The sequence below is a fragment of the Streptosporangium sp. NPDC004379 genome, assembly GCF_042873875.1.
GTDB lineage: Bacteria > Actinomycetota > Actinomycetes > Streptosporangiales > Streptosporangiaceae > Streptosporangium.
The window spans coordinates 111,375-223,563 of the sequence record NZ_JBIAMC010000007.1; the positions used below are offsets into that span (position 1 = coordinate 111,375).

The following is a 112,189-nucleotide window of genomic DNA, read 5'->3' on the forward strand; positions in this document are numbered from 1 at the left end:
GCTGGTCCAGGGGGGACGTGTGCATGCTGATCGTCGCGATCCGGCTGACCCGCCGTCGCCTCACGGACACCACCTCCGAAAACGCTTTAACCACTCAATACTTCGCAACATTCCCAGCATCCGGACTCCCCGGGGGTACCGGTGAACCGCCCTGGCAGGATGGGACGCCATGAGGAAGACAGCGGTCGTCACGGGTGCAAGCAGCGGGATCGGCGCGGCCACGGCGCGCCGGCTGGCCGCGGAGGGATTCGACGTGGTGGCGGGCGCGCGCCGCCGCGACCGTCTCGACGAGCTGGCGGCCGAGGTGCCCGGGATCCGCCCGGTGACGCTGGACGTGACCTCCCAGGAGTCGGTGGACGGACTCGCCGCCTCGCTCGACCGCTGCGACGTCCTGGTGAACAACGCGGGCGGCGCGATCGGCCTCGAACCGGTGGCCGGCGCCGACCTGGCCGACTGGCAGCGGATGTACGACGTCAACGTGCTCGGCTCGCTCCGGATGACCCGGGCGCTGCTGCCCCGCCTGATCGCCTCGGGCGACGGCGTGCTGCTGATGCTCACCTCGGTGGCCGGGCTGGTCTCCTACGAGGGCGGCGGCGGTTACGTCGCGGCCAAGCACGCCCAGAGCTCGATGACCGAGGTGCTGCGGCTGGAGCTGTGCGGCGAGCCGGTCCGGGTCGTCGAGGTGGCCCCGGGGATGGTGCACACCGAGGAGTTCTCGCTGAACCGCTTCCGGGGCGACTCCTCCGCCGCCGACCGCGTCTACGAGGGCGTCCCCGGCCCCCTGTCGGCCGACGACGTCGCCGACGCCATCGCCTGGTGCGTCACCCGCCCCGCCCACGTGAACGTCGACCGGCTGGTCATCCGGCCCCGCGCCCAGGCCGCCCAGCACAAGGTCCACCGCGTCTGACGATGGCGAAACCGGTCGGGGAGATCACCAGGGGGACCACGGGCCACAACCGGCTGCGGCGGGTGGACCGGTGGATCACCGCCGCCTGCGGCCGGCTCCTGCGGTCGGCGGACCGCCCGCTGGTGGTCGACCTCGGCTACGGGGCCTCGCACGTCACGACCCTGGAGCTGTTCGGGCGGCTGCGCGCGGTCTGCCCGTCGGTCGAGGCCGTCGGGGTGGAGATCGACCCGGCCCGGGTGGCGGCGGCCAGGCCGTACGAGCGGCCGGGGCTGTCCTTCGCGCTCGGCGGCTTCGAGCTGCCGGTGGGCAGGCCGCCGCTGCTGGTGCGGGCCTTCAACGTGCTGCGGCAGTACGGCGAGGCCGAGGCGTGGGACCACTGGGCGCTGCTGCGGAGCCGGATCGCGCCGGGCGGGATGATCGTCGAGGGCACCTGCTCCGAGGTGGGGCACCGCGCGACCTGGGTGGGGCTCGACGGGAACGGGCCGCGGACGCTGACCTTCGCGGCCCGGTTCGACGCCTTCGACCGCCCCTCCGACCTCGCCGAGCGGCTGCCCAAGACGTTGATCCACCGCAACGTCCCCGGTGAGCCCGTCCACGCCTTCCTGCGCGACTTCGACCGGGCCTGGGCGGTCAACGCCGCGCTCGGCGCCCACGGCGCGCGCCAGCGCTGGATCGCCGCCGCCCGGACGCTCGCCGCGTCCTGGCCGGTGGCCGAGCGCCCGCCGCTCGGGGGCGAGGGCCGCTGGCGGCTCGGTGAGCTGACCCTCGACTGGGCGGCGGTCGCCCCCCGGAACCCGTGACCGGGGCAGTGACCGGGGCCGGGGCAGTGACCGGGACCGGGACCGGGAACCCTGACGGGAAGGCCATTTCCGCGTGACCCGAGGTGACTCGACAACCCGTAGTACTACCCCTCGTGGTGCGGGAGCTAGGCTTGTTCCCGTGAAGGGTCTGGGCGAGCTGGAACGCAGCATCATGGACATCATCTGGGCGCAGTCATCTCCGGTGACGGCGCGCGAGGTCGGGCGTCTCATCGCCGACCGCGACCTCGCGCCCACCACCGTGATGACCGTCCTCGACCGACTGACCCGCAAGGGCTTCCTCGTGCGCACCCGTTCCGGGCGCGCCTGGCGCTACGAACCGGCGGAGAGCCGCGACGCGTACGTCGCGGAGCTTATGCTTGAGGCGTTGGACATGACCGGAGACCGGTCCGCCGCGCTCACCAGGTTCGCCCAGGCCGTTTCCGGCAGCGAGGCGGAGATCCTGCTCAGAGCCCTTTCGGAGCTGGAGGACGAGTGATAACCGCTGCAGCCCTGGCGATACTCGCCGTGGTCTGCGCGGTCGGAGCCTGGCGGTTCACCCACGCGCGGTGGACCTACCGCGCCCCCCATGTGGCCATCGTCCTGTGGCAGGCGCTCGGAGTGACCTGGGGCCTGGCGGGGACGGGCGCCCTGCTGGCCTACGCCCTGGAGCCCTACCGGCAGGGAGTGCTGCACGGCCTCCTCTCCTTCGTCCGCTCGGCCTTCGACGGCGGCTACGACGCCCCCGGCCCCTACGACGTGCCGAGGATCCTCGCCCTCATCACGGGGCTGACCGCGCTGGCCGTGCTGGTCGTCGTGCTGCTCACCGCGGCCTCCCAGACGCTCCGCGCCCGGCGCCGCCACCGCGTCCTGCTGGCGCTCGTCTCCCATGACGATCCCGGCGTCCCGGGGGTGCGGGTCCTCGACCATCCCGGCGCCACCGCCTACTGCGTGCCCGGCCTGCGTTCCCAGGTCGTCGTCAGCGCCGGCACCCTGAAGCTGCTGTCCCCCGACGAGCTGACCGCGGTGCTCGCCCACGAGAGCGCGCACGTCCGTGAGCGCCACGACCTGGTGCTGCTGCCGTTCGCCGCCCTGCACCGGGCGCTGCCCTGGTCCCGGCTGGTCAGGCGGATACAGAGCGAGGTCGGGCTGCTGGTGGAGATGGCCGCCGACGACGCCGCCCGCCGCTACTGCTCTCCCCGCCGCCTGGCCACGGCCCTGCTGCGCTTCGGCACGGCCGGCAGCGTCCCGGCCCCGCAGGGCACGCTCGGCGCGGCGGGCACCTGCGACGCGGTGATGGCCCGGGTGCAGCGCCTGGTCACCCCGGCTCCGGACCTGCCCCGGCGGATCCGCTATGCCATCGTCGTCTTCTCGGTCACGCTGACCTCCTCGGCCCCGCTGCTCTGGCTGCTCCCGCACTAGACCGCACCGGCCCCGTTTGCTGGTGTTAGCCATCGTGTTTGCATTTGCAAGCAGTGTGATGCACACTGGAGGCATGGCATTACCGAAGGTCGGTTCGATCGGCGAGTACATCCGGGAGCAGCGCACGCAGGCGAAGATCTCTCTGCGCCAGCTGGCCGCCTCGGCCGGGGTCTCCAACCCCTACCTCAGCCAGATCGAGCGGGGCCTGCGCAAGCCCAGCGCGGAGATCCTCAACCAGATCGCCAAGGGCCTGCAGATCTCCTCCCAGGCACTTTACGTTCAGGCCGGCCTCATCGAGGACCGTGTGCCCGACAGTGACGTGCTGACCGCCATAAGAGCCGATCACAGCATCACCGAGCGGCAACGCCAGGTGCTGATCGACATCTACGAGTCGTTTCGCAAGGAGAACCGGGCGGAGGCGCCGGCCGAGGGAGCGCGTGCCGAGCGGGACGCGCACCCGGCGGCGGAGTCTCCGGGGGGCGCCGCGGACTCCTCGCCCGACGGCACGCCCTCGCCGGAGGACCGCGTGACCACTCCCTCTCCGGGAGGTCCCGCGACCGTCCCCTCACCGGGGGACCGCCCGGCCACGCCGGAGGACGGCGGGTCTCCGAAGGCGGCGGCGAAACCCAGGACATCGAACCGGAAAACCAGGAGGACCGATCAATGACGTTCACCACCGAGGTCAAGAAGCTGGCTGACTCCAAGCCGTTCTACGCCGTGGCGGGCGCGGGCGACTTCGCGGTCGAGAAGCTCCGCGAGCTCCCCGACCAGCTGCAGCGGCTCCAGGGTCGCCGCGAGGAGATCCGCGAGGCCGCCAAGGACCTGCCCGACCGGGCCAGGACGTTCGCCGGCAAGGCCGAGGTCTACGCCAAGGACTTCCCGGAGAAGGCCCGCGTCTACGCCGACCAGTTCACCAGCATGGCGACCGGCCTCTACGAGGAGTTCGCCACCCGGGGCCGCAAGGTCGTCTCCCGGACGACCGGCGAGGCCGCGCTGGAGCTGGAGGAGGTCTCCGAGGCCGCCGAGCCGGCGATCGCCGCGTCGGCCACCAACGCCTCGCCCAGGAAGACCACCCGCACCACCAAGCCGAACAACGCCGCGCGCTCCTGACGCCGGCACCGCGCCCGCCCCGCGTCCCCGCCCGCTCCTCGCGGCGGGGACGCGGGGCGGGCGCCTCTGTCCATGCGCCTCTGTCCATCTCTGTTCGCGTGCCGCACGCGCGTTCCGGCGGCACTAGTCTGAGATGCAGCGGCAAGGCGAGCGTTTAGGAGAGGCGATGTTTCAGATCCACGGCGTGCTGGACCTGATCTTCTGGGTGCTTTCCATCGCCGCGTTCGCCATGTCGGCCTGGGCCCTCTTCCACGCCGTACGGACGTCGGCGCGAGCGTTCGCGGTCGCCGGCAAGAAGAGCAAGAAGTTCTGGCTGATCGTGCTGGGCCTGGCCGCCCTCTTCTCGTTCGCCTCGGCGGTGGGCTACTTCGGGATCGGCCTCGGCCAGCTCAACATCTTCGCCATCGCCGCGGTGATCGCGGCCGGCATCTACCTCGCGGACGTGAAGCCCGCCGTCGGCGAGGTCGGCCGGGGCGGCAACTCGGGCCCCTACGGCCCCTGGTGACCCGGGCGCGCGCCGCCGGGCTCGCCGGCGACGCGGCCGGGGCCCCGCGACCCCCGGCCGTCCGGCCGTGCGCCCGCGTCGCCGGCCCCGCCGGCACGACCCGGACCCGCGGCCCCTGGTGATCCCTGTCCCCAACCCCTGACGGCTCTTGGCCGTAACCCCCTTGTCCGGCGGGTGACGTGCCCGGTAGACATTCCGGATGATGTTCGCCGACAAACCCACCCTGCCCGGGGACCGCGTGACGCTCCGCCCCGTCGGGCCCGAGCACGTCGAGGGGCTGTGGGAGCTGGTCAACGATCCGGAGACCCGCCGGCTGACCGGCTCGCACGCGACGCCCAACCACGAGGCGACGAAGCGCTGGTACGCCACCCGCGGTGAGCACGGCGACCGGCTGGACCTGGCGATCTGCGCCAACGACCAGGACGGCGCCTATGTCGGGGAGGTCGTCCTCAACGACCTCGACACCGACAACCTCTCCTGCAACCTGCGCATCGCCCTGATCGGGCCCAAGGTGTTCGGCAGGGGGTATGGCGGCGAGGCGATCCGGCTGGTGCTCGGCCACGCCTTCACCACCACGCCGCTTCACAGGATCCACCTGGAGGTCTTCGCCTTCAACGAGCGGGCCCTGCACGTGTACAAGAAAGCCGGGTTCGTCCAGGAGGGCGTGCACCGCGACGCCCTGCGCTGGGACGGGGGTTGGCATGACTCGATCGCCATGGCGGTACTCGCCCCTGACTGGCGAGTCAGGGAAGATTGACATACATGTAGTGATTTTTTGGAAACATCTTTTGACACTTCCGAAACAATGCTACGTTCACTGGGAGCGCTCCCACCTGTGCGGAACCTTGGTGTGGAGGAAGTTATGTCAGATCTACCCACACTTGCCCAGGTCGCGGCTGAAGCGGGGGTCTCCCCCGCCACGGCGTCCCGGGTACTCACCGGATCGGTGCGGGTCAGCACGTCGACCCGCAGGCAGGTGCACGACGCGATCTCACGTCTCGGTTACGTACGGCACCGCGCCCCCCGGGGCGGAGCCGGACGCCGGTGCGACCACATGGTGGCCGTGGTGCTCTGCGAACCGGTGCATCGTCTGTTCACCGAGCCGTTCTACGCCAGACTGATCACCGCGGCGGAGGAGGTGCTCACCCGCCACGGCGTCCCCCTCGCGATGATGACGGCCACCGCCGCCACCTCGACCATCGCCACCCCACCGCTGGTCTCGGGCGGCGTCGACGGCGTCCTCCTCATCGGCGCGAGGGAGCGGCACCCGCTCGCGGTCACCCTGGCGGCCTCCGGAGTACCGGTGCGGTGCCTGGGCAAGCCGCCGGAGGGCATCGAACTCCCGCACGTCGACATGGACAACCGCGATGGCGGACGGCAGGCCGCCGAGCACCTGCTGCTCGGCGGACGCAAGTCCATCGCCGTCATCGCGGGCCCGCCCGGCCTTCCGGCGGCGCGGGACCGGCTCGACGGCTTCCTGCAGACACTCGCCCTCGCCGGGATGACCGGGGTGCCGGTGGCCTACGGCGACTTCAGCCACAACTCGGGCGTGCACGGCACACAGTGGCTGCTGCGCCGGATGCCGAACGTGGACGCGGTGTTCGCGGCCTCCGACGTGATGGCCGCCGCGGCCGTCCAGACGCTCCGGCGGGCCGGACGAAGGGTGCCGGACGACGTGGCCGTGATCGGCTTCGACGACGCCCCCATCGCCCGGCGGACCTCTCCCCCGCTGACCACCGTGCGTCAACCCGTGGAGGAGTTCGCCGCCCTGGCCGCCCGCCTGCTGCTGCTGGCCATGTCGTCGCCGTCCACGGCCGGCGGCGCGGGCAACAACCCGGTCCTGCCCACCGAGCTGGTGGTCCGTGAGTCCGCCTGAGCCCGTCGGACTCCGGGCGGGAGACGTCCTCGCCCGCCGCTACGACCTGGTGGAGCCGATCGCGGCCGGTGGCATGAGCGTCATCTGGCGTGCCTTCGACCGGTCCCTGCAGCGGCAGGTGGCGGTCAAGGTGCTGGACGGCGAGATCGGCTCCGACCGGGGAGACCGGGAGCTGATCCGCCGGGAGGCCCGCGCCACCGCGCGTCTCATCCACCCGGACGCGATCGAGGTGTACGACTACGGCGAGACGGTCACCACCCGGGGCCGTCTCGCCGCCTACGTGGTCATGCGCCTGCTGGAGGGCCGGCCGCTGGCCGACCGGATCGCCGAGGGGCCGCTGCCGTGGCGGGAGGCGGCGGCCATCGCCGCCCGGCTGGCCGCCGTGCTGGCCACCGCCCATGCCCGCGGCATCGTCCACCGCGATGTGACCGCCGAGAACGTGCTGCTGACCGCGGACGGCGCCAAGCTGCTCGACTTCGGCATCGCCGCGTTCATCGGCGAGGACGACGACGACCACACCTCCGACTACGGCACCCCTCCCTACGTCGCGCCGGAGCGGCTGACCGGCACGACGGCCGACCCGGCCGGCGACGTGTACGCGCTCGGCGTGCTGCTGTTCGAGATGCTCACCGGCGGCCCGCCGTACCCGGAGCGGACCTGGGAGGAGATCGAGAACGCGAGACGGGAGGGACCCCCGCCGGAGGTCCAGGCGCCGGGCCTGCCGCCCGAGGTCGCCGCGCTCTGCCGGAGCTGCCTGTCGGCCGATCCGGCGAAGCGGCCGAAGGCGCGCGAGGTGGCCGACCGGCTCGCCCGGCTGCCGTCCACGATCCGTACGACGGCGCGGACCGTGATCGTGCGATGGACGCTGGTGGCGGCCGCGGTGCTGCTGGCGGCGGGCGCGCTGACGTGGCACCAGATGTTCGGCCCGGGAAGCCAGCGGCACGGACCGGGCACGGCGCTCGGCCCCGCCACCCGGCCCGCCCCGTCCGCGACCCCGCGTCTCGGCGCCTCTCCCACCCCGGGCCGGGCCCGTTCCCCCGACCCCTCCTCCCCTGTCTCTCCAGACCGGTCCGCGGGCTCCCCTGACCAGCTCGCGGACCTTTCCACGCCGTCCGCGGACCCCCCTGACCGGTCCGCGGACGGCGGGGACGGACCCGTCGGCTCCCCCGAGCGATCCTCGGGGGAGCCGCAGCATGCGGACCGGAAGACCCACGCGCGGCGGTCGCCGCCGGACCGCGGGTCGCTGGAGACCGCCCCCGTGGCGGAGGTGTCGCGACTGCCGGACCTGGAAGGGAGCGTGCGCGGCTTCAACGCGCTGCTCGCCGAGGGGGAGAGCAGGGGCGGCATACGTCCGGATGTGGCGCTGGACCTGCGCCAGGTGCTGGACAACGTCGTCTGCTGCTCCGGTGAGCTCACCGCGGTCCGGGAGAAGATCGACACCCGGTACCGGGAGGGCGCCCTGTCGGACGAGTTCCGTGACGCGCTGAAGGCCCAGCTCCGGTACGTGGCACTGGCGCTGGTCGGCTGACCGGCCGGCCGCGTCCCGCCGGTGACCGCCCGGGGCGCGGCTCCGGCCCGTGACGTCCGGCGCGGGCGCCACCACCGGCCGCGTCCCGCCGTACCGGGGGCGCGGACCGGTGCCGCGGGCATCGGGACCGGTCCGCACCGCGTCCCGCGGGGCGCGGCCGGTGAAACTTTCACGGAACCGGAGGGAAGGCGGGAGCCGTACGGGGCCGGGACGGCGCAGGTCACACGGTCCGCGGGGGAGACGGAGCCGGTGGCGGGCGGTTGACGCGCGTCCGCCGGGCGTCCAAGCATGACGACGCGACCGGCCGCACCCTCCACCCTCCCTCGCGGGGATCCCCCCGCGGGCAGATCCGTCCTCGACTCCTCGAAGGGCACCCGATGAGAGTCCTGCGTGTTCGCAGGTGGATGGCGGCGCTGGCGGCGCTCGTCGTCACCTCGGCGCTGGCGGTCGCGTTCGTCTCCTCCCCCGCAGGCGCGGCGGGCGGCACCGGCACCGGCTACCTGCACACCTCCGGCAACAAGATCGTCGACAGTACGGGGGCGACCGTCCGGCTGACCGGCATCAACTGGTTCGGCATGGAGACCGACAACAGGACCTTCCACGGCCTGTGGTCGAGCAACCCGTGGCGGAGCCAGATCGACAAGATGGCCTCGCTCGGCTACAACACCCTGCGCGTGCCGTTCTCCAACGACGCGCTCAAGGCCGGTGCGACGGCCACCGGCATCAACGACTTCGTCAACCCCGACCTGGTCGGGAACAGCCCGCTGCAGATCCTCGACAAGGTCATCGCCTACGCGGGCGGCAAGGGCATGCGGGTCATCCTCGACCGGCACCGCCCGACCTCCGCCGGACAGTCGGCCCTGTGGTACGTCTCCGCGACGCCGGAGAGCACGTGGATCGACGACTGGAAGACGCTCGCCCGGCGCTACGCGGGCAACACCACGGTGATCGGCGCCGACCTGCACAACGAGCCCCACGCCGAGGGCACCAACCCGGCGGCCACCGGGTCCTGCTGGGGCTGCGGCGACCCCGCGCGCGACTGGCGGCTGGCCGCCGAGCGGGCGGGCAACGCGGTCCTGTCGGTCAACCCCGACTGGCTGATCTTCGTCGAGGGCGTGAGCTGCCCGAGCGGCGGCATGTCCAACATCTGGGACAACGACCCGAGCAACGACGAGGACTGCGGCTGGTGGGGCGGCAACCTGTCCAAGGCAGGGCAGTTCCCGGTACGGCTCAGCGTGCCGAACCGGCTGGTCTACTCGCCGCACGAGTACGCCACGTCCGTCTACCACCAGGCGTGGTTCGACGACCCGTCCTACCCGGCGAACATGCCCGCGATCTGGGACAGGTACTGGGGCTACCTCTACAAGCAGAACATCGCGCCGATCATGATGGGCGAGTTCGGCACCACCCTGCAGTCCCCGATCGACAAGGTCTGGCTCCAGGAGCTGATGAAGTACACCGGGACCGGGGTGAACGGCATGTCGTTCACCTACTGGTCGTGGAACCCCAACTCCGGTGACACCGGGGGCATCCTCAAGGACGACTGGACCACGGTCGACCAGGCCAAGCAGTCCATCCTCCAGCCGTACCTGATCCCGCCGTCGGGCGGGAACGGCGGGACCCCGGGGCCCTCCCCGTCCGGCGACCCCACCGCCACCCCCACGGGGAACCCGTCCTCGTGCACCTCGTCGTACAAGCTCGTCAACTCCTGGCAGGGCGGCTTCCAGGGCGAGCTGACCATCAAGAACTCCGGCGGTTCGGCGCTGAACGGCTGGAAGGCCACCTGGACGATGCCCTCGGGCGTGACGCTCGCCAGCGCGTGGAACGCCGTCGTCACGGCCTCCGGCACGACCTGGACGGCGCAGGGCCCCGACTGGGCGCGGAACCTGGGCGCCGGGCAGTCGGTCACCGTCGGCTTCACCGCCAACGGCACGGCGGGCCAGCCGTCCGGCGTCACCTGCTCCGGTTCCTGATCCCTTCCCGGAGACGCCGGGCCCCGGGGCGGCTTCCCGGGGCCCGGCGTCCCGTCCTTCCCCGGCGACCGGGCCCCCGCGGGCCGGCTGTGTCCCGGGGAGCCGGACGCCCGACCCTCCGGCCTCCCCGGCTCCCCCGGCTCTCCGGCCTCCCTGGCTCCCCCGGCTCTCCGGCTCCCGGGCCCCGGTCCCTCGGCCTCGACTCTCCGTCCCCTGGTTTCCCCGGCCTCTCCGGCCTTCTCGGCCCTCGGCCCGCGCGCTCCTTCCGAGCCCGCGGGCCGGCTCCGTCCCGGAGGAACGGGCCCCCGTCGGCCGTCTCGGGCGCATGAAAGTTTCACCCGGCGGGAAATTCCCCGCAGGGATCTCAGCAGCCTGACGGCCCGCGGCGTGAAACACGGGTGTAACCCGGAATCCATCCCATTGACATCCGGACACCCAGCCTCAAAAAATCCCTTTTGGGAGCGCTCCCACCCCCCTTTCCCCCGGCTCCAACCGGTGCGTGACCGCAACCAGCGGTTTTGCGCCGACCCACCCCCTGGAGGACCTTCCCGATGCCTCAATCCCCGCGTAGAACGGGAGCGCTCCCACGCTTCCGGAGACGGATCGCCGGACTGGCGCTGCTCAGCGTGGCGGCCGGGATGACCACCGCGCTGGCCGCCGCGCCCGCGCAGGCGGCCGTCGCCTGTGAGGTCACCTACACCACCAACGACTGGCAGGGCGGCTTCACCGCCAGTATAACGATCAAGAACCTCGGTGACGCACTGAACGGCTGGACTCTCGGGTTCGCCTTCCCGAACGCCGCGCAGAAGATCCAGCAGGGCTGGAGCGCCACCTGGTCGCAGAGCGGCCAGAACGTCACCGCGAAGAACCTCGACTGGAACGGCGGCCTCGCCACCGGAGCCTCGACCAACATCGGCTTCAACGGCACCTGGTCCGGGTCCAACCCCAAGCCGACCAGCTTCTCGATCAACGGCGCCACCTGCGGCGGTTCCGGCCCCGTCAACCAGGCGCCCACCGCGAAGGTCACCAAGCCGGTCGCGGGCGCCAGCTTCACCGCGCCCGCCACGGTGGACATCACCGCCGACGCGGCCGACTCCGACGGCACGGTCTCCAAGGTCGAGTTCTACAACGGCAACACCCTGCTGGGCACCGACACGACCGCGCCGTACTCCTACAGCTGGACCGGCGTGGCGGCGGGCGACTACTCGATCACCGCGAAGGCGACCGACGACAAGGGCGCCTCCGGCACCTCCGATCCCGTGGGGATCAGCGTGCGGGCCGACAGCGCCCCCGCGGTCGTCCTGAGCCCGGCGACCCTCGCCGTCCCCGAGGGCGGCAGCGCGAACCTGTCGGTCAAGCTCTCCAAGGCCCCGGCCTCGAACGTCACCGTGACGACCACCAGGACCAGCGGCGACACCGACCTGACGGTCGCCTCCGGCGGGACGCTCACCTTCACCCCGGCCAACTGGAACACCGCCCAGACGGTGAAGATCGCCGCAGCCGAGGACGCCGACAAGACCTCCGGCACCGCCGAGTTCACCTCGACCGCCGCCGGCCACACCTCGGCCAAGGCGACCGTCACCGAGGTGGACAACGACACCGCCGGCGGCGACAACGAGTACATCCAGCGCTTCACCACGATGTACAACAAGCTCAAGGACCCGGCCAACGGCTACTTCTCGCCGGAGGGCGTGCCGTACCACTCGGTGGAGACCTTCATGGTCGAGGCGCCCGACCACGGGCACGAGACCACCTCCGAGGCCTACAGCTACTACCTGTGGCTGGAGGCCGCCTACGGCAGGGTGACCGGCGACTGGACCAAGTTCAACGCCGCCTGGGCCTCGATGGAGAAGTACATCATCCCCGCCACCGCGGACCAGCCGACCAACTCCTTCTACAACCCGTCCAAGCCCGCCACCTACGCCGGCGAGTGGGACGACATCAAGCAGTACCCGTCCAAGCTGGACGGCGGTGTGAGCGTCGGCGTCGACCCGCTCGCGAACGAGCTGAAGAGCGCCTACGGCACCAGCGACATCTACGGCATGCACTGGCTGCTGGACGTCGACAACACCTACGGCTTCGGCCGCTGCGGTGACGGCACCACCAAGCCCGCCTACATCAACACCTACCAGCGCGGCCCGGAGGAGTCGGTCTTCGAGACCATCCCGCAGCCGTCCTGCGACACCTTCAAGCACGGCGGCAAGAACGGCTTCCTCGACCTGTTCACCGGGGACAGCAGCTACGCCAAGCAGTGGAAGTACACCAACGCCCCCGACGCCGACGCCCGCGCCGTCCAGGTCGCCTACTGGGCGCACACCTGGGCCAAGGAGCAGGGCAAGGAGTCGCAGGTCGCCGGCTCGGTCACCAAGGCCGCGAAGATGGGTGACTACCTGCGCTACGCGATGTACGACAAGTACTTCAAGAAGCAGGGCTGCACCAGCACCTCCTGCGCGGCCGGCACCGGCAAGGACAGCTCCGCGTACCTGCTGAGCTGGTACTACGCCTGGGGCGGCGCGCTCGACACCTCCGCCGGCTGGGCCTGGCGGATCGGCTCCAGCCACAACCACTCCGGCTACCAGAACCCGATGGCCGCCTGGGCCCTGTCCAGCGTGGACGCCCTCAAGCCCAAGGGCGCGACCGCCGTACAGGACTGGACCACCAGCACCAAGCGGCAGATGGAGTTCTACCGCTGGCTGCAGTCGACCGAGGGCGCGATCGCCGGTGGCGCCACCAACAGCTGGCAGGGCCACTACGCCGCCCCGCCGTCGACCCTGCCGACCTTCTACGGCATGGCCTACGACTGGCAGCCGGTCTACCACGACCCGCCGTCCAACCAGTGGTTCGGCTTCCAGGCCTGGTCCATGGAGCGCGTCGCGGAGCTGTACTACGCGACCGGCAACGCCGACGCCAAGCTCGTCCTGGACAAGTGGGTCAAGTGGGCGACCGACAACACCACGATCAACGCCGACGGGACCTACCAGATCCCCTCGACCCTGGTGTGGACCGGCCAGCCGGAGACCTGGGACCCGAACAACCCGCGTGACAACACCAAGCTGCACGTCAGCATCCGCGACTACACCTCGGACGTCGGCGTGGCCGGCTCCTACGCCAAGGTGCTGATGTACTACGCGGCCAAGGCGGGCGACACCAAGGCCCAGGGCATCGCCAAGGCGCTGCTCGACGGCATGTGGAAGAACGACCAGGACGCCAAGGGCGTCTCCACCCCGGAGACCAAGGCCGACTACAGCCGCCTCAACGACCCGGTCTACGTCCCGGCCGGCTGGACCGGCAAGATGCCGAACGGCGACGTGATCGACTCCAACTCCACCTTCATGTCGATCCGGTCCTTCTACAAGAACGACCCGAGCTGGCCGAAGGTGGACGCCTTCCTGAAGGGCACCGGTCCCGCGCCGACCTTCAACTACCACCGGTTCTGGGCCCAGGTCGACGTGGCCGTCGCCCTGGCGGAGTACGGCCGGCTCTTCGGCTGACCTCCCTGAGGGAGCGGGCCGGCGCCCCGGCCGGCCCGCTCCCCGCCCCGACGGAGTACGGCCGGCTCCCGGCCGGCCGTACTCCCCATAGACCTCGGGGCGTGACGGCACCCCTGACCTGCTGTCACGCCCCGAGCACCATCCATCGGCGGACACGCCGCACCCTTCCCCCGCTCCCCCTCCGCTCCCCCGCCCGGCCGTGTCCCACCCGACACCGGCCCGCCGTACCCCCGGCGCCGGCCGGCCCGCGGCCCCGTCTCATCCGCAAGCACCGTCTCGTCTCCCGAGAGGCACCCCCCGATGAGGAAACACCTGGCGGCACTCGGCCTGGCGGCCGTGGTCGCCGCCCCGCTGCCCGCCGTGGTCCAGGCGGCGCCGGCGAGCGCCGCCCCGGCGTTCGCCTACGGCGACGCCCTGCAGAAGTCCATCTGGTTCTACGAGGCCCAGCAGTCCGGCAAGCTGCCGAGCTGGAACCGCGTCGGCTGGCGCGGCGACTCGGCCCTCAACGACGGCAAGGACGCCGGGCTCGACCTGACCGGCGGCTGGTACGACGCCGGCGACCACGTCAAGTTCGGCCTGCCCATGGCGGCCAGCACGACGATGCTGGCCTGGGGGGCGGTGGAGTACCGCGACGCCTACGACTCCTCCGGGCAGCTCACCCACCTGCTGAACAACCTGAAGTTCGTCAACGACTACTTCATCAAGGCCCACCCGTCGCCGAACGTGCTCTACGGGCAGGTCGGCAACGGCGGCAAGGACCACGCCTGGTGGGGTCCGGCCGAGGCGATGCAGATGGAGCGACCCGCCTACAAGATCGACGCCTCCTGCGGCGGATCCGACCTCGCCGGGGAGACCGCGGCCGCGATGGCCGCCTCCTCGATGGTCTTCCGCCCGACGAACCCGTCCTACGCCGACACGCTGCTGACGCACGCCAAGCAGCTGTACACCTTCGCCGACACCGTGCGGAAGAAGTACAGCGACTGCATCTCCGACGCCCAGGGCTACTACAACTCCTGGAGCGGCTACAACGACGAGCTGGTCTGGGGCGCCATCTGGCTGTACCGGGCCACCAAGGACGCCTCCTACCTCGCCAAGGCCGAGTCCTACTACGACAACCTCGGCACCGAGCCGCAGTCCACAACGAAGTCGTACAAGTGGACGATCGCCTGGGACGACAAGTCGTACGGCGCCTACGTGCTGCTGAACAAGCTGACCGGCAAGCAGCGCTACCTCGACGACGCCAACCGCTGGCTCGACTACTGGACGGTCGGCGTCAACGGCCAGCGGGTGAAGTACTCGCCGGGCGGCCAGGCCGTACTCGACCGGTGGGGGTCGCTGCGCTACGCCGCCAACACCTCGTTCGCGGCGCTGGTCCACGCCGACACGATCACCGACCCGACCCGCAAGGCGCGCTACCACGACTTCGCCAAGCGCCAGATCGACTACGCGCTCGGCGACAACCCGCGCAACTCCTCCTACGTGATCGGTTTCGGCAACAACCCGCCGAAGAACCCGCACCACCGCACCGCGCACGGCTCGTGGACCGACCAGATGACCAACCCGGTCGAGACCCGCCACACCCTGTACGGCGCGCTCGTCGGCGGCCCGCCCGACCCCGACGACGCCTACAGCGACAAGCGCGACGACTACGTGATGAACGAGGTCGCCACCGACTACAACGCCGGCTTCACCAGCGCGCTCGCCCGCCTGTACTCCGAGTACGGCGGAGCCCCGTCGGCCGGCTTCCCCAAGGCCGAGACGCCCGACGGCCCGGAGATGTTCGTGGAGGCCGGGGTGAACGCCTCCGGCACGACGTTCACCGAGATCAAGGCCATCGTCAGGAACCAGTCCGCCTGGCCGGCCCGCGTCCTGGACAACGGCTCGTTCCGCTACTACTTCACCCTCGACGGCGACACCACCGCGAGCCAGGTCACGGTCACCTCGGCCTACAACCAGTGCAAGGCGCCCACCGGGCCGACCCTGCTGTCGGGGAAGACCTACTACGTCACCGTGGACTGCTCGGGCACCTCGATCGCCCCGGCGGGCCAGTCGCAGCACCGGCGCGAGGTGCAGTTCCGCATCGCCAGCACCGGCACGTGGGACCCGTCCAACGACTGGTCGTACAAGAACATCCCGACCACCCCGGGCGCGACGCCGGTCCGCACGTCGAACATCACCCTGTACGCGGGGACGGCCAAGGTGTGGGGCGACCCGCCCGGTGACGAGCCGCCGCCGGTGCCGGACACGACCGCGCCGACCGCGCCCGGCAAGCCCGCCGTCTCCGCCGTCACCTCCTCCGGAGCGGCGCTGACCTGGACCGCCGCGACCGACAACGTCGGCGTCACCGGCTACGACGTCTACTCCGGCACCACCAAACTCGGCTCGGCCACGACCACCACCCTCACCCTCACCGGCCTGACCCCGAGCACCGCCTACACCGTCCACGTCATCGCCCGCGACGCCGCCGGGAACGCCTCCCCCGCGTCCGCCACCACGTCGTTCACCACGACGGCGCCCCCGGCCGGCGGCTGCACCGCCGCCTACAAGATCACCAGCTCCTGGGGCGGCGGCTTCCAGGCCGACGTGACGGTCAAGAACGAGGGCGCCTCGGCCATCAGCGGCTGGACCCTGAACTGGAAGTTCGCGAACGGCCAGACGATCACCCAGCTCTGGAACGGCTCCCACACCCAGAGCGGGGCGGACGTGACCGTCAGGAACATCTCCTGGAACGGCAACCTGGCGCCCGGCGCCACGGCCGCCTTCGGGTTCACCGGGACCCAGAACGGCACCAACGCGGTCCCCGCGGTCACCTGCACCGCGAACTGACCCCGTGAGCCCGCCGCGCGGTGAGTCCTTCCCGCACCGCGCGGCGGATCCACCCCTGACCGCCGTGCCCCGGTTCTCCCACTCTCGCCGCGGGCGCGGCCCCGGGCCCCCGGCCGGACGTGACGGACCCCTCCGTCCGGCCGGGCCCCTCTCCCCCGGCCCCTACGACACCCCCACCCTCGCACGACCTCCGGGTCATCCCGGAAGAGGCAGGTATGAGAATACGACTCGCATTCCTCGTCGCGCTCCTGGCATCGTTCTTCGTCTGGGCGCCCCCCGCCGCCCACGCCGCCACCGGGCTCCACGTGAGCGGCACCAAGATCCTTGAGGGGAACGGCACCCCGTTCGTCATGCGCGGCACCAGCCACGCGCACACCTGGTACCCGGCCCAGACCGGCTCCTTCGCCGGCATCAAGTCCCACGGCGCAAACACCGTCCGCGTGGTGCTGAGCGGCGGGCGCTGGACCCCCAACGCCGCCTCCGACGTGGCCAATGTCGTCTCGCTGTGCAAGCAGAACAAGCTGATCTGCGTGCTGGAGAACCACGACACCACCGGGTACGGCGAGCAGAGCGGCGCCTACACCCTCGACCAGGCCGTCGACTACTGGGTCAGTGTGAAGAGCGCGGTCACCGGCCAGGAGGACTACGTCGTCATCAACATCGGCAACGAGCCGTTCGGCAACACCGCCACCACCCCCGGCTGGACCCAGGCGACCTCCGCCGCGGTCAAGCGGATGCGGGATGCCGGGTTCCAGCACCTGCTCATGGTCGACGCCCCCAACTGGGGCCAGGACTGGAGCTTCACCATGCGCGACAACGCGGCGACCGTGTTCGCCGCCGACCCGCAGCGCAACACCGTCTTCTCCGTCCACATGTACGGCGTGTTCGACACCGCCTCCGAGGTCACCGACTACATGCAGCGCTTCCAGACGGCGAACCTGCCGTTGGTGATCAGTGAGTTCGGGTTCAACCACTCCGACGGCAACCCCGACGAGGACACGATCATGGCCCAGGCGCAGTCCCGGGGCCTCGGCTACCTCGGCTGGTCCTGGAGCGGCAACGGCGGCGGCGTCGAGTATCTCGACCAGGTCAACAACTTCAACTCCGCCAGCCTGACGAGCTGGGGCCAGCGCCTCTTCAACGGGGCCGACGGCATCGCGTCGACCTCCCGCGAGGCCACGATCTACGGCGGCCCGAACCCCGACCCCGACACCCAGAAGCCCGGCAAGCCCGGCAAGCCCGCGGTCTCCGGGATCACCTCCTCCGGCGCCACGCTGACCTGGACCGCCGCGACCGACAACGTCGGCGTCACCGGCTACGACGTCTACTCCGGCACCACGAAGCTCGGCTCGGCCACGACCACCACCCTCACCCTCACGGGTCTCTCCCCGAGCACCGCCTACACCGTCCACGTCGTCGCCCGCGACGCCGCCGGGAACGTCTCCGACGCCTCCGACAGCGCCTCGTTCACCACCCTGGCCGGGCAGGCGAGCGGCTGCACGCCCTCCTACAAGCTGGTCAACTCCTGGCAGGGCGGCTTCCAGGCCGAGATCACCCTCAAGTGCACGAGCGCCGTCACCTCCTGGAAGACCAGCCTGACCTACCCCTCCGGGGTCGGCGTCACCCAGGTCTGGAACGCCACGATGACCGCCGCCGGGTCCACCTACGCCTTCGCCAACGTCGGCTACAACGGCTCGGTCCCCACCGGCGGGTCGGTCACCTTCGGCTACATCGGCTCCTGGAACGGCACCGGCACCCCGCCCGCGCCCACCTTCCCCTGAAGGCTCTCAAACCCTTGAAGGTCCCTGACGGCCCCTCAAGGTCCCTGACGGCCCCCGGCGGTCCCTGACCACCGCCGACGGGCTCCCTCCGGAGAGGGGGTACGGCCCCGGCCGTACCCCCTCACCTCACGCCGATTCTGAAAGTTTCGGCGGCGTGCCACAAGTTTCCGATCCGCGGGTCCCGGACCCGTCTCCCCCCAGGAAGGAACACCCATGTCACGAACGCGCAGGGCGATCACAGCCGGAGCGATCGCCCTCCTGCCGATCGCCCCGGCCCTCGTCGCGGCCGTCGTCACGGCGTCCCCCGCCCACGCCTCACAGCCGCTGCGCGCGCACGCCGAGGCGCGCGGCAGGTTCATCGGCACGGCGGTGGCCACCGGCCAGCTGGCGAACGAGCCGTCCTACCGGACCATCGCGGCCACCGAGTTCAACCAGATCACGGCCGAGAACGCCATGAAGTGGGAGTCCACCGAGCCGAACCCGAACCAGTTCACCTTCTCCGGCGCGGACGCCGTCGTCGCCTTCGCCGAGCAGAACGGCCAGCAGGTGCACGGGCACACCCTGGTCTGGCACAGCCAGACACCGAGCTGGGTGGAGAACCTCGACGCCACCGGCATGCGCTCGGCGATGAACAACCACATCGCCAAGGTCGTCGGACGCTACGCCGACAACCCCGTCGTCAAGTCCTGGGACGTCGTGAACGAGGCGTTCAACGAGGACGGGACGATGCGCGACTCGTTCTGGTACCGGAAGCTCGGCAGCGGCTACATCGCCGACGCCTTCCGCGCCGCCCGCGCCGCCGACCCCGACGCCAAGCTGTGCATCAACGACTACAACGTCGAAGGCGTCAACTCCAAGAGCACCGGAATGTACAACCTGGTCAAGACACTGCGCGGGCAGGGCGTCCCGATCGACTGCGTCGGCTTCCAGGGCCACCTCTCCCTGCAGTACGGCTTCCCCGGCCAGGTCAAGGAGAACGTCCAGCGCTTCGCCGACCTCGGGGTCGACGTCCGGTTCACCGAGATCGACATCCGGATGAAGACCCCCCGCGACTCGTCCAAGGACGCCCAGCAGGCCACCTACTACCGCAACATCATGGACGCCTGCCTCGCGGTGAGCCGGTGCGTGGGGGTCACGATCTGGGGCTTCACCGACAAGTACTCCTGGGTGCCCGACACCTTCCCGGGGGAGGGCGCGGCCCTGCCGTACGACGAGAACTACGGCAGGAAGCCCGCCTACACCGCGATCCACGACGCGCTGGCCGCCGGCGGTCCCGACCCCTCCGACACCACGCCGCCGACCGCGCCGGGCACGCCGTCGGTGTCGTCCGTCACCTCCTCCGGAGCGGCGCTGACCTGGACCGCCGCGACCGACAACGTCGGCGTCACCGGCTACGACGTCTACTCCGGAACCACCAAACTCGGCTCGGCCACCGGAACCACCCTCACCCTCACGGGTCTCTCCCCGAGCACCGCCTACACCGTCCACGTCATCGCCCGCGACGCCGCGGGCAACACCTCCCCGGCGTCCGGAACGGTGGGCTTCACCACCCTGGCCGGCCAGGCGAGCGGCTGCACGCCCTCCTACAAGCTGGTCAACTCCTGGCAGGGCGGCTTCCAGGGCGAGATCACGATCAGGTGCACGAGCGCCGTCACCTCCTGGAAGACCACGCTGACCTACCCCTCCGGGGTCGGCGTCACCCAGGTCTGGAGCGCCAGGATGACCGCCGCCGGGTCCGCCTACACCTTCGCCAACGCCGACTGGAACGGCACGATCCCCGCCGGAGGCTCCACGACCTTCGGCTACATCGGCTCCTGGAACGGCACCGGCACCCCGCCCGTGCCCACCTTCTCCTGATGTCCCCCCGCTGAGCCCCGGCGCGGCCGCCACCGCCTCCCGCGGAGACGACCGCGCCGGGCGCGTTCTTCCGGCCTCAGCCCAGGACCGGGTGGTTGCTCCGGAACACCCCGCGCGGGTCGCGGGCCCGCTTGACGTCGCGGAGCCGGGCCAGGACGTCGTCCGGGAAGGCCGCCGCCGCCCGCTCCCCGCTCCCGAGATAGGTGAACGGCTTGCGCCCGCTGACGTACCGCCCGAGACGGGCCACGATGGCCTCCCGCCGGTCCGCCACCGCGGGCGCCAGCCCGGGATCCGGCACGACACCGATCAGGCCGAGGATGTACGGCTCGGCGAGGTGGCCGCAGGCGCCGCCGCCCTCGGCCGGGCGGGCCAGCGCCCCGCCCAGGTGGCGGAGCTGCACGACGGACAGCGGGGCGGTGGGCTCGGCCAGCAGCGCCCCGGCCACCGTGTCGTCCAGGGCGGTCAGCAGTTCCCCCCGGGAGAGGGTGGGCGACGGGGCGGTGGGCTCGGCGCAGACGCCGCCCAGCTCGGCCACCGGGAGCGTCCCCCGGCCGTCCATGATCGAACCGTCGATCTTGTCGAGGCGGCGCAGCAGCGCCTGGGCCTCACCCGCCTCACCTAGGAACGTGGTGTCCACGGTCACCACCGACCGGCCCCGCAGGAACTCCGGGAGCTCCGGGAGCGGCGGGAGGTTCAGCAGCTGGAACCACACGGTCAGTTCCTCGGGAGCGTCCCCGGTGATCTCCCGGAAGGCGGCCAGCACCTCGGGCGCCCGCTCGGCCGGCCACATGACGCGCCCGCCGTACAGGGCGGGCGCCGGGTGCAGGTCGAACTCGATGGCGGTGACCAGCGCGAAGTCCCCGCCGCCGCCGCGCAGCGCCCAGAACAGCTCGGCGTCGGAGTCGGCGGTCACGGTGCCCCGGCGGCCCTCGGCGTCGACGACCTCGAAGGCGCGGACGCCGTCGGCGGCGAAGCCGTACCTGCGGCTGAACCAGCTCAGGCCGCCGCCGAGGGTGTAGGCCACCACGTTGGGCGCGGGTGAGCTGCCCGCCAGACCGGTCAGGCCGTACGGGCTCGTCGCCGCCAGCACCTCGCCCCACGCCACGCCCGCCCCGACCCGGGCGGTGCGCCGCTCCGGCCGCACCTCCACGCCGCCGAGCCGCCGGGTACGCAGCAGGATCACCCCGTCCGTGTCACCGGACGCGCCGTGACCGCTCGGCTGGGCGGCCACCGACAGTCCCGCCCGGTGGGCGTGGGCGGCCAGCGCGGCCACATCGTCGGCGTCCTCCGCCTCCACCACGGCCCTGACCCGCTGGTCCACCGAGAGGTTCCACGCCTTCCCGGCCTGTTCGAACCCCTCGTCCCCGGCGACCAGCACCCGTCCTCTGATCGTGCGTCGCAGGTCGTCCCCGAATGTCATGATCTCTCCTCTTCTTTCGCGCCGCCCATCCTCACGGCGGCGACTTGCGGAGGAGCTGGGATCGGTTTGCACGCGGCTTGCGTCCTGGCCCGGCGGACCGGCCGCCCCCGCCCTCCGGACCCGCGGGTCCGGAGGGGCCAGGAGCCCAAGGGTCCGGGGTCCGGGGTCCGGGGTCCGGGGCCGGAGGATGGGGAGCGCGGCGGTCCGGCGTGTGCGGGGACGTCAGTAGACGTCCCGGCCGATCCCGTGCTCGCGAAGCGCGGCGACGAGCCAGTGGGCGAGGCGGACGTGGCCCTCGCGGGTGGGGTGGACCCCGTCGGGCAGCAGCGCGTCATCGCCCCAGCGCCGGTCGATCGGGTCCAGGAAGGGCGCCCGCTCCCCCGCGGCGACGGCCGCGACGGCGTCGCGCACCCCGTAGGCCCACGGGGGCGCCGGGGTCATCCAGATGGGGCCGACCACGGCGATCCTGGTGCCCGGCCAGCGGGCCCGGACCGTCTCCAGCAGGGCCCTGGCCGCCTGACCGGCCTGGTCACGGAAGGCCCCTCGATCGTTGTGCCCGCCGGAGACGATCAGCAGGTCGGGGGCCGGCCGCCAGGAGAGCTCCAGGACGAAGGAGTCGAAGAACGTGCGCCCCACCCTGCCGGGGTTGACGTAGCCCGTCCCGGGCGCCCCGGCGGTGACGAGCTGCCAGCCCAGCTCGCGGGCCGTCTCGGCGGCGTAGGTCTGCCACGGCTTCACCGGTCCGGAGCCGGCGGTGAAGCTGTCGCCGAGGATCATGACCAGCGGGGCCGCCGCCCGGCCGGGCCCGGGGCCGTCCCCCGGCCCCCTCTGTGTCCTCAGCGTTCCCGGTGTCCCCGGCGGTCCGACGGCCCGGTTTTCCCCGAGCGCACATCCCGAAATAAGACAGTAAATCCCGACAAGTAGGGCGAGTATCCATGCTCGGGGTCGTCCAGGCACGGGCCCGCGCATGCCACCTCGGGGGTCTCAGGGCTGCCGACAGGGGTGCCGGCGCGGACGCCGGCGGGAGTGCCGGTCCTGCGGGCGCGGCGGCTCGCGCTGCCCGGCGGGACCGTCATGAGCAGACCGGAATCCTAACCGGGGCCGGGAGCGCCGGTCCGCTGATCGGGGAATTCCCCGGCGCGGGCCCGGCCGCCGGGGCACCGGGCCGCCGGGCTCCGAGCCGCGGATGCCCGGGGGGACGATCTCCGGAGGGAGACCGCCTCCCGAGTCCCTTCCGTTCACCCACGCCTCACCTGATCTGCCGCTAGGGGTAGATTTTTGAAATATTGCAGGTTGGGCCTTGCCCAAGGGATCCTAAATAGGCAATATCTGGCATTACGGGCCCCCTACCCCAGCCTCGTGTCGTGGTCACCGCCACCCCGTAGTACCGGTAGGGCGGCCCGTCCAACTCCGCCCCGCCGGCGACGCGCCCGTCCGGTCCGCCCGCGCCGCTCCCCGGCCCGGCCCGCCGTACGCCCCGCGTTCCGGAGGCCGGTTCAGCCGCGGCGGCCTCCCCCGAAGGGGCTCTCGACCCTTCCCTCGGTCACCAGGCGTTCCATCATCCGCCGCATGGTGTCGGAGTCGTTCAGGTGCGGGAACGGCTCCCCCTCGGGGACGTCGACCTCCAGGAACCGGCACAGCGGCTCCCAGCCCTCGCGGACGTCGAAGACCAGCAGCCGGTCGGCGGGCAGGCTCTCCCGCACCGCGTTCACGTGGCGGTGGAACGCCGCCACGGCGATCTCCTCGCTCGGCAGTCCCTCCCCGAAACCCCAGCGCTCGCCGAAGACGGATCCCCCGATCATGTCCAGGACCGGGCGGAGCCTGGCCATCCCCTCGAACACGGCGACGGCCCTCTCCGGCATGCCCGGCGGCAGTTCCCTGCCGGGTCCGTTGGCGAGCAGGTTGCCCATGCTGTCGTACCAGCGGTGGGGGTCGCGCACGGTCAGGACGACCTTGGCGTCCGGATACGCCTCCGCCTGCTCGCGCCAGAAGAAGCTGGCCGGCCAGTCCTGGGTCGACCGATAGCCCTCGAACACCCGCTCCCAGTCCATCGGCTCGCCGGAGGCGGCGGGCAGCCACCGGTCGACGTGGTCCGGGTTCGAGAGGATCTCGAACATGTGGTAGCAGGGGCCGAACCCCAGCCGTTCCAGAGCGGCCTTCGTGGAACTGGTCCCGGTGCGCGGGAACCCCGCGCCGATCACCTTCAGCATGCCGTCCCTCGCATTCGACGATCTCCGTACTCGTCCCCCGGCGGCATGCCCGCCGCGTCGTCCGCCCACACCCGCCGGGTCCGCTCTGTCCCGGAACGGCCACCGCGCCGTACGGGGCCGCCGTCGAGCATCCGGTACGGCCGTCGCGCCGTACGAAGCCGTACAAAACGGTCGCCGCCTCAGGGAGGCACCGTACGGCATGGCCGCCCCACCGGCCGAGTACGGCGAAGCCCCGCCCGGCCGGGTGGAAACGCAGTAATGTCCCGCCATGCGCTCCTCATACGGATTCATCGGCGCCGTTTCCCTGACGTCGTCCGCCGCCCTCCTCACCGCGGGGATGACCGGCGCTCCCGCGACGGCGGCCGTGGATCGCGTCGCCTCCGGCGGAGCGCCCGCCGCCGCGGCACGCCTCGCCCCGGGCGACCCCGCAGGCCGGGTCCCCGTCCCCGCCGAGGCGCGCGCCGTGAACACCTCCCGCCCGACCCGGGTCGTGGGCAGGGGGACCCCGGCGAGCTGCACCTCCGAGGCCGTGGTCCGGGCGGTCGCCGCGGGCGGGATCATCACGTTCTCCTGCGGCCCGAAACCGGTGACGATCAGGATGAAGGCGACCTCGAAGGTGGTCAACACCAGCGCCCAGGTCGTCCTCGACGGCGGCGGAAAGGTCACCCTCAGCGGCGAGGGAAGACGGCGGATCCTCTACATGAACACCTGCGACAGGGCCCAGAAGTGGACCACGTCGCACTGCCAGGACCAGGAGACGCCCCGGCTGACCGTCCAGAACCTGACGTTCGCCGACGGCGACGCCACCGGGCAGCGGACCGACGGCGGAGGCGGCGGCGCGGTGTTCGTGCGCGGCGGCCGGTTCAAGGTCGTCGGCTCCTCCTTCGTCCGCAACCGCTGCGACACCACGGGACCCGACCTCGGCGGCGCGGCCATCAGGGTGCTCGACCAGTCGCGCGACCTGCCGGTCTACGTCGTCGGCAGCACCTTCACCGGCGGCGTGTGCTCCAACGGCGGCGCGCTGAGCAGCATCGGCGTCTCCTGGGTCGTCCTCAACAGCGTCATGAGCGGCAACCGGGCGGTCGGGAGAGGCGCCAACCCCGCGCGCGGCGGCACGCCCGGCGGCGGCAGCGGCGGAGCGATCTACAACGACGGCGACCGGTTCACCACCCGGATCGCGGGCTCGGTCATCCGGGACAACGCCGCCAACGAGGGCGGCGGGGCCGTGTTCTTCGTCAGCAACGACCGCACCGGCACCCTGACCGTCGAGCGGTCCACCCTGCGGGGCAACCGCAGCGCCCGGTTCGAGACCGAGGGCTACCCGGGTGTCTTCTTCCTCGGGTCGGGAAAGCCCCGGGTGGTCTCCTCCACGCTCGCCCGGTGAGGAACGATGAGGAACGGGGACGGTCCCGGAGGGGGCCGGCGACCGGTCAGCTGACCTGGGAGGCGGGGACGACCCAGGTGTTGCAGTAGCCGATCTTGGCGTACCGCCAGCCCTGGTGGATCCAGGCGGCGAAATGCTCGCCGCTGCCGTGGTCGCGCAGGCCCGCGCCGTTCTGGTCGTCGCCGCGGCCGTACTCCGACTCCAGCACCTCCTGCCAGCGTGAGCCGGTGATGGCGAGCGGGGTGCGGACGCTGCGGGCGAATACCCCGGCCAGGCACTGCGCCTGGAGCTCCGACCGGCGGCTGTAGGCGTTCTGGGCGGCCTTGGACCGGTTGGAGACCTCCCACCACCAGGCGCCGCCGATGCCCGCCATGGACTGCACGTGATGGCCGTACTCGTGGGCGAGGACCGTCAGGTAGGGCACGTGGTTCCCGGCCGGGTTCTGCCGGCCTGTCTGCTCGATCACGTGGCTCAGGCCGATGTACATGCCCCGGTTGGAGGGGCAGTAGTAGGCGGCGGCGTTCGGGGCGGGGTAGGTGCCGCAGGGGCCGCGGCCCGGACGGGACCAGTAGACCCGGCGGGGAGCCTGGAACACCGCCCCGGCCTGCGAGAACTTCCCCTCCCACGCCCGGTCCAGGCACGCGGTGACGGCGTTGAGGTAGGCGAGCATGTCCTGCGACCGGACCGAGGGGCGCGGGGCGCGGCAGGACGTGGGGAGCATCACGCCGGTGCCGTACAGGGGGTTGCGCTTGAGGCGGGCGGCGGTGTCGGCCCGCCGCATGGTGCGCAGGTCCACGACCGGGCGGCGGGCCGCGACCGGCGCGACGCGGGAGCCGGAGGCGGAGCCGAGGTTCAGCCGCTGCGGGGGCCGGAAGCTGGGCGGGGCGACCTCGGCGCCCTCGACCCGCTCGGGGACGGGGCTCTCGGTCGCCACGGGGCCCGACCCGGGGGCGGCCGGGGCCTCGGCGTCGTCCCCGCCCGCCAGACCGGCGACGACCACGACCGCGGTGAAGGCCGTGGCGAGGAGCCCGAGAACGCCGAAGGCCAGGGGGCTCGACCCGCGCGACCGCATGTGACCGCCTTCCCGACGAATGATCTCCGTCCGGCAATCTAGCGGATATCCCTATATAGACGTTTAAGGACTGAAAAATTGGTTATGGCCTGGCCGCCACGGATGGGCGGTTCTCGATAGGCTCCCGAGCCATGGCGGGATCTCTGATGCACCGAGCGGCGAGGGGCCTGGCCGTTGCCGCCACCCTCGCACTCACCCTGGGCGCCTCTCCGGCCCTCGCGACGGACACGGCGGGCGCGGCGGACCCGGCCCTCGCGACGGACGTGGCAGGCGCGGCGGCCGTACCGGCCGGACGGACCGCGGAGGCCGGGCGGGCAGCCCGGGCCGGACAGACCGGGCGGGCCGCGGTGACCGCGCCGCTCGCCGCACCCGGACGCGCCGCGCGGGGGACACTGAACGAGCGGAGCGCGCGCGACGGGAAGGTGACGAAGGACGCCGTCGAGCTCCAACTGCGGCCGGACGGCGTCCTGCACGTCAAGGAGACCCTGGAGTTCCAGGGGACCGGACCGACCCGCAAGCTGGTCACCCGGACCCGCTACGACGACGGCCACGACCGGATCTACCAGATCACCGGCCTGCGGGGCGGCACCCTGCAGGGCGACTCCCTCACCGTCACCGGCCGGAGCCCCGCCACGCTGGAGTACGACGTCAAGGGCGCGGTGACCCCGCTGGGCGACGCCCAGGAGCTGCGCTGGTACGCCGTGGGCGGCTGGCCGGTCCCGGTGGACCTGGCCACGGTGAAGGTGACCGGGCCCGCCCAGTTGCAGAGCCTGTCCTGCTTCGCGGGCGTGCTGACCTCCGCGATCGGCTGCACCGCCGCCTCCCCCGACCACACCGGGACCACCGCGGACTTCGAGCAGCAGGAGCTCGGGGCGAACGAGGTGCTGACCGTCGTCGTCGGCTACCCGGCGGGCGCCACCAAGGGCGCGCCGATCCTGGAGCGCCGCTTCGAGCTGTCCAACGCCTTCACGCTGGACGCCGTCACCGGCGGCGCGCTGGCGGGCCTGCTGGTCCTGCTGCTCGGCGGCATCGGCCTGCTCTACTGGACGCGGGGCCGCGACGCCCGCGTGGTCGGCCACGAGGCCGGCGCGCTCGACGCGGTGCAGAACGGCCACTTCGCCCCGCCGGACGGCGTGCGCCCCGGCCAGATCGGCACGCTCGTGGACGAGCAGGCCGACGTGGTCGACGTGACCGCCACCATCGTGGACCTGGCCGTCCGCGGCTACCTCCGCATCGACGAGCAGCCGCGCCAGACCTACGACGCCCCCGACTGGACGCTCGTGCGGCTGCCGGGCGCCCAGGTCGGCTCTCTCATGCCGTACGAGCGGGCGCTCTACGACGCGATCTTCGACGGCCGCGACGCGGTGCCGCTCTCCCAGCTCAAGGGAACGTTCGCGGCGAACCTCGGCAAGGTCCGCGACGCGCTCTACCGGGACGTGGTCACCCAGGGCTGGTTCGCGCGCCGCCCCGACACCGTCCGCACCCGCTGGACGACCGTCGGCGTGGTGCTCACCTTCGCCGGTGTGCTCGCCACCGTCGCGCTCGCCTGGTTCACCACGTACGGCGTGCTCGGCCTGGCCCTGATCATCGCGGGCGCGGCGCTGGCCGTGGGCGGGCAGTACATGCCGGCCAAGACCGCCAGGGGGTCCGCGGCCCTGGCCCACACCCTCGGCTTCCGGGAGTACCTCGCCCGGGGCGAGCTCGGCTCCGAGGTGCCCCCGGCGCAGCGGGTGGAGCTGTTCTCCCGCTACCTGCCGTACGCGGTGATCTTCGACAGCGTGGACCGCTGGGCCCGCGTGGTCTCCTCGGTCACCGGCAACGGGCAGCAGGCCGACAACCTGTACTGGTATCACGGCCCCGCCGAGTGGGACCTGTCGAAGTTCGCCGACTCGATGCGGACGTTCACCACGACGACGTCGGGTGCGATCTCCGCGACCCGGCAGCTCCGCTCCCTGTAGGCCGTTCCCGGGCGGCACCTCTCCCGGGCCATGCCTCTCCCGGAGCGTGCCGGGCGGACCGTGGACGGCCTCCCGTCAGGAGGACCGTGGGCGGCTCCTCGCCAAGAAAGGACAAATCGGGCGTGCGCCTCGCGGGCGGGGGAAGGACCACGGTCCCCCGCCCGTCTCACCGGCGATGGGAGGAGCCGCCATGAGGATCACCGCCCGACCGCACCAGCTTCCGGCCCGCGTCGCCGCCGGGCTCGTCATCCTGGAGTCCGGGCTGTCCATGGCCGCCGCGAACGACGAGCGCGCCCGGCAGACCCACGGCATGGCCGCCGGAACCTACCCGTTCCTCAAGGACCTGGACCCGCAGGAGTTCACCCGCTGGCTCGCCAGGTCGGAGATCGCCCTCGGCGCGGCGCTCCTGCTCCCCGTGGTGCCGTCGGTGTTGGCCGGCGCCGCCCTCGCGGCCTTCGCCGGCGGACTGATGGGCCTGTACCTGCGGACCCCGGGCCTGCGGCGGCAGGGCAGCCTGCGCCCCACCCCCGAGGGGCTCGGCATCGTCAAGGATGTCTGGCTGCTGGGCATCGGGACCAGCCTGGTGGCCGAGGAACTCCGCGAGAGCTGACCGCCCCGGCGGCGCGTGACCACCGGGGCGGCCTGATCGCGAGCGGTCAGGGACGGCGCAGGCGGATCTCCTGATCGCGAGCGGTCAGGGGCGGCGCACCCGGACCTCGCCGACCGGACGGCCGCCGCCGTACAGCACCCCGGCCGCCAGCTCGTCGAGGTCGTCACCGGAGAAGCCCAGCGCGCGCAGCGCCTCGACCGTTACGGGCGTCCGCGCCCGCTGGCCGCCGTCCTCGATCTTGACGGTTCCGGCGCGCCCGTCGCCGAAGGCGAACGCGTCGAACGCCTCGGCGCCCGCCTTGAGCATCAGGCCGGGCACCGCGCGCATCAGCCGGGCCTCGGGCCGCCGGGTGCCGGACGTCCACTCGGGGTGGGCGCGGAAGGCGTCGGCGACACGGCGCTCGGGGGTTCCGGGCTCGGCCAGCACGAACGCGCGGAACGCCCGGGTCACGCCCACCATCGAGACGAAGAACAGCGGGGCGCCGCAGCCGTCCACGCCGGTGGCGGCGACGCGCTCGCCGGTCAGCTCCTCGACCACCTCGCGGATGGCCCGCTGCAGCGGGTGCGCCGGGTCGAGGTAGGTCTCCACGGGCCAGCCGTTGGCGACGCAGGTGGCGAGCATCGCCGAGTGCTTGCCGGAGCAGTTCATGTGAACGCGGGACGGCCCGCCGCCCGACCGCAGCAGCTCGTCGCGGGCGGCGTCGTCCGCGGGCAGGTCCTCCGGGCAGCGCAGCGCGCTCTCGTCCAGGCCGGCCCCGGAGAGGATCTTCCTGGCCCCCTCCACGTGGAACGGCTCCCCGGAGTGGCTGGCGCAGGCCAGCGCGAGCAGCTCGCCCTCCAGGGCGAGGCCGTGGCGCACCATGGCCAGCGCCTGGAGCGGCTTCATCGACGAGCGCGGCGACACCAGGGCGTCGACCGCGCCGTGCACCCTCACCGGGGACCCGCCGGCCTCGACGGCCAGCATCCGCGCCCGGTGGGTGGACTCCACGAACCCCGAACGGACGACTTCGACAACCAACGACTCAGCAGACACCTTTGTCTCCTTTCGCGTGGATTCTAGGGTCACCGGATGCGCGAGATGATGGGGGGATGCGTGCGGTGGTGCAGCGGGTGAGTTCCGCTTCTGTGACGGTGGACGGCGTGACGGCCGGGGCGATCGACGAGCCCGGCCTCCTGGTGCTGGTGGGGGTGACGCACACCGACACCCCGGCCGAGGCCGCGAGGCTCGCCGCCAAGCTGTGGGGCCTGCGGATCCTGTCCGGCGAGAAGTCCTGCTCCGACGTGGGCGCGCCGCTGCTCGTGGTCAGCCAGTTCACCCTGTACGGCGACGCCCGCAAGGGCCGCCGCCCCACGTGGCAGGCCGCCGCGCCCGGCCCGGTGGCCGAGCCGCTGGTGGAGGCGGTGTGCGCCGAGCTGCGCGCGCTGGGCGCCCGGGTGGAGACCGGGGTGTTCGGCGCCGACATGAAGGTCACCCTGGTCAACGACGGGCCCATCACCCTGGTGCTAGACATCTGACCGGCGGCCCCGGGCGGTCGCACCCCCTGTCCGCCATGCCTTATCCATCAGATTTTACCCATGAATCGTGGATAGCGTCAGTTTAGGGTTGCTTTTGGGGGATTCCGTCAGCAATCCTGGGTCGCATGCAACCCGGCGTCCCCGTCGACGAACTCGACCGCGCGATCGTCGCGGCCCTCCAGCTGAACGGGCGGGCCCCCTGGAGCCTCGTCGCCCGCCTCGTCGGCGCGAGCGAGTCCACCGTGGTCCGCCGCGCCGCCGTCCTCGGCGAGAGCGGCATGCTCCGCGTCATCGGCGTGGTGGACGTGCTGCGCTGCGGTCTCGGCGTGCCGGTCCTCACCCGGTTCCGCTGCCGGCCCGGCGCCACCTACGACGTCGCCGGCGCGATCGCGGCCCGCCCCGAGGCGAGGTTCGTGGCGGTGGTGTCCGGCGCCGCCGACTGCGTCGCCGAGTTCGTCGTGCCCGACCACGCCGCGCTCGGCCGCGTGCTGGTCGCCGACGTGCCCGGCGGCGACCGGGTCATCGAGAGCGAGACGCACGCGGTCATCCGGACCTTCGTCTCCAACCACGACTGGAACCCCGGCGTCCTCACCCCGGAGGCCGCCGCCGAGCTGCGGGACGCGGCCGAGCTCCCCTTCGAGGACCGGTTCCGGGACGGCCCCCCGGAACGGCTCGACGAGCTGGAGCAGGCGATCGTCCAGGCCCTCGGCCGGGACGGGCGGATGCCGTACAAGGCCCTCGCCGCGGCCGTCGGCAGCAGCGAGTCGACGGCGAAGCGGCGGGTCGAGTCGCTCGTCCGGCGGGGCTGCCTGCGGTTCCGCACGCTCGCCGAGCCCGAGGTGCTCGGTTACGCCGTGGAGTTCATGCTCTGGCTGGAGGTCGAGCCCGGCCGGCTGGAGACCGCGGGCCAGCAGCTCGCCGCGCACCCCCTGACCCGCTACCTGTCGGCGACCACGGGGCGCTTCAACCTCGCCGCCCAGGTGGCGCTGCGCCACTACGGCGACCTGTTCCGCTACATGACCGACGACGTCGGCTCGCTGCCCGGCCTGCGGGCCGCCGACGTCACCCTCCAGCTCACCACCTTCAAGCGGGCCTGGGTCCCCACCCCCGCCGCCCGACCGGACCGGAAGGAACCGTGACCGCCATGACCGCCCGTGTCCCCGACCCCACCGAAGCCCCCGGGCAGCAGCCCTGGCAGTGGTCCGAGCAGACCTGGCGCGGCCACGTCGACCGGGTGCGCGCCGGGCGTGGTCTCACCCCCGGCTCCTGGCCCGGCGGCGCCCGGGTCGCCGTCGCGCTCTCCTTCGACTCCGACCACGAGACGATCCCGCTGCGCGAGGGCGAGACCCGGCCCGGCAAGCTCTCCCAGGGGGAGTACGGCGCCCGCGCGGGCACGCCCCGCGTCCTGCGCCTGCTGGACCGTCACGGCATCCCGGCGTCGTTCTTCATGCCGGCGGTGTCCGCGCTGCTGCACCCCGGCGAGGTGCGCGACTACGTCGCCGCCGGCCACGAGGTCGCCATGCACGGCTGGATCCACGAGCGCAACATGCTGCTCGACCCGGCCGACGAGCGGGAGCTCGCCTTCCGTGCCGCCGACACGCTGGAGCGGCTCAGCGGCACCCGTCCGGTCGGCATCCGCACCCCCTCCTGGGACTTCTCCGACCACACCCTCGCCATCACCCGGGAGCTCGGCCTGGTCTACGACTCCTCGCTGATGGCCGACGACGAGCCGTACGAGCTGCTGGCCGACGGCGAGCCGACCGGCGTCGTGGAGATCCCGGTCGAGTGGATCAGGGACGACGCGCCGTACCTGATGATGGAGCGCTACGGCGGACTCCGGCCGTACACTCCGCCGCGGGACGTCGCCGGCATCTGGCGCGACGAGTTCGACGCCGCCTACGCCGAGGGCGGGCTGTTCCAGCTCACCATGCACCCGCACATCATCGGGCACCGCTCCCGGATGGCGGCGCTCTCCGAGCTGCTCGACCACATCGCCGGGCACGACGGCGTCTGGTACGCCACGCACGCCGACGTCGCCCGGTACGTCTTGCGGGAGTCCCCCGTGGACCCCGCCCCCGCCCGCCGGCCGGAGCCCACGTGACGAGCCCCGCCCCCGCCCGCCGTACGGCCGGCCCGAACGGCCCGGACGACCCGAACGGCCCGGACGGCCGAGAGCGCACCGAAGGAACCACCATGAGCGTCGAGACACCCACCGGAGCGCCCGCCACGCGCCTCACCCCGGCACAGCGCAGGGCGATCGTCGCGGGCGCGATCGGCAACACCGTCGAGTGGGTCGACTGGGCCATCTACACCACCTTCGCGTCGGTGTTCTCCCGCCAGTTCTTCCCCTCCGGCGACCCCACCGTGAGCCTGCTGTCCACCCTGGCGGTCTTCGCCGTGGGCTTCCTCATGCGCCCCATCGGCGGCGCGATCCTCGGCGTGTACGGTGACCGGCACGGCCGCAAGAAGGGCATGACGCTGACCATCACGCTGATGGCGGCGGCGTCCTTCGTGATCGCGATCTGCCCCGGCTACGAGGTCATCGGCATCGCCGCGCCGATCGTCCTGGTGCTCGCCCGCCTGGTCCAGGGCTTCTCCGCCGGCGGCGAGTTCGGCACCTCGTCGGCCTTCCTCATCGAGTCGGCCGCGAGCGGGCGGCGCGCGTTCGCCGGGTCCTGGCAGCAGGTCTCGGTCGGCGGCGGCGTGCTGATCGCCTCGGCGCTCGGCACCGTCCTCACCTCCTTCCTCGACGAGGCCGCGCTGGGGAGCTGGGGCTGGCGCATCGCCTTCGCCATCGGCGGCCTGCTCGGCCTGATCGGCCTGTGGCTGCGCGTCTCGGTCCCCGAGACCGAGGCGTTCTCCAAGGCCGAGGCGTCCGGCCGGACCCGCGCCAACCCGCTCACCGCGATGTTCCGGGAGCACCCGCGGGCCGCGCTCCGCGTCATCGGCGTGACCATCGCCGGAACCCTGCTCTACTACATCTGGGTCAGCTACATGCCGACCTACGCCCACGTCGACACCGGCATCCCGCTGAACCAGGCCCTGCTCGCCAACACCATCGCGGTGGTCGTCTTCCTGGTCCTGCTGCCGTTCGGCGGCCTGCTCTCCGACCGGATCGGCCGCAAGCCCACGATGACCGCCTTCGCGCTGGGCTTCCTCGTCATCGCCTGGCCCGCCTTCCACTTCCTCGACGGCGGCTTCGGGGCCCTGCTCGTCATCGAGATCGTCGGCATGGTCTTCCTGGTCGGCTACTCCGCCAACTGCGCCGTCGTCATGGCCGAGCAGTTCCCCGCCGAGGTCCGCACCACCGGCATCGGCCTGCCGTACGCCCTGTCCGTCGCGGTCTTCGGGGGCACCGCCCCGTACGTCACCACCTGGCTCAGCTCGAACGGCTACCGCGAGCAGGTGTGGCTCTACGTGGTCGCCGCGGCCCTCATCGGCGTGATCGTCTACACCACCATGCCCGAGACCAGGGGAAAGGAGCTGACCTGATGACCGGGCCACGTCACGCGCCCGCCACCGCGGCGACCACCGGGACCGCCGAGGCCACCGGGACCGCCGAGGCCGCCGAGGCCGGAGCGACCACCGGGGCCGCGGGAGTCTCCCCGGGCGCGCCGTACACGATCGTCGGCGGCGGGGCCATCGGCGGGAGCGTCGCCTTCCACCTCGCCCGGGGAGGGCACGACGTGCTGCTCGTCGACGCCGACCCCGCGCACGTCGCCGCGGTCCGCCGCGACGGGCTGGTGCTCCGGGGGGCGGCGGGCGACGAGACCACGCGGGTCCGCGCCGCGACCCCCGAGGAGGTGGACGGCCCGCTGCGGCACGTCCTGCTGTGCGTCAAGGCCCAGGCCACCGGAGGCGCGGCCGGCTGGATCGCGCCCCGGCTCGCCCCCGGCGGCTTCGTCGTCTCGGTGCAGAACGGGCTCAACGAGCGGCTCATCGCCGAGCACGTCGGAGCGGACCGCGTCGTGGGCGCGTTCGTCAACCTCTTCGCCGACGTGGTGGAGCCGGGCGTCATCCGTGACGGCGGACCCGGCGCCTTCGTGGTCGGCGAACTGTCGGGCGAGTCGAGCCCCCGGGTCGACCGGGTCGTCTCCGACCTCGCCGGGCTGGGCGCCAAGGCCACCGGGAACATCAACGGCTACCTGTGGTCCAAGCTGGGCTTCGGGATCATGCTGACCGCGACCGCGCTGGCCGACGCGCCGATGGCCGGCCTGATCGACCAGCACCGCCCGTTGATGTACGCCCTGGTGGCCGAGGTGTTCGCGGTCGCCGCGCGGCTGGGCCACCGGCTGGAGCCGTTCGACGCGTTCGATCCCGGGACGTACCTGCCCGGTGCACCGGAGGACGCCCGCGAGGCGGCGACCGACCGGCTCACCGCCTGGCTGCGCACCCAGCCCAAGGACCGCAGCGGAATCTGGCGCGACATCGCCGTACGGCACCGCCCCGTCGAGGTGCACGACCACTACGGGGCCGTCTTCGCCGAGGCGGACGCGGCCGGGGTCGCCACCCCGCTGACCCGCGGCGTGCTCGCCCGCCTCGCCGACGTCGAGGCCGGGCGCGTCCCGATGAGCGAGGACCACCTGCGCGACCTGGAGGCCACCCGATGAATGCGGGAGGCTTCACGGACATGAGCGGAGCGGGAGACGCGGACGCGGAGGGCGTGAGCGACGTGCGGGACACGAAGGACACGGGGAGCACGGGGAGCGCGGGGAACACGGGAAGCGCGGGAGGCGCGGGGAGCGCGGGAGGCGCGGGGAGCGCGGGAGGCGCGGGGAGCGCGGGAGGCGCGGGGAGCACGACGGACGCGCGGGCGCTGCACGCCTGGATCTCCCGGCACCGCGCCGACCTGCTCGCCGACCTGTCGGAGTACGTCTCGCTGGAGACCCCCAGCAATGACAGGGCGCTGCTCGACATCGGCCTCGCGTGGCTCGACGGTTACCTGGCCGAACGGCTGGGCGCCCCCGTGGCCACCCGGCGCGCCGACGGCGGCCCGTACGGCGACATCCGGGTGAACGACTACCCGGGCCGGGGGACCGCGCCGATCCTGCTGCTCGCCCACTACGACACGGTGTGGCCGGCCGGCACCCTCGCCGCCTGGCCGTTCACCGTCGAGGGGGACCGGGCGAGCGGCCCCGGCGTCTTCGACATGAAGGCGGGGCTGGTCCAGCTCGTCTGGGCGCTGCGCGCGCTGGACGCCGCCGGGCTTCCCCGGCCGCCGCTGCGGCTGCTGCTCAACGGCGACGAGGAGATCGGCAGCCCCGCCTCCCGGCCGCTGATCGAGGAGGCGGCCGGCGACGCCGCCGCGGCGCTGGTGTTCGAGGCGAGCGTGGACGGGGCGCTGAAGACCGAACGCAAGGGCGTCGGCATCTTCCGCCTGGAGTTCACCGGGGTCGAGGCGCACGCCGGCCTCGAACCGGCCAAGGGCGCCAGTGCGATCGACGAGCTGGCGCGGGCCGTACGGCTGCTGCACGACCTCACCGATCTCGACGCCGGGACGACCGTCAACGTCGGCGTCGTCTCGGGCGGAACGGGCTCCAACGTCGTCGCCGGGGCGGCCCGCGCCGAGGTGGACGTCCGCGTCGCCAGCCAGGGTGAGGCGGCCCGGGTGGACGCCGCCCTCGCCGCCCTGCGCCCGCACGACCCCCGCGCCTCGATCGAGATCACCGGCGGGTGGAACCGCCCTGTCATGGAGCGGAGCGAGGGCACCGCCCGGCTGTTCGGGCAGGCCCGGGATGTGGCCGCCCGGCTCGGCCTCGACCTGGGCGAGCGGTCGGTCGGCGGGGCCAGCGACGGAAACTTCGCCGCCGCGCTCGGCCTGCCGGTCCTCGACGGGCTCGGCGCGGTCGGCGCCGGCGCGCACGCCCGGCACGAGCACATCAGCGTGGACGGCATGGTGGAGCGCGCCGCCCTGACCGCCGCGCTTCTGCACACCCTGGCCTTCTGACCTGCGGCGGCCGTCTTCCGGCGGCCGGAACCTTTCCGGTGACCTGGGCCTTTCCGGTGACCTGGGCCTTTCCGGTGACCTGGGCCTTTCCGGTGACCTGGGCCTTTCCGGTGACCTGGGCCGGCGAGCGGTCCGGCCCCTTCGCCGAGGGCCGGGCCGCTCGCCTCTCAGGGCCCGCCGCCGGAGGGCGGGGTCGTGTCAGCGGATGCGGCGGCGCAGGGAGGGGTCGATGGTGACGTTGCGGCCGGCGTCCGGCGGCACGACGACCTCCTGAGCCGCGGCCACCCCCCCGGCCTGGAGCGTGGCGTCCACCGGCACGGTCCGCTTGACCACGGCCAGCGCGACCGGACCGAGCTCGTGGTGCCGGGCGGCGCTGCCGACGAAGCCGACCTCCGCGCCGTCGCAGGTCACCGGGTCACCGTGCCGGGGCAGGGTGTCCACGCTGCCGTCCAGGTGCAGGAAGACCAGGCGGCGCGGCGGGTGGCCGAGGTTGTGCACCCGGGCCACGGTCTCCTGGCCCCGGTAGCAGCCCTTGCTCAGGTGCAGCGCCGGGCCGATCCATCCCACCTCGTGCGGGATCGTCTTGTGGTCGGTCTCGAAGCCCAGGCGGGGGCGGTGCCCCTCGATCCGCAGCGCCTCGTAGGCCCACAACCCGGCCAGGGCCATGCCGCCCAGCCGGTCGGCCAGCAGCGCCCGCGGCAGCAGCACGTCGCCCCCGATGACGACGGACCCCTCGGGCGGGGCGACCGGCGTCCCCTCGGCGACGGAGACGACCGCGTGGTCACCGGTCACGTCGGCGATCTCGACCCGGAGCATGAACCGCATCTTCTCCAGGAACGCGACCAGCCCGGCCGACGTGCCCGGCTCGACGTGCGCCCACACGGCCTCGCCGTCGTCGACGAGCGTCAGGTGGTGCTCCACGCGGCCCTGGGCGTCCAGGAACAGCGTCTGGGTCGGCACGCCGGGCGCCAGGCCGTCGAGCTTCTGCGACGTCAGGTCGTTGAGCCAGCTCAGCCGGTCGGGCCCGGAGATCCGTACGACCTCCCGGTTGCTCCGGTCGACCATCGCCTCGCCCGCGAGGAACGCGCGCTGCTCGGCGAACGGGTCGCCGTAGTGTCCGGCGACGTCGGCGTCGGGGGCCTCGGCCGCGACCGCGCCGGGAGTGTCCAGCAGAGGGCTTCGCATGGTCCCAAGCCTACGAGCCCTCAGCGGCACTTACGGCAACGCCCGAACACCGTCAGGTGGTGGACGTTGACCGCGAACCCCAGCTCCTCGTCGAACCTGGTCACGAGGTCGCGCACCAGCTCGGGCTCGACCTCGTCGATCTCACCGCACTCGTGGCAGACCAGGTGCACGTGGTCGGCGTCGGCGGCCAGGTGGTAGGTCGGGGCGCCGTGCCCGAGGTGGGTGTGGGTGACCAGGCCGAGCTGTTCGAGCAGTTCGAGGGTGCGGTAGACGGTCGAGATGTTCACCCCGCGCGCGGTCTCCCGCACCTTGGCGCAGATCTCCTCGGGGGTGGCGTGCCCGGCGGCCTTGACGGCCTCCAGCACCAGCTGGCGCTGGGGGGTGACCCGGTAACCGTGCGCCCGTAGTTGCTCGTGCCACGACGTCTCGGACATGCCCAGAGTCTAGGAGCAACCCCGGCGGACCGGGGCCGCACACTCCCGGAGAGGAGACGGCGACCCAGGTCGGGATGGGCGGCGGCCGGAACGGTCGCCGGAGCGGGGAAGCGGCCCGGGATCCGCCGGAACCGCTCCGGCGTGCCGGCCTTCTCGCGCGACCGGGGGGCCGCCTGGTTAGTTAGGTGAGGCTATGTTAACTTTTACGGCAAGTAGCGGAGCCGTGGCCGGGCTCTCCTCCGACGACTCTGAGGAGCATGCTGTGCTCGCCGTCATGAACATCGCCGCGCGCGATCCGGGCCCCGCAGGCGGATCGCCTGCCACGCCGTAACGCCATTTCGCGCTCATCACCCTCGGAGTTGGAGCAACAGTGTTCGCCAGCTATCTCATCGGCCTGCGTGAAGGGCTCGAGGCGACGCTCGTCGTCTCGGTCCTGGTCGCCTTCCTGGTCAAGAGCGACCGCAGGGACAAGCTTCCGCACGTCTGGGTCGGTGTGCTCACCGCCGTGGCTCTTTCGGTCGGCTTCGGAGCGGTCCTGACCTTCACCGCCGCGCAGCTCGGTTTCCAGCAGCGGGAGCTGTTCGAGGCGATCACCTCGCTGCTCGCCGTCGTGTTCGTCACCTGGATGATCTTCTGGATGAGACGGGCCGCCCGCGCCCTGTCCGGCGAACTACGCGGCAAGCTCTCCGAAGCGCTGGCGCTGGGCTCCCTGGCCGTCGTCATCATGGCGTTCCTGGCCGTGGCGCGTGAAGGGCTGGAGACGGCGCTGCTGTTCTTCGCCTCCGTGCAGGGCGCCACCGCCTCCTCCCAGCCGCTGATCGGCATCGCCCTCGGCCTGCTCACCGCGGTCGCGCTCGGCTACGGCCTGTACAAATCCGCGGTGCGCGTCAACCTCACCCGCTTCTTCACCTGGACGGGCCTCCTGCTCATCCTGGTGGCGGGCGGAATCTTCAAGTACGGCGTGCACGATCTGCAGGAGGCCGGCGTCCTGCCCGGCCTGAACACCTACGCCTTCGACATCAGCGCCGTCCTGCCCGCCGACTCGTGGTACGGCGCGCTGCTGTCGGGAATGCTCAACATCACCCCGCAGCCCAGCGTCCTGGAGACCATCGCCTGGGCCGCCTACGTGATCCCCTCCCTCTATTTCTTCCTGCGTCCTTCACGCACGCAGCTCGCTCCCGCGCACGCGGCCTGAACAGGAGCATCATGTCCGCCATCATCCGTCTCGCCGTCGGCGCCCTGGCCCTGGCCTCGCTGACCGCCTGTGCGGCCGAGACCCCTGCCACCGGCGGCCCCGGCGCGGCGGCCAAGCCCGCGAAGGTCACGGTCGCCGCCAGCGACACCGAGTGCAAGGTCGCCGTCTCCGAGGTCGCCGCCGGCGCCAGCACGTTCTCCATCACCAACGGCGGCAGCAAGGTCACCGAGTTCTACGTCTACGCACCGGGCGACCGGGTGATGGCCGAGGTGGAGAACATCGTGCCGGGCCTGACCCGTGAGTTGATCGCCGAGTTGCCGGCGGGCAGCTACGAGACGGTGTGCAAGCCCGGCATGACCGGCAAGGGCATCCGCAACCCGCTGAAGGTCACCGGCGAGCACAAGCCGCTGAACGCGGACGCCAAGCTCGCCGAGGCGACCGCCGGCTACAAGCGGTACGTCAAGAGCCAGAGCGACACGCTGCTGGTCAAGACGCAGGAGTTCGTGGACGCGGTGAAGGCCGGCCGGATCGACGAGGCCAAGGAGCTGTTCCCGGTGGCGCGCACCTACTGGGAGCGCATCGAGCCGGTCGCGGAGATCTTCGGCGACCTCGACCCGGCCATCGACGCCCGCGAGGCGGACCTGGCCGAGGGTGAGGAGTGGACCGGCTTCCACAAGATCGAGAAGGATCTGTGGGTCACCAAGGACATCAGCAAGGACGGCCCGGTCGCCGACAAGCTGATCGCCGACGTCAAGACCATCGTGGAGAAGGCCAACGCCGCGGAGCTGACCCCGCTCAACCTGGCCAACGGCGCCAAGGAACTGCTCGACGAGGTCGCCACAGGCAAGATCACCGGTGAGGAGGACATCTGGTCGCACACCGACCTGTGGGACTTCGCCGCCAACCTGGCCGGTTCCGAGGCGGCGGTGCAGTCGCTGCGTCCCGTTCTGGAGGAGCGCTCCCCCGACCTGGTCAAGATCCTGGACGAGAAGTTCGCCGCCGCCGAGGCCGAACTGGGCAAGCACCAGAAGGGCAACGGCTGGAGGCTGCACAACGAGCTGTCCAAGGAGGAGCTGAAGAGCCTGTCGGATGTGATCAACGCGCTGGCCGAGCCGATCAGCAAGATCGCGCCTGTCGTGGCCGGGTAGGGGCTCTGCCATGAACCAGCGCATGAGCCGGAGAGCGGTGCTGGGCCTGGGCGCGGCCGGCGTGGCGGCGGCGGGGACCACCGCCGTCGCCACCCGCTCGCTCAGGACCGACCCACCGGTCGCACATGTCTCATCCGCCTCCGACCCGTTCCCCTTCTACGGCGAGCACCAGGCGGGCATCGTCACTCCGGCCCAGGACCGGCTGCACTTCGTGGCCTTCGACGTCACCACCGACAAGAAGTCCGAACTCGTCGACCTGCTGCAGGAGTGGACGGCCGCCGCCGCCCGCCTCACCCAGGGCAAGGAGGCCGGGGCGTTCGGCGCCGTCGGGGGACCGGCCGAGGGCGCGCCCGACGACACCGGCGAGGCGCTCGGCCTGCCCGCCTCCGGACTCACGCTGACGGTCGGCTTCGGCTCCACGCTGTTCGACGACCGCTTCGGGCTGGCCGACCGCCGGCCCGCCGCCCTGGCCGACCTGCCGAGGTTCCCCGGTGAGCATCTGATCCCCGAGATCTCCGGCGGCGACATCTGCGTGCAGGCCTGCGCGCACGATCCCCAGGTCGCGGTGCACGCCATCCGGAACCTGGCGCGCATCGGGTTCGGGCGGGTGTCGGTGCGCTGGTCCCAGCTCGGCTTCGGCCGTACCTCCTCCACCTCGCGCGCCCAGGCCACCCCGCGCAACCTGATGGGGTTCAAGGACGGCACCAACAACATGAAGCTGGAGGACACCGCGCTGGTGCGCGACCAGCTCTGGGCCACCGCGACGGACGGGCCCGGCTGGATGGCGGGCGGCAGCTATCTGGTCACCCGCAAGATCCGCATGATGATCGAGACCTGGGACCGCGCCCCCCTGCGGGAGCAGGAGGACATCTTCGGCCGCGACAAGGGCGAGGGCGCGCCGGTCGGCAGGAAGCAGGAGTTCGACCCGGTGGACCTCACCGCGATGAAACCCGACGCGCACGTACGGCTCGCCCACCCCTCGGCGCACGGCAACGCGCATCTGCTGAGACGCGGTTACAACTACGTCGACGGCTCCGACGGGCTGGGGCGGCTGGACGCCGGGCTGTTCTTCATCGCCTACCAGCGCGACCCGCGCAAGCAGTTCGTGCCGATCCAGACGAGTCTCGCCAAGGCCGACTCGCTCAACGAGTACATCAAGCACGTCTCCAGCGGCCTGTTCGCCTGCCCGCCCGGAGTCCGGGACGCCGGCGACTACTGGGGCCGGGAGCTGTTCGGGTAGCCGGGCGGGACGGGTGGAAAAACGTTTGCCTTGAGCTGACCCGGCCGCATAGCTTTGGGGCACGCAGAAAGGAGGTGGTCCAGACAATGGTTGACAGTTCTAGGGCTAGCGAGGTGGCTGTCCGCTAGGACGCCGCGACTCCGGACTCTGTCCGGACGTCTCGCGACGTTCGGCGAATCCATGGCAATCACCGGAACCCCGGGCCGCCGGAGGGCGGGACACGAAGATCCCGTCTTTGGTCCATCCGGCCCCGCCGCGAGCGGCGGGAGCAGGCCCGGGGTTCTTTTCTTTTCCTGCCCTCCGGCGCGAAGCCGGTCCTATCCTGCCTCCGGCACGAAGTCGGCCACCTTCTTGAGCTCGGCGGAGATGTGCGACTGGAGCGGCTGCCCCTCGGCCGCCATGTCGTAGGCCCACATCAGGTTGCCGTTGACCAGGCCGTACAGGCGGTGGCCCGCGGTGTACTCCTTGGCGGTGGCGGTACGGGCGACCACGTCGGTCCGCAGCTCGATCTTGTGGAAGACGACCTCGCCGACGTAGATCTCCACGATCCCGGTGGGGTGCGTCAGGCACACCTCCAGCTGGCGGTCGGGAAGCTGCCGCCAGTAGCCGGTCTCGGTGGCCAGCTCGCGGACCCGCTCGCCCGCGTCGTTCAGGAGCCAGGTGCGGCTGGTGTAGGTCAGGAACGGCTTGCCGTTGTGACCGAAGACGATCTCCTGCCCGAAGTTGAAGCTCTCGATCGTCGGATATCCGCCCACTCCGGCGCCCTCCCACCGGCCCAGGAGGAAGGCGATCGGCTCAAGGCCGGGATGCAGCTCGGGAACGTCCATGCACACGAGCCTAAGGCCGCCCCCACACGGCTCGCGCCCCCGGTTCCCCCCGCGCCGGGCCGCGCGTCGAGACCGCCCCGGTACGGCCCGTGCCCGCGGTTCCCGCCCGCATTAGGCTGCCTACCATGGCACGTTCACTGGTGATAAAGGTGACCGCCGGCGCGGACGCCCCCGAGCGCTGCAACCAGGCGTTCACGGTGGCCGCGGCGGCGCTGGCGAGCGGGGTCCCCGTCTCGCTGTGGCTGACCGGCGAGGCGTCGTGGTTCGCCCTGCCCGGCCGGGCCAAGGAGTTCGCGCTGCCGCACGCGGCGCAGCTCGGCGACCTGCTCGACGCCGTTCTCGCCGGGGGCCGGGTGACGCTGTGCACCCAGTGCGCGGCCCGGCGGGACATGACGGCGGACGACCTGATCGACGGCGTGCGCATCGCGGGCGCCCCCACCTTCGTCGAGGAGGTCCTCGCCGAGGGTGTCCAGGCGCTGGTCTACTAGCGGGCCGCCCAGGAGGACGGGCACCGGAGGCGGCCGATGCCCGTCCCGAGGGAGGACCGTCAGGCCTGCTGGGGCAGGACCGCGGTCAGCCGCTCCTGGCGGAGCCGGTCGTACCACGAGTCGTCGATCGGCGGGAGCTGCGCGCCGACCGCCCAGGTGAGCAGGAGGTCGGCCAGGCCCGGGTTGCGGGCGAGCGCCGGGCCGTGGAGGTAGGTGCCGACGGCCTTCCCGGCGTAGCAGCCCTCGGTGCCGTCGCCGTTGCCGACGCCGACCGCCGTGCGCGCCAGCGGGCGGACGCCCGGTCCCAGCCGGGTGACGCCCATGTGGTTCTCGAAGCCGGTGAGCATCGGGATGCCGAGCGCGGGGTCGGCCTCCCCGGCCAGCTCGCCGACCGCCCGGCCGGTGCCCCGGCCGCTGGCGATGTCGAGCAGGCCGATGCCCTGGACCGGCTGCCCCTCCTCGCCGCCGAACGTGCTGCCCATGATCTGGTAGCCCGCGCAGACCGCCAGCAGGGCCGCGCCGCGCGCCATGGCCCGGTGCAGGCCGCCGTCGCGGCGCAGCCGTTCGGCCGCCAGGATCTGCGGCCGGTCCTCGCCGCCGCCGATGAGGTAGATGTCGCCGCTGTCCGGCACCGGGTCCGCCGAGCGGACGTGGATGGTCTGGACCGGGATGCCGCGGCGCTGGGCACGCTGCTCCAGGACCAGGACGTTGCCCTGGTCGCCGTAGGTGCTCAGCAGGTCTGGGTAGATCCAGACGAGCCGCAGGACGCTGTCAGACTGCACGGTCGAACTCCGCTCGGATCTGCTGGAAGGCGGTGTAGTTGGCGATCACGTCGACCTTGCCCGGCGGCTGCGCGGCGAGCGCCTGCTCGAAGGACGCCACGAGCTGGAACGGCACGTTCGCCACGTCCAGCCGGAGCGCGAGGTCGAGCATCCGCTCCCCGGTCACGAAGACCGGCCTGCCGCGCAGGACGCGGTAGTCGACGTCCCACAGCCAGGAGGTGTCGCGGCCGTCGGGCCCCTGGGCGTTCACCGAGAGGATGACCGGCAGCGAGCGGTCGAGCACGTCGAACGCCTCCAGCCACCCGGCGGGGTTCTTGGCCAGCAGCAGCCGGGCGCGGCGGCCGTCGCGCTCCACCGTGGTGTAGCGGCCGGCGACGGACCTGACCTCGCGCAGCCGGGGCAGCGCCGCCTGGACCGGCAGGCCGAACGCCTCGGCGACGGCCAGGGCGATCGCGGCGTTCGCCCGGTTGGCACGGCCGGGAAGCTGGAGGTCCAGGACCCAGCGCTGCCCGCGCGGGTCGATCACCGCGTCGTCGTCGAGGAACCAGGAGGGCTGGGGCCGCCGGAAGGAGCACTCACGACAGGCCCAGTCGTCCTCGGCCGGGCGCGGGACCATCGCCAGGGGGGCCGCGCCGGCGACGTGGCCGCCCGGCGGGGTGTAGTCGACGCCCTTGCGGTCGAGCGGGCCGCCGCACTCGGGGCAGCACCAGGAGTCCTCCTTCCAGGGCTGTCCCGCCGCCACCCAGGTCACCCGGGCGGCGGTGGATGCTCCCCAGGCGACCAGCGGGTCGTCGGCGTTGGCGATCACGTGGGTGTTCTTGCCGGCCAGGGCCCGCCGCCACTTCTGGGCGAGCAGCCAGATCTCGCCCGCCCGGTCCATCTGGTCGCGGCTGAGGTTCATCAGGGCGATCACACCCGCGCCGGTGGCGTCGATCACCGCGGGAAGGTACTTCTCGTCGACCTCCAGCACGCCGTACGGAGCGTCCTTGGCCGACGCCAGCGCCGACACGTGCCCGGCGGGCATGTTGGCGCCGAAGGCGTTGGTGGCGACGTCGCCGAGCTCCTGGAGGGCGGAGGTGATCAGGCGGGTCGTGGTGGTCTTGCCGTTGGTCGCACTCACCAGGGCGAGCCTGCGGTCCCGGGCGAGCTGGCTCAGCAGGCCGGGCTCCAGCGCCAGGCCGATCCGGCCACCGATCACCGAGCCGTCGCCGCGGCCGGTGGCCCTGGACAGGGTCGCGGCCGTCCGTCCGAGAGCGCTCGCGAGCTGAGCCCGCAGCGGAAGCTGTGTCATCGCCTCTCCTCGCCAAGCGGCCCCGTCGCGGGAGGACTCGGCATCCGGGGCTGGTCCGCCGAATCGTTCATGCCGCGATCCTAGCCGGGGTTCGGCATGGTCACGGTCCGGCAACGCCCGCGAAAGGGCCGATCACGAAGGTCGCACCGTCCGTCCCGTTCGTACGGCACGTCCGGTTCGCCTCCTCCCGGCCGGGACTCGATCCGGACCGCCCGAACCACCTGAGCCACCCGGACCGCCCGGACGCCCGGGCCGCCGGACCCTTCGGGCCCCCGGACGCGCCTCGTCCGCAGGCCCCGTACGGCGCGCGGCGGTCAGTCGGTGAAGGCGAGCTCGACGTCCTCCGGCGCGGCGGCGTCGAACGGCAGCACGAACCGGCGCGGCCACGACAGCACGGTCTCCAGCCACCCCGCGCCCATCGTCTGGGCGACGTGCCGGAGCCGGTCGGCGGGATCGACGCCGATCGTCACCGTCTGCATGTCCCGCTCCACGCTCTCGCGCTCGTCGTCGCCGAGGATGACCCGCCAGGCCAGCGCCCGGTTGCGGTCGGCCTCCATGGACAGCGGGTGGTGGCGCAGCGCCCTGGCCCGGTGCCCGAGCAGCTCGGCGCCGCCCGGCGGAGGCGTGACCAGTGGGTAGTCCAGGGCCGGGGCGGGCGAGCGCGGGTCGGGCGCGGGCCGGTCGTGCGGGAACAGCCGGTCCACCTCGTGCAGCCAGCGGACCTGCGGGATGACCCACTCGGGGCCGGGCCGCTCCGTGCCCTCCCGTTCCGGGCCGAGCAGCCGGGTCGCGGTGGCGGCCACCCGCTCGGTCAGCCTCGCCGGGTCGGCGACGGTCCGCAGCGACCACGCCCTGGGGGCCACGGCGCGCTCCACCGCCGTGGCCAGCAGGCACTCGCGGCGCCGCAGCGGCAGCTCCGCCCACAGGTCCGCGAGGGCCCGCGGCACCCCCGGCAGCGGCCGGTCGGCGCAGAAGGCCAGCACCAGCGTGTCGGCCCAGATGCGCAACCATGCCCACTCGGGGGCGTCGGCAAGCAGGTCGGCCTCGCGCAGCTCCACGAGCGTGCAGGCCCGGCCGGTCCGGCACTCCTGGCCGCAGGCCGCCGAGCGGCGGCCGTTGATCGGCGGCGTGTGACCCAGGACTCCGGGGACGGCCCGCTCGCGCTCCTCCCCCAGCGGAACCCTGATCCGCAGCGGCCGGTCCATCCCGTCGGCGAAGACCGCCGCGACCCCCGGCTGGAGGGAGACGACCTGCCGCGACTGCTCCTCGCTGAGGTTCATCGCGGCCCCGACGAGCTGCCGGTCGTCCTCGGCCGGCAGGCGGTGCACCACCTTCAGCGCGGTGTTCTTCACCACGTCGGAGACCAGCTTGGTGGGGATCTGCTCGGCCACCACGATGCCCTCGCCGTACGCGCGGATCTCGGCGAGCATGCCGGCCAGCAGCTCGACGGCGTGGGTGCTGGCCCGCCCGGCGCCGCGGTCGCGCAGCAGCCGGTGCGCCTCCTCGATCACGATGACGTGCCGCAGGCCGCTGCTCCGCTCGGTCCTGGCCCGCATCCGCAGGTGCTCCACGATCCGGATGATCAGCGTGCCCATCAGGAACGCCTTGTCCTCGTCGTTGGCGACGTCCTCGATGGCCAGCACCACGTTGCGCCGGAGCAGGTCGCCGATGTCGGCGGGATGGCCGCCCTCGAAGAACCGGCCCGCCGAGCCGACCCGCAGCGACCGCAGCCGCAGCGAGATGAAACCCTCGACGTCGGCCTGCACCTCCCGGCCGTAGCCGATCTCCTGGATGACGTCCATGGCGTGCTGCTGGAGCTGCGCGAGGGTCGGCACGGCCGGCCGTACGGCGGCGCCGGGCGCGGCCCAGCCGGTCACCACGTCCCAGCCGTTGGCCTCGTAGACGCGCTGCAGGGCCAGCGACATGATCTGCGGGAACGGCTCCTCGGCGTCGAAGGCCGCCATGAACAGCGCCCGCACCATGTCGATGTGCGCCTGGACCGGATAACCCGGCTCGGGCGCGAGCGGGTTGACGCTGAACGGCACCGCCTCGGGGGCCGACGGGTTGATCACCGTCACCGGGGCGAGGTGCTCGACCCGGCCGCCCATCGCGGCGTACTCCGACTTCGCGGGCTCGATCGCCAGCCACGGGATGCCCGCGCCGGTGAGCTGCTCCAGCAGGTGCCGTACGGTCTGCGACTTGCCGGAACCGGTGGCTCCGGTGACGAAGGCGTGCCGGTTGAGGGTGGCGAGCGGCACCCGGAACGAGCCGACCGCGCGGTTCTGGCCGTCCAGGATCGCCCCCAGCTCGACGGTCCCGGCCCCGGGGGCGACCTCCGCCTCGCTGGTGACGTCGAAGAAGCCCGCGTCGAGCACCCGGACCCCCGGCACCTCCCGGCGCGGCAGCCCGGCGAGCGCGGCCAGCGCCCCCGCGGTCGCGGCGAACGGCGCGGCGCTGCCGTCGGCCGGGTCCTGGAGGGTCACCGACAAAGCCTCGGCGAAGCCGTACACCGGGCCGGAAAGGGCGCTGCGCAGCCGGTAGGGGTGGTGGCTCATCTCGGCCGAGCCGACCAGGACCGGCGCGATCTGCCGCAGCTCCTCGGGCCCCGCGGCCCCGGCCAGCACCCGCACGCTCCACAGCCCGGCCTCGCGGAAGGCGTCCAGCTCCTGCATGCGCCGCTCGGCGCGCTCGGCGTCGTAGCGGGAGCGCTCGGAGGCGTCGCCGTACTGGCGCAGCACGTTGAGCTGGGTGCGCAGGTGCGCCACCTCGGCGTCCAGCAGGTCGGTCCGCTCGGCCACCACCAGCCAGGCGAACGGCCGCGACATGAGCGTGACCAGCGTGGACTCGAACAGGGTGGGCCGCCTGACCTCGTCGGCGTCCGGCTCGCGGCGCCCGCCGAGCGGCGGGGCCTGCCGGCCGGGGCAGGCGGTCCAGGCGAGGTCGGCCAGGTCGCGCAGCCACTCGTCGCCGATCCGCACGCCCCTGGCCCCGGCGGGGAACAGCAGCGGCTCCGAGCCGGCCGGGACCGGGTCGGCCTCGGCCGTCCTGTCGGCCGACCGGCGCGGCGGACGCGGCGGGGTCAGCGGCCCGGCGTTGGTGACGAGCTCCAGCGGGGCGCCGGAGCCGCGCGACAGCCAGCCGACCACGAACGGCCGGTCGCGCTGGGCGGCCGACAGCACGGCCGGCAGGACCGTGACGAAGTCCCACTCCGCCGACGAGCTGCGGGAGGGCGCGGTGATCGCCTGGATCCGGTACCAGGGGCCGGTCAGGCCGCCGGCGGGAAGGGACACGCTTGGCTGCATCTGTTGGTCTCCACCCGGGGGACCCGGCTCTACGCCGGGGTGTTGACGCGTCACGGGCGGTCCCGCCGTACCGGCCGGTGCGGGCCGGGAGTCGGACCACCCCGGCCACCAGCGTCGAACCTCCACGGGGGAGGACACCCGCTCACTGACCATCCCCTTACCCGAAAAGAACGCTTCGTTGACGCGCACGCGGGCCGGGCCGGGCCGGTCACCGGCGGACGCTCCGGACGGGCAGGGCCGGCCACCGGCGCGTACGCGGGCGCCGGACCGTTCGTCAGCGCGTACGCAGGCCGCGCCGGACCGGTCATCAGCGCGTACGCCAGTCGAGGCGGGCCGGCGGGGGGCCCAGGTTGGGCGGCGCGTCCACGAACGGCCCCGGCTCGGGAGGCTCCGGCTCCTCCTCCTTGCGGCCCCGCTCCAGCACGGCCTCCTTGATCTCCTCGAACTCCCCCAGCGTCGTCTTGGGGAAGGTGAGGATCGCGGGGTTGGCGTCGGCGAGACGGACCCGGCGGCCGTGGGCGGTGGCGTCGGTCACTATCACCGAGGTGGTGGGGAGCTGCTGCAGCTCGTGCGGCTCGACGAGGAACTCCCTGGAGCGGTGCAGCACCCGTTCGGTCTCGCCCATCGCCTCGGTCGCGCGGCGGCCCCACTCGGTGGAGGAGGTGATGTCCTCCTTCAGGTCGGGACGGCCGGCGTCGCGGTCGTCGCCGTCGTCGGTGTGACCGATGGTGGAGACGTATCCGCCGTCCATCCCGGCCCCGGCGGCGCTGATCGTCTCGGTGAGCTGGGCCAGCTCCAGGCGGTGCTCGGTGCCGACGTGCTCGCTGGCGACCCGGGCGTCCTCCGCGTTGCCCAGCCGCATGAACGTCACCGCCGCGTGCCCCCGGCCGAGCCGCTCCCGCACGGTCGGGGTGAGCGACCGGTAGGTGAGCACCAGCCCGGTCCTGGACGTCTCGCAGGCGTCCATCAGCCGGTCCAGGACGTCGCCGCGGAGCTTGTCCGCGCCCGCGACGACGATCGTGTGGTACCAGGGCCGCTCGGAGGCGGGCGACTGGCGCAGGATGTGGGTGAGGGCCGTCGCCACGTACGTCCCGAGAACCCGGTTTCCGAACACGCCAGCCTGCCGGTCCATCGACACCACCCGCAGCCGCGCGGGCGGCAGCCGTACGGCCTCGGAGCCGAGCGTCTCCAGCTTGCGCAGCTGCGACTCCAGCGCCCAGGCCCGCTCGATGACCACCCGGTCGCTGACGCCCCGGCCGAACAGCGTGCCGATGCGCTCCAGCTGGGTGGCGGTGATCAGGCCGAGCCTGAGGTCCTCGCGGGGGTCGCCGACCTGGGCCAGCGCCCGCAGCGCGGCGGTGACCTGGTTGATCGTGGCGTTCTCGCCGAGGACCTCCAGGACCCGCTCCAGGATCGCGTTGTCGAACGACAGGTCGCGGGTGGTGCGGTGCTCCTCGCTGACGCTCACCACGTGCGCCAGCACGTCGGCGAACGCCTCGGGCGCGAGCGTCGCGCCGAGGTCGAGCCGGGGCAGGTCCACCGGCAGCACCCACACCAACGGGTCGTCGCCGCCGCGGCGGGCCAGCTCGATCAGGTCCTTGGCGATCGCGCCCTCCGACAGGTCGAGGACCGTCAGGTGGCCTCCGCTGTAGAGACGGGTCGCGCCGAGCAGGGTGATCAGCGCCGACCAGCCGGTCAGCGTGCCCCCGGCGACGTCGATCCGGTCGAGCTCGTCCGGCACGGTCACGGCGTACCAGGTGAGCTGGCGGTCGTGGCGCTCCTTCTTCTCGGCCCACTCGCGGTATCGGGCGGCGTGCTCCTCCTGGGCGCGGTACAGGCTCCTGTCGCGTTCCCGGCGCAGCCGGTCGCCGGCCTCCTCGTGCTCGCGGATGCGGTGGCGGACCGCCCTGCCGCCCTGGTGGATGGAGTAGCTGCAGAACACCGCCACCCCGCAGGTCGCGACCAGCCCGGCGACCGCGAACGACCAGCTCAGCAGGTGGCTGACGCCGAGGACGAGGATGAGCGCGGCGAGCACGCCCATGAACGCGCGGAAGGTCCGCATCGGCCGGTTCAGCAGGTCCTCGTTGAGCCGCTCCCGGCGCGCCCACTCGGGGTCGATCTTCGGCGCCTCGGCCGCGACGGTCTCGTCGGCGGGAGAGGGACGTCTGGGCGCGGGCCCCGGGTCGGGGTGGAGCAGGGCATACTGCCAGCCCAGGTAGATCCGGTCCGCCTGGAGCTGCGCGTGCTCGGGATGCACGTCCGCCACGGAACCTCCGCCATAGGGCCCTCGCCGCCTCGGTGACAGCGTAGGAGCTGGATCTCCGTTCCGAGCGGCGTTCTCACCAATCTGCTGTATTTTCCGTTGGTTATCCAGTGCTCGTGGGACTTGCGAGGCGAATGACATGAAGATCAGCGGTTACGATCCTGTGCCATGACGTCTCCCCCCGGCGCGGCGGCCCGAAGGCGCCGCCCGGTCGCGGTGCCGATCGCCGTGCTCGTCGCGGCCGCCGGCCTGGGGATCACCGCGGCCCTCGGCGGGCTCGGCGAGGCCCCCGACGACCCGCCCAGACGTCTGGGCCCCGGCGCCGTCCTCGACCAGGGGGAGTTCACCACGAGGTTCGTGGAGTCCCGCACCACCGTCCGGCCCGGCCGGTACGGCGGGCCGGACAAGCGCTACCTGGAGGTCGTGTTCCGGGTGACCAACAAGGGGGACGAGACCACCGGCGTGGGAGCGCCGGGGCAGGGCGGGAAACCCGGCTACCTCTTCGCCGGGTCCCTGCTGAGGATGACCCCGGAGCTCGGAGGCGACTTCGGCCCCGACGTGTTCGTCGAGGGTGACGGCGTGCCCGGCAGGCAGCTGCACCCGGGGATGGAGTCCACCGTCGTGGTCCGGTACGAGCTGCCGGAAGGACGGCGCGCGCCCGAGCGGGTGCTGCTCGACGTCGGCGCCTTCGAGCACCCCGAGGGGTTCACCCAGGACATCGGCTGGCTTCTGGTGAAGAAGGACGACGACGGGCCCCCGGCCGTCGCCGCACAGGTCACCCTGCCGGTCCGGAAGGCGGCCGGGTGATGACCGCACCGGCGCCCGGACACGGCGGAGCGGACTGGTTCGGCGGCCCCGGACCCGGCGATCCCCACGGCCCCGGACCCGCCGTCCCCGGGCCCGCCGTCCCCGGAGGGCCTGGCGGAGCGGACGGGTTCGGCGGGGCGTCGACGTCTCAGGGGCCCTCCGGGCGCTCCGGCGCGCGGGCCCGGCGCAGCGGCTCCGCGACCCCGGGCCGGTGGCGCAGGCTGGGCGGTCTGCTCGCCGGGGCGGTCCTCGCCGTGGCGGCGGTCGCCGCCCAGTCGTTCGCCTTCTCCCGCGACGACTACAGCGGCCCCCTCACCTGGACCGGCGGTCCCGGGGAGACGGTCACCGCCTCCCGGATCTCGGTGCGGGTGGAGGGGGTCCACGCCGCCAGGGCGATCGAGACCGGCGCCTCCCCCGGCACGTCGTCCAGCACGTCGTCCGGCTCCTCGTCGTCCGGCTCCTCGTCCGGCGCGAAGCAGCGGGCGACCACCAAGGGGATCTTCCTCGTCGTCGACCTGGCCGCGACGTCCGTCCGCGTCCCGCAGCGGATCGCCCCGCCGGCCCTCCTGACGGAGAGCGGGCGCCGGTACTCCGCCACCGACAAGGTGAACGGCGACCTGACCATCACGAGCCCCTTCATCCAGTGGGGCTGGTGGACCAGGAGGGCCGCGGTCTTCGAGGTCCCGCCCGCCGAACTGGCCGGGGCCAGGATCGTGGTGCACCCGCAGGAGGGGAACGGGGCGCTGGTCGAGCCCTCCGCCCCCGAGGTGGAGATCGACCTCGGGCTGGACGAGGCCGCCGCGGCGCGTCTGGTCTCCACGGCGAAGGACGTCCACACGCCGGCGGGCAAGCCGTGACGGCGCCTCCCGGCGGCCGGAGCCCCGGCGACTGGTTCACCCCGCGCCCCCAGGACGCCCCTCCCTCCGGCCCCGGGCCCGTGAAGCCCATGGCTCCTCCTCACGGTCCCCGGCCCGCGGCGGCTCCCCACCCGGGAGCGACCCCCGGGCCCGGCGCCGGCGGGGCGCCCTGGCTGTCCGGTGGGCGCCGGGCCTTCCCCGACCGCCAGGTCTGGCCCCCCGTCGTCCCGGACGAGCCTCAGGGCGCCTCCACGCAGCCGTTCCCCGCGGTCAGGTCGGCCCCGTTGCCCCGGTCCGTGCCGCCCCCCGGCCCGCTGGAGGTCCCCGGAACCGCGGCTGAGGCCCCCGCGGACCTCCCCGGGTCCCCGGCGCCCGCCCGGCGTCCGGCCCGCACCGCGCTCCGGGTCACCGCGGCGGTCCTGGCACTGGCCGTGGCCGTGGCCGTCCCGACGTGGAACGGGTACCTGACCTACAAGGACGCACGTCCGGACGACCAGGTCCACACGTTCGCGGCCGGCCGGACCGCCACGTTCCGGCACGTCTCCTGGCAGGTGGCCGTGACGGAGTCGGACGGCCTGCCCGGCGACCGCCCGCTGGAGCCGGACCGGCGGTGGCTGAGGATCAGAGTCACCCGGACCGCCCTGGACCCCGAGGGCGTGATCCGGCGCGGCACCCCCGACATCGAGGTGCGCCACCCCGACGGCCGGTCGTGGGCGGCGCAGATCGCCAAGGACGACGTGCCCCTTGAGGCCGCCGAGCACCGGATCGGCACGCCGTACCACTACGACGTGCTCAGCCTGGTGCCCAGGGCGCTCGCCCGCGAGGTGTCGGTGTGCGTGCGCCCGAGCGCCGTCCGGACGATCGAGAACGAGTCCTTCGAGGACTCGATGAAGCGCGCCGCGCGGGAGAACGAGCTGAACGACAACGTCCTCTGTTTCAGGCGCTGACGTCCTCGCCCGTCCCCCGTCGGCGACCGGCGTGGACCGGCCGGCGGCCGGCGGTCTCCCGGCCGCCGGAGGACCTCAGTCGCCGACGGTCCGGCCGCTCTCCCTGGCGCGGGTGGCGGCGATGTCGAACGTCGCCGCCAGCAGGCAGACCGTCAGCGTGTCGACGACGAGGTCGCGCAGGACCGACGCGGCGGACCCCCACGCCACCCAGCTGAAGGGCTCCGGATTGCCGATCAGCATCTTGACGCCCTGGGTCGTGTAGTCGGCTCCCACCCGGACGAGCACGTAGCACAGGCAGAACATGCCGAACAGAGCGGCGCCCCCTCGGGCGGCGAGCCGGAAGGCGTTCACCGGCGGCACCCAGCGCTCCTGGAACCCGGTCGTCATCCGCGTCGCGACGGACCGGGTGAGAGAGTGGGTCCGCTCCATCCGGTCGGCCACGGCGTCCAGCCGGGTCCCCCGCACGACCGACCTCGTGTCCTCGGCGAACGCGCCGTAGACGAGCGCCGCGACCGTCAGCCAGGTCAGCGGCTCGATCAGCGCGTCCACGACGTACGGCCAGACCTCCCCGATCCACGCCGCGGCCTCCTTCCAGCCCGGGACGCTCTCCTCCAGCCGCTTGACCTGGTCGCCGAGCGCGTCGACGACCACCCGGTGGGACACCCAGTCGGACCGGGCCTCGACGAAGGCGAGCACCGCGTTGATGCCGTAGAAGGCGAACGCCAGCTCGAAGAAGGTGGTCAGCACGCCGCTGCCCTTCACCCTGCCCTGCGCGTGCCACCAGCCGAAGAGTCCCCTGAGCAGGTAGGCGACCACGGCGATGACGATGGAGAGCCGGACGTCGAGGCCGATGAGGCCGGTCCCGGTGGTGGACTCCTCACCGATGAGCGGCCGGAGCAGCAGGTCCTCACCCGCGTTGCGGGTGCGGTCGAGGGCGACGAACTCCCTGGCGTCCTCGGCGTGGAAACTCCAGGCCAGGTAGATGGTGGCGAAGACCAGCGTGGCCCGGTTGAGCGCGCCGAACAGGCTCTCGTCCGCCTCGTCGCCGGTCCGCCGTACCCGGATCTCCCGGAGCGCGCCGCGCACCGAGTGCAGCATGCCCACCATGACCACGAGCTCGTTCAGCACGATCAACGTGAAGATCAGCATCGTGACGACGAGGCGCACCTGCCGGTGGTCGCCGTGGGAGACCTCGGTGCCCGCCCACATCAGGCCGGCGCGGATCGCCCTCCCCGCCGAGAACCACAGCACCAGCGACACTGCGCGGGACCCGAAGATCCGCAACATGTGGAGGGGGAGCGAGTACGCCGTGGGCGCGGCCGGGGCCCGGACGGCGGCCCGCGACGGCGGCGGAGCTGACGTCTGGGACATGACAGGCGTTCCGGGCACCTGACGAATCGTAGCGATCGGCGGCGGCCGGCGCGCCGGCCGTACCGGATCCGTGGGCCCGCCGGAGCCCGGATCCGGCCGCGCGCCGGAGCCGGAGTCCGCCGGGCGTTCGTTCCCGCCGGGAGACGCGGAAGGGCCGGCGCCCCCTGTGGGGACGCCGGCCCTCAGAGCCGTGAGGCGGACCGGACGGGCCGGCCGCCGGGACGGGCCCGGGTCCGAGCGGTCAGACCGCCACGCTGAGCTGGGTCACCTCGCCCAGGCGGGCCTGGGCGGGGACGTCCTTGGTGACGCCGCCGCCCGCGATGATGCGGACGGTCCAGTCACCGGGAGCGGCGAAGAAGCGGAAGACGCCCTCCTCGGACACCACGACCTCGCCGGTGAACTCGCCGGAGTGGTCCAGCAGGCGCGCGTAAGCGGTGCCGGCGCCGGAGACCACCCCCTGGATGACGGCCTGGGTCGAGAGGTCGATCCCGGCCGGAAGAGCAACAGTCTGCTCCGGAGCAGCGCATCCGTCAGTCATTATCGGGCCTCTCCCAGTTCGATCGGCACGCCCACGAGCGAGCCGTACTCGGTCCACGAACCGTCGTAGTTCTTGACGTCGGCCTGGTCGAGCAGCTCGTGCAGCACGAACCACGTGTGGGCCGAACGCTCTCCGATGCGGCAGTACGCGATGGTGTTCTTGCCGAAGTCGACGCCGGCGGCCTCGTAGAGGGCCTTCAGCTCCTCGTCGGACTTGAAGGTGCCGTCGTCGTTTGCCGCCTTCGACCACGGGATGTTGCGCGCGGTCGGCACGTGGCCGGCGCGCTGCGCCTGCTCCTGCGGAAGGTGGGCGGGGGCGAGCAGCTTGCCGGTGAACTCGTCGGGCGAGCGCACGTCGACCAGGTTGAGCTTGCCGATCGCGGCGACGACGTCGTCACGGAAGGCGCGGATCGAGCTGTCCTGCTCCTGGGCGCGGTACTGGGTCGCCGGACGCTCCCGGACGTCCCTGACCAGCTCGCGCGACTCCAGCTCCCACTTCTTGCGGCCGCCGTCGAGGAGCTTGACGTCCCCGTGGCCGTAGAGCTTGAAGTACCAGTAGGCGTAGGACGCGAACCAGTTGTTGTTGCCGCCGTAGAGGACGACGGTGTCGTCGTTGGAGATCCCCCGGGCGGACAGCAGGGCCTCGAAGCCCTCGCGGTCGACGAAGTCGCGGCGGACCGGGTCCTGGAGGTCGGTCCTCCAGTCGATCCGCACGGCGCCCCGGATGTGGCCCTTCTCGTAAGCGCTGGTGTCCTCGTCGACCTCGACGAGGACGACACCGGGCGTGTCGAGGTTGGCCTCGACCCAGTCTGCGTCCACCAGTGCGGCGGAACGGCTCATGGCAATCCTCCGGAATTATCTTGCGGGCAGTGATCGGCGGATGATCAAAAACATCTCGCAGCCGAGGCAGAAGCCGAAGACGGCGTTGAGAAAGGCGGCGAAGAGGGCCGCGGCGGTGGCGCCGAGGGCCAGCGGCGTGATTCCTGTGATGTATCCGACCAGGGCCGCCAGGGCGAAGACGAGGCCGACCCCCTGCGCGAAGCGCGGCGGGGCGGCGTCCTCCAGCTCACTGGGCGGGCTCTTCACTATCCCTTTGAAGACCATCCCGTACGGCGACGCTCCGAACAGGCCCAGCCCGAAGAACACGGTCTGGACGGCGAGCAACCACGTGCTCCCCGTGGCCAGGACGATCGCGAGAACGACGGTCGTCACGGACGCGGAGAAACGGAGTGCTCTGGGATCGGCGTGCATCGCTCGATGCTCCCCAAGGGTGTGCGGATCGGCGCGGCGCGAAGCCGCTTGAGATCGCCCTCAGGAAACGCGACAGAGCGCGGTGGTCACGCGGCAGAAGTCGACCGCGCGCCGCTTCGTCAGCAGCTCTGTCGTCAGGATCATACGAACGACATTACCCCGACGTCCCGCCCTCTGTCACATCCCCGTCCAATTCGTGAGACATCCTTGTTCGGCACACGGGCGGCCCGTGGCTCGGGGGCCCGCGGCCGGGAGGGCGCCGAACCGCAGGTCAGCGGCCCGGGGCCCGCGGTCCGGAGAGCCCGGAACCGCAGGTCCGCGGCTCGGGGACCCGCGGTCCGGAGGGCCCCGAGCCCCGGATACAGGCTCGGGAGACCCTCGGTTCAGTCGCCGACGGCGAGTCCCAGCGCCCCGATGACGTCGGCCTTCCTGGGCTGGCCGGAGGCGCGTCTCACCACGCGGCCCGACCCGTCGAGGACCAGCACGGTGGGCGTGCGCAGGATGTTCAGCGCGCGGACGAGGTCGAGCCGCGCCTCGGCGTCGATCTCCACGTGCGCCACGCCGGGCACCATCGCGGCGACCTCGGCGAGGATCCGGCGGGTCGCCCGGCAGGGCTGGCAGAAGGCGCTGGAGAACTGCACGAGCGTGGCCCGCTCCCCCAGCTCCGCCGCGAGCTGCCCGGACGTCAGGCGTTCCATCCCGCCTCTCCCCCTGCCTCCCACGTCGCGCGGCGCGGCGCGCCGCCGCAGCGCCACCCCGGTCAGTGTCGCCAGGGCGAGCGTGACGAGCAGCACCGCCAGTCCGGTCACGGAGCCGACAACGCGCCGCCGCCGACGGTCATTCCCGCCCTGCCGGACGGCGTCCCGGGCGGCGTCCCGGCGGAGGACGACCGGGCACGGAGGGACGCGCGCGGACGGCGCCCCGGCAGGACGACGTCCCGGACGGGCGCCGCCGGCAAGCGGATGCGGCGGCCGTCAGCGGGGGGTGAGGCGGATCAGCACCCTGCCGCCGGCGACGATCTCGAACCTCTCGACGTCCTCGGGCCGGAGCGTCGTGGTCCCGGTGACCTCGCTCCCGGCGGAGACGCCGGGGTCGGCGTGGACGGCCCGGCTGACGGTCCACTCGGCGGCCGTCCGGCGGACGCCGTCCGTGCCGACCGTCACCAGGCGGCAGCGGGTACCGCCGGGCACCCCGGTCAGCGTGACCGTGACCGTGCTCGGCGCTCCGCCCCGCTCCGCGCCGGCCGACGCGCCCGATCCCGCGCTCGGCCCGGCGCTCGGCTCCGCGCCCGCCGTCACCGTGACCGTGGCGCGGGCGGCACCGCCGCGACCTGCGAACTCGCGGCCCTGAGGGGCCTCCAGCAGGATCCTGACCTCGTCATCGGGGCTCCCGGACGGCGCGGAGCTCCGGGAGGCCGCGGAGCGGTCCGGGGCGGCCTTCCTGTCCCGGAAGAAACCGTTGGTCTCCGAGGTCTCCGGCCGGGACCGCGAGACCGCCGGAGCCGCGGCCGGATGATCCGCGGCGGGCTGCCCGGCGGCCGTCCACACCGCCCCGCCGATCCCGGCGACCACGATCGAGGCCGCCACGGCCAGCAGCGCCCGGGACGTCCTGCGCTTCCTGGCCCGCTCGTCGTGCAGCCGCTCGCTGAGCAGCCGGTCGAGCACCGCCCGGGGCGGGCTGACCGCCTGCGCCACGTCCTCCTCGGCGACCCTGCCGAGCAGGGTCGCCACCCCGCCCAGCTCCTCGGCCTCCGTACGGCAGGCGGCACACTCGGCGAGGTGCGCCTCCACGAGCACTCGTTCCTCGGGCTCCAGCACGCCCAGCGCGTAGACGCCGAGCGACATCCGGACCTCGTCACACGTCATCATCATGGCGCGAGCCCCCGCTCCTCCAGCGCCAGCTTCAGCGCCCGAAGCGCGTAGTACGTGCGCGACTTCACCGTTCCGGCCGGCACGCCCAGCGTCTCGGCCGCCTCCTTGACCGACTTCCCCCGGTAGTAGACCTCGGCCAGCACCTCGCGGTGCTCGGGCCGCAGAGTGGCCACCGCCTCGGCGACGGCCCATGACTCGACGGCCCGCTCCAGCTCGTCGTCGGCGGGCAGTACGGCGAGCGCCTCGTCCCCCGTCTCCGGGGGACGCGCCTTGCGCGCCCGATGCTGGTCGACGACGAGGTTGCGGGCCACCGTGAACAGCCACGCCCGGATGGGACGGTCGCTGAGCGCGTCGGGGTGCCGCCAGGCCCGCAGAAGCGTTTCCTGCACGACATCCTCCGCTCTCCCCGGATCACCCGTCAGCCGCAGGACGTAGCCGTAGAGTGGCCCGCCGTGTTCGTCGAAGAGCGCCCTGACGAGCTGCTCGTCGGCGGTTCCGGCTCGGCTCACACCACCATGACGTACGGCGGGGCGGATCGGTTCGGACACCTCTCCAGTCGACCACGGAGAACGGCCGGCTCCGGACACGCCGGCCCGTCCCGCACGACGGTCCCCCCACGGCGACCCCGGGCGGCGGACTCATGGAGAGGGCGGCGGCCTCTCGGAAAGGGACCGGGCACGCCGGCCGAGGCGGACCGGGCAGGGGCGGAGCGTGGCGGGGCCGGGCGGGTCAGCCCTGCAGGGGGACGCCCGTCGCCTCGCCGGAGATCCGCAGTCCCTCCGGGACGACGTTCACGCCGGTCACCTTGAGGTTGAACGGCAGGTTCCTGAGCGGGATCCGGTAGGAGATCGCCTTCTCGGCGTTCGGCACCGGGATGCCGCCGGCCAGGGTGACCTTCTCCGGGACGATCCGCAGCCCGTCCCCCTCGACCGCGATCTTCATCCGGGCCTCCGCGGCCACCTTCCGGCCCAGGACGGTCAGCTCGCCGTCCACCTTGAGGGCGTCGCCGTCCACCGCGACCTTGAACCCCTGCGGGGCCCTGCGGTTCAGCGTGTCCAGCGAGACGACCGCGGTACCGGCGACCCGGTCGGCGCGGACCTTCGCCTTGCCGCCCTCGGTCACCAGGTCCCGGAGCGGGGCGGTGACCCCGTAGAGGGTGAAGTCGACGCCCGCCAGCCGGATGCCGGAGACCTCCAGGGCACCGGTGGCGACCCGGACCTCGTCGTACCGCCCGGAGATCGCCTGGGTCAGGAAGGGGATGCCTCTGATGTCCACCTCGGGCGGGGAGGAGAGGTCGTACTGGGCGGTCGCCCGGGTGGCGATCTCCCGTTCCACCCCGGCGGCCGCGACCCGGTCGAGGATGCCCGCGAGGACGAGCAGCACAATCAGAAAAGCGATCAGCTTACGCATCCGACTCCCTGTCCGTACCGGGTCAGGCCCGAACGCCACGGCGGCGCTCCCGGGTAATTTCCCGGGAAACGCCCCATCATTACCAGGTGTATGGCGTTTTTGGCCTCTTGTCCCCAGAGCGGAGTCCCTCGTCCCCGAAGTGGAGCCCGTCGCCCACGGGGCGGAGCCCGCCGTCCCCAGGGCGAAGCCCGCCGCCCCTGGGGCGAAGCTCCCTGTCCCCGGGGCGGAGTTCCTCGCCCCCGGGAGGGAGCACGGTCGTCACCCCCCGGCGAAGGGCGGGAGCACCTCCACCGTCGCCCCCTCGGGAAGCACGACGGCGTCGTGCGCCCGCAACCCCACCGGGGCCCCGTCCACCAGGAACGACGACCTCCCGACGACCCGGGCCAGCGGCTCGCGGCCCGCTGTGACGTCCGCCACGAGGCCGGCCAGGGTCTCCGCCTCGAAGGGCTCCTCGGCGACGCCCGCCGCGTCCTTCGCGGCGGCCCAGTAGCGGATCACACCTTTCGCCATCTTCTGACCAACTCCTTCGGAAAACGCGTGGTGACGGCGTCGTCACGGGTAACCCACCGGTGTAACCGGTGTTCATCAGGTGGACGCTCGCTGGATCCTTCGACCCCGTGGGCTATCCTCACCTACTACGGGACCTGGGCGACGTAGCCCCCGGGTCCTTTACGTGTTTGTACGGCTTTTCGCCGCACGACGCGGAAGGAGGCACTGTGAGCAATCTGCTGCTGCTCACCAACGCCCTCGAGCCCTCTGCGGAGGTGCTCCCGGCGTTGGGGCTGCTGCTGCATCCGGTCCGGGTCGCCCCAGCGGAGGCGTCCGCCCTGATCGACGCGCCACCCGCGGACGCCGTGCTGCTCGACGCGCGCCGCGACCTCGTCCATGCCAAGAGCCTGAGCCGGCTGCTGCGGACCACCGGCATCACCTGCCCGCTCCTCGTGATCGTCACCGAGGGCGGGCTCGCGGCGATGACCGCCGAGTGGGGCGCCGACGACGTCGTCCTCAACACCGCCGGCCCCGCCGAGGTCGAGGCCCGGCTCCGGCTGGCCGTCGGCCGGCTGAACCAGGCGGCCGCCGAGGAGGTCCCCGACGAGATCCGCAACGGCGACCTGACGATCGACGAGGCCACCTACACCGCCCGGCTCCGCGGCCGCGCGCTCGACCTGACCTTCAAGGAGTTCGAGCTCCTGAAGTACCTCGCCCAGCACCCCGGGCGGGTCTTCACCCGCGCCCAGCTCTTGCAGGAGGTCTGGGGTTACGACTACTTCGGCGGCACCCGGACCGTCGACGTCCACGTCCGGCGGCTGCGCGCCAAGCTCGGCGCCGAGTACGAGGCGCTGATCGGCACCGTGCGCAACGTCGGGTACCGCTTCGTCCCCGAGCGGGGCGAGGAGACCGGCGACAGGCGCGAGCCCGCCCGCAAGTGAACGGCCGCCCCCCGCGCGTGGCGGGAGGCGGCCGATCGGGCTCGGCGCCGGGTCAGGGCGCGACGGTGATGTGGTCCGGGACCGGCGGCGCGATCGTCCCCGCCGCGGTCAGATAGTCGGTGAAGGCGTCGATGTCGAGCGGGCCGCTCCACAGGTCGGTGCCCGCCGTGAAGCCCTGGAACGTGTCGCCGCCGCCGACGAGGAAGTTGTTGGCGGCGACCCGGATCGTCTGGGCGTCGGTCACGGCGACGCCGTCGATCTTCATGTCGGAGACCTTCGAACCCCACGGCGCGCTCGCGCTGTAGGTGTAGGTGAAGTTCGACGACGGCTGCAGGATCTTGGTGAACGGCTGGGCGTTGGGCCCGCCGGTGAACTGCTGCTCCAGGACGGTCTTGAGCTGGGCGCCGGTGAGCGTGACGACCTGCATGAGGTTGTTGAACGGCTGCACCGTGAAGGCCTCGCCGTACGTCACGACCCCGTCGCCCTCGCCGGCGGGAGAGCCCGCGTAGGTGAGCGGGGCGCGCACGCCGCCCGGGTTCATCAGCGCGATCTGCGCGTTGCCGCCGGTCTTCGTCGCGGCGAGCTGGCCGTCGGCGATGAGGTTGCCCAGGGGCGACTCCCCGGACGGGGCGGCGGTGTTGGTGATGTCCGCGGTGATCTTACCGATCGGCCTGTCGGCGATCTGCTTGACGCGGTCCTTCCACGTCCGGACGAACGTGGCGGTGTCCTCGTCCGGATCCACGGTCCGGGTGACGACCTGGTTGTCGGCCGCGACCGTGGAGCGCACGACGTCACGGGTGCGGACGTCCACCTGGAAGTCCACCTTGGTGATCACCCGGCCGAACGAGCCGCCCTGGCTGAACAGCCGCTTGCCGCCCGCCGGGTCGGTCACCTGGCACAGGTACGCCTGGTGCGAGTGGCCGGTGAGGACCATGTCGATCTGGGGGTCCACCTGGGTGGCGATGCGGGTGCCCGCGCCCGGCTCGGCGCTGCACGAGTCGGGCGACTTGCCCGCGGCGACCTGGTCGCCCTCGTGCACCAGCACGACCTGCGCCTTGACGCCGACCAGCGAGAGGAGCCTGGAGGCGACGTTGGCGGCCTTGACCTCGTCGATGAACCGCAGGTCCTTGATGCCCTCGGAGGTGACGATGCCGGGGGTGCTCTAGGTGACCAGGCCGATGAAGCCGATCGGCACGCCGTTCATCCAGCGGACGGCGACCGGGGGCAGGGCCGGGATGCCGTAGTCCTTCAGCAGCGAGCGCAGCGAGGCCGGGTTCCCGGCGCCGAAGGCGGCGAGCGCCTGCTTCTCGGCGGTCCCGGTGGGCTGCTTGAACAGGACGTTGGCGCCGAGGTAGTCGTAGCGCGCGCCCTTCCACTGCCCGGCGGGCGAGCAGCCGTCCACCGGGTGGCAGCCGCCGTACATGATGCGCCGCAGCTCGCCGTACCCCTCGTCGAACTCGTGGTTGCCGACGGCGGAGGCGGTGACGCCGAGCCTGCCGAGGAACTCCACCGAGGGCTCGTCGTGGTAGGCGGCGGAGATCAGGGGGCTGGCGCCGATCAGGTCGCCCTGGGCGACCTTCAGCGTGTTCTTGTCGGTCAGCTGCGCCATGTGGGTGGCGATGTAGGCGGCGCCGCCGGCCTCGACGGTGGCGCCCGTCTCGTCGACCATGCGGCCGGACGACCCGGTCGGGGGCTCCAGGTTGCCGTGGAAGTCGTTGAGCGCGAGCAGGCGGACCGGCACCGTCCTGGCGGACCGGTCGACCGCCTGGACCGGCCCCGCCGCGAGGGCGAGACCGCTGCCGGCGAGGGCACCGGCGAGGGCCAGCCGCTTGAGGGAGCGAGACATCATGACCCCAGACCCTAAAGCGGCAATCTATGTAAACAATGTCCAGGAGGTAACGATTCACCCTGCCCGGAAGGGGTGATTCCGCCGATCCGGCCGCCCCCCGCGTTCCGGGCTCCGCCTAGAGTCCAGAGCATGAACGTGCGTGTGGAACAGCGAGGAAGGCTCGGCGAGGCGGAGGTGGCCGCCGTCCTGGAGATGGTCGCGGCCGCCACGGAGGCCGACGGGGTCGGGCCGCTCAACGAACACGTGATGCTCCACCTCCGCTACGGCGGAGACGAGCGGGCGGGAGCCGTGCTCCTCTACGACGGGGACGTCCTCGCGGGCTACGCCCACGTCGACCCGACCGACCCGGTCGAGGGGCCGAGCGGGGAGCTGGTGGTCCATCCGGCGTTCCGGCGGCGCGGCCACGGACGGCGCCTGCTCGCGGCCGTGCTGGAGCTGACCGGGGGACGACTTCGCCTGTGGGCGCACGGCGGGCACCCGGGGGCCGAGGCGCTGGCCACGTCGGCGGGGTTCGGCAGGGTCAGGTCGCTGTGGCAGATGCGCCGCCCGCTGGCCGAGCCCCTGCCCCCCTTCCGGCTGCCCGAGGGCGTACGGCTGCGCACGTTCGAGCCCGGCTCCCCGGACGAGGAGGCGTGGGTCGCTCTCAACGCCAAGGCGTTCGCCCACCACCCCGAGCAGGGGTCGTGGACGCTCGACGACCTGCGGCGGCGCGAGCGGGAGCCGTGGTTCGACCCTGCGGGCTTCTTCCTCGCAGAACGGGCGACCGAGGAGCCGCCGGGCCGGGAGCCCGGCGCGCCGTACGACGGGCCGGGTGGCGGGCCTTACGGCGGGCCGGGTGGCGGGCCTTACGGCGGGCCGGGTGGCGGGCCTTACGGCGGGCCGGGCAGTGGACCGGGCGGTGAGCCGTACGGCGGGACGGCCGAGGGGCCGGGCGGCGGACGTGCCGGGGGCGGGCGGCTGGTCGGCTTCCACTGGACCAAGGTGCACGGCGACGGCGACCACGCGCACGACCCGATCGGGGAGGTGTACGTGGTCGGTGTGGATCCGGACGAGCAGGGCGGCGGGCTGGGCAGGGCGCTCACCCTGGCGGGCCTCGCCCACCTGCGTTCCCGGGGCCTTTCCCAGGTCATGCTGTACGCCGACGAGAGCAACGTCGCCGCGGTCCGCCTCTACGAGAAGCTGGGCTTCTCCCGGTGGGACGTCGACGTCATGTACCGCAGGTAGGGCGCCGCTCACCGCTGGAGACGGCGGAGACTGCGGAGACGGCGAAGCGCCGGCCGAGAGGTCCCCGACCGGCGCTCCGCTGACCGCCCGGTTCGCTACTCGACCATCCAGTGGACCGCGAAGTAGCACACCGCGGCGACGGCCGCGGCGGCGGGGATCGTGAGGATCCAGCCCATCACGATGTTGCCCGCGACGCCCCACCGCACCGCGGACAGGCGCTTGGTGGCGCCCACGCCCATGATCGCGCTGGTGATCGTGTGCGTGGTGGAGATGGGCGCCCCGAAGCCGATGGCCGCGGTGTAGAGGACGGAGGCCGCGGCGGCCTCGGCGGCGAAGCCCTGCGGGGGCGTGAGCGCGATGATCCGGCGGCCGAGCGTCCGCATGATCCGCCAGCCGCCGGCGTAGGTGCCCAGCGAGATGGCGGTCGCCGCGGAGAGGATCACCCACTGGGGGATCGCGTCACCCTCGTGCTGGAACCCGCCGACGACGAGCGCCAGGAAGATCACTCCCATGGTCTTCTGCGCGTCCTGGAGGCCGTGGCCCAGGGCCATGGCCGCGGCCGAGACCGTCTGGGCGTGCCGGAAGCCCCGGTTCGTCTTCGCCGGCTGGGAGCGGCGGAAGCCCCAGAGGATGGCGATCATGACGATCGCCGCCAGGGTGAAGCCGACCAGCGGGGACAGGATCATCGGGATGACGACCTTCTCGACCACGCCGTTCCAGTGGACGACGCTCGACGAGGCCAGAGCCGAGCCGACGAGTCCGCCGATCAGTGCGTGGCTGCTCGACGAGGGCAGGCCGAAGTACCAGGTGATGAGGTTCCAGGTGATCGCCCCGACCAGCGCGGACACCACGATCACCAGGCCGTGGACCCCCTTGGGGGCCTCGATGATGCCCTTGCCGACCGTCGCCGCCACCTGTGTGCCCAGGTGGGCGCCCAGGAAGTTCATGGCGGCGGCCATGAACAGGGCGGCCCGGGGCGTCAGCGCGCGGGTCGAAACCGAGGTCGCGATCGCGTTCGCGGCGTCATGGAAGCCGTTGGTGTAGTCGAACGCCAGCGCCACGGCGACCACGCCGATGACGAGTACGAGCGTGAGGTCCACTTAACTTTCCTTGACCGCGATCGACTCGATCGTGTTCGCCACGTGCTCGAAGGCGTCGGCGGCCATCTCCAGCTGGTCGATGACCTCCTTCATCTTGAGGACGGTCAGCGCGTCGTACTCCCCGCCGAACAGCTTGGCGAGCAGGCGCCGGTAGACCTGGTCGGCCTGGTTCTCCAGACGGTTGATCTCGATCCAGTACTCGTTGAGGTTCCGCATCGAGCGCAGCCGCGGCATGGCCTCCGCGGTCAGCTCGGCGGCGCGCTCCAGGACCTCCACCTGACGGACGACCTCCTTGGGGAGGTGGTCGATCTGGTACAGGCCGATGAGGTCGGCGGCGGCCTCCATGTAGTCCATCACGTCGTCGAGGTTCGACGCGAGACGGTAGATGTCCTCGCGGTCGAAGGGCGTGATGAAGCTCTCGTTGAGCCGGTTCATGATCGCGTGAGTACGCTCGTCACCGGCGTGCTCACAGGCACGCATCTTCTCGGCCAGGGCGTCCCTGTCCGATCCGTCGCTGATGATCTCGACCAGTAGCCGGGACGCTGTGACGAGGTTGTTCGCCGAGTCGGCGAACAAGTCGTAGTAGCTGTCCTCACTAGGCGTGAGACGCAGGCGCACGTCGTTCTCCAGATGTGCGGGGATGGTCCGCAGAGAAGGGTACGGGTTACCAGCGGAAATCCGAACTTCACCCAGTAGACGCCTACTCTTCCAACTGCCGCTGCCCGGTGTATACCTGGCGGCACCCTTCGGGAGGAAGCCTTGGGCTCATCTTTCCGATGACCGTTTTGCTGGTTTTGGGCCATATTACGCTGAGCTGGGGCCGACAAGAAGGGTCGCCAGCTGCCGCTTGATCCACATGCCGCGCTTTCTTCTCCCCGCACGCACCCATCGCCGCACCTCAGGCCCGCATGGGCCTTCCCACCTGCGAGGACGCGACCCCGGCCACTCGGGGGTTTCGGACGGGGGCCGTGATTTCGGTCACGCCACCCCCCGAATACCCCGTTCCCCATCAGCCCGAGCAGATCTCATTGGTCCCGTGTTCATCTGATATTCACTTTGCGTTCACTTTCCAGAGGCTTCGCCGTACCGCTGCCGTACGCGGACCGTCCGGCCCGACCGGCGGCTCGGGCCCGGCCGGCGGATCGGGGGCTCTGCGCGGGACGGCGGGCGGTCCGCGGTCCGGGCCGGCGGCCGGTCCGGTTCGAGGGTGGACGGGCAGGCTCGGGCCCAGTCCGGTCCGGGGCGGCGGACGACCCCGGTCCGGGTCGCTCAGATCACGGTCCGGTGGAAGTTCAGGTAGGAACGGCTCGGCGTCGGCCCCCGCTGGCCCTGGTAACGCGAGCCGTACCGCTCCGAGCCGTACGGATGCGCGGCGGGCGAGCTGAGCCGGAACATGCACAGCTGACCGATCTTCATCCCCGGCCAGAGCTTGATCGGAAGCGTCGCGACGTTGGAGAGCTCCAGGGTCACGTGGCCGCTGAAGCCGGGGTCGATGAAGCCCGCCGTGGAATGGGTGAGCAGGCCGAGCCTGCCCAGCGAGCTCTTGCCCTCCAGCCGCGAGGCGATGTCATCCGGGAGGCTGACGACCTCGTAGGTGCTGGCGAGGACGAACTCCCCCGGATGCAGGACGAACGGCTCGTCACCGTCCGGCTCGATCAGCCGGGTGAGACCGGGCTGCTCGACCGCGGGGTCGATGTGCGGGTACCGGTGGTTCTCGAAGACCCTGAAGTAACGGTCCAGGCGCACGTCGACGCTGGACGGCTGGATCATCTCGGTGTCGAAAGGATCGAGCTTGACCCTGCCGGCCTCGATCTCCGCGGCGATGTCACGATCGGAAAGCAGCACGTGGGCAACCTACCAACGCCGCACCCCGGGCACGCCCGGTAACCTCCGACCGGCTCCCCCGGCCGCCACCCCCGTGATCCTCGTGATCCTCGTGATCCTCGGGCGAGGGTCCGCGGGAGGGCTGAGGCGACGGCTCATGTGACGGCCGGAAAACTCCCCCGGGCACGGATGAGAGCGCTCCGAGTTTCCGCTACAGTGGTGGACGCGGCACACCGCTGCGGGTGTAGTTCAATGGCAGAACATCAGCTTCCCAAGCTGACAGCGCGGGTTCGATTCCCGTCACCCGCTCCAAGCTCGAAGGCCCAGGTCAAGGACAGATTTCCCTACCCTAGCTTTGATCGTTTCTACGGGCTTCCTTCACTCCGGGCCACCCACCGCGCAAGACAATCCGGACTCATCCTGGAGAGGGGGACCACGGTGGCAGCGAGGCGTGACTTGGCAGGGAGACATCCGGGGTCGGCGATTCCGGGGTCGGCGAGGGCAGTGAAATATCCGGCGGTGGCATAGCCGGGGACTGGTTTACCCCGTACGGCACCGGCAGCCCACTCGGCGCGTCCAGCACGATCCGGTCGCCGAGTGGCTTGGCCAGTGTGACCTCGGTGGCCCCGACCAATCCCACAGCAGTGCAGACACCGTCGGACGTCTCAATATCGAGATCGACCATCACCAGGTCGTCCGCCTCGAAGCTTCGCACGCCGTGCAGCTCGTCACAGCTGCCAGACATGTATTCGAGCCGGACGGCCGTCCCTTCCCCCGGCTGGTAGCCGTTGACCTCGGCCGCTCCGAGAGCGGGGGAGGGCTGGAGCGTGCCGTCGGAGCAATCGCAACCCGGCTGAACGTGCCTGGTACGTCCCGCACGCTGAACTGCCACGCCGGGACGATGGCCGGACCCCGGCTGGTCTGGATCTGGACCTCGCCCAGGCGCGTCCCAATGACCGTGAGCAGCCCGCACTCGCCTGGAGCGCACTTCTGGTGCAGGTTAGGCACACTCATCTGCTCGTACGCCGCCGAAGCCCGCAGCAGCGGCAATGTCATTGCCGTCCCGTCAAGCCACCGGATCTCACCGTGGGAGGGAGCGCTGCCTGGCAGATCCGCGTGAAGTTCCCATTTCCCGGCGTCGAAGGCCAACTTGCTGCGATCGGTGAACCGGACATCCTTACCCAAGACCGTGAGTGTCTCCTGGGGGACGAACCCGCGCACCCACTCCTCGGACAGCCCTGTAGTCCGCCACCGCTCCGCGACCACGGCCGCGTGCTCGTCAGCGTCCGGCGAACTTGGGGCGACCAAGGCGGTCCCCTGGCCGCATCCGGCCAGCACAATCGCGCCGGCCGGCCACCAGTACGAGCTGAGAAGCCCTCACGCCTTCTACGACGCACCTCGCCTCCAACTGGTTCACCGTTGCCGTACAGAAGCGAGGGAGGGGCGACCACGGTCACCCACGACCGGCCCCCACGCCTTGGGTAGGTGTGTACTGACGCCGTGCCCGTTGCGTGCCCGTCAGGAGGGGCGCCGAAAGGGAATCACGGGGACTCACAGGCAAGGCGAAATCGTCTCTAACCTGGAGTACAGCAGCTCATGAGGCTACACGCCGCAGTCTTGCAAACTGTAGGTCAGGGGGTCGATTCCCCTCCTACGGGTGGTTACTGCATTTCGCCGGCCACGCCCCTCGACCTTGCCCAGGCACCACCAAGGTCCCCCGGAGGCGGCGAACCCACTCTGCGGGAACAGGGCGGCCGGGTCAGATCCGGTTCTGATCCGATGCCGGGTCACCGAGCCATCGGTCGAACCACGCACGGGTACGCCGGAGCACGTCGATCTGGTGGTTGCGTTCCCTGAAGGAGTGTCCCTCTCGCGGGTAGACGACGAACTCGTGCTCGACGCCGAAGTGACGCAGCGCGCGGTGGAAGAACGTCGCCTGGCTGAGCGGCACGTTCGTGTCGTTCTCGCCGTGCCGGATCAGCACCGGGGTGCGGATCTTCGAGGCGAACGAGATCGGACTGAGCCGGTCGTGCGGGTGCGGGCCGGACCCCTCCCAGCCGGCACTGCCGCCGAGCCCCGCATCCAAGGTTGCCTGTTCGCCGGTCGCGACGAGCATTCCCCAGTCGCTGATGCCGGAGCCCATCAGCGCGGCCTTGAACCGGTCGGTCTGCCCGATCGCCCAGGCGGCCATGAATCCGCCGTGGCTCCCTCCGCCGATTCCGAGCCGGTCCGGATCCGCGACTCCGTCGGCGATCAGCAGGTCGATCCCGCTGACGATGTCGGTCCATTCCTCCAGACCGACCCGGCCCGCGACCGCCGCCGCGAACTCATGGCCGTGTCCCCAACCGCCTCGCGGGTTGGGCAGGAAGACCGCGTATCCCGCGGTCGCGAGCCACTGCCCCGAGGGGAACCAGGCGAGATTGAACTCGTCGGTGTACCGGTCGTCGGGACCGCCGTGCACCAGGGTGACGAGCGGGAACGGGCCGTCCTGCCGGCTCCTGCCCGCCGGCAGGATCAGGAGCCCGTCGAGGTCGAGGCCGTCGGACGCCTTGTAGGAGAGGCGTTCCTGGGTTCCCCACCTGATCTGGCGCAGTTCCGGTCTGGTGTCGCTGAGCCGGATGAGCCGACCGCCGGGAGGTCCGGCGTGAACGTTCATGGGCTCGTAGGCCGTGCTCGCCCGAGCGGCGACCACCTCACCCGAGCGGCTCACCGTGAGCGAATCGACACGGCCGTCTCGCGTGGACATCCGCACGAAGCGCTGCGCCTCAGGGTCGAGCCGGTAGATCGCGGTGTCGAGCCCGTCGGCGAACAGCGCCAGCGGCGGGCCGTCCGCGACCTGCGCGAGGTCGGTCGGGCAGACGGTCATGCCCGCGGTCAGGTTGCGCTGCTCGCCCGCGGTATCGGCCGCGGGTACGGTGACGTCGAGAACGGCCAGGCCTCCGACCGGGCTGGGCGGGGTCACCGCCAGGTAGGCCACATGCCAGACGTCGTGGAGGCTCCACCAGGTCGGCGAGCACGCCTGCCACTCGATCCGGCCGAGATCGTGGACCGCACCGGTGACAGGATCGACCACGTGCAACCCGGCGGTGGAAGCGCTGGAATCGAGCTCAGGGCAGGCCCAGCTGATGACCGCCAACGGGCCGCCGTCCGGCCGCTGGACCACCTCGACGACGTGCCTGTCGCCGAGTCGCTCCACCACCCGGAGCTCTCCAGTGCCGAGATCGAGCAGCCGCAACCGGCCGTAGGGCACCCGCTCTCCCCACACCTTCGCGTCGTCGCGCTCGGCCTTCCTGCGCTCGTCCTCCTCGGTCGGCTCGTCCGCGGCGACCACGGCCACCACATGGGGATCGGCGAGCGGGAGATGATCGGAGATCCCGCCCTTCCAAGCGGTCAGGGCCTCGGCCTCCCCGCCGTCGAGCGATATCCGGTGCAACTGGGGGACGCCCCGCTTCATCCGGTCCGAGACGAAGAAGAGCGACGCCGAATCCGGCGCCCACCGCGGGACGGAGTCCTTCGCCGTCCCCGCGGTCAGCTTCCTGGGGGGTGAGCTCCCGTCGGCGGCGGCGACCCAGAGGGCGCCGGTCGGATGCTCCTCCCGCATTCCGATCGGGGTGACCGCATAGGCGACCCAGCGGCCGTCCGGGGAGACCACCGGATACAGGGGAACGGCGCTGTCCACGATCAGCTCAGCAGTCAACTCCGGTGCGCTTTCACTCATGCAGCGTGCCCTTCCATTCCTGCCATAGCGGGGTATGGATCATGTCAGTTCTCATGTGAACTAGCGAGAAATGAATTCTCGTGCCACGGTCGTGCCAGACAAGGCAGTCAACGAGGGGTACTTACGGGGACTCGCGGATAGTGTCGTATGCCTCCTGGCCTGCACATCCGCAAGTCAAGCGACGATGGCCCGAAGCCTTCCAAACTGGTGGTCATGCATGGAGCAGGATGTGCTGATCAAGTACGTCGCAGCAGACATCGAAGCCACTGTGCCGGGGGCATTCGACCTCTCTGGACTGCGGGCAGTAGTAGATGTCCGAGCAGCCGCAAGCAGAGAACTCGGGTAGGGGATCGGGAAAGCTGTTCATGATCGTATACATGTGCCGAGGATCCCATGTTGCGAGGTAGAGCCAGGGTGACCGCCGGGCCATTAGCGGGCCATTAACCAGGGTGGCGAGGGGTCAACCACGGTCACTCACGACCGGCTCGAAGCCCAGGCCGGCAGCCCTACCAGTCGTACTCGATGTACTTCCCAAGCTGACAGCGCGGGTTCGATTCCCGTCACCCGCTCCACCCGAAAGGCCCAGGTCAGGAAAGATTCCGCCCTGGGCCTTGATCGTTCCAGAGGTGGTTCCAGCACCTTGTGAGGTCGAATGCCCCTCCGGTGAGATCAGCTCGCCTCCCGCAGCGGCTGGAACCGGACGCTCAGCCGCATCTCCAAAGCCTCCGCCAGCCGCTCCAGCATCGGGATGGTGGGCATCCCCCCCCGCTTCGAACCGCGCCACCGCCGGCTGCTTCAGCCCTGTGCGTTCGGCCAGCTCCGCCTGGGTCAGCCCAAGCTGCTCACGCCGCAGCCGCACCACCTCACCCAGCTCGAAGCGGATCCTGGCCGCCTCGTATGCCGCTCCCGCACCGGGGCGGCTCATGATCTCGGCCTTCTTGTCCGCCCAGGCTCTGCGTTCCCCCATGCCGCTCACTCCTCATCTGCGGTGTGGGCCTCAGCGACACACCGCCGCATGGCCCGCCACGCACGCTCGATCTCGGCGGACTCCCGCATCCGCTGCTTGCGGAACACCGTCAGCATGATGATCCGCCTTCCCGGAGCGATCCAGTACGTGACCCGTACCGCCTCCCGGTGCAGGTGGAACCGCAGCTCTCGCAGCTTGCCGCGGAGTTGCCGGGTGTAAGGCTCGTCGAGCAGGACACCACGCTCAGCCAGCAGATCGACGTGTGAAGACTCAGATGGGGACACGATCCCCGTCCGGGCCTTGGCTCATACCGCCGACCCTGGTCAGAAGGTCTCTGTCGGTGCGCAAGTACGGTCACTGCGCGCCCGGCCGAGGTGGAACGCAAGCGTATGGGCAGTCATTCTCGACACCAGTCGTTCGCCCGCGCACGGAAGGGGACTCGCGCCCCGGTGAACCCGGGGCCGAGTCACCCCGACGTTGAAATGACGACCTGTCTCGGTGATCAGCCGCAGTGAGTCCAGCTCGATTGCCAGCCCTCACCAACACCGGCGCTGTTCGAAGCATGGCCTCCCCACGAGACACAGGTGCCGGCAGCATTGACCTTCACGGGACCGGCGTAGATCTTGTAGGAGCCGGTGTCACTAATCTTGCTGCCGCCCTTCCTTTGAATGGTGGCCCCCGTGAGGGTGTAACCGCCCTGGTACTTGCTGCTCTTCCACGTCACCACACAGTTGGTGCTGCCGTTGTAGAGCAGGTAAATCGTGGCGAGCCCGCTGATGGCGTGGCTGTCGATGACGCGGTAGCTGCCGCCGCCGCACGCCGCGATCGGCGATGACGCGGCCATTGCCGGGCTGCTCATGACCACGGAACCGGCAAGTGCGACTGCCGTGGCGACCGTGAACACCGCTGCCTGCTTGAATCTACGCATTGTCTGGTTCACTCTCCTCAAGATCATAGTTTGACGCTGGGCAGCGTAACGGATCGTCACCATGCATCGTGACGAAGCTAGACATTTCATAGAGCCGCACTCTGGGCTGCGGCTCTCATCCTGGGTGCGCCCATACTTGAGATCATGGAACTGACCACACCTAGGCTGCGGCTGCGTGACTTCCGTGCCAGTGATCACGCAGCCGTGCACGCGTTCACCGGCGACCCAGAGGTGACCCGCTACACCGACTGGCCCGGGATGCACGCGTCGCGCGAGAAACACCAGGTCGCAGACTGATCACCGGGCCATTAAGTGGGGCAACGAGGGGTCAACCACGGTCACTCACGACCGGCCTCGGCCCCAGGTCAGTGCCCCTACGCGCCAAGATCCCTGCACTTCCCAAGCTGACAGCGCGGGTTCGATTCCCGTCACCCGCTCCACTGAGAAGGCCCAGGTCAGGGTAGATCCCGACCCGGGCCTTGATTGTTCTCTGAGCTGTCCGATCTTCGCGGGCCACCAGCGGGCCATCAGGTTCCGGATCACCCCGCGGCCGTTCCGGTGTCCTGGTCTTCATCACGCGCTTCAAGCGGCGGTGCGCCGTCATACCCTGGCCCTCTGCCGCACGCCGTTCGGGCGTGTGGCAGAGGGCCGGTCCCGGCCGGCGGCGCCTCGGGCCGTCGTCGTACAACTCGCCCGCCGTGCCAAACCACCGCACCGACCAACGGCGCCCCACCGCTCGACTCCTCAGCTCGGGCGTCGGATCACCACTGCGGCCTGGGGCTGCGGCGCGTAGAAGCGCTCCACCACCGCGATCTCCTCCGGTGAGCACCGCCACAGGAACTTGACCTCGGAATTCCGCTTCACCAGATCCACCGTGCACGCCACGGCGGACACGACCGGGGCAGCCACCGAGCCAACCCACACGTCGATCCCCTCACCGTCCCCTCCCTGCGTGTCCCTCAGGAAGCCATAGTCGAGCGGATAGACGAAGCTCCTCACCTTGGGATGCGCCGAACCGGCAGGGCGGTCGATCACGATCTCAGCGGTGCTCACCAGAAGATCCGCCTGCTCCCACAGCGACAACCGCGCCCACGCCTCGAAATCAGCCACAGCCGCACCGTACTGGTCATGATCTGTGAGGACTCAGCCTCCGGCGGGGCGCTCCATCATGACGGTCAAACCCTGCCCCGCTTTCCCTGCGGACGGTTCGACGACAGACGGAATGAGCAGGCGAGGTGGCACGCTGGGTAATCGATCTTCCTCTCTCGAATCGTCCTGTGGGAGGCTACGCGGATGATCAGGGCTGAGGTCCGGGAGTGAACGTTGCGCAGAAAGTCACAGCAGGAGCCGCCACCGAGTGACGCCGAGACGGCAGAGTACATGCGTGGGCTGGCCGAACACTTCGTCGAGCACACGCGGGAGGCCGGATACTCCTTCAACTGGGACCCGGCGCTCATTCATCATCTCGACAACTACTGCACCGAGTTCGCGGCTTCCAATCCATCCCCAGAGATCACTCATAGCGTGATCATGGGTGCGGGGGCGTACCTGGGCGAGATGATCGTTCGAAGCGGCGACTGGTCGTGGATGTACTGCACGGCCGAGAGCGCCGCCGCCGTGGAGAGCCCTGACGGACTTCGAGGCTATCCGCACAGCAAGGTCGCCAAGCGGATCGGCAACGGAGCCGAACATGAGCTTGAGTCGTTCTTCAAGTACGCCGTCACGGGTGAGGCGCCGTACGGAACGACCGCTCGGGTCATCAAGCCGTCCTGGTGGCAATGGCTGAGGTCATGATCCTGACCGTCGCGCGATTCCTGACTGGAACCGATCAGGCTCACTCCCCGAGAATCACCGGGTGATGAGTCCCTCGATCCGTCCGAGAACCACCGAGGATCTGCATGCCTGCGTCGACGCTCTCGCCACCGTGCATGCTTCCGATCGCTACCCGGTGGACTGGCCCTCCGATCCCGGGCGATGGCTGACCCCTTCCGGCCTTGTTGAAGCATGGGTGGTGGTCGAAGGCTCTGACGTCGTCGGACACGTGGGGCTCTCACAGCTGGACGCGGCAACGCTTGAAGCGCCTCTCACCCGGGCCATCGGTACGCCGGTCGGTCCGGTCGGATCGATCACTCGGCTCTTCGTCACTCCCCAGGGACGAGGCCACGGGCATGCCACTCGCCTCCTCGACGTGGTCGGCACGAAGGCCGCCGCTCTAGGAATACCTCTCGTGCTCGATGTGTCCGACGACGGCCACGCGGCCATCTCCCTGTACGAACGTGCCGGATGGCGACGTGTGGCGAGCGCCCGCGCCGAGTGGCTGAACGCGGCGGGCGAAAACGCCCTGCTGCACTACTACGTGGGTCCTGGGGCAGCGCGGAAGCCGGCTCAGAGCGAATAGACGCCGAGCCCTGCCCTGAGAATGTTCTTGGCCGCGTTGACGTCGGCGTGCGCGGACCTGCCCGCACGCCGTACATCGGGACTCGCCTGGGTGACGCGGTTCTTCGCGGCGCGGTGACCGCGACGGGCGTGTGTGCGGGAGGTGTCGTGGGGATCCACCGCGGTTTCCGCGGCCCAGAACGTTCACGATCAGAAGGTGTGCGGCGCGCCTCGGACTGTCGGTGCGGTGGGCCATACTCCGCCGAACCAGGATGATCATCAACAGGGCGAAGGCGTTGACATGGCACAGTTGCTGCGAAGGCTCGACGACGAGGTCTACGTCGAGTACAACACGTTCGGGCTGGACGGCACCGACCTGCCGGGGTGGAGCTCCCCCACCGACGAGATCTACCACTTCGTCGCGGCCGTGCGGCTGGAGGCCTGGGATGCCGAGCCGGGGCCCGCGGACGCCTCGTGGACGCCGGCCGATTCGGCGACGTTCATCGCGGAGAGCGGCGTGGTCGCGATCATCTCGATGATGGACGGCAAGGGACATGACTTCCTGATCGGGCCGCCGCATTTCGAGTACGGCGTGCACATGTACCTGCGTGAGCCCGAGCCGGGCGACGGACATGCCACGGGTGAGTGCGATGAGACATGGCTGCTGAGGTTCTGGCCGATTCGGGATGTCTTCGACCCGATCACGCACGCGGCGCCGTTCTCCTATATCGCACGCGGAGTGCTGTACTACTCGATCGACCTCGAGCCCGAGCAGCTCGTGCAACCGCCGGCGCGACGGGAGGTGCCGGTGCCGGTCTCGGCGGTGGCGGACTGGGCATCGCTGCGCCCGGACCCGGACCTGGACACCTTCGACGGCTGGCTGCGCAGGTTGAGCCGCAGGGCCGAGGACAGGGGCGTCACCGTTCACGAGTCGCTGCGCGAGGCCGGGGTCGACATCGAGGACGGAGCGGAGCTCACCCTGGCCTCCTGCACCCCGCCGCGGGCGCGTGCGGGGCGGTTCAAGGATCCGCTGATCGACCTCTACTACGCCGAGCGGGCACGGCGGGGATCATTCCCGGGCGAGGATCGGCTGCGCGAGTACGCCGACGGCGAGCGCATCGCCAAGGAGTTGTGCCACCGCGACACCCGGACGTTCTCTGTGCCGGTCGAAGGCCGTGGCGCCCTGTATGTACCCCCGGGTGTCAGCCGCCGCGTGTGGCGGTGGGAGAACGACATTCTCGGCGGCGAGCTCATGGACGGCGGCCTGACAGTGGATCGGCAGGTTCTGGCCAGGAACCCGTGGACCAGGCAGGTCCTCGTCTCCGGCATCGTGACGGTCCTGCGCCAGGACCACGATAGACGCGGCTGTGGCGACACCGTCTGGTACGTGGTACGCGACGCCGAGCCGCACGAGGCGGCTCGGGTCCTGTGCGCGGAGGCCACCTGGGAGGAGGATCCGGATCAGCGCCGGGCCTTGGACGAGGTGGCCAAGGAGAAGCTGATCGACCTGCAAGCCACCTACAGAAGCCGGGATGTGTGAGGAGCGGGCCTCGCACCCCCTGACGCTGACCGGTCCCGAGCAAGCCTGTCGCGACGGAGACGGTACCGCGCAAGGGGCAACGGCGGCCTCCAGACTGAGCCTCGAAGTGGCTGCCTGCGACTTATGCGGTCGTGAGCTGTCGGTGATGCACCGTTAGAGGCTCGATTTCAGTGGTGTCGTCATCGACGACGGGCTCGACCCGGAACCGAACCCCCGTTGCCGCACCGAGGCACAGCAGAGTCGCTATATCTGGGATACCGCCCCCGCCCTCGATGCGAGACAGGGCGGGTTGGGACATCCCGGAGCGCTCCGCCACGACCTTCTGAGACAGCCGGCCCTCTTCCGCCCACCGGGCGGGCGTGCGGCGTGAGCGCCGGTCCCGGCCGGCGGCGCCCAGGGCCGTCCACCGCCCCGCACACCCGCCGTACCCAACGCAGACACCGACCCCCGCGGCGCACCGCCACATCAGGGCGAGACCTTCCTGACTCCTACCCGACCGCCTCGCCCTGCGAGGAGTGACGCGCAACCAGTTCGCCGATCGGCCCCGTATGCCAATCAGAGGCGTATACGCCTACCTGAATCCGTCGATCGGCACCGATCGTGTGCACCTTCGGGGGAACCGCCTTCCGCCTACGGCCCTTCACATCCACCGGCTCCACGGCGCCGACGCTGAAGGTCATCACGTCGACCGAATACAGACCTCCGATGCGTTCGGACTGCACACCAACGAAGTCCGCCCAGTTCACCGCGACCCTGAAGGTATCTCTCTGAGAGATCATTCCCTCTTCGGTGACCGTCAGGCTCCGGCGCCGCACCTTCATCACGATGAAGAGCAGATACAGCACACTCACGGACAGGGCGACCCCTGCCGTCAGATTCGCGGGCAGGCCGAGGGCGATGGCCAGGGCCCAATAGACGACGGCGAGCACGATGGCACCGACTCCACCGGAGAAAAAGGCGAGCGACCAACGTGGACGGTAGATGATCTGCATGTGCAAAACGTACCGGTCCAGCCGCAATCATCACCCCTTCAACCTCATGGCCCCTGCCGGACGCTCCGACTCCGGAATGATCGCCAAGGGCGTGCTCGTCGCGGCCGGTCTGTGAGCAGCTGAGGTAGGAGCCTGATCGTCCTGTCTGCCATGGGTACATGGAAGGCGGCCCATGAGCTCACGTCCCGCTGCGTGGCGTGGCCGGAATGATCACTCTTGAGAGTGAGGGCGGCGGGCGGACGGATCCAGATAATGGGCGGATGTTCACAGCGGGCCGGACTCACAGGGTGGTTGACGGGGCGCTTACGGCGGGCGTGGTCCTGGCCACGGTGATGCCGCTTCTCCTGCCCGCCCCCGCGCCGTGGTGGATCATCGGGCTGGGGTTGCTGGCGTCGGCGCCGGTGGGGTGGCGCAGGCGGGCGCCGATGGCGGTGGCGGTGGTGGTCGGGGCGGCGATGTCGGTGCTGGTGATGTGGGAGAAGCCGTTGCTGCCCTTCGGGCCGCTGCTCGCCGTCTACACGATCGCCGACCTGAGTCCCACGTGGAAGAGGTTGGCGGCCATTCCGGCGATCGTGGTGGCCGTGGGGACCTCGTTGGTGCTGCCGGGGGAGAACGACGAGACCTTCCGGCTGGTGGGGACCGCCTTCGTGGCCGCCTACGCACTGGGCACCAGTGTCAGGGCGAGCCGCTCGCGAGCCACCGAGCTCACCGAGCGGGCGCGGCGGCAGGAGCAGGAGCACATCGCGGCGGCGGCCGAGGAACGCACTCGGATCGCGCGCGACATGCATGACATCATCACCCACTCCGTCGGGCTTATGGTGGTCCAGGCCGAAGCCGGGCCGGTGGTGGCACGCAACGACCCGGACAGGGCCGAAGCGGTTTTCGATGCGATCGCCGACAGGGGAAGAGGTGCGCTGGCCGAACTCCGGGAGGTGCTCACCACGCTGCGGACCCCCGGCGGAGGCAGCGGACCGGTGGGCGGCCATGCCGACGAGCGCCTGAGCGAGTTGCTGTTCCAGCCACGTCTGGCCAACCTCCCCGCGCTGCTCGGCCGCAGCGGTCTGGATGTGGTGAGCACGATCGCCGGTCCCCCGCGCCCGGTCCCCGAGAGCGTCGAGGCCGCCGTCTACCGGATCGTTCAGGAGGCGCTCACCAATGTGCGCAAGCACTCCGGTACGCGTGCCGTACACGTCGCTCTGACCTGGGGGGAGCGCCTGACGGTGGAGATCACCGACGACGGGCGGGGGCCGGGCGAGCGCGGCGGGTACGGGCTGACCGGGATGCGGGAACGGGCGGCGGCATGCGGCGGGACGCTCAGGGCCGGGCCGGGGCAGGCCGGGGGGTTCACGGTGAGAGCCGAATTTCCGCTTGAATAGCCCGCATGTTGCGGGTGCTCATCGCCGACGACCAGGACCTCTTCCGCGCGGCGTTCGGGCTGATCCTCGGGGCGCAGCCGGACATGGAGGTGGTCGGTGAGGCCGCCGACGGTGAGGAGGCGATCGCCGCGGCCAGGCGGCTCCAGCCGGACGTGGTCCTGATGGACGTGCGCATGCCGGGTAAGAACGGCATCGAGGCGACCAGGGAGATCTGCGCCGCCACCGCCGCCAAGGTGCTCGTGCTGACCATGTTCGATCTCGACGAGTACGTCTACGACGCGGTCCGGGCGGGAGCGAGCGGTTTCCTGCTCAAGGACATCCGGCGTGACGAGCTGGCTCACGCCGTCCGTACCGTCGCCTCGGGTGAGGCCCTGCTGGCTCCGGCGGCGACCAGGAGGCTGCTCGAGGACCTGGTGCGCAGACCCGCCCACGGCGTCGTCCCCCGGCTGGCGGCAAGGCTGGACGCACTGACCGAACGCGAGCGCGAGACGCTGAGGCTGGTCGCGCACGGTCTGTCGAACGCGGAGATCGCCGCCGCGCTCGTGGTCACCGAGCACACGGTCAAGACACACGTCAGCCGCATGCTCACCAAACTGGACCTGCGGGACCGGGTCCAGGCCGTGGTGCTCGCCTACGAGTCCGGGCTGGTGGTCGCCGGCAGGAGTGACAACGGAGATCACACCCGCGGATGACGCGCCCGCGGGGTGGGGAAAAGCACGATCGTCGGCATGCAACGCATCCTCCTCACCCTCGCCTCCGCCGTCCTGACGCACTTCGGCACCGGTCTCCATCCCGTCTGGTGGGTCACCTGGCTCGCGCCGCTCCCCGTCCTGTTCCTGGCTCGCCGGGCGGGCAGAGGTACGGCTTTCGCCGCCGGGACGCTGGTCTGGCTCATCAGCCAGGCGCAGATGTGGCCGTACTTCACCGGACCCCTTGAGATGCCACCCGTACTGGCCGCCGCCTTCATCGCCGTCCCCGCGATCTGTTACGGCCTGGGCGTGCTGCTCTTCCGCACGCTGATCGTGCGCGGCAGGCCGCTCCTGGCGGCTTCGGCCGTACCGGCCGTCTGGGTCACCACCGAATACGTCATGAACCTCGCCGCACCGCACGGCGCCTGGTGGAACCTGGCGTACACGCAGGCCGACTGCCTGCCCGTCCTGCAGACCGCCTCGGTCACCGGGGTCTGGGGCATCACCTTCCTCCTGCTGTTCGTGCCCGCCTCCATCGCGGTCCTGCGGCCACGCGCCGCGGTGATCTCGGGTGTACTGGTCGCGTTCACGCTCACCCACGGTTTCGTGCGGCTCGCGACGCCTGCCGACACCGGGGGACGGAAGGTCGCGCTGATCGCGACGGACGACTCCCAGGATCTCGTCCGCCGGTACGGCGAGGCCGTGGACGCCGCGGTGGCCCGCGGCGCGGAGATCGTGGTGCTGCCCGAGAAGGTCTTCAAGACCGCCGACCTGCCGTTCGCCAGACCGGGCGCGGAGGTGATCGCGGGGATCGCCATGGAGACCAACAGCGCGGTGAGCTACCCCTCCGGCGTGCGCTACGACAAGCACCACATGATCCCCGGAGTGGAGCTCGGGTTCCGGCCCGGCACCGGCCTGGCCTTCCTCGACGGCGACCGGCTCGGCCTCATCATCTGTAAGGACCTGGACTTCCCCGGCCTGGTCAGGGAGTACGGCAAGGCCGGCGTCGCCGCCCTGCTCGCGCCGTCCTGGGACTTCGACGAGGACGCGTGGCTGCACAGCCGCATGGCGGTGGTGCGCGGCGTGGAGAACGGCCTGGCGGTGGCCCGCGCCGCACGCGGGGGACTGCTCACGGTCAGCGACGACCGCGGCCGGATCGTGACCGAGCGCCGCACCGGCATGACGGGCATGACCACGGTCACGGCCACCCTGCCTCAGGAGGGCACGGCCACCCTCTACACCGCCCTGGGAGACTGGGCCGCCTGGGTCTCGGCGGGGTTGCTGCTGCTCGTGCTCGGTGCGTCGGCCCGCTTGCCCCGCTCTCCCCGAACTGTTGCCCTTTCGGGGTGGGACGAGGCGGATGAGGGAAGAGCGGAATCCAGCTGATCGGAGAGGCGTCTTCCGGCTCGTGCCGATCGGCGGGGAGCAGAGCCTCCACCATTGCCGGTGCCGTACCCGAGGCGTCCTGGACCGTGCCGTAGACGGCCGGCAGCAGGGGTCATGCCGTCGCCCCGATGCGCTCGGCGCAGTATCGGGATGCCTATGAGGCTTCGTCGGTTGCGGCACGCTCCGTCGAGCCGGACGCCACTTGGCCGGCCTCCTTGGTGGCCGCCTTCCGGCGTTTGTGCTCAGTGAGGACCACGCTCAAGCCTCTGATCCAGCCCGCGATCACCGTATAACCGATGACGCTCTGCCAATCGAAGACCGTACTCAGGGGCCAGAGATCGCTGTTACAGAGCCACAGCAGGAGGAGGCTTGCCAGAAAACCTCCGGCGGCGCCTTGCCCGAGACCACGAAGACCCACTCGCCACAAGGGAGCCTGCTCATCTCGCATGCTCGACCTCTTTTGTCTCCCAGGGAACCCCGGCTCCGTAGTGATCACGCTACCCGAGCCAGGGCCGTACGTGACCGGGGAAACCGAAGCATCCTGGACCGGTGCCACCTTCATGTGATCCTTGTGAGAGTCGGGGGCGATCGACGGTCCATGGCTTCCCCGGTCCACCGGGCATCAGGACGACGGAGGCGCAGACGCTTCGCGTTCCTGTCAGGGGAGCGATCAGTGGTGTGCATGCGGGGCGTCGATTGCACTTGATGGCTGTGGCATCCGGTGCTGCGGCTCTCGCTCAGCTACGCAGGGCCGTAACCGCTTCGACGAGCTCCCCGCGCTCCAGAGCGTCGAGCACGTCATAGACGGTCTGTGGCGGCAGCCGCACCGTACTGGTCATGATCCGTCAGGGCGCGGCCTGCTCTCGCAGTGACCCTGCGGTGAGCGGTTCGCCGCTGGGTGGTCTACAGCAGTCGTCGTTGCATGACGTCGGCGATGACCGTGGTCACGACCGTGTCGACGGCTCCGATCTCCGGCGGGGCGTCCTCTCTGCCGGCGAAGAGCAGATGCCCGACCCCGATCAGTGAGAGCGCGAGCGCGTCGACGTCGGCGTCGGCTGCGATACGGCCCATCTCGCACTCGTCGTTGAGATAGGAAGCGATCATGGCCGTGGCTTCCGCCAGGACCGGGATGCCATGGGCCGGTCTGGCTCGGCGCAGCCGTACGCGCAGTTCGTCCCGGAAGATGACGAGGCTGACGATCGCCACCGCGACGGGGTCGAACAGGTCTATCAGCGCGCCGGTGAGGTTACCGGCGACGGTGCCGGTTCCGGCGGATTCGCGGAGGGCAGCGGCCTGACCATCGATCCGGGCGATGCGGTCCTGCACGAGTTCGGTGAGGAAGGCGTCGAAGTCGGGGAAGTGCCGGTGCAGGACGCCCTTGGCGACGCCCGCCTCGATGGTGACCGCGCGGCTGGTCAGTGCGTTCGGCCCGTCCTGGAGCAGGACGCGCTCGGCGGCGTCGAACAACTGCCGGCGCGCGTCGCGGATGTGCACCCCGGTCGGCACCGCACATCCCTCCTTACGCTCCCCGCGAAAGGGTACCCGATCGACAGGTGGGCACTCGCCCATTATGGTGGGCACATGCCCACTAAACCGCAGGAACAATCACCCCCTTCCGGGAACGAACCTCACAAGGCCCGGCGGATGGCGGAGTCGTTCGGGGTGGACACCGAACGCTACGACCGGGCCCGGCCCCGTTATCCCGACTCCCTGGTGGAGCGGATCGTCGCCACCGCCCCCGGTCCCGACGTCCTCGACGTCGGCTGCGGCACCGGCATCGAGGCCAGACAGTTCCAGGCGGCCGGCTGCACGGTGCTGGGCGTCGATCCGGACGCGCGGATGGCCGAGTTCGCGCGGCGCAGCGGGATCGAGGTCGAGGTGGCGACGTTCGAGGCATGGGATCCGGCCGGCCGATCGTTCGACGCGGTCATCGCGGGCCAGTCCTGGCACTGGGTGGACCCGGTCGCGGGCGCGGTCAAGGCGGCCCGGGTGCTGCGGCCCGGTGGCCTGCTGGCGGTGTTCGCGCACGCCTTCGCCCCTCCCCCCGCCGTCGCGGAGGCCTTCGCCACGGCCTACCGGCGAGTGGTGCCCGACTCGCCGTTCAACGGCCGGCCGCCGAGGCAGGCAGCTGACGTCTACCAGACGATGATGGCCACGTTCTCCGACGGAATCCGGGAGACGGACAGCGGGTTCGGCGACCCGGAGCAGTGGCGGTTCGACTGGGAGCAGCCCTACACCCGCGATGAATGGCTGGACCTGCTGCCCACGACCGGTGGCCTCACCCGGCTTCCGGCGGACAGACTGGCCGAGGTGCTGGCAGCCGTCGGGACCGCCGTCGACGCGATCGGGGGCCGTTTCACGATGGCCTACACCACGCTGGCGGTCGCCGCGGTGAAGACCGGCGCCGTCTGACCCACCGCCCGCACGGGACAGGGCAGGCGTGCCCGGGACGACCTCGCCGGCGACACCGTCCAGAGCGCGTGGCGACGGCTGAGATCACGAGCCTGAGCGCCGTTCCGTCAGCGTGCCGGCGGACAGGGTGACGGGGGACCGGCCGCGGTCACTCACGGCCGGCCGAACATACCGGTGAGTGCTCAGGTGCGCTTCCACGGGCCGGTGATGGCCAGGACGTGGCCGGGCGAGTAGATGTTGGCGAACAGGATCGAGCCGTCGCCGTTGAAGGTGGGGCCGGAGAGCTCGCTCTCGCTGGCCTCGTGGCGGGCCAGCAGGTAGGGGACGCCGTCCCGGGTCACCCCCACCAGATGGTTGTAGCCCTCGCCGTCCTCCGCCAGGATCAGCCCGCCGTGCGGTGACAGCGTGATGTTGTCGGGCCCGTCGTAGCCGGTCGCGGGGTCGGGGTTGACGCCGAAGATGGTCTTGAGGGTGGCCGTGCCGGTGCGGGGGTCGTAGAACCACACCTGGCCGTCGTGCTCGCGGGCGCTGCCGTCGGAGGCGCGGGCGAAGCTGGAGACGAAGTACGCGCCGCCCTCGCCCCAGTAGGCGCCCTCCAGCTTGTGGGCGCGGGTCACCTGGCCGTTGGTCAGCTGACGGCGGATCGAGGTGGTGCGGGCGTCGCGGTCGGGCACGTCCACCCAGCGCACCTGGTAGGTGGTGCCCGGCCGGGTGGCCTCCGACAGGTCGTTGACGTGCCTGCGGCCCTCGTAGCAGCTCATCACCTGCAGCTGCCCCGCGGTGTCGCCCCCCGGGGACAGGGCCAGCGCGCGCAGGGCTCCCTTGCCGCCGCGGAAGCGCTGCGGGGGGAGCCAGCGGTAGTACAGGCCGTTGGGGCTGTCGGCGTCCTCGGTGAGGTAGATGGCGTAGGTGAGCGGGTCCACCGCGACGGCCTCGTGCGCGTAGCGGCCGAGGAACTTCAGCGGAACGGGGTCCAGGTTGGCCTCCTGGTCGAGGGCGTGCACCTCGAAGACGTAGCCGTGGTCCTTCTGAAGCGGCCCGGTCGCCAGGTACTCCGCCTCCTCGCAGCTCAGCCAGGAGTTCCACGGGGTGCGGCCGCCCGCGCAGTTGTTGAGCGTGCCGGCGAGGCTGACGTACTCCCTGACGCGCTCGCCTCCGGCGGTGAGTTCGATGGTGGTGGTGCCGCCGCGCGCGCCGGGGTCGTAGGTGAGGCGGGGCAGCGTGGGCACGGCATAGGGCTCTTCGAAGACGATCTCGTGATTGCACACCAGCGCCCCGCCGTCGCGCCTGGCGAACCAGGCCATGCCGTCGGGGTCGCTCGGAGTGGGCTCGCCGCTGTCCAGCCGCGTCACGCCCGCCTCGGCGACGATCCTGTACGAGAACCCGGAAGGCAGGCTGAACAGCCCGGCCGGATCGGGGACCAGCGGGCCGTACCCCTGGAGGGTGCGGGTGGCGGCCCGGGCGGTGCCGGTCTCCGCGATGGCCTCGATGCTTCCTGCGAGAGCGATTCCCAGACCTCCTGCGGCGCTGCGGCCGAGGAACGAACGACGGGACACCGGTGCTGACATGGGGATCGCCTCCAGTAGCGAGAGGTATTACCGAACGGCGAGTCATCACCGCCGCGCTCGCTACATGTTTCGCACATAAACAATGAATGAATCTAGAATGAACATGGAATAAACCTATTTTCTGGGGGTGGCTGATAGGGGCCCCTACCGAACGGTCGCCGTATGCCGCCGGACAGCGTGACGGGGGCCGCCACGGCTGTCCGCGCCCGGCCGGACACCCAGCTCAACGCCTTATGAGGCGTGATTCACGCGCTTTCCAGGCCGTCGGCGCGGGTTCGGTTCCCGTCACCCGCTCCGGGCACGTGAGACCGGGCCGGAAACATATCCCCTATCCGGGCATCGATCGTCTCCACGGTCCTCACCCGCCCGCCGGATCGACCACCATGAGGAGTCGCGAAGCTGCCCGAGGCACCGCTCCGGCTCGTGTGATCAGGTCGCGGCCAGCGGTGCGCCGATCTGGATGTCGAAGTACGCCACCAGGTCGTCCCCCTCGACGGCGCCCCGGCTCGCATCGATGATCACGACCGTTCCGGCCACGATGCCGGTGAAGCCTGTGCCGGATCGCCGGGACCGTTCGATGCGCTCCGTGACGGGACGGCGGACCGCCTCGGTGAGGAAGGTGAGGCCGTGCGGGAACTCCTCGGCGATCGGGTGCCGTTGCCGCCCCGACTCGATCAGGCTGCCGATGCCGAACCGGGCCGTGATGATCTGGTCACCGCGGAGGGTGACATGGAAGTAGCCGTTCGACCGGAGGCGGTTGCAGCTCTGCTGGGGTGGATAGAAGCAGTCGTAACCACCGGCCAGAAGATCATCGACAGCGGAGCTCATCGTGGTCGCGTAGTGCTCGGAGCCGAACGGCCAGCGCCGTACGGAGGCGTCCCGGGCGGTGACGACCAGTCCGCTGTGCCCGTCGTAGCCGTAGTCCGCGTGCGCGTCCCGCCACCGCGTCCGGGAGATGCCGTCACTCGGCCGCGTCATACGGGTCTCGAGGTCGAAGTCGTCGATCTCCTGCCGCACACGGTCACCGGCGCCGGGCCAGACCGCGGTCAGCGCCGGCGCGGCGGCCGCGGCGACCTGGTCGTCCTCGCGGCCGGCGGGGGCGGGCGGGAACCACGCCCAGGCGAGCCGGTCGTCACGGTCGAGCAGGAACTGCGCCACCTGCTGCTGGACCGTGTCCGCCTCGTCGCGGCGGCCGATCCGGCACCACAGGGCACGGCCGTCCGCATTGGCCCGGACCTGCGCACAGAACCAACCGGCCTCCCGCAGTGGCCGGGTGAGAGCCCCTGACGCGCCGCCGGCCGGGACCGGTTCGGCCCGCGAGCTCTCATCCGCCGCGGCGTGCTCGTAGACCCCGGCGGGCGGCAGCGCCGGCGGCCCCTCCGATCGGGTGCAGCCCGTCAGCGTGAGCGGACCGAGGCACATGAGCATGAGGACGGCGGCGAGCATCCGGCGGAGCGGCCGGTGCCGGAATACGGGCGCGGAGGACGGGCGGGACACGGGGTTCATCGAAGCCGTCACCTCCCGAGTCGGCAACTCCGGCCACCAGGCGCGGCCGGCACGTCCTGGTCGTCACCGGGCCCGCCCGCCCGATCGGGACCGTGCCCCGAGACGGTATCTCCCCTTTGGTGTGCGGCATCGTTCGCAGGCCCGGCCGCCCGATCGGGACCGTGCCCCGGGAGGTGAAACTTTCAGGGTGGCCCGCCCGGAGCGTTGCGACCACTCCCAGGAAAGGGACGGTGAACCCCACGTGGAGAGGCGAGGAGCCCGGGGCGGGACTTGACGCGGCCCGGCGGTGTCGGGTTTGCTCCGCCTCACCACCACCCAGAGAACACCACCGAGAGAAGAGAGTCAGTCGGCGAGATAATGTTAACGCTAACATCAATGGTCGTCCTCAAACACCGGGTCGAGGTCGTCATTCGCGGCCGGGTACGGCGACGCCACGGGCGGGATTCCGTACCGCCACTTCCGCCGAACATTCACGGGAATATCGGCCGGAATGCGGCTCTCTGCATTCGGAACGCTCGCGACGGCCTTTCCGGTCGACCGCGGCTGAGCATTCCGGGAAACACCGGTGCTGGTGACAGGGGCACGGGGATCTCCTCCCGCCGCGCCCATGGCGGTTCACCCGGGCGCGACTGAGACCGGCTCGTGAGGGCGCCGGGATTTTCATATGAGCGTTGACGGCTTCTCATCGCGGAAAACACCCCAGGAGTGCGCATGAAAATCCCTCGTTTCCGGCTCTGGCTCGCCGCCGGGGTCACCACCGTGGTCGGCGTGGCCGGTACGGTCGGCGCGGTGAACGCACCGGCGGCCAACGCCGCAGCCGGATGCCGCGTGGACTACACGGTGACCAACCAGTGGCCGGGCGGCTTCGGCGCGAGCGTGAACATCACCAACCTCGGTGACCCGATCAACGGCTGGAAGCTGACCTGGTCGTTCTCCGCCGGGCAGACCATCACCCAGCTGTGGAGCGGCTCCCACACCCAGTCCGGCTCCCAGGTCACCGTGTCCAACGTGGACTACAACGGCAGCCTCCCCACCGGGGGCAGCACGAACTTCGGGTTCAACGGCGCCTCCACCGGCAGCAACCCGGCGCCGACGAGCTTCGCCCTCAACGGCGTGACCTGCACCGGCGGCGTGACCTCTTCGCCCAGTCCTTCCACCAGCCCCTCCACCGGCCCGTCACCGACGGTCACGCCGACGTCCACTCCGACGTCGCCCGGTACGTGCAACCTCCCCACGAGCTACCGCTGGACCTCGACCGGCCCGCTGGCGAACCCGAAGTCGGGCTGGGTGTCGCTCAAGGACTTCACCAACGTCGTCTACAACGGCAAGCACCTGGTCTACGCCACCACCCACGACACCGGCAGCAGCTGGGGCTCGATGAACTTCGCCCCGTTCACCAACTGGTCGGACATGGCCTCGGCCACCCAGACCAAGATGAACTTCTCCACCGTCGCCCCGACCCTGTTCTACTTCGCGCCCAAGAACATCTGGGTCCTGGCCTACCAGTGGGGCGGCACCGCCTTCTCCTACCGCACCTCCACCGACCCGGCCAACGCCAACGGCTGGTCGGCCCAGCAGACCCTGTTCACCGGAAGCATCTCCGGCTCCGGCACCGGCCCCATCGACCAGACCCTCATCGGTGACGACAAGAACATGTACCTGTTCTTCGCCGGCGACAACGGCAAGATCTACCGGGCGAGCATGCCCATCGGCAACTTCCCCGGCAGCTTCGGCTCGGCCTACACCACCATCATGAGCGACACCCAGGCCAACCTCTTCGAAGGCGTCGAGGTCTACAAGCTCCAGGGCCAGAACAAGTACCTCATGCTGGTCGAGGCCATGGGATCCCAGGGCCGCTACTTCCGCTCCTTCACCGCCACCAGCCTCGACGGCGCCTGGACCCCCAACGCCGCCAGCGAGAACAACCCCTTCGCCGGCAAGGCCAACAGCGGCGCCACCTGGACCAACGACATCAGCCACGGCGACCTGGTCCGCACCAACCCCGACCAGACCAAGACCGTCGACCCCTGCAACCTCCAGCTCCTCTACCAGGGCCGCAGCCCCAGCTCCGGCGGCGACTACGGCCTGCTGCCCTACCGGCCCGGCCTGCTGACCCAGCAACACTGACGACCCGGCACGGGCCCGGGTGGTCCTGACCGGAGACCGGGCAGGCATGGAGCGGCGGGTTCGGCACGGTGCCGAGCCCGCCGCGCCCGCCGTGCCGGGTGCGGTCCGTGTACGGTGATGCGGATCACGGCGCCCACCGCCGGCGGGCCGTACCGCTCACCGGCGCGCGTCTTCCAGGAGGCGAGCATGGTGACCACGGAGGACGTACGGCGGGTGGCGTGTTCGCTGCCCCGCACGACCGAGCATCTGATCCGCGACCGGATCAAGTTCCGGGTGGGGCGGATCGTCTACGTCTCGCTGTCCCGTGACGAGACCCTCATGGGGTTCGCCTTTCCCCGCGAGGAGCGCGCGGCGCTGGTGAGCTCCGACCCGGACAGGTTCCTCATGCCGGTGCCGTCCGACGAGCGGTTCAACTGGGTCCGGGTACGGCCGGCCACGCTCGACGCCGCCGAGCTCACGGAGATCGTGACCGACGCCTGGCGCATGGTCGTGCCCCGGCGGGTCGCCGCCGCGCACCTCGGGAACTGAGATCCACGAAGCGCGAAGGGCGCTCGGACCGAGGGCCGGCCGCCGCCATGGCCTATGCCACCAGGACCGCTCTTCCGAGAGCGTGCCCGACGGCCGTCTCGTTGAACGCCCGGATGGCCGCCGTCTCCGCCGCCCTCACCCAGGCCAGACCGAGGATCGAGGGGGGCAGCCCCCTGACGGGAACGAAACTGACGTCCGGGCGCCGATGGTGCACCGCCGTGGGGGCGCAGAACAACATGCCACCCCGGTTGAGCGCCACCTGGGTCAGGCCCTCCTGAGCGGTGGTCACCGCGCCGGCCCTGGGAACGGGACGGCCGGAGGGGGTGGCGGACGGCGCCGTACGCTCCCGCCACGTGCGCGGGGCCGGGCCGTCCAGGCCGATCAGGGGAACACCGGCCAGTTCCTCCGCGCTGATGCTCGAACGGGCGGCCAGCGGGTGGCGCGAGGACACGCCCAGCCGGTACGAGACCCGGTTCAGCCCCTCGCCCGCCGCCAGGTCGGGCTCCTCCACCGGGAGCAGCGTGAACGTGATGTCCACCTGCCCGGCCCGCAGCTTCCCGAAGGGATCGGAGAGCGGGATCTCCACGAGCTCCGCCCGGCACCCCGGGTACCGGTGCTCGAAGGCGCGCACGCTGCCGGTGACGACGTCCGTGGGCGTGGCGAGGAAGCCGATCCGGATAACGCCTGTCACCTCGCGGGCGTCCGCCCTGGCTCGGCTGACGGCGTTCGCGAGGCCGTCGTAGGAGGGGCGCAGGTCGGCCAGGAACCGTTCACCCAGGGGTGTGAGGCTCACGCGCCTGCTGGTCCGCTGGAAGAGCCGGCCGCCGATCCTGTCCTCCAGTGAGCGTATGAGCTGGCTCACCCGGCCGGGTGACAGGTAGAGGCGCTCGGCCGTACGCGCGAAGTGCAGTTCCTCACCGAGCACGATGAAGCACTCCAGTTCCCTGAACTCCATCCTCACCTCCGCCTGAACCTCTGTCCGATCGTTTAGTCCACCTAAACCAAGCCTCCGGACTTCGGCATTGTTCCCGCCGGTGGACGGCAGAAGGCTGGACGGCATGACCATCACTGACGTCTCCCCCGCCGTCCGGGCGCGCTGGCTCGCGGTGTTCTCGGTCTCGGTGGGCACCTTCGCCATCGTGACCAGCGAGATGCTGCCCGTCGGCCTGCTGACCTCGATCTCCGCCACCCTCGGTGTCTCCGATGGGACGGCCGGGCTGATGATGTCGGCGCCCGGACTGGTCGCCGCCGTCTCCGCGCCCGTACTGGCGGTCACCGCCCGGCGGCTCGACCGCCGTGTCACGTTGCTGGGGCTGATGGCGCTGCTGGCGGTGGCCGACCTGCTGGGCGCGTTCGCGCCGAACCACCCCGTCATGCTGGCCGCCCGGGTGCTGACCGGAGTGAGCATCGGCGGGTTCTGGGCCTTCGCGGCGGGGCTCGGCCCCCGGCTGGTACCCGAGAGGTCCGTCGGCCGGGCCACGTCGATCATCCTGTCCGGGGTGTCGGTGGCGTCGGTGCTGGGGGTGCCCGCGGGGACCCTCATCTCCTCGTTCGCGGGGTGGCGGACCGCGTTCGTCTCCGTGGGGGTGCTGGCCCTGGCCCTGCTCGCGCTGCTGGCCGCCACCCTGCCGCCCCTCCCCGGCGAATCCCCGGCGGGGGCGGCCGAGCCGTCGCCCCGCGAGACCGCCTCCCCCACGCCGAAGGGACGGTCCCCCCGGCTCTCCGGCCCGCTCAAGGTCGTCCTCGTCCTGACCGGCCTGATCGTGTCCGGACACTTCGCGGCCTACACCTACGTCCGGCCGTTCCTGGAGCAGGTCTCACACGCCGGTCCCGCCTTCGTCAGCGCCGCCCTGCTCCTGTACGGCGCAGCGGGCGTGGCCGGCAACTTCGCGGCGGGCGCGTGGGCGGCCAGGAACCCCAGGCCGGTCCTGATCACACTGGCCGCGCTGATCGCGCTCTCCACGGCGGCGCTGCCCCTCGCCGTCCCGCCCCTGATCATGCTCGTGGTGTGGGGTCTGGGCTACGGCGGCGTGGGGGTGGCGCTCCAGCTCTGGATCATGCGGTCGGGCGGCGGGGAGATGGGCACGGCCCTCTTCGTCGGCGCCTTCAACGTCTCCATCGCGTTCGGCTCGTTCGCCGGCGGCCGGATCGTGGACGGCGTGTCGCTCTCCGCGGTGATGTGGGCGGGAGCGGCGCTCGCCGTGGCCGGCGCGGGTGTCGCGGGCGTCGCGGGTGTCGCGGGCGGGAGGGGACGGCCGATCCGCCGGAGGGCCGCGCCTGACGCTGATGCCGTGGCGGGAGAAGGGCGGGAGGTGGAAGGCTGCCCGGTGTGAAGATGCACGACGATCAGCTGACGGTGTCGCCGGAGACGGTGCGCGCGCTGGTGGACGAGCAGTTCCCCCGGTGGCGGGACCTGCCCGTCGCCGCCGTCGCCTCCCAGGGGACGGTCAACGCCATCTTCCGCCTGGGCGACCGCTTCACGGCCCGGTTCCCCCTGCGGGCCGGGCAGGTCGGACCGACGCGGCGGTGGCTGGAGTCCGAGGCCGAAGCGGCTCGCGAGCTGGCGGGCCGTACGCGGTTCCCCACGCCCGAGCCGGTCGCGCTCGGGGAGCCCGGCGCGGGGTACCCGCTTCCGTGGTCGGTGCAGACGTGGCTGCCCGGCGTCGTGGCGACCGACGAGGATCCGGGGGGATCCGTCGCGTTCGCCCGCGACCTGGCCGAGTTCATCCGTGACCTGCGCGCGATCGGCACGGACGGCCGTACGTTCGCCGGCGACGGCAGGGGCGGCGATCTGAGGTCCCACGACGCGTGGATGGAGACCTGTTTCGAGAACAGCGAACGACTCCTGGACGTTCGCCGGCTCCGCCGGATGTGGGAGGACCTCCGGAGCCTCCCGCGTACGGCGGGCGACGTGATGACCCACGGCGACCTCATCCCCGGCAACGTGCTCGTGTCGGCCGGACGGCTGGCCGGGATCCTCGACGTCGGCGGTTTTGGGCCGGCCGACCCCGCCCTGGACCTCGTGGGCGCCTGGCACCTGCTCGAAGCCGGGCCGCGGCGGGTGCTCCGCCGGGAGCTCGGGTGCGACGACCTCGAATGGGAGCGGGGCAGGGCGTGGGCCTTCCAGCAGGCGATGGGGGTCGTCTGGTACTACCTGGAGACCAACCCGGCCATGAGCCGGATGGGCCGGCGCACCCTGAAGCGCATCCTGGCGGAGCCCCTCTCCCCGCGCCGATAGCGGGAAACAGGCGCCCGCGATGAGGCCGAGGCCCCGGATCGTCCTTCGCAGGTCCTCACCGTACGCTTCCCCGCCGACCGGCGGGCGGTCGCGGGAGGGCTCATCTGCGTCAAACGGACCGGTCCACCGGGATCGGTGGAAACAGGCACGGGTGGACGGCCCGGCGAAGCCTAGACTTACGGCATGCCGATCCACCTGACCCTGCTCGACGGTGTGCGGTGGCAGGGACGGCCGGTGGTCGGCGAGAGGGCTCAGGCTCTGCTCGCGGCCCTCGCGCTCGACTGCCGGACCGTGAGCGCGGACCGGCTCGTCGCGGAGGTGTGGGGGGACGGCGAGCCGGCCAACCCCGCGAAGGCGCTGCAGGTCCTGGTGTCCAGGACCAGGTCGGTCATGGGGCCCGCGTCGCTGGTCACGGAGGGGACCGGCTACCGGCTCGGGGTTCCGTCCGACCGGATCGACGCCGGCCGGCTGCACGCTCTGGCGGGCCGGGCGGAGGCGCTGCTCGCCGGGAATCCCGCCGCGGCGGCCGCGGCGGCGGAGGAGGCGCTCACGCTGGGAGCCGGGGCGCTGCCGCCCGAAGGAGGCGGCCCGCTGGCCGAAGTGCGCCGCCGCGCGGAACACGACCTGGCGTCCGCGCGGGTCGTGCTCGCCCGGGCCCGGAGCCGGAGCGGTGACCACGGCCCCGCCCTGCCCGGCCTGGAGGAGGCCGTCCGCGTCCGCCCCGAGGACGAGGGACTGCTCGCCGACCTGCTGCACAGTGAGGCGGCGGTGCGCGGAACGGGCGCCGCGCTGGACCGCTTCGAGCGCTACCGGTCGGACCTTCGCGACCGGATCGGCGCCGACGTGGGCCCGGAGCTGCGGCGGGTCCACCGCGAGCTGCTGGCACTCGACAGCCCCGTGCGCGCCGGTGTGCGGTTCGACGCGACCCCGCTGCTCGGCCGCGACGAGGACCTCCGGCGGGTGCGGGCGCTGCTCGCCGCCTCCCGGGTGGTCTCAGTCCTCGGTCCGGGCGGGCTCGGCAAGACCCGGCTCGCCCACGCCGTCGCCCGCGAGGCCCCGCAGCCGGTGGTGCACTTCGTCGAGCTGGTCGGCGTGACCGCGCCCGAGGACCTGGTCGGCGAGGTCGGGTCGGCGCTCGGTGTCCGCGACTCGGTGACCGGGCGCCGCACGCTCAGCCCGCGGCAGCGCGCCGACGTCCGCGCCCGGATCGCCCAGCAGCTCGACCTGGCCCCGGCGCTGCTGGTGCTCGACAACTGCGAGCACCTGGTGGAGGCGGTCGCCGACCTGGTCTCCTATCTGGCCGCGACCACGCGGGAGCTGCGCGTCCTCACCACGACCCGCTCGCCGCTGGCGATCGCCGCCGAACGCGTCTATCCGCTGCCCCAGCTGGGGACCGGTGACGCCGCCCGGCTGTTCCGTGACCGCGCGACCGCGGCCCGGCCGGGCGTGCGCCTCGACACCGGCGACGTGCACGCCGTCGTGGCCCGTCTGGACGGCCTGCCCCTCGCGATCGAACTGGCCGCCGCGAAGGTGCGGGTGATGTCACCGGCCGAGATCGCCCGCCGGTTGGAGGACAGGTTCACGCTGCTGCGCGGCGGCGACCGGAGCGCCCCCTCCCGGCACCAGACGCTGCTGGCGGTGATCGACTGGTCCTGGAACCTCCTCGGTGAGCGGGAGCGCCGGGCCCTGCGCCGCCTCTCGGCCTTCCCGGACGGCTTCGCCCTCGACGCGGCGGAGGAGGTGCTCGGCTGCGACGCCCCCGGCGACGTCCCAGGCGGCCCCCTCGGTGACGCCTCCGGTGGCCCCCTCGGTGACGCCCTCGGGGATGTCGAGGAACTCGTGGAGCAGTCCCTGCTCACCGTCGTGGAGACGGCCGACGGGATCCGTTACCGCATGCTGGAGACGGTGCGCGAGTTCGGCCGGATGCGGCTGGACGCGGCCGGCGAGACCGCCGGGGCGCGCGCCGCCGTACGCGCGTGGGCCGTGGGGTACGCCGGCCGGCACGGCGTCCGGCTGTACTCGCCGGAGCAGGTCGACGCGATGGACCGGCTGCGTCCGGAGGAGACGAACCTCGCCGACGTCCTGCGCGAGGCCGTCACCGAGCCCGACCCCGAAGCGGTCACGGTGCTGTTCTCCACGCTGAGCGGCTACTGGACGATCCGCGGGGACCATCCGCGCAGCATCGTCCTCAGCCCGGCCGTCGCCGCCGCCCTGGCCGGCTGGACGCCTCCGCCCCGGCTCCTCGACCCGGCCCGGATGGCCCTGAGCATGGCGCTGTTCAGCATCGTCATGTCCTCCCCAGAGGAGGCCGAGGGGCCGGCCCGGCTGCTGTCCGAGCTGGGAGCAGACTCGGCGAACCCGGCGGTCCGGGCGCTGGTGACCGCGCTGCTCGCCATGGTGTCGGATCCCGAGCACGGCCTGGACGAACTGGCCTCCGGTCCCGATCCGCTGACCCGCCGGATCGCGCTGCACTGGCTGAGTCACGGCCGGGAGAACGCCGGCGACCCGGTCGGCGCGATCGAGGCCGCCCGCGCCGCCCTCGAACTCGTCGGCGACGACGGCGGCGGCGGCCCCTGGCACCGGGCGATGCTGCACGCCCAGCTGGCCGGCATGTACGCGCATCTCGGTGACTCCGCGGCGGCGGCCGGGCATGCCGCCGAGGCGATCCCGGTGCTCGAACGCCTCGGGGCGTTGGAGGACGCCATCCAGCTCCGCGCCGCCTTCGCCATGACGGTGCTCTCCGAGGGGCGCCGTGACGAGGCCGCCCGGATGATCGACGAGCTGGAGGCGCTGGCTTCCCGGGGCGCCTGTCAGGGCGCCTACGGCGAGACCATGTCGGTCGCCGCCGCCCGGGCCGAGCTGGCCCTCGCCGACGGCGACGTCGCCGAGGGTCTGCGGCGGCACCGCGAGACCGCCGAGGCGCTCAGGAACCTGCGCGTCTCGGGCACACCGGGGGGTTTCCCGCCGTGGGCCGTCCTGGGCGAGGTCGTCGCGCTCTCGGCGCTCGCGCAGTACGGCGAGGGCGACGACGGCGCGGACCTCTTCGAGTCGTTGCGGACCGAGGCCCTGGCCGCGTTCCGGCCGGACCACGTCTTCCCGGACCTGCCGGTGATCGGGATGGTGCTCGCCGGGCTGGGCGTCTGGGGCCTGCTGAAGGGGGCGATGCCCGCCGAGGAGGCCGTCCGGCTGCTCGTGCTCGCCGACCGGTTCGCCTACAACCGGTTCACCCCGACGATGCGGTGGGCGGTGCTGTCCGCGCACGCCGAGCGTGTCGCTCCCGGCGTCCTCTCCCGGATCGACGCCGAGTACGGCGAACGACGCGGCCCCGACCTGCTGGCCGAGGCCCGTGCCGCCCTGGAGCGGCTGGTCTGACGCTCCGGAGCGGGGGTCGGGCACCGGCTACATCTTGCGGGAGTAGGAGCGGACCGCCAGCGGAGCGAAGATCGCGATGACGACCACGCAGCCGATGACCGCCCAGCCGACCTCGGCCGTCACGGCCCCGTCGTTGAAGAGGTCGCGCACCGCTGAGACGACGTGCGACACCGGGTTGACCTTGACGAACGCCTCCAGCCAGCCGGGCAGCGTCTCGGCGGGGACGAAGGCGTTGGACAGGAAGGTCAGCGGGAACATGATCATCATCGAGATGCCCTGGACGCTCTGCGCCGAACGCGCCATCGTGCCCAGCCAGGTGAAGATCCACGCCAGCGACCAGCCCGCGAACACGGTGAGCGCGATGCCCCCGACGCAGCCGAACACGCCGCCGCCGGGACGATAGCCGATGAGCAGGCCGGTGAGGAGCGTCAGGACCGACGCCATGCCGTAACGGATCAGATCGGCGATCATCGGGCCTGCCAGGGGGGCGATCCTCGCGATCGGCAGGGACTTGAAGCGGTCGAAGACCCCCTTGTCCATGTCCTCACGCAGCTGCACGCCCGTCGCCATGCAGACGGTCAGGGCGGTCTGGGCGAGGATGCCGGGGATCAGCACCGGGAGGTAGTCCGACACGCTGCCGGAGATCGCGCCGCCGAAGATGAACGCGAACATCGCGGTGAACAGCAGGGGCTGGATGAGGACGTCGAAGAACTGCTCGGGCTTGCGGCGCATCTTCTTCAGCGCCCGCCACGCCATGGACAGGGTCTGGACCCCGGTCTCCTGGAGCGAGCTGTGGGACGTGGTGCGGGCGACCGCGGCGGCCGGGTCGACGCGCCGGGCGGCGCGGCCGGAGGGGGTCGCCGGGGTCGTCAGGGTCGCCGGGGCCGGGGTGCTCGTGGTCATCGGGCCGCCTCCATGAGGGGTTCGCCGGCCTGGGGTTCGCCGGTTCGGGGTTCGTCGGCGCCGTGGCCGGTCAGCGCCAGGAAGACCTCGTCCAGCGTCGGCTTGGCGACGCTCATCGAGGAGATGCCGATGCCCGCCTCCCGCAGGCCGATCAGGACGTCCGCGGCCCGGTCGGGGTCGGGCAGGGGGATGTTCATGCGTCCCGACTCCGGGGTCAGGACCGGCTCCTCGGCCAGCAGCCGGCGGACGACGTCCGCGGCCAGGGCGATGTCGGAGCCGTCCGCGAGGCCGAGCTGCAGGGTCGAGTCGCCGACCTGGGTCTTCAGGGCGTCGGGAGTGTCCTCGGCGACCTTCCGGCCCCGGTCGATCACGGCCACGCGGCCGGCCAGCTGGTCGGCCTCGTCCAGGTACTGGGTGGTGAGGAGGATCGTGGAGCCGTCGGTGACCAGCTCGCGGATCGTGTCCCACATCTGGCCTCGGGTCCTCGGGTCGAGGCCGGTCGTGGGCTCATCCAGGAAGATCAGGGGCGGGCGGGTGATCAGGCTGGACGCCAGGTCCAGGCGGCGGCGCATACCACCGCTGAAGTGGGCCAGGGGACGGTCGGCCGCCTCCTGGAGACCGAAGCGCTCCAGTAGGTCACCGGCGACGGCCTTGGCCCGGGTGCTCGTCAGGCCCTGCAGGCGGGCGAACAGCCGCAGGTTCTCCCGGGCGGTCAGGTCCTCGTCCACCGAGGCGTACTGACCGGTGACGCCCACCAGCTGCCGGATGCGGTGGGGTTCCCGCCGGACGTCGACACCGAAGATCTCCGCGTGTCCGCCGTCGATCGGGAGCAGGGTGGCGAGCATCCGGAGCATGGTGGTCTTGCCCGCCCCGTTGGGGCCCAGGACCCCGAAGATCTCGCCCTGCCGTACGTGGAGATCGACTCCGTCGACGGCCCGGAAGTCTCCGAAGTCCTTGACCAGGCCGTCGGCCCGGACGGCGTCGAGGTCCGCCATGACGTCTCCTCTCTGACGCCGGGTACCTCCCGGCCTCGGAGAAGAGCTTCCGCGTCGCCGGCTTCACCGCGGCTTCACGGTGGTTTCACCGCCGGACCGGCGGTTTCATCACCGGACCGGCGGTTTCACCGGCTCCGGCGCCCCGGACACGGCCGGCGACGGCGACCTCGATCCCGCCCGGCGGTCTCGCCGCCGGGCGAACGCGGGCGTCCGCCGGGGATCGCGCGCGGGCGTCCGGCGGAGAGCGCGTCAAAGCCGGCGCAGCACCTCCATGGCGTCCCCCTCGATGCGCGAGAGATCGCGGAGGATGACCCCGGCCTGTTCGAGATGTCCCGCGTCGCCGCTCTCCCCGGCCTTCGCGATCAGGGCGGCCACGTCCGTCCACAGGGTGGCGGCCTCGGCGTACAGCCTCTGACCGGTGCGGAGGCCGGCGTCGCCGACCAGCTCGGCGCACTCGCCGAGGAAGTCGCGGTAGAGAGCGCGGAACAGGGAGCCGCCGGTGCCGGCCTCCTCCATGAGGACGGCCGCCTGCGGCAGGTCCCGCCGCGGGTCGCCCGCGCGCAGCAGCCATCCGGGCACCCGCTCGGCGGCCTTCCCGATGCCCCGGTGGCCGAGGTTCGCGATGGGAGCGGACAGGAAGGCGGCGGCGCAGTCCCTGACGGCGGGGACGACCTGGTCCTGCCAGCGGGGCGGGCGCTCCGGCAGGGCGATGGTGAAGGACCGGTTCCTGGCGGTCATCGGGCCGCGTTCGGCCCGCGCCAGGGCCAGACTCGCCCGGCTGGTGCGCACCGCCCCGCCCTGCCGCCAGGTGTCCACCAGATGCACGTCGTGCTCGTCGTAGCCGTACATGGCGACGACGTGGCCGCCGAAGTGCACCTTGGACCGGAAGTACTCCAAGTGGTGGCAGTCGAGCTGGAGGCCGACCGGCCGGCCGGAGTCGACGGGGGCGGCCGCGTTCTCCCACGCCCTGCGCGGCGAGGCGGTCTCCCTGACCTCCAGGGTCAGTCCCAGCCTGGCGGTCAGGTTCCTGGTGAGCTCGAAGGGCCTGACGCGGCCTCCGAGGAAGGGGAACTCCATGCCCTTGGCGTCCCAGTAGACGAAGGACAGGCCCGAGCCCAGCCCGAACAGCATTGGCTCTGACAGGTCGAGTCCCTCGTGCCGCAGCAGCACCCCCAGCGCCGTCGTCTCGCAGTGGTGCGTGTCACGCGCCTCGACGCCCTTCACGATGGTCATACGTCGCCCTCCTCGACAACCGGGCTACCGGCGCGCCCGCCGCCTCCCTGGCCGGCGGCCAGGATCGTCAGCGGCAATCATGGGATCTCCCACAGGGGGAGAGTCCAGCTGGATCGGCGAGGCCGGCCCCGCCCACCCGCTCCGACGGCGAGGGCCCGGACCGGGGGTTCCCGGTCCGGGCCCTGATCGCCTCCGGGATCCTCCCGGTTCCGCGCGTGGCCGCCGCCCCGGCCGCGATCGGGCCTCGCCGGCACGGCATCGCCCCCGGGGAGCAGGCGGGCGAGAGTGGTCCCCGGGGGCGGGAGGGTCAGACGCCGTCCTCCCGGGCGGCCTGCTCAGAGGCCTGGTCCTCCCGGGCGGCCTGCTCAGAGGCCTGGCGGATCCGTTCGATCTGCGCCTGGGTGACGTTGAGCGTGCCGAACTCCCTGACCGCCTGGTAGTAGCTCCAGGCGAGGCCGTTGCAGGTGCTCCTGGGGATGGTGGAGTAGCCGGCGCAGACCTGCTTCATGTCGAAGTAGAACGAGTCGTCGATGCGCGACTTGTTCGCCGGGAACTGACCCACCGCCTTGTAGTTGCGGTAGCCGAAGTCGTGACGCCGGCACGGCATCCTGAAGTCGAAGCCGAGCGGCTGATCGGGGCTCGCCGAGCAGAGGTCGGTCGACCAGTCGAAGGCGTACTCCGCCCAGCTCCCCTGGTTCTGCCAGGCGGAGCGCCAGGCGGTGGCGCTGGACGACGTGGGCTGGCTGAAATTCGAAAGCGCGGCGAGCTTCTGTTCCGGTGTCACCGCGTAGGCGGGCAGTGCCGCCCCGAGTGACGCGACGAGGGAGAGGGCGACGGTTGCGAGGGCTCGTTTGACCATGGGGCTCCGCCTCAGGCTGGGGGGTACCTCTCGGGCAGGATCCTGCCATCGCCCAGAATGGCCTGGAATTCCCCGGCGCACCGGAACGGATCTTCGTCAAGACCAAGGTCAACATTTGTCAACAAAGGCCGTTTACGGCACTTACAGTTCGACGTAAGACCGTACGGGCTCTCCGGTGCGTCCCAGGAGGGCGCGGACCTCCTCGGCCTCCGGAACCCGGAGCTCGCCGTACAGGTCGAGGGCCAGCCGCGCGTGCTCATGGGCCCGCGCCGGGTCCCCGAGCGCGAGGTGGGCGCGGGCCAGACCGTCGTGGGCGCGCGCCTGTTCCGGCCGGTTGCGCGTCAGGTCGGCGAGGGCGAGCGCGGCCGTGTGCTCCTCCACCGCCCGGACCGGGTCTCCCGCCGCCTCGGCCAGCCCGTTGAGCGCGGACGCCTCGCCGGCGGTGTCGCCGAACCCTCGGTGGAGAGCCGCGGCCTGCTCGTGGTGGGTGCGCGCCCGGACGAGCTCACCCTGGTGCCGCAGGACGACGCCGAGATGGTCGAGGGTCGTCGCCTCCCCGGCCGGGTTGCCGATCTTCCGGTGGAGCTCCAGCGCCAGGTCGAGGTGGCGCCGGACCTCCTGCGGACGACCCGTCCGGTCGAGGACGAGGGCGAGGATGCCGAGCACGTGGGCCTCGCCCCACGTGTCGGCGCCGATCCGGGTGAGGTCGAGCGCCTGCCTGAGGTACCGTTCCGCCGGTTCGTCCTGCCTCCGCCGCAGGGCCACGTTGCCCAGGGTGAGCAGGGCCCGAGCCCGTTCGGCGGTCTCCTCGCACACGTCGAGGGCCTGGTGCGCGTGCTCCTCCGCCCGCTCGTACTCGCCGAGCCGCCAGTGCGTCCACGCCAGGTCGGTGAGCGCCCGCGCCTCGAACTCGCGGCGGCCGAGCGCACGACTGCGCCGGAGTGACAGGGTGTGGAGGGTGAGCGCGTCGTCGTGGTGCGCCTGCCGGTCCAGATAGGGGCGCATCGCCAGGGCCAGCATGCCGAGGCAGATCTCCGGCCCGTGGACGGCGGTCGCGATGATGTTGGAACGCTCGGCGTCGAGCCAGGCGATCGCCTCCGCGGCGTCGCGGACGGGCGCGATCGGGGTGTCCGGCCGGGGGATGCCCTCCCGCTCGCTCAGGCTGTCGGGGAAGAGCAGGTCCATCGCCGCGCGGGCGCGGTGCAGGTAGTAGGTGAGCAGCCGCAGGACGGCTCCGTCGTCCTCGGCGATCGAGCGCGCGTGCTCGCGGAGCAGGTCGTGGAAGGTGTACCGGCCCGGTTCGAGCTGCAGGATCATGTGGGCGTCGAGGAGACCTTCGAGGAGCTCCTCCGCCTCGTCCTCCGGGATTCCCGCCAGCGCGGCCGCGCCGCGGGCGTCGATGTCACGACCGGGCACCAGCCCGAGCAGGCGGAACATGCGCTGCTCGGCGTCGTCCAGCTGCTCGTAGGAGAGGGTGAAGGCCGCCGACACCCCGTCCAGCAGCCGACGGCGCTCCCGCAGCCGGTCCGCCAGGTAGGAGACGGTCCAGCGCGGCCGGTGCTGGAGGCGGGCGGCCGAGAGCCGGATGGCCAGCGGGAGACGCCCGCAGAGCCGCAGCACCTCGCGTACGGCGTCCGGCTCGTGGCGGGCGCGTTCGCCCACGATCCGCTCGAACAGCCCGGCGGCGTCCTCCTCGCTCGGCACGTCGACCGAGAGCGCCTGGGCGCCGTCCAGGTCGACGAGCCGCCGCCTGCCGGTGACCAGGACGAGGGTGTCGGAGTGCCCCGGCAGAAGGGGACGCACCTGCTCGGCGTCGAGGACGTTGTCCAGTACGGCGAGCACCCGGCGGCCCGTCAGCTCGGCGCGCCAGAGGGCGCCCCGCTCGGCGGATGAGACCGGGATGCGGTCCGCGGGCACCCCGAGCTGGCGGAGGAGCGCCTCCAGCGCGGAGGCGGCGTCGAGCGGCTCCCGGCCCGCGGTGTGGGCCAGCAGGTCGATGAAGAGCCGGCCGTCCGGGTAGCGGGCGGCCAGCCGGTGGGCCGCGTGGACGGCGAGCGTGGTCTTGCCGATCCCGGCCATGCCGTCGATCGTGACGACCGCCGGCCCGCGCCGCTCGCCGACGAGCCGCTCCAGCTCGGCGGCCCGCCCGGAGAAGTCGGGGATGTCGTAGGGCAGGAAGGTGGAGCGGCGTGGCGGCCCGGGAACGACCGGAGCCGTGCCGGCGAGGCGCAGGGCAGGGTCGTCCGCCAGGACCGCCCGCTCCAGCTCGGTGAAGGCGTGCCCGGGGTCGAGGCCCTGTTCGTCCGCGAGAGCCGTACGGTACGCGCGCGCCGCGGCGAGGGCGTCGGCCTGCCGTCCCGCCCGGTGCAGGGCCAGGACGAGATGGCCGTTGAGCTTCTCGCGGAGCGGGTTGACGGCCACCTGGGCGGCGAGCCCGTCGAGCAGGTCGCCGTGCCGCCCGGCGGCGAGCTCGTCCTCCACCAGGCGCTCGTAGGCCGAAAGGCGCCGGTCGTTCCAGAGCTCCCGGACGCCGTCGGCGTAGTGCGCGTGCACGTCCTCCAGCGCCTCGCCGCCCCACAGGTCGAGGGCCTCGCGCAACGCGCCCGCGGCCACCAGTCCGGTGAACTCCCGCGCGTCGACCTGCCCGGGCTCCGGCCGCGCGACGTAGCCGCCGGCACGCGTCTCGAGCAGCTCCGCGGCTCCCGCGCCGCGCAGCACCCTGCGGAGCGCGGTGATCGAGGCGTGGATCTGCGACCGGGCGGTGTCGGGCCGGTCGTGGCCCCACATCGCCTCGATCAGCCGCTCGATGCCGATCACACGACCGGCGTTGAGCAGGAGGTAGGCCAGCACGGCGCGGTGACGCGGGGCGATGCCGGTCAGGGGTTCGCCGTCGTGGATCACCTGGACGGGGCCGAGAAGAGTGAACCGCAGCATCGTCCCCCCATGATCACCACATCGTGCGCGCATCGCGAATGTATCAACCCGGTCGGACAACCTGATCTCACACGAACCGAGGGTCCCACCCGGACCGAGACGGAGGAGACACGATGGAAGCCCGGATGAAGAACCCCGCCACGATCATCCCCGCCGCGATGAAGCCGATCATGGAGCTGATGCGGGCCGCCCAGTCGCAGGGGCTCCCCCAGGAGCTCATGGAGATGATCCACCTGCGGGTCAGCCAGATCAACGGCTGCAGCTTCTGCGTCGACACCGGCTACAAGAACCTGCGCAAGCTCGGCGCGAGCGACGAGCGCGTCGGCCTGGTGTCCGCCTGGCGCGAGGCCCCCTACTACACCGACGCCGAGCGGGCCGCGCTGGAGCTGGCGGAGGCGTCGACCCGGCTGGCCGACCGCACCGACGCCGTCCCCGACGAGATCTGGGACAACGCCACCGCCCACTTCGACGAGCGGCAGATGGCCTCGATCCTGCTGATGACCGCCGTCACCAACCTCTTCAACCGCCTGAACGCCCCGATCCGGCAGGTCGCCGGCAGCTGGTGAACCCCGCCCCCGCACGGGGGGACACCTGAACCGGAGAACCGGAGGACCGCCTGCCCGCCCCGGGGTTCCCGCGCGAGAGACCCCGGCACGGGCGGCCCCCTCCACCGAACCACCCCTCACGTACAGGAGACACAGGCATGTCCGTCGTCCGCTCGCACCGCTACTCCGTCGCCGACACCGACCTGGAGGAGTTCCTCGCCCGCCGGAACTCGCTGATCGCGACCGTCCGGGAGGGGCACCCCGGGCTCACCCGCACCGTGCTGGTCCGCCTTGAGGACGGCACCTACACCGACACCTGGCACTGGGAGACCGCCGAGCAGATGGGCGCCGCGTTCGCCGCGCTGCCCACCTTCCCGGAGGCGCCGCTGACCATGGCCCTCACCAGGGACGCCACCGCCCTGAACGGCCGGGTCGTCGACGAGCGCTGACACCGCACGGGCCTCGCCGGGTCCTCACCGTCCGGTGCCGGGACACCGCTCACGCGGCCGTCCCGGCGCCCGGGGCGCCGCCGGGATCCGGCCGTTCGTCCGCCACGAATCGCCTTGGTCCCGGGAGAGGAAGCGCCGGCCGTACGGCTCCACGGCTCAGGGCCGCGTCAGGAAGTCCGCGAGGGCGCCGCGGCTGCGCTGGAGGCCCTCGATGCGCTCGTCCATGGCCGTCAGCTCCCCGTTCAGGATGTCCCACAGCTCCGCGCACCAGTCGAAGTCCGGGCGCTCGCCCCGCGCGCACGGCAGCGCGATGCGGATCACCTCGGTGGTCAGGCCCGCTCTCAGCAGGGCGCGGATCTGCCGCACCGTGACCACGGAGTCGTCGGCGTAGTGGCGGTAGCCGTTCGGCCCGCGCCCGGCATCGAGCAGCCCCTGCGTCTCGTAGTAACGCAGCAGCCGCGTGCTGACTCCGGTGCGCCGGGACAGCTCCCCGATCAGCATGCGACCCGCTCCCAAGGTTGACCTTCACACTGATGCGAAGCCCTAACGTCGTCCCACGGGCGGGCATTCCGGACGGACCGCCCGCGATCCGTTTCGTCTCGCACCGCTGGAGCACCTCATGTCGTCCTTCGTCGCCCACCTTGACGGCCGTACGGCGAGCGCCGGCGAACTGGCGCCGCTGGCCTTCGCGGGTTACGCCCACTTCACCGCCATGCAGGTGCGCGACAGCCGGGTACGGGGCCTCGACCTGCACCTGGAACGCCTCCGCTCCGCCTCGGTGACGCTGTTCGGCCGGGCACTGCCCGACGACCGGGTGCGGGCGTGCCTGCGAGCGGCGGTGCAGGCCGGGCCGGCCGACCTCTCGCTGACGGCCACGGTGTACTCCCCCACGGGCGAGTTCACGACGGCGGGAGCCGATGTGCCGCTCGAAGTGCTGGTGCGCACCAGGCCGGCCGTGTCCGGCCCCTGGGCGCCGCTCGCGCTGGCGATGGTCGAGCACGAGCGCTTCCTTCCCGCCGTGAAGCACGTCGGCGAGGTGGCCAAGACGTACCTCCTCCGCCAGGCCGTCGATCAGGGCTTCGACGACGCCGCCTTCGTCGACCGCCGGGGGCGGCTCAGCGAGGCGACGATCTGGAACCTGGCCTTCTGGGACGGCACCGCCGTGGTGTGGCCCGAGGCCGAGGTGCTGGACGGGATCACGATGGGCATCGTCCGCCGGCGGCTGGACCACCTCGGCGTGCCCCAGCGCGTCCGGGAGGTCACGCCCGCCGACCTGCCGACACTGGCGGGGGCCGTGGTCATGAACTCGTGGACCCCAGGAGTGGCGGTGCGCCGGATCGGCGCCGTGTCCCTGCCCGACGCGCCGTCCTTCATGGAACTGCTGCACCGGGCCTACGAGTCCGAACCACTCGTCTCGCCGTGAGTGCCCGTCCGGCCGTCTCTCCCGATGAGGCCGTCCACCACCATCCGCCGGACTCACCGATGTCGACCGGCCTGGCGGCACACGAGGCCGGTCACGGCCGGCCGGGCGGCCCCAGGAGAGAGTGAACGTCGTTCCCGGTGGCCGCGCTCCCGGAGCCTGCACCCCGAAACGCGGTCGCGCGTCTCGCATATGCAGTGATCGACTGTGGAGCGGCCCCGGCAGGCAGGAGAGACGGGGGAAAGACGCGCGGACAGGGGGTGGGCCGCGCGACCGTGCTCTACTGTCCGCCGGGGAGCTAGGGGACACGGCGAGGAAGGGGTAACGCCCTTCCGGCTCCCTCCTTGCCGGCGGACTTTCCGCCTCGCCGTGCCCGTCTCAGCGACCGACGTAGTCGGCCAAGACCTGTGCGGCGCCCTGAAGGTCGCTCACCGGGTGACGCTTCTCCGCGGACCGCCAGGAGTAGTAGGCCCCGCCGTACCCGACGAACACCCACACCGGAAGACCGGCACCGCCGGGACGGTGGACCATCAGGGCACTGTCGTCGTCACGCAGCTCGGCATGGATGCCGTGCTTCAGCAGCTCATCGCGCAACCGGGTGAGCGCGAACACCTCGCGCTGCCGACGCTGGTACTCGGTGAAGGCCGCAGTGGCCTGCATGATCGGATTCATCCGACGCTCCCTCCGGCCCGGCCGCCCGCGAGGCGATCCAGACATTCCTGTTCTCCATACCTGTCGTGGTCATCACTGCTCCCTTCGAGGACGAGCGCACGGCGCGAGCCGAATGGGGTTCCACGTCCCCGGCACGCAGAGCAGGGGCATGTCTCCCTGTTCCCCTCCGACCGAGTCGCCGCCGGCCATCCCCTCGTTGTGATCCGCGTCCCCTGCGGCCGGACGTGGGTTGACGTACCGTGATTGCCTGATGACAAGTCCACCGTTGGCCGGGACGTCAAGGGACCCCCGCATGCCCCCCTCCCCGACCCCCTCGCCGAGAGGAAGGTCCTTCATGTCACAGAAGGCGCCCAATGCCCTGTTGCGGGCCTGGCGGAGTGCCCACCGGCTTACGCGTGTGGAGATGGCTGAGCGGATCAACACCACGGCGACGGGCATCGCCGAACGCTTGGCGTGTGACGAGGAGCGGATCCGCCGTTGGGAGACCGGAGAGGTCAAGTGGCCGAGTACGCCGTACCGGTTGGCCCTGACTCAGCTCACCGGTCTGTCACCGGATGAACTGGGTTTCATACGCTCACAACGAGATAAGGCGGGGATGGCCCAAAGATCCACGCCCTTCATCCGAGACGCGTCGCCGGAGATCGACGAGATCGCGGACATCATGGCCTGGCTGAATCGGGGCAGCCGTCACGCCGATGCCATCGGGGAAATCGAACAGGCGGCGGCATCCATGGCCGACGCACACACCGAGGTCCCTCCCAGGAACCTGCTGTGTCATGTCAGACGCGTACATCGTCAGGTCCGTGACCTGATTGACAGACGTGACCTCGGATTCCGCCAGACGCGGGATCTGTTGCGGATCGACGCCGACCTGATCGCCCACGCCGCCGTACTGCTCGGTGACATCGACCGCGACCAGGCAGCCGAAGAGTACGGTCGGCTCGCCGTCCGGCTCGCCGAAGAAGCCGGTTCCAATCCCGGGCCCGCCTGGTACGCGCGTGCCAAGACGGCGCGATGGCAGGGCCGCTACATCGAGGCCGCCGACCTCGCCCGGCGCGGATACGACGCCACCCCTGCAGGCCCGATGAAACAGCAGCTCGCATGGTATGAGGCCAACTCCGCGGCCCTGTTCGGAGACGCCGGGCGAGCCCGTGAGGCCGCCCACCGTGCCGACATGCCCAATGTTTCAGGGAGAACAGCGGACTCTACCCGCTCTGTCTGGTCCTTCCCCGCGCCCCGGCGGACGCTCTTCAGCCTCGCGGTGGCCGTACGAACCGGAGATCCGGACGGTGCCCTGCGAACGGTCGCCCACACCGACCAGGCGACGGCCGCGGGTGACCGGCCCGCCCCCGCCAACTGGGCACAGATCAGAGTCACCGCGAGCATCGCCCATCTACTCAAGGACGACCTGGCCGGAGTCATCCACGAGACCACACCCGTCCTGGCCATGCCGCCCGAGCTACGTCTGACCACGGTCACCGGCTATCTGGAGGACCTGTCCCATCGGCTTGCCCGTTCCCGTTTCGCCGACAGTGCCGACGCCGTACGACTCAGACAACAGATCCGCGATTTCAAGGCCGCCGCGCTACCGGATGAACCCGTCACGGAGAGCGCATGAGCCCCCTCCCCGCCCGGATGGAAGACCGCTGGGCTCATCGGCCAGAGCCCCGGCCGGGTGAAGGCGTGTTCTACTGGCACCTGCTCATCGGCCGTTATCCGCAGGTCCGCGCGATGGCTCAGGAAGCACGGGACCGGCTCGCTCCCTTCTCCGGCCTGCACTACACACCCGCCAAGTGGCTGCACATGACCGCACTCGTCGTCGGCCCGACCGGCAGCGTCTCTCTCGACCAGGGACACACGATGCTCACCGAGGTATCACGCCTGCTTGCAGACGTGCCACCCGTCACCGTGACGCTGGGCCGCATCCTCTATCACCCACAAGCGATCATGCTCGGCGTCGAGTCCGCCTCCGAGTTGAAACCCATCCGCGACGCCGTCCAGACCGCCGCCGAAACCGTCACCGGCCGTCAAGCACACACCGGAGGCGCCGCTCCCTGGACCCCCCACGCCACCATCGCCTACAGCACCGCCGACCAGCCCGCCGCCCCGCTGATCGAAGCCCTGGAAACGTGCCTCCCTCCGCGTGAGCTCACGCTCGACTCCGTCAGCCTCGTCATCCAGCACGGCCCCGAACGCCTGTGGGACTGGCAGCACGTCGGCTCCGCACTCCTACTCGGCGAAGGTGACGCCCTCTGACGGGGACGGGAACCGAGCGGCTTCAGACCGGTTGTACAACCAGAAGAGATCTTGATAGGCGACTCGCCGGATCGGCGAGGCGGCGAAGGGCATCGCAGGCTATTTCATGAACTCTCGCGCACCACGCAGCCTGGTCCGCAGATGCCGCCGAGTCAGACCGCAGTCCAGTCGCACATCGACCGGCCCGGGCAGGCCGGTGTCGGCGCGCCGGCCGGTCGGCAACCGGGCCGGATCGAATCCGTCACGCCGTGCGATGAGACATCCCAGCTCGTACCGGCTCACCGCGTCCGCCCCGGCCACGTGGTGGATCCCCGCGCGATCGGAGCTCGCGAGCTCCAGGAGAGCCGCTGACAGGTCACGGACATGCACAGGACAGCGCATGTCGTCGGTGAACAGCACCCCGTCCCTGCGGCCTGCGGCCAGCGAGCGCACCAGGTCCTCATGGGGAGACCCGCCGTCACCGATGATCAGAGACGTCCGTGCGATCACTGCGGTGGAGTCGATCACCTGCACGGCCGTCTCCGCGGCCGCCTTCGCCGCTCCGTACGGGGTGACCGGATCGGGAACGCAGTCCTCGGTATAGGTGACCGCCTCACCGGAGAAGACGGCGTCGCTGGACACGTGCACCAGACGTCCGCCGTTCCCGGAGGCCGCGACGGCCACATGAGCGGCGCCCATGGCCGTCGTCACCCAGTCCGATTGGCGGAAGGCCGCGTTGACGACGACATCGGGGCCGAACTCGCCGATCAGAGCGGCCACGGCCGTACGGTCGCGAACGTCGAGCGGCAGCCGGTCGGCAGACGCCATCGATGGGGCCATCACCGGGAGAAGTCTTCCCCTCGTCAGCCATGGTTTCAAGGATCCCATCAGAAAGGCCGGAGAGGCCGCTCCCCCAGATGAGACATCTGCGATGTCGTCGGAACACCGGTCCCGTACTCACTGACCGGGCGGAGGAGATGCGGGGCCGGTCATGGACGGCTGGGCGTCGGCGGGCGTGTGGGGAAGTCGCGCAGGGGGCGGAGCGGGCCGAGCAGCAGGACGATGATGGAGAGGAGCTGGACGGCGGCCATCAGCCACATGGTCCCGCGGACGCCGACCGCCTCCCCCAGCACGCCGCCCAGCAGCCCGCCGAGGGGGATCGCGCCGTAGTTCAGCGCCGACGTGCTCGCGGTGATCCGCCCGAACAGCTCCGCCGGGCAGTACCGCTGGCGGAAGGTGGAGGTCAGGATGTTCGAGGCGACGATGCCCGCGCCCGCGCCGAAACCGGCGGCGGTGAAGGGCACCAGGCCCGTGCCGCCACTGCCGGCCGGGCCGAGCAGCAGCATCGGCGCGGCGAACGCCTCGCACAGCAGGAACCCCCGCGCCGTCCCGAACCGGGCGGCGATCCGGCCGGCCAGCGCCGCCCCCAGCAGGCCGCCCGCGCCGGCCAGGGCCAGCACCAGGCCCACCTGTCCGGGCTGGGCGCCGAGGTCGCGGGTCAGGAACACGACCTGGATCGACTGGTAGCCCATGAGTGCGATGTTGGACAGCGCGCTGAAGACGGTGAGTGTGCGCAGGTACGGGTCACCCACGACGAACCGCAGCCCGTCGCGGATCTCCGCGCGCAGCCGCCGCCTCGCCGTACCGCCCCCGTACGCTCCGCTCGCCGTGCCGTCCCGGCGCGGCTCGTTTCCCCCGCCACCTCGGCGCGGCTCGCCTGCCGTGCCGTCCCGGCATGTTTCGCGTGTGCGGATGGAGCGCAGGCACAGTACGGCGACGCCGAAGCTGAGCGCGTCGGCCAGCACGCCGCTGACCGCGCCGAAGCCCTGGGCGAGCAGCCCCGCCAGCCCCGGGCCGGCGACCTGGGCGGCCGACTCGCCGCCCTGGAGCCTGGTGTTGGCCGCGAGCAGCCGCTCGTCTCCGACCAGGGCGGGGAGGTATGCGCGGTAGGCGAGGTTGAAGAACACCTTCGCCACACCGCCCACGATGGCCGCCACGAGCAGGTGCGTCATCGTGAGCACGCCGGACCACGCCGCGACCGGCACGCTCGCGAACACCGCCATCGAGACGGTGTTGCACGCCAGCATCACCGGCCGTTTCGGCAGGCGGTCCACCCACGCACCCGCGGGCAGTCCGACCAGCAGCCACGGCAGCCAGGCGGCCGCGGTCAGCAGGCCGACGGCGAAGGTCCCGGCGCGCAGCGTCACCACGGCGACCAGCGGGAGCGCCACACCGGCGACGGCGCTGCCGAGCATGCTCGTCGTCTCGCCGATCCACAGCAGCCGGAAGTCGCGCGTCCTCGGCGGACCGTTCCGTACGGCCTGCGTGGCGGCCGCCGCGGTCACGGCTGCCCGGGAACGGCGCGGACGGACAGGAAGACGAGCTCGCGTTCCTGCCCGTCGTCGGGGATCTCCCGGTCCGCCAGTGAGGACAGCAGGGCGAAGACCTTCTCCTCCAGCTCGGCGAGCTCGGCGACCGACAACCTCGCCCAGTGGTCGGTGGTGAACGCGGCCCGCCGCCACGGCTCGGGGTGGTTCTCACGCTCGGCGAACCACTGCCGGACGAGGGCGGTCTGCCGCTCCAGGACCAGGGACTCGGCCGCCGCCGCCACGGGGTCGTCGGGGAAGTCCGCCGACGACCAGCTGAGGACGCCCGGCGATCTGCGCCACCAGCGTTCCCGGCGGTCGCGGGCGAGCTCGGGGACCTCCTCCACCAGCTCGCCCGCGGCGAGGACCTTCAGGTGATGGCTGATGTTGCCGACGGCCTGCCCGGTCCTTCCGGCGAGCACGGACACCGTGGAGGGGCCGTCCACCCGCAGGATGTCCAGCAGGCGCCGGCGCAGCGGGTGGGACATCGCGGCCAGCACCTTCGAGTCGCGCACCTCGCGCACCTCGTGTACTTCGTCCGCCGCGCGGGCTTCCGGCGTCCCGTCCGCCGTACCGCTCGTCTGATGATCACGCATCACCCCACCGTAAATGCACAAGAGTCATTGTGCAATGTCTCTTGTATATATGTCCGGGGCACACCGGCAAGTGATTCCGGACCGGACGGCCGGCGGCATCGTCACCGGCCGGCCGGCATGACATGCGCGGCGGTCAGCGCGGTGCGCCGTGCAGTTCCAGGGCGCGGGAGACGACCGTCTCCGCGGGCCTGCCGAGCACCTTCTCCAGGTCGGGGGTCTGCCGTTCCAGCGCACCCGCGCGCACCTGGGCGTTGATCCAGCTCATGGCGGCCGGACCGGCGTCCGGGACCTCCCGGTACGGCACCCCCAGCGCCTCCGCCACCTCCGGGTGGCTCCACAGCGGGCCGGTGAGGTCGTACGCCCGGCCCAGATGCCCCTCGCCCGTCAACACGTTCGCGGCCGCCTCGGCCAGATCCGACCGGAACGCGGTGTTCAGGCCGCGCCCCCCGGTGCTCGCGGTCAACTCCCCGCCGGAGACCCGCGGGACGAACGCGTCGCCGTAGAAGGGGTGCCGCAGGATCGTGTACGGCAGGCCGCTGCCGAGGATGGCCTGTTCGGTGGCGTGGTACGCCTCGGTCAGGCCGGTGGCGGCGGTGTCGGCCCCCAGGAAGCTGGTGAAGACGACGGCGCCGACGCCGGCGTCCTTCGCGGCGGCCACGGCGGCCAGGTGCTGCCCGGTCCTGCGGGCGGTGTCGAGCTCCGGGGACGAGATCAGCAGCAGGCGGCCGATCCCGTCGAAGGCCTCACGCAGGCTCGCCGGGTCGTCGTAGTCGCCGCGCCGTACCGGGACGCCCTCGGGGGCCCGTCCGGGGTCGCGCACCACGGCGGTCACCTCCGTCCGGGTGCGCAGGTGAGCGATGACGAGGCGGCCGAGCGCGCCCGAGGCGGCCGAGACTGCGATCAACGGAGGACTCCCTCTGCGTGCGGCGGGCCCTCAGTGAACTCCCGGCGGGAGGCGCGTCGCCACTCGTTTTCCGGGCGGATCGTTTTCCGGGCGGAGACCCCGTCTCGGCCCTCCGCTCCTGAACGCGACCCCAGCCGCCGCTCGCCGCCGCCCAGAAGACGGGCGCCCGATGGGCCGGCTGTCAGGCGGCAGGTTGCGGCGACCCGGCTCGGGAACCGCTGAGCAGGAGGCCCCCGGCGAGGGCGACCGCGGCGGCGGTGGCACCGTGCACGCCGAAGGCGGTTGCGGAGTCTCCGCCGGAGAGCAGCACGATGAACATGTCGCCGATCGGGGTGAGCGCCGCAGCCACCATGACCCAGCCCAGGACGCGACGGTTGCCTGTCGCCAGGACCGCGAGGATCACCAGACCGGACACCAGATCCCGGATTCCCTTGACGGCGAGGAATCCCGCGCCCTCGTCATGTGGCCAGCTCGGCAGGCCGAAGTTGGGCGCCATGGACTGAGGAGCCAGCAGGTAACTCACCCCGACATAGC

The 112,189-nt window shown here is 71.7% G+C and carries 104 protein-coding genes, 1 tRNA gene and 1 pseudogene (2 of these 106 only partly in view); 52 read left to right on the forward strand and 54 right to left on the reverse strand.

Annotation, left to right across the window (positions count from 1 at the left end; translation table 11 throughout):
* Nucleotides 1–70: the 5' portion of a D-inositol-3-phosphate glycosyltransferase gene (gene mshA, locus ACFYSC_RS17205; RefSeq protein WP_389962055.1), read on the reverse strand. It extends 1,214 nt beyond the left edge of the window; the window shows 70 of its 1,284 coding nt (coding positions 1–70); the start codon lies at nucleotides 68–70; the stop codon falls past the left edge of the window.
* 99 nt (nucleotides 71–169) lie between these two features.
* Here mshA and ACFYSC_RS17210 point away from each other — a divergent pair, with 99 nt between their 5' ends.
* From ACFYSC_RS17210 to ACFYSC_RS17280, 15 genes are all read left to right on the forward strand, one after another.
* Nucleotides 170–907, forward strand: coding sequence for an SDR family NAD(P)-dependent oxidoreductase (locus tag ACFYSC_RS17210; protein WP_389962057.1), 738 nt, complete (start codon nucleotides 170–172; stop codon nucleotides 905–907).
* A gap of 2 nt (nucleotides 908–909) precedes the next feature.
* The gene (locus tag ACFYSC_RS17215; RefSeq protein ID WP_389962059.1) at nucleotides 910–1,707 is read left to right on the forward strand and encodes a class I SAM-dependent methyltransferase; all 798 of its coding nucleotides are present in this window, start codon (nucleotides 910–912) and stop codon (nucleotides 1,705–1,707) included.
* A 139-nt stretch (nucleotides 1,708–1,846) separates the two neighbouring features.
* Nucleotides 1,847–2,203 carry a BlaI/MecI/CopY family transcriptional regulator gene (locus tag ACFYSC_RS17220; RefSeq protein WP_179819823.1) on the forward strand — a complete coding sequence of 119 codons (357 nt, stop codon included), beginning with the start codon at nucleotides 1,847–1,849 and terminating at the stop codon, nucleotides 2,201–2,203.
* Nucleotides 2,200–3,126 (forward strand): M56 family metallopeptidase, encoded by a 927-nt coding sequence (locus ACFYSC_RS17225; protein ID WP_389962061.1) that lies wholly within the window; start codon nucleotides 2,200–2,202, stop codon nucleotides 3,124–3,126. Before ACFYSC_RS17220 ends, ACFYSC_RS17225 begins: the two co-directional genes overlap by 4 nt.
* Nucleotides 3,127–3,199: 73 nt before the next feature.
* Nucleotides 3,200–3,793 carry a helix-turn-helix domain-containing protein gene (locus ACFYSC_RS17230; protein WP_389962063.1) on the forward strand — a complete coding sequence of 198 codons (594 nt, stop codon included), beginning with the start codon at nucleotides 3,200–3,202 and terminating at the stop codon, nucleotides 3,791–3,793.
* Nucleotides 3,790–4,236, forward strand: coding sequence for a hypothetical protein (locus ACFYSC_RS17235; RefSeq protein WP_389962065.1), 447 nt, complete (start codon nucleotides 3,790–3,792; stop codon nucleotides 4,234–4,236). Before ACFYSC_RS17230 ends, ACFYSC_RS17235 begins: the two co-directional genes overlap by 4 nt.
* A gap of 166 nt (nucleotides 4,237–4,402) precedes the next feature.
* On the forward strand, nucleotides 4,403–4,741 hold the full coding sequence (locus ACFYSC_RS17240; protein WP_389962067.1) for a DUF2516 family protein: 339 nt from the start codon (nucleotides 4,403–4,405) through the stop codon (nucleotides 4,739–4,741).
* 199 nt (nucleotides 4,742–4,940) lie between these two features.
* On the forward strand, nucleotides 4,941–5,498 hold the full coding sequence (locus tag ACFYSC_RS17245; protein WP_389962069.1) for a GNAT family N-acetyltransferase: 558 nt from the start codon (nucleotides 4,941–4,943) through the stop codon (nucleotides 5,496–5,498).
* Between the two features lie 105 nt (nucleotides 5,499–5,603).
* Nucleotides 5,604–6,617 carry a LacI family DNA-binding transcriptional regulator gene (locus ACFYSC_RS17250; RefSeq protein WP_389962072.1) on the forward strand — a complete coding sequence of 338 codons (1,014 nt, stop codon included), beginning with the start codon at nucleotides 5,604–5,606 and terminating at the stop codon, nucleotides 6,615–6,617.
* On the forward strand, nucleotides 6,604–8,145 hold the full coding sequence (locus ACFYSC_RS17255; RefSeq protein WP_389962074.1) for a serine/threonine-protein kinase: 1,542 nt from the start codon (nucleotides 6,604–6,606) through the stop codon (nucleotides 8,143–8,145). The genes ACFYSC_RS17250 and ACFYSC_RS17255 overlap by 14 nt, the downstream gene beginning before the upstream one ends.
* A gap of 377 nt (nucleotides 8,146–8,522) precedes the next feature.
* Nucleotides 8,523–10,118 (forward strand): cellulase family glycosylhydrolase, encoded by a 1,596-nt coding sequence (locus ACFYSC_RS17260; protein ID WP_389962076.1) that lies wholly within the window; start codon nucleotides 8,523–8,525, stop codon nucleotides 10,116–10,118.
* Nucleotides 10,119–10,669: 551 nt separating this feature from the next.
* Nucleotides 10,670–13,609: a glycoside hydrolase family 48 protein gene (locus tag ACFYSC_RS17265; protein ID WP_389962078.1), complete on the forward strand. Its 2,940-nt coding sequence runs from the start codon at nucleotides 10,670–10,672 to the stop codon at nucleotides 13,607–13,609.
* A gap of 300 nt (nucleotides 13,610–13,909) precedes the next feature.
* On the forward strand, nucleotides 13,910–16,435 hold the full coding sequence (locus tag ACFYSC_RS17270; RefSeq protein ID WP_389962080.1) for a glycoside hydrolase family 9 protein: 2,526 nt from the start codon (nucleotides 13,910–13,912) through the stop codon (nucleotides 16,433–16,435).
* A 215-nt stretch (nucleotides 16,436–16,650) separates the two neighbouring features.
* Entirely contained in the window at nucleotides 16,651–18,216 is a 1,566-nt protein-coding gene (locus ACFYSC_RS17275) for a cellulase family glycosylhydrolase (protein ID WP_389962082.1), read from the forward strand.
* A 213-nt stretch (nucleotides 18,217–18,429) separates the two neighbouring features.
* Entirely contained in the window at nucleotides 18,430–20,073 is a 1,644-nt protein-coding gene (locus tag ACFYSC_RS17280) for an endo-1,4-beta-xylanase (protein ID WP_389962084.1), read from the forward strand.
* A 76-nt stretch (nucleotides 20,074–20,149) separates the two neighbouring features.
* Here the strand turns inward: ACFYSC_RS17280 and ACFYSC_RS17285 are convergent, their stop codons facing one another.
* The 3 genes from ACFYSC_RS17285 to ACFYSC_RS17295 form a co-directional block, all read right to left on the reverse strand.
* On the reverse strand, nucleotides 20,150–21,493 hold the full coding sequence (locus ACFYSC_RS17285; protein WP_389962086.1) for an FAD-binding oxidoreductase: 1,344 nt from the start codon (nucleotides 21,491–21,493) through the stop codon (nucleotides 20,150–20,152).
* 222 nt (nucleotides 21,494–21,715) lie between these two features.
* Nucleotides 21,716–22,270: an SGNH/GDSL hydrolase family protein gene (locus ACFYSC_RS17290; RefSeq protein WP_389962088.1), complete on the reverse strand. Its 555-nt coding sequence runs from the start codon at nucleotides 22,268–22,270 to the stop codon at nucleotides 21,716–21,718.
* A gap of 719 nt (nucleotides 22,271–22,989) precedes the next feature.
* On the reverse strand, nucleotides 22,990–23,703 hold the full coding sequence (locus tag ACFYSC_RS17295) for a sulfotransferase family protein (RefSeq protein ID WP_389962090.1): 714 nt from the start codon (nucleotides 23,701–23,703) through the stop codon (nucleotides 22,990–22,992).
* A gap of 268 nt (nucleotides 23,704–23,971) precedes the next feature.
* On the opposite strand from ACFYSC_RS17295, the gene ACFYSC_RS17300 reads away from it, so the two are divergent.
* On the forward strand, nucleotides 23,972–25,087 hold the full coding sequence (locus ACFYSC_RS17300) for a hypothetical protein (protein ID WP_389962092.1): 1,116 nt from the start codon (nucleotides 23,972–23,974) through the stop codon (nucleotides 25,085–25,087).
* 46 nt (nucleotides 25,088–25,133) lie between these two features.
* Here the strand turns inward: ACFYSC_RS17300 and ACFYSC_RS17305 are convergent, their stop codons facing one another.
* Nucleotides 25,134–26,159: a neutral zinc metallopeptidase gene (locus ACFYSC_RS17305; protein ID WP_389962094.1), complete on the reverse strand. Its 1,026-nt coding sequence runs from the start codon at nucleotides 26,157–26,159 to the stop codon at nucleotides 25,134–25,136.
* A gap of 131 nt (nucleotides 26,160–26,290) precedes the next feature.
* On the opposite strand from ACFYSC_RS17305, the gene ACFYSC_RS17310 reads away from it, so the two are divergent.
* Nucleotides 26,291–28,117 carry a DUF2207 domain-containing protein gene (locus tag ACFYSC_RS17310; RefSeq protein ID WP_389962096.1) on the forward strand — a complete coding sequence of 609 codons (1,827 nt, stop codon included), beginning with the start codon at nucleotides 26,291–26,293 and terminating at the stop codon, nucleotides 28,115–28,117.
* 190 nt (nucleotides 28,118–28,307) lie between these two features.
* Complete coding sequence (locus tag ACFYSC_RS17315) at nucleotides 28,308–28,727, forward strand: hypothetical protein (protein WP_389962098.1); 420 nt, start codon at nucleotides 28,308–28,310, stop codon at nucleotides 28,725–28,727.
* Between the two features lie 84 nt (nucleotides 28,728–28,811).
* On the opposite strand, the gene ACFYSC_RS17320 is transcribed toward ACFYSC_RS17315, so the two are convergent.
* Entirely contained in the window at nucleotides 28,812–29,759 is a 948-nt protein-coding gene (locus ACFYSC_RS17320; protein ID WP_389962100.1) for an asparaginase, read from the reverse strand.
* Between the two features lie 56 nt (nucleotides 29,760–29,815).
* Between ACFYSC_RS17320 and dtd the strand changes: the two genes are divergently transcribed.
* The 6 genes from dtd (at nucleotide 29,816) to ACFYSC_RS17350 (ending at nucleotide 36,188) form a co-directional block, all read left to right on the forward strand.
* Nucleotides 29,816–30,241, forward strand: a complete 426-nt coding sequence (dtd, locus tag ACFYSC_RS17325) for a D-aminoacyl-tRNA deacylase (protein WP_389962102.1) — start codon at nucleotides 29,816–29,818, stop codon at nucleotides 30,239–30,241.
* A gap of 125 nt (nucleotides 30,242–30,366) precedes the next feature.
* Nucleotides 30,367–31,380, forward strand: a complete 1,014-nt coding sequence (locus ACFYSC_RS17330; protein WP_389962104.1) for an Lrp/AsnC family transcriptional regulator — start codon at nucleotides 30,367–30,369, stop codon at nucleotides 31,378–31,380.
* Between the two features lie 5 nt (nucleotides 31,381–31,385).
* On the forward strand, nucleotides 31,386–32,342 hold the full coding sequence (locus ACFYSC_RS17335) for a polysaccharide deacetylase (RefSeq protein WP_389962105.1): 957 nt from the start codon (nucleotides 31,386–31,388) through the stop codon (nucleotides 32,340–32,342).
* A 92-nt stretch (nucleotides 32,343–32,434) separates the two neighbouring features.
* Nucleotides 32,435–33,733, forward strand: coding sequence for an MFS transporter (locus ACFYSC_RS17340; protein WP_389962107.1), 1,299 nt, complete (start codon nucleotides 32,435–32,437; stop codon nucleotides 33,731–33,733).
* Nucleotides 33,733–34,851 (forward strand): ketopantoate reductase family protein, encoded by a 1,119-nt coding sequence (locus tag ACFYSC_RS17345; RefSeq protein ID WP_389962109.1) that lies wholly within the window; start codon nucleotides 33,733–33,735, stop codon nucleotides 34,849–34,851. Before ACFYSC_RS17340 ends, ACFYSC_RS17345 begins: the two co-directional genes overlap by 1 nt.
* A 20-nt stretch (nucleotides 34,852–34,871) precedes the next feature.
* A complete protein-coding gene (locus tag ACFYSC_RS17350) occupies nucleotides 34,872–36,188 on the forward strand; it encodes a M20 family metallopeptidase (RefSeq protein WP_389962111.1) in 1,317 nt (438 codons plus the stop codon).
* Nucleotides 36,189–36,386: 198 nt separating this feature from the next.
* Here ACFYSC_RS17350 and ACFYSC_RS17355 read toward each other — a convergent pair whose 3' ends face one another.
* Nucleotides 36,387–37,373, reverse strand: a complete 987-nt coding sequence (locus tag ACFYSC_RS17355; protein ID WP_389962112.1) for a YgfZ/GcvT domain-containing protein — start codon at nucleotides 37,371–37,373, stop codon at nucleotides 36,387–36,389.
* A gap of 20 nt (nucleotides 37,374–37,393) precedes the next feature.
* A complete protein-coding gene (locus ACFYSC_RS17360) occupies nucleotides 37,394–37,807 on the reverse strand; it encodes a Fur family transcriptional regulator (protein ID WP_389962114.1) in 414 nt (137 codons plus the stop codon).
* Nucleotides 37,808–38,177: 370 nt separating this feature from the next.
* Here ACFYSC_RS17360 and efeU point away from each other — a divergent pair, with 370 nt between their 5' ends.
* The 3 genes from efeU to efeB are packed head-to-tail and all read left to right on the forward strand — an operon-like array spanning nucleotide 38,178 to nucleotide 41,390.
* Nucleotides 38,178–39,002: an iron uptake transporter permease EfeU gene (gene efeU, locus ACFYSC_RS17365; protein WP_389962116.1), complete on the forward strand. Its 825-nt coding sequence runs from the start codon at nucleotides 38,178–38,180 to the stop codon at nucleotides 39,000–39,002.
* An 11-nt stretch (nucleotides 39,003–39,013) separates the two neighbouring features.
* Nucleotides 39,014–40,150, forward strand: coding sequence for an iron uptake system protein EfeO (gene efeO, locus ACFYSC_RS17370; RefSeq protein ID WP_389962118.1), 1,137 nt, complete (start codon nucleotides 39,014–39,016; stop codon nucleotides 40,148–40,150).
* A gap of 10 nt (nucleotides 40,151–40,160) precedes the next feature.
* Entirely contained in the window at nucleotides 40,161–41,390 is a 1,230-nt protein-coding gene (efeB, locus tag ACFYSC_RS17375; protein WP_389962120.1) for an iron uptake transporter deferrochelatase/peroxidase subunit, read from the forward strand.
* 317 nt (nucleotides 41,391–41,707) lie between these two features.
* Here the strand turns inward: efeB and ACFYSC_RS17380 are convergent, their stop codons facing one another.
* A complete protein-coding gene (locus ACFYSC_RS17380) occupies nucleotides 41,708–42,217 on the reverse strand; it encodes an FABP family protein (protein WP_389962122.1) in 510 nt (169 codons plus the stop codon).
* A gap of 125 nt (nucleotides 42,218–42,342) precedes the next feature.
* Between ACFYSC_RS17380 and ACFYSC_RS17385 the strand changes: the two genes are divergently transcribed.
* Nucleotides 42,343–42,705: a DsrE family protein gene (locus ACFYSC_RS17385; RefSeq protein WP_362940795.1), complete on the forward strand. Its 363-nt coding sequence runs from the start codon at nucleotides 42,343–42,345 to the stop codon at nucleotides 42,703–42,705.
* A gap of 59 nt (nucleotides 42,706–42,764) precedes the next feature.
* Here ACFYSC_RS17385 and ACFYSC_RS17390 read toward each other — a convergent pair whose 3' ends face one another.
* The 4 genes from ACFYSC_RS17390 to ACFYSC_RS17405 form a co-directional block, all read right to left on the reverse strand.
* The gene (locus tag ACFYSC_RS17390) at nucleotides 42,765–43,487 is read right to left on the reverse strand and encodes a type 1 glutamine amidotransferase (RefSeq protein WP_389962125.1); all 723 of its coding nucleotides are present in this window, start codon (nucleotides 43,485–43,487) and stop codon (nucleotides 42,765–42,767) included.
* The gene (locus ACFYSC_RS17395) at nucleotides 43,477–44,778 is read right to left on the reverse strand and encodes a MurT ligase domain-containing protein (RefSeq protein ID WP_362940801.1); all 1,302 of its coding nucleotides are present in this window, start codon (nucleotides 44,776–44,778) and stop codon (nucleotides 43,477–43,479) included. The genes ACFYSC_RS17390 and ACFYSC_RS17395 overlap by 11 nt, the downstream gene beginning before the upstream one ends.
* Before the next feature lie 314 nt (nucleotides 44,779–45,092).
* Complete coding sequence (locus ACFYSC_RS17400) at nucleotides 45,093–48,080, reverse strand: ATP-binding protein (RefSeq protein WP_389962127.1); 2,988 nt, start codon at nucleotides 48,078–48,080, stop codon at nucleotides 45,093–45,095.
* 307 nt (nucleotides 48,081–48,387) lie between these two features.
* Nucleotides 48,388–50,346 (reverse strand): hypothetical protein, encoded by a 1,959-nt coding sequence (locus tag ACFYSC_RS17405; RefSeq protein ID WP_389962129.1) that lies wholly within the window; start codon nucleotides 50,344–50,346, stop codon nucleotides 48,388–48,390.
* Between the two features lie 165 nt (nucleotides 50,347–50,511).
* Between ACFYSC_RS17405 and ACFYSC_RS17410 the strand changes: the two genes are divergently transcribed.
* From ACFYSC_RS17410 to ACFYSC_RS17420, 3 genes are all read left to right on the forward strand, one after another.
* Nucleotides 50,512–51,150: a hypothetical protein gene (locus tag ACFYSC_RS17410; protein WP_389962131.1), complete on the forward strand. Its 639-nt coding sequence runs from the start codon at nucleotides 50,512–50,514 to the stop codon at nucleotides 51,148–51,150.
* A complete protein-coding gene (locus tag ACFYSC_RS17415; protein ID WP_389962133.1) occupies nucleotides 51,150–52,007 on the forward strand; it encodes a hypothetical protein in 858 nt (285 codons plus the stop codon). The genes ACFYSC_RS17410 and ACFYSC_RS17415 overlap by 1 nt, the downstream gene beginning before the upstream one ends.
* Before the next feature lie 89 nt (nucleotides 52,008–52,096).
* Complete coding sequence (locus ACFYSC_RS17420; RefSeq protein WP_389962135.1) at nucleotides 52,097–52,954, forward strand: hypothetical protein; 858 nt, start codon at nucleotides 52,097–52,099, stop codon at nucleotides 52,952–52,954.
* Between the two features lie 75 nt (nucleotides 52,955–53,029).
* On the opposite strand, the gene ACFYSC_RS17425 is transcribed toward ACFYSC_RS17420, so the two are convergent.
* The 10 genes from ACFYSC_RS17425 to ACFYSC_RS17470 all read right to left on the reverse strand — a co-directional run bounded on the left by ACFYSC_RS17425 (nucleotide 53,030) and on the right by ACFYSC_RS17470 (nucleotide 59,904).
* Nucleotides 53,030–54,343 carry a hypothetical protein gene (locus tag ACFYSC_RS17425; RefSeq protein WP_389962137.1) on the reverse strand — a complete coding sequence of 438 codons (1,314 nt, stop codon included), beginning with the start codon at nucleotides 54,341–54,343 and terminating at the stop codon, nucleotides 53,030–53,032.
* 223 nt (nucleotides 54,344–54,566) lie between these two features.
* Nucleotides 54,567–54,863 (reverse strand): DUF1416 domain-containing protein, encoded by a 297-nt coding sequence (locus tag ACFYSC_RS17430; RefSeq protein ID WP_362940822.1) that lies wholly within the window; start codon nucleotides 54,861–54,863, stop codon nucleotides 54,567–54,569.
* Nucleotides 54,863–55,702: a sulfurtransferase gene (locus ACFYSC_RS17435; protein ID WP_362940825.1), complete on the reverse strand. Its 840-nt coding sequence runs from the start codon at nucleotides 55,700–55,702 to the stop codon at nucleotides 54,863–54,865. Before ACFYSC_RS17435 ends, ACFYSC_RS17430 begins: the two co-directional genes overlap by 1 nt.
* 15 nt (nucleotides 55,703–55,717) lie before the next feature.
* Nucleotides 55,718–56,113, reverse strand: coding sequence for a DUF4395 domain-containing protein (locus ACFYSC_RS17440; protein WP_389962140.1), 396 nt, complete (start codon nucleotides 56,111–56,113; stop codon nucleotides 55,718–55,720).
* Between the two features lie 60 nt (nucleotides 56,114–56,173).
* Nucleotides 56,174–56,257: a putative leader peptide gene (locus ACFYSC_RS17445; RefSeq protein ID WP_389962752.1), complete on the reverse strand. Its 84-nt coding sequence runs from the start codon at nucleotides 56,255–56,257 to the stop codon at nucleotides 56,174–56,176.
* Nucleotides 56,258–56,496: 239 nt separating this feature from the next.
* Entirely contained in the window at nucleotides 56,497–56,922 is a 426-nt protein-coding gene (locus ACFYSC_RS17450; RefSeq protein WP_389962142.1) for a thioredoxin family protein, read from the reverse strand.
* Nucleotides 56,923–57,087: 165 nt separating this feature from the next.
* Nucleotides 57,088–57,984, reverse strand: coding sequence for an anti-sigma factor family protein (locus ACFYSC_RS17455; protein WP_389962144.1), 897 nt, complete (start codon nucleotides 57,982–57,984; stop codon nucleotides 57,088–57,090).
* A complete protein-coding gene (locus ACFYSC_RS17460; RefSeq protein ID WP_362940840.1) occupies nucleotides 57,981–58,493 on the reverse strand; it encodes a sigma-70 family RNA polymerase sigma factor in 513 nt (170 codons plus the stop codon). The genes ACFYSC_RS17455 and ACFYSC_RS17460 overlap by 4 nt, the downstream gene beginning before the upstream one ends.
* Before the next feature lie 220 nt (nucleotides 58,494–58,713).
* Nucleotides 58,714–59,394 carry a DUF2993 domain-containing protein gene (locus tag ACFYSC_RS17465; RefSeq protein ID WP_362940843.1) on the reverse strand — a complete coding sequence of 227 codons (681 nt, stop codon included), beginning with the start codon at nucleotides 59,392–59,394 and terminating at the stop codon, nucleotides 58,714–58,716.
* 258 nt (nucleotides 59,395–59,652) lie between these two features.
* Entirely contained in the window at nucleotides 59,653–59,904 is a 252-nt protein-coding gene (locus ACFYSC_RS17470) for a MoaD/ThiS family protein (protein ID WP_389962147.1), read from the reverse strand.
* Nucleotides 59,905–60,110: 206 nt separating this feature from the next.
* Here ACFYSC_RS17470 and ACFYSC_RS17475 point away from each other — a divergent pair, with 206 nt between their 5' ends.
* The gene (locus ACFYSC_RS17475) at nucleotides 60,111–60,824 is read left to right on the forward strand and encodes a response regulator transcription factor (protein ID WP_362940849.1); all 714 of its coding nucleotides are present in this window, start codon (nucleotides 60,111–60,113) and stop codon (nucleotides 60,822–60,824) included.
* A 52-nt stretch (nucleotides 60,825–60,876) separates the two neighbouring features.
* Here ACFYSC_RS17475 and ACFYSC_RS17480 read toward each other — a convergent pair whose 3' ends face one another.
* On the reverse strand, nucleotides 60,877–61,869 hold the full coding sequence (locus ACFYSC_RS17480) for a bifunctional metallophosphatase/5'-nucleotidase (protein WP_389962149.1): 993 nt from the start codon (nucleotides 61,867–61,869) through the stop codon (nucleotides 60,877–60,879).
* A gap of 117 nt (nucleotides 61,870–61,986) precedes the next feature.
* Nucleotides 61,987–62,673: a hypothetical protein gene (locus ACFYSC_RS17485; RefSeq protein WP_389962151.1), complete on the reverse strand. Its 687-nt coding sequence runs from the start codon at nucleotides 62,671–62,673 to the stop codon at nucleotides 61,987–61,989.
* Between the two features lie 129 nt (nucleotides 62,674–62,802).
* Between ACFYSC_RS17485 and mshD the strand changes: the two genes are divergently transcribed.
* On the forward strand, nucleotides 62,803–63,897 hold the full coding sequence (gene mshD / locus ACFYSC_RS17490) for a mycothiol synthase (protein WP_389962153.1): 1,095 nt from the start codon (nucleotides 62,803–62,805) through the stop codon (nucleotides 63,895–63,897).
* Between the two features lie 95 nt (nucleotides 63,898–63,992).
* On the opposite strand, the gene ACFYSC_RS17495 is transcribed toward mshD, so the two are convergent.
* The 3 genes from ACFYSC_RS17495 to dcd form a co-directional block, all read right to left on the reverse strand.
* A complete protein-coding gene (locus tag ACFYSC_RS17495) occupies nucleotides 63,993–64,997 on the reverse strand; it encodes an anion permease (protein WP_389962154.1) in 1,005 nt (334 codons plus the stop codon).
* The gene (locus tag ACFYSC_RS17500) at nucleotides 64,998–65,615 is read right to left on the reverse strand and encodes a DUF47 domain-containing protein (protein ID WP_179819942.1); all 618 of its coding nucleotides are present in this window, start codon (nucleotides 65,613–65,615) and stop codon (nucleotides 64,998–65,000) included.
* 651 nt (nucleotides 65,616–66,266) lie between these two features.
* A complete protein-coding gene (gene dcd, locus ACFYSC_RS17505) occupies nucleotides 66,267–66,842 on the reverse strand; it encodes a dCTP deaminase (protein WP_389962156.1) in 576 nt (191 codons plus the stop codon).
* A gap of 217 nt (nucleotides 66,843–67,059) precedes the next feature.
* On the opposite strand from dcd, the gene ACFYSC_RS17510 reads away from it, so the two are divergent.
* A tRNA-Gly gene (locus ACFYSC_RS17510) sits at nucleotides 67,060–67,133 on the forward strand.
* A 103-nt stretch (nucleotides 67,134–67,236) separates the two neighbouring features.
* Here the strand turns inward: ACFYSC_RS17510 and ACFYSC_RS17515 are convergent.
* From ACFYSC_RS17515 to ACFYSC_RS17535, 5 genes and pseudogenes are all read right to left on the reverse strand, one after another.
* A complete protein-coding gene (locus tag ACFYSC_RS17515) occupies nucleotides 67,237–67,713 on the reverse strand; it encodes a hypothetical protein (protein ID WP_389962158.1) in 477 nt (158 codons plus the stop codon).
* An 867-nt stretch (nucleotides 67,714–68,580) separates the two neighbouring features.
* Nucleotides 68,581–70,539 carry a S9 family peptidase gene (locus ACFYSC_RS17520; RefSeq protein WP_389962160.1) on the reverse strand — a complete coding sequence of 653 codons (1,959 nt, stop codon included), beginning with the start codon at nucleotides 70,537–70,539 and terminating at the stop codon, nucleotides 68,581–68,583.
* Between the two features lie 805 nt (nucleotides 70,540–71,344).
* Nucleotides 71,345–71,506: pseudogene (locus tag ACFYSC_RS17525) on the reverse strand (helix-turn-helix domain-containing protein); the annotation flags it as partial.
* A gap of 5 nt (nucleotides 71,507–71,511) precedes the next feature.
* Complete coding sequence (locus ACFYSC_RS17530) at nucleotides 71,512–71,790, reverse strand: type II toxin-antitoxin system RelE/ParE family toxin (protein ID WP_389962162.1); 279 nt, start codon at nucleotides 71,788–71,790, stop codon at nucleotides 71,512–71,514.
* Between the two features lie 218 nt (nucleotides 71,791–72,008).
* Nucleotides 72,009–72,446, reverse strand: coding sequence for a spore-associated protein A (locus tag ACFYSC_RS17535; RefSeq protein WP_389962164.1), 438 nt, complete (start codon nucleotides 72,444–72,446; stop codon nucleotides 72,009–72,011).
* Between the two features lie 132 nt (nucleotides 72,447–72,578).
* On the opposite strand from ACFYSC_RS17535, the gene ACFYSC_RS17540 reads away from it, so the two are divergent.
* Nucleotides 72,579–72,731: a GNAT family N-acetyltransferase gene (locus tag ACFYSC_RS17540; protein WP_389962165.1), complete on the forward strand. Its 153-nt coding sequence runs from the start codon at nucleotides 72,579–72,581 to the stop codon at nucleotides 72,729–72,731.
* Nucleotides 72,732–73,178: 447 nt separating this feature from the next.
* Here ACFYSC_RS17540 and ACFYSC_RS17545 read toward each other — a convergent pair whose 3' ends face one another.
* Nucleotides 73,179–73,544, reverse strand: coding sequence for an Inorganic pyrophosphatase (locus ACFYSC_RS17545; protein WP_389962167.1), 366 nt, complete (start codon nucleotides 73,542–73,544; stop codon nucleotides 73,179–73,181).
* A gap of 213 nt (nucleotides 73,545–73,757) precedes the next feature.
* Between ACFYSC_RS17545 and ACFYSC_RS17550 the strand changes: the two genes are divergently transcribed.
* Both ACFYSC_RS17550 and ACFYSC_RS17555 read left to right on the forward strand, forming a co-directional pair.
* Entirely contained in the window at nucleotides 73,758–74,228 is a 471-nt protein-coding gene (locus ACFYSC_RS17550) for a hypothetical protein (RefSeq protein ID WP_389962169.1), read from the forward strand.
* A 64-nt stretch (nucleotides 74,229–74,292) separates the two neighbouring features.
* Entirely contained in the window at nucleotides 74,293–74,832 is a 540-nt protein-coding gene (locus tag ACFYSC_RS17555; RefSeq protein WP_389962171.1) for a GNAT family N-acetyltransferase, read from the forward strand.
* Here ACFYSC_RS17555 and ACFYSC_RS17560 read toward each other — a convergent pair.
* A complete protein-coding gene (locus ACFYSC_RS17560; protein WP_362947023.1) occupies nucleotides 74,820–74,990 on the reverse strand; it encodes a hypothetical protein in 171 nt (56 codons plus the stop codon). The two genes, ACFYSC_RS17555 and ACFYSC_RS17560, sit on opposite strands and share 13 nt — an antisense overlap.
* A 121-nt stretch (nucleotides 74,991–75,111) precedes the next feature.
* On the opposite strand from ACFYSC_RS17560, the gene ACFYSC_RS17565 reads away from it, so the two are divergent.
* A complete protein-coding gene (locus tag ACFYSC_RS17565) occupies nucleotides 75,112–76,350 on the forward strand; it encodes a hypothetical protein (RefSeq protein ID WP_389962174.1) in 1,239 nt (412 codons plus the stop codon).
* Nucleotides 76,351–76,471: 121 nt separating this feature from the next.
* Here the strand turns inward: ACFYSC_RS17565 and ACFYSC_RS17570 are convergent, their stop codons facing one another.
* Together ACFYSC_RS17570 and ACFYSC_RS17575 are read right to left on the reverse strand one after the other, a co-directional pair.
* Nucleotides 76,472–76,816, reverse strand: coding sequence for a helix-turn-helix domain-containing protein (locus tag ACFYSC_RS17570; protein ID WP_389962176.1), 345 nt, complete (start codon nucleotides 76,814–76,816; stop codon nucleotides 76,472–76,474).
* Between the two features lie 22 nt (nucleotides 76,817–76,838).
* Nucleotides 76,839–77,342, reverse strand: a complete 504-nt coding sequence (locus tag ACFYSC_RS17575; protein ID WP_389962177.1) for a hypothetical protein — start codon at nucleotides 77,340–77,342, stop codon at nucleotides 76,839–76,841.
* 287 nt (nucleotides 77,343–77,629) lie between these two features.
* Between ACFYSC_RS17575 and ACFYSC_RS17580 the strand changes: the two genes are divergently transcribed.
* Genes ACFYSC_RS17580 through ACFYSC_RS17590 form a run of 3 tightly spaced genes read left to right on the forward strand, consistent with a single transcriptional unit; the run spans nucleotide 77,630 to nucleotide 80,793 of the window.
* Complete coding sequence (locus ACFYSC_RS17580; RefSeq protein WP_389962180.1) at nucleotides 77,630–78,718, forward strand: sensor histidine kinase; 1,089 nt, start codon at nucleotides 77,630–77,632, stop codon at nucleotides 78,716–78,718.
* Nucleotides 78,719–78,723: 5 nt separating this feature from the next.
* A complete protein-coding gene (locus tag ACFYSC_RS17585) occupies nucleotides 78,724–79,410 on the forward strand; it encodes a response regulator (RefSeq protein WP_389962183.1) in 687 nt (228 codons plus the stop codon).
* Nucleotides 79,411–79,446: 36 nt separating this feature from the next.
* The gene (locus ACFYSC_RS17590) at nucleotides 79,447–80,793 is read left to right on the forward strand and encodes a hypothetical protein (protein WP_389962186.1); all 1,347 of its coding nucleotides are present in this window, start codon (nucleotides 79,447–79,449) and stop codon (nucleotides 80,791–80,793) included.
* Between the two features lie 154 nt (nucleotides 80,794–80,947).
* Here the strand turns inward: ACFYSC_RS17590 and ACFYSC_RS17595 are convergent, their stop codons facing one another.
* Both ACFYSC_RS17595 and ACFYSC_RS17600 read right to left on the reverse strand, forming a co-directional pair.
* Nucleotides 80,948–81,241, reverse strand: a complete 294-nt coding sequence (locus tag ACFYSC_RS17595; RefSeq protein ID WP_389962189.1) for a hypothetical protein — start codon at nucleotides 81,239–81,241, stop codon at nucleotides 80,948–80,950.
* A 455-nt stretch (nucleotides 81,242–81,696) separates the two neighbouring features.
* Nucleotides 81,697–82,299: a TetR/AcrR family transcriptional regulator gene (locus ACFYSC_RS17600; RefSeq protein WP_389962192.1), complete on the reverse strand. Its 603-nt coding sequence runs from the start codon at nucleotides 82,297–82,299 to the stop codon at nucleotides 81,697–81,699.
* Nucleotides 82,300–82,374: 75 nt separating this feature from the next.
* On the opposite strand from ACFYSC_RS17600, the gene ACFYSC_RS17605 reads away from it, so the two are divergent.
* Nucleotides 82,375–83,205, forward strand: coding sequence for a class I SAM-dependent methyltransferase (locus ACFYSC_RS17605; protein ID WP_389962195.1), 831 nt, complete (start codon nucleotides 82,375–82,377; stop codon nucleotides 83,203–83,205).
* 182 nt (nucleotides 83,206–83,387) lie between these two features.
* On the opposite strand, the gene ACFYSC_RS17610 is transcribed toward ACFYSC_RS17605, so the two are convergent.
* Both ACFYSC_RS17610 and ACFYSC_RS17615 read right to left on the reverse strand, forming a co-directional pair.
* A complete protein-coding gene (locus ACFYSC_RS17610; RefSeq protein ID WP_389962198.1) occupies nucleotides 83,388–84,773 on the reverse strand; it encodes an alkaline phosphatase PhoX in 1,386 nt (461 codons plus the stop codon).
* Nucleotides 84,774–85,202: 429 nt separating this feature from the next.
* The gene (locus ACFYSC_RS17615) at nucleotides 85,203–86,279 is read right to left on the reverse strand and encodes a hypothetical protein (protein WP_389962201.1); all 1,077 of its coding nucleotides are present in this window, start codon (nucleotides 86,277–86,279) and stop codon (nucleotides 85,203–85,205) included.
* 711 nt (nucleotides 86,280–86,990) lie between these two features.
* On the opposite strand from ACFYSC_RS17615, the gene ACFYSC_RS17620 reads away from it, so the two are divergent.
* On the forward strand, nucleotides 86,991–88,406 hold the full coding sequence (locus tag ACFYSC_RS17620) for a non-reducing end alpha-L-arabinofuranosidase family hydrolase (RefSeq protein WP_389962204.1): 1,416 nt from the start codon (nucleotides 86,991–86,993) through the stop codon (nucleotides 88,404–88,406).
* A gap of 186 nt (nucleotides 88,407–88,592) precedes the next feature.
* Entirely contained in the window at nucleotides 88,593–88,934 is a 342-nt protein-coding gene (locus ACFYSC_RS17625; RefSeq protein ID WP_362936742.1) for an MmcQ/YjbR family DNA-binding protein, read from the forward strand.
* A 52-nt stretch (nucleotides 88,935–88,986) separates the two neighbouring features.
* Here ACFYSC_RS17625 and ACFYSC_RS17630 read toward each other — a convergent pair whose 3' ends face one another.
* Complete coding sequence (locus ACFYSC_RS17630) at nucleotides 88,987–89,889, reverse strand: LysR family transcriptional regulator (protein WP_389962207.1); 903 nt, start codon at nucleotides 89,887–89,889, stop codon at nucleotides 88,987–88,989.
* A gap of 103 nt (nucleotides 89,890–89,992) precedes the next feature.
* Here ACFYSC_RS17630 and ACFYSC_RS17635 point away from each other — a divergent pair, with 103 nt between their 5' ends.
* From ACFYSC_RS17635 to ACFYSC_RS17645, 3 genes are all read left to right on the forward strand, one after another.
* Entirely contained in the window at nucleotides 89,993–91,267 is a 1,275-nt protein-coding gene (locus tag ACFYSC_RS17635; protein ID WP_389962210.1) for an MFS transporter, read from the forward strand.
* A gap of 2 nt (nucleotides 91,268–91,269) precedes the next feature.
* Nucleotides 91,270–92,172: an aminoglycoside phosphotransferase family protein gene (locus ACFYSC_RS17640; RefSeq protein ID WP_389962213.1), complete on the forward strand. Its 903-nt coding sequence runs from the start codon at nucleotides 91,270–91,272 to the stop codon at nucleotides 92,170–92,172.
* A 183-nt stretch (nucleotides 92,173–92,355) separates the two neighbouring features.
* On the forward strand, nucleotides 92,356–95,544 hold the full coding sequence (locus ACFYSC_RS17645; RefSeq protein WP_389962216.1) for an ATP-binding protein: 3,189 nt from the start codon (nucleotides 92,356–92,358) through the stop codon (nucleotides 95,542–95,544).
* Between the two features lie 27 nt (nucleotides 95,545–95,571).
* On the opposite strand, the gene ACFYSC_RS17650 is transcribed toward ACFYSC_RS17645, so the two are convergent.
* The 5 genes from ACFYSC_RS17650 to ACFYSC_RS17670 all read right to left on the reverse strand — a co-directional run bounded on the left by ACFYSC_RS17650 (nucleotide 95,572) and on the right by ACFYSC_RS17670 (nucleotide 102,468).
* Nucleotides 95,572–96,447 carry an ABC transporter permease gene (locus ACFYSC_RS17650; protein WP_389962219.1) on the reverse strand — a complete coding sequence of 292 codons (876 nt, stop codon included), beginning with the start codon at nucleotides 96,445–96,447 and terminating at the stop codon, nucleotides 95,572–95,574.
* A complete protein-coding gene (locus ACFYSC_RS17655) occupies nucleotides 96,444–97,442 on the reverse strand; it encodes an ATP-binding cassette domain-containing protein (protein ID WP_389962222.1) in 999 nt (332 codons plus the stop codon). Before ACFYSC_RS17655 ends, ACFYSC_RS17650 begins: the two co-directional genes overlap by 4 nt.
* A gap of 249 nt (nucleotides 97,443–97,691) precedes the next feature.
* Nucleotides 97,692–98,675, reverse strand: a complete 984-nt coding sequence (locus ACFYSC_RS17660; protein WP_389962225.1) for a BtrH N-terminal domain-containing protein — start codon at nucleotides 98,673–98,675, stop codon at nucleotides 97,692–97,694.
* A gap of 307 nt (nucleotides 98,676–98,982) precedes the next feature.
* Nucleotides 98,983–99,534 (reverse strand): phospholipase, encoded by a 552-nt coding sequence (locus ACFYSC_RS17665; RefSeq protein WP_389962228.1) that lies wholly within the window; start codon nucleotides 99,532–99,534, stop codon nucleotides 98,983–98,985.
* Nucleotides 99,535–99,675: 141 nt separating this feature from the next.
* On the reverse strand, nucleotides 99,676–102,468 hold the full coding sequence (locus tag ACFYSC_RS17670) for a BTAD domain-containing putative transcriptional regulator (RefSeq protein ID WP_389962231.1): 2,793 nt from the start codon (nucleotides 102,466–102,468) through the stop codon (nucleotides 99,676–99,678).
* 113 nt (nucleotides 102,469–102,581) lie between these two features.
* Here ACFYSC_RS17670 and ACFYSC_RS17675 point away from each other — a divergent pair, with 113 nt between their 5' ends.
* Together ACFYSC_RS17675 and ACFYSC_RS17680 are read left to right on the forward strand one after the other, a co-directional pair.
* Nucleotides 102,582–103,034, forward strand: coding sequence for a carboxymuconolactone decarboxylase family protein (locus tag ACFYSC_RS17675; RefSeq protein ID WP_389962233.1), 453 nt, complete (start codon nucleotides 102,582–102,584; stop codon nucleotides 103,032–103,034).
* Nucleotides 103,035–103,171: 137 nt separating this feature from the next.
* Entirely contained in the window at nucleotides 103,172–103,462 is a 291-nt protein-coding gene (locus ACFYSC_RS17680) for a hypothetical protein (RefSeq protein ID WP_389962236.1), read from the forward strand.
* A gap of 156 nt (nucleotides 103,463–103,618) precedes the next feature.
* Here the strand turns inward: ACFYSC_RS17680 and ACFYSC_RS17685 are convergent, their stop codons facing one another.
* Nucleotides 103,619–103,963, reverse strand: a complete 345-nt coding sequence (locus ACFYSC_RS17685) for a MerR family transcriptional regulator (protein ID WP_389962239.1) — start codon at nucleotides 103,961–103,963, stop codon at nucleotides 103,619–103,621.
* A 118-nt stretch (nucleotides 103,964–104,081) separates the two neighbouring features.
* Between ACFYSC_RS17685 and ACFYSC_RS17690 the strand changes: the two genes are divergently transcribed.
* On the forward strand, nucleotides 104,082–104,885 hold the full coding sequence (locus tag ACFYSC_RS17690; RefSeq protein ID WP_389962242.1) for an aminotransferase class IV family protein: 804 nt from the start codon (nucleotides 104,082–104,084) through the stop codon (nucleotides 104,883–104,885).
* A 375-nt stretch (nucleotides 104,886–105,260) separates the two neighbouring features.
* On the opposite strand, the gene ACFYSC_RS17695 is transcribed toward ACFYSC_RS17690, so the two are convergent.
* The gene (locus ACFYSC_RS17695; RefSeq protein ID WP_389962245.1) at nucleotides 105,261–105,554 is read right to left on the reverse strand and encodes a hypothetical protein; all 294 of its coding nucleotides are present in this window, start codon (nucleotides 105,552–105,554) and stop codon (nucleotides 105,261–105,263) included.
* 403 nt (nucleotides 105,555–105,957) lie between these two features.
* On the opposite strand from ACFYSC_RS17695, the gene ACFYSC_RS17700 reads away from it, so the two are divergent.
* Both ACFYSC_RS17700 and ACFYSC_RS17705 read left to right on the forward strand, forming a co-directional pair.
* Nucleotides 105,958–107,172 (forward strand): hypothetical protein, encoded by a 1,215-nt coding sequence (locus tag ACFYSC_RS17700; RefSeq protein ID WP_389962248.1) that lies wholly within the window; start codon nucleotides 105,958–105,960, stop codon nucleotides 107,170–107,172.
* Between the two features lie 65 nt (nucleotides 107,173–107,237).
* Nucleotides 107,238–107,810, forward strand: coding sequence for a 2'-5' RNA ligase family protein (locus tag ACFYSC_RS17705; protein WP_389962251.1), 573 nt, complete (start codon nucleotides 107,238–107,240; stop codon nucleotides 107,808–107,810).
* A gap of 99 nt (nucleotides 107,811–107,909) precedes the next feature.
* Here the strand turns inward: ACFYSC_RS17705 and ACFYSC_RS17710 are convergent, their stop codons facing one another.
* The 5 genes from ACFYSC_RS17710 to ACFYSC_RS17730 form a co-directional block, all read right to left on the reverse strand.
* Nucleotides 107,910–108,617, reverse strand: coding sequence for an SDR family oxidoreductase (locus ACFYSC_RS17710; RefSeq protein ID WP_389962254.1), 708 nt, complete (start codon nucleotides 108,615–108,617; stop codon nucleotides 107,910–107,912).
* Between the two features lie 161 nt (nucleotides 108,618–108,778).
* Nucleotides 108,779–110,134, reverse strand: coding sequence for an MFS transporter (locus tag ACFYSC_RS17715; RefSeq protein WP_389962257.1), 1,356 nt, complete (start codon nucleotides 110,132–110,134; stop codon nucleotides 108,779–108,781).
* Nucleotides 110,131–110,751 (reverse strand): helix-turn-helix domain-containing protein, encoded by a 621-nt coding sequence (locus ACFYSC_RS17720; protein ID WP_389962260.1) that lies wholly within the window; start codon nucleotides 110,749–110,751, stop codon nucleotides 110,131–110,133. The genes ACFYSC_RS17715 and ACFYSC_RS17720 overlap by 4 nt, the downstream gene beginning before the upstream one ends.
* A 133-nt stretch (nucleotides 110,752–110,884) precedes the next feature.
* Nucleotides 110,885–111,655, reverse strand: coding sequence for an NAD(P)H-binding protein (locus ACFYSC_RS17725; protein ID WP_389962263.1), 771 nt, complete (start codon nucleotides 111,653–111,655; stop codon nucleotides 110,885–110,887).
* A 181-nt stretch (nucleotides 111,656–111,836) separates the two neighbouring features.
* On the reverse strand, nucleotides 111,837–112,189 hold the 3' portion of the coding sequence (locus ACFYSC_RS17730) for a DUF4267 domain-containing protein (RefSeq protein WP_389962265.1). 70 nt of this gene lie beyond the right edge of the window; only the last 353 of its 423 coding nucleotides appear in the window; its start codon lies beyond the right edge, outside the window; it ends in the stop codon at nucleotides 111,837–111,839.

Bases quoted from the DNA above. Each gene is read 5' to 3' on its own strand.
- ACFYSC_RS17210 (WP_389962057.1), top strand. From the start codon at position 170: ATGAGGAAGACAGCGGTCGTCACGGGTGCAAGCAGCGGGATCGGCGCG.
- ACFYSC_RS17215 (WP_389962059.1), top strand. From the start codon at position 910: ATGGCGAAACCGGTCGGGGAGATCACCAGGGGGACCACGGGCCACAAC.
- ACFYSC_RS17230 (WP_389962063.1), top strand. From the start codon at position 3,200: ATGGCATTACCGAAGGTCGGTTCGATCGGCGAGTACATCCGGGAGCAG.
- ACFYSC_RS17235 (WP_389962065.1), top strand. From the start codon at position 3,790: ATGACGTTCACCACCGAGGTCAAGAAGCTGGCTGACTCCAAGCCGTTC.
- ACFYSC_RS17240 (WP_389962067.1), top strand. From the start codon at position 4,403: ATGTTTCAGATCCACGGCGTGCTGGACCTGATCTTCTGGGTGCTTTCC.
- ACFYSC_RS17245 (WP_389962069.1), top strand. From the start codon at position 4,941: ATGATGTTCGCCGACAAACCCACCCTGCCCGGGGACCGCGTGACGCTC.
- ACFYSC_RS17250 (WP_389962072.1), top strand. From the start codon at position 5,604: ATGTCAGATCTACCCACACTTGCCCAGGTCGCGGCTGAAGCGGGGGTC.
- ACFYSC_RS17260 (WP_389962076.1), top strand. From the start codon at position 8,523: ATGAGAGTCCTGCGTGTTCGCAGGTGGATGGCGGCGCTGGCGGCGCTC.
- ACFYSC_RS17265 (WP_389962078.1), top strand. From the start codon at position 10,670: ATGCCTCAATCCCCGCGTAGAACGGGAGCGCTCCCACGCTTCCGGAGA.
- ACFYSC_RS17270 (WP_389962080.1), top strand. From the start codon at position 13,910: ATGAGGAAACACCTGGCGGCACTCGGCCTGGCGGCCGTGGTCGCCGCC.
- ACFYSC_RS17275 (WP_389962082.1), top strand. From the start codon at position 16,651: ATGAGAATACGACTCGCATTCCTCGTCGCGCTCCTGGCATCGTTCTTC.
- ACFYSC_RS17280 (WP_389962084.1), top strand. From the start codon at position 18,430: ATGTCACGAACGCGCAGGGCGATCACAGCCGGAGCGATCGCCCTCCTG.
- ACFYSC_RS17285 (WP_389962086.1), bottom strand. From the start codon at position 21,493: ATGACATTCGGGGACGACCTGCGACGCACGATCAGAGGACGGGTGCTG.
- ACFYSC_RS17290 (WP_389962088.1), bottom strand. From the start codon at position 22,270: ATGATCCTCGGCGACAGCTTCACCGCCGGCTCCGGACCGGTGAAGCCG.
- ACFYSC_RS17295 (WP_389962090.1), bottom strand. From the start codon at position 23,703: ATGCTGAAGGTGATCGGCGCGGGGTTCCCGCGCACCGGGACCAGTTCC.
- ACFYSC_RS17300 (WP_389962092.1), top strand. From the start codon at position 23,972: ATGCGCTCCTCATACGGATTCATCGGCGCCGTTTCCCTGACGTCGTCC.
- ACFYSC_RS17305 (WP_389962094.1), bottom strand. From the start codon at position 26,159: ATGCGGTCGCGCGGGTCGAGCCCCCTGGCCTTCGGCGTTCTCGGGCTC.
- ACFYSC_RS17310 (WP_389962096.1), top strand. From the start codon at position 26,291: ATGGCGGGATCTCTGATGCACCGAGCGGCGAGGGGCCTGGCCGTTGCC.
- ACFYSC_RS17315 (WP_389962098.1), top strand. From the start codon at position 28,308: ATGAGGATCACCGCCCGACCGCACCAGCTTCCGGCCCGCGTCGCCGCC.
- dtd (WP_389962102.1), top strand. From the start codon at position 29,816: ATGCGTGCGGTGGTGCAGCGGGTGAGTTCCGCTTCTGTGACGGTGGAC.
- ACFYSC_RS17330 (WP_389962104.1), top strand. From the start codon at position 30,367: ATGCAACCCGGCGTCCCCGTCGACGAACTCGACCGCGCGATCGTCGCG.
- ACFYSC_RS17335 (WP_389962105.1), top strand. From the start codon at position 31,386: ATGACCGCCCGTGTCCCCGACCCCACCGAAGCCCCCGGGCAGCAGCCC.
- ACFYSC_RS17340 (WP_389962107.1), top strand. From the start codon at position 32,435: ATGAGCGTCGAGACACCCACCGGAGCGCCCGCCACGCGCCTCACCCCG.
- ACFYSC_RS17345 (WP_389962109.1), top strand. From the start codon at position 33,733: ATGACCGGGCCACGTCACGCGCCCGCCACCGCGGCGACCACCGGGACC.
- ACFYSC_RS17350 (WP_389962111.1), top strand. From the start codon at position 34,872: ATGAGCGGAGCGGGAGACGCGGACGCGGAGGGCGTGAGCGACGTGCGG.
- ACFYSC_RS17355 (WP_389962112.1), bottom strand. From the start codon at position 37,373: ATGCGAAGCCCTCTGCTGGACACTCCCGGCGCGGTCGCGGCCGAGGCC.
- ACFYSC_RS17360 (WP_389962114.1), bottom strand. From the start codon at position 37,807: ATGTCCGAGACGTCGTGGCACGAGCAACTACGGGCGCACGGTTACCGG.
- efeO (WP_389962118.1), top strand. From the start codon at position 39,014: ATGTCCGCCATCATCCGTCTCGCCGTCGGCGCCCTGGCCCTGGCCTCG.
- efeB (WP_389962120.1), top strand. From the start codon at position 40,161: ATGAACCAGCGCATGAGCCGGAGAGCGGTGCTGGGCCTGGGCGCGGCC.
- ACFYSC_RS17380 (WP_389962122.1), bottom strand. From the start codon at position 42,217: ATGGACGTTCCCGAGCTGCATCCCGGCCTTGAGCCGATCGCCTTCCTC.
- ACFYSC_RS17385 (WP_362940795.1), top strand. From the start codon at position 42,343: ATGGCACGTTCACTGGTGATAAAGGTGACCGCCGGCGCGGACGCCCCC.
- ACFYSC_RS17395 (WP_362940801.1), bottom strand. From the start codon at position 44,778: ATGACACAGCTTCCGCTGCGGGCTCAGCTCGCGAGCGCTCTCGGACGG.
- ACFYSC_RS17400 (WP_389962127.1), bottom strand. From the start codon at position 48,080: ATGCAGCCAAGCGTGTCCCTTCCCGCCGGCGGCCTGACCGGCCCCTGG.
- ACFYSC_RS17410 (WP_389962131.1), top strand. From the start codon at position 50,512: ATGACGTCTCCCCCCGGCGCGGCGGCCCGAAGGCGCCGCCCGGTCGCG.
- ACFYSC_RS17415 (WP_389962133.1), top strand. From the start codon at position 51,150: ATGACCGCACCGGCGCCCGGACACGGCGGAGCGGACTGGTTCGGCGGC.
- ACFYSC_RS17420 (WP_389962135.1), top strand. From the start codon at position 52,097: ATGGCTCCTCCTCACGGTCCCCGGCCCGCGGCGGCTCCCCACCCGGGA.
- ACFYSC_RS17430 (WP_362940822.1), bottom strand. From the start codon at position 54,863: ATGACTGACGGATGCGCTGCTCCGGAGCAGACTGTTGCTCTTCCGGCC.
- ACFYSC_RS17435 (WP_362940825.1), bottom strand. From the start codon at position 55,702: ATGAGCCGTTCCGCCGCACTGGTGGACGCAGACTGGGTCGAGGCCAAC.
- ACFYSC_RS17440 (WP_389962140.1), bottom strand. From the start codon at position 56,113: ATGCACGCCGATCCCAGAGCACTCCGTTTCTCCGCGTCCGTGACGACC.
- ACFYSC_RS17445 (WP_389962752.1), bottom strand. From the start codon at position 56,257: ATGATCCTGACGACAGAGCTGCTGACGAAGCGGCGCGCGGTCGACTTC.
- ACFYSC_RS17455 (WP_389962144.1), bottom strand. From the start codon at position 57,984: ATGATGATGACGTGTGACGAGGTCCGGATGTCGCTCGGCGTCTACGCG.
- ACFYSC_RS17465 (WP_362940843.1), bottom strand. From the start codon at position 59,394: ATGCGTAAGCTGATCGCTTTTCTGATTGTGCTGCTCGTCCTCGCGGGC.
- ACFYSC_RS17470 (WP_389962147.1), bottom strand. From the start codon at position 59,904: ATGGCGAAAGGTGTGATCCGCTACTGGGCCGCCGCGAAGGACGCGGCG.
- ACFYSC_RS17485 (WP_389962151.1), bottom strand. From the start codon at position 62,673: ATGATGTCTCGCTCCCTCAAGCGGCTGGCCCTCGCCGGTGCCCTCGCC.
- mshD (WP_389962153.1), top strand. From the start codon at position 62,803: ATGAACGTGCGTGTGGAACAGCGAGGAAGGCTCGGCGAGGCGGAGGTG.
- ACFYSC_RS17520 (WP_389962160.1), bottom strand. From the start codon at position 70,539: ATGAGTGAAAGCGCACCGGAGTTGACTGCTGAGCTGATCGTGGACAGC.
- ACFYSC_RS17540 (WP_389962165.1), top strand. From the start codon at position 72,579: ATGGAACTGACCACACCTAGGCTGCGGCTGCGTGACTTCCGTGCCAGT.
- ACFYSC_RS17555 (WP_389962171.1), top strand. From the start codon at position 74,293: ATGAGTCCCTCGATCCGTCCGAGAACCACCGAGGATCTGCATGCCTGC.
- ACFYSC_RS17565 (WP_389962174.1), top strand. From the start codon at position 75,112: ATGGCACAGTTGCTGCGAAGGCTCGACGACGAGGTCTACGTCGAGTAC.
- ACFYSC_RS17570 (WP_389962176.1), bottom strand. From the start codon at position 76,816: ATGTGGCGGTGCGCCGCGGGGGTCGGTGTCTGCGTTGGGTACGGCGGG.
- ACFYSC_RS17575 (WP_389962177.1), bottom strand. From the start codon at position 77,342: ATGCAGATCATCTACCGTCCACGTTGGTCGCTCGCCTTTTTCTCCGGT.
- ACFYSC_RS17585 (WP_389962183.1), top strand. From the start codon at position 78,724: ATGTTGCGGGTGCTCATCGCCGACGACCAGGACCTCTTCCGCGCGGCG.
- ACFYSC_RS17590 (WP_389962186.1), top strand. From the start codon at position 79,447: ATGCAACGCATCCTCCTCACCCTCGCCTCCGCCGTCCTGACGCACTTC.
- ACFYSC_RS17595 (WP_389962189.1), bottom strand. From the start codon at position 81,241: ATGCGAGATGAGCAGGCTCCCTTGTGGCGAGTGGGTCTTCGTGGTCTC.
- ACFYSC_RS17605 (WP_389962195.1), top strand. From the start codon at position 82,375: ATGCCCACTAAACCGCAGGAACAATCACCCCCTTCCGGGAACGAACCT.
- ACFYSC_RS17610 (WP_389962198.1), bottom strand. From the start codon at position 84,773: ATGTCAGCACCGGTGTCCCGTCGTTCGTTCCTCGGCCGCAGCGCCGCA.
- ACFYSC_RS17615 (WP_389962201.1), bottom strand. From the start codon at position 86,279: ATGAACCCCGTGTCCCGCCCGTCCTCCGCGCCCGTATTCCGGCACCGG.
- ACFYSC_RS17620 (WP_389962204.1), top strand. From the start codon at position 86,991: ATGAAAATCCCTCGTTTCCGGCTCTGGCTCGCCGCCGGGGTCACCACC.
- ACFYSC_RS17625 (WP_362936742.1), top strand. From the start codon at position 88,593: ATGGTGACCACGGAGGACGTACGGCGGGTGGCGTGTTCGCTGCCCCGC.
- ACFYSC_RS17630 (WP_389962207.1), bottom strand. From the start codon at position 89,889: ATGGAGTTCAGGGAACTGGAGTGCTTCATCGTGCTCGGTGAGGAACTG.
- ACFYSC_RS17635 (WP_389962210.1), top strand. From the start codon at position 89,993: ATGACCATCACTGACGTCTCCCCCGCCGTCCGGGCGCGCTGGCTCGCG.
- ACFYSC_RS17640 (WP_389962213.1), top strand. From the start codon at position 91,270: ATGCACGACGATCAGCTGACGGTGTCGCCGGAGACGGTGCGCGCGCTG.
- ACFYSC_RS17645 (WP_389962216.1), top strand. From the start codon at position 92,356: ATGCCGATCCACCTGACCCTGCTCGACGGTGTGCGGTGGCAGGGACGG.
- ACFYSC_RS17650 (WP_389962219.1), bottom strand. From the start codon at position 96,447: ATGACCACGAGCACCCCGGCCCCGGCGACCCTGACGACCCCGGCGACC.
- ACFYSC_RS17655 (WP_389962222.1), bottom strand. From the start codon at position 97,442: ATGGCGGACCTCGACGCCGTCCGGGCCGACGGCCTGGTCAAGGACTTC.
- ACFYSC_RS17660 (WP_389962225.1), bottom strand. From the start codon at position 98,675: ATGACCATCGTGAAGGGCGTCGAGGCGCGTGACACGCACCACTGCGAG.
- ACFYSC_RS17665 (WP_389962228.1), bottom strand. From the start codon at position 99,534: ATGGTCAAACGAGCCCTCGCAACCGTCGCCCTCTCCCTCGTCGCGTCA.
- ACFYSC_RS17670 (WP_389962231.1), bottom strand. From the start codon at position 102,468: ATGCTGCGGTTCACTCTTCTCGGCCCCGTCCAGGTGATCCACGACGGC.
- ACFYSC_RS17675 (WP_389962233.1), top strand. From the start codon at position 102,582: ATGGAAGCCCGGATGAAGAACCCCGCCACGATCATCCCCGCCGCGATG.
- ACFYSC_RS17680 (WP_389962236.1), top strand. From the start codon at position 103,172: ATGTCCGTCGTCCGCTCGCACCGCTACTCCGTCGCCGACACCGACCTG.
- ACFYSC_RS17685 (WP_389962239.1), bottom strand. From the start codon at position 103,963: ATGCTGATCGGGGAGCTGTCCCGGCGCACCGGAGTCAGCACGCGGCTG.
- ACFYSC_RS17690 (WP_389962242.1), top strand. From the start codon at position 104,082: ATGTCGTCCTTCGTCGCCCACCTTGACGGCCGTACGGCGAGCGCCGGC.
- ACFYSC_RS17695 (WP_389962245.1), bottom strand. From the start codon at position 105,554: ATGAATCCGATCATGCAGGCCACTGCGGCCTTCACCGAGTACCAGCGT.
- ACFYSC_RS17700 (WP_389962248.1), top strand. From the start codon at position 105,958: ATGGCTGAGCGGATCAACACCACGGCGACGGGCATCGCCGAACGCTTG.
- ACFYSC_RS17710 (WP_389962254.1), bottom strand. From the start codon at position 108,617: ATGGCGTCTGCCGACCGGCTGCCGCTCGACGTTCGCGACCGTACGGCC.
- ACFYSC_RS17720 (WP_389962260.1), bottom strand. From the start codon at position 110,751: ATGCGTGATCATCAGACGAGCGGTACGGCGGACGGGACGCCGGAAGCC.